Origin of the sequence: Streptomyces sp. NBC_01520 (assembly GCF_045040375.1) — a bacterium.
Taxonomy (GTDB): domain Bacteria; phylum Actinomycetota; class Actinomycetes; order Streptomycetales; family Streptomycetaceae; genus Streptomyces.
This window is the reverse complement of sequence record NZ_CP109405.1, coordinates 1-104,356: the sequence shown is the minus strand read 5'-3', so window position 1 is coordinate 104,356 and position 104,356 is coordinate 1. Positions and strand designations below refer to the sequence as shown.

Below are 104,356 nucleotides of genomic sequence, written 5' to 3'. Positions count from 1 at the left end.
TACCATATCGCTGCGCGATATGCAAGCGATCCGGCTCGCTGCGCTCCCCGGCCGCTCACGCTCCGCGTGAGCGGAGGTGGCTCGCTCCACTCGCCACCGGGCGGCATGCGCTTCGCGCCCACCGCCAACCGCAGGGCATTCGGCCCGCGTTGCGGGCCGGGCCGGCCTCCGGCCGCCCGTGGCCTCCGCTGCGCTCCAGCCACCCGGGGTGCGCCCCAACTCTCGTGCGGGTCAGGTGTGCCACAAGCGGCCACAAAGGGGAGGGCTGTGACGGGTGGTCGGGGCCGGTGCTCTTGAGGGGTGGCGGTCGGGGGGTTACTTCGGTGGATTCGGGGATCGGCCTACCATCGTGTCGATGCATCCTTGGTACCAGTCTTCTTGGGTATCAGGGGCTGTACCCGTACTGCCCGTCTGAGTGATGAGCTGGCACGCAAGGCGTGCAGCATTGTCAGTGCGGACGGTTAGGGGGTTCACCCTTCCGGAGTCGATTGCGCCGAGCGCTGCTCCTTCACCGCCGTGGTAGGCCACTGCATGCTTCGACGGGCTCTGCGGGTTCTTCCCGCTACCGCCACCAGGGACCCCCTCCTGAAACAGGCTCAGGAGGGGTATGCCAAGGGCTAGGAAGAAGGCTAGGAAGATGACGCCCTGACTGAAGGCGGGTAGAGAGCAGAACCATCTGTAGAGGCCCTGCCATAACGTGGTTCGTCCCATGACCGCCACCCTAGGGGTAGCTCGCCTTACCGGGAACCGAACAGATCTTTCGCATCCTACCAAAGGGGATCTGCTTCAAAAATAAGCATGAGATATACTCTGGAATTAGATCATCCCGCCAGCGTCGCTTCGAAAGTTGATCCGGAGCAATTGCAAAGCCTTGCAGGTGTTCTGGCAACGGGAGGGTAGACCGCTCGGCCGCATCAGCCCGATCGGATCCCATTCAGCTCTTCTACGTGCAGACTTCCCGTTTCGCTCCGCTCAAATCAGCGAGGCAGCGCCTAGGGAGAGAAGGACTAACATGTCAATCACGGAGCGCGCAGATCAGCGCGAGGCAACCCAGCGAGAAGCCGTTGACGCGGTCCTCCGCGCCCTCGAATTGCCTGCAAGATCACTTGTGCCGGAGCGGGGGCTTCGAACGCAGGTGATCATGGCGACCGGGTCCGGGAAGACCCGGGTGGCGGTCCGCAGCGCGGAGGAGCTCCACGCGGGCCGTGTGCTGGTGCTCGTGCCCTCGCTGGACCTGCTCGCCCAGACCGAGGCCGCGTGGAGTGAGGGGGGCCGTCGGGGCCCGATGATCGGGGTGTCCTCGCTGCGGGGTGAGGAGGTGTCCTTCCCCAACACCACGGACGTGGACGAGCTGGTGGAGTGGACGCGGAACCTGGGCAAGGTCACCGTGTACGCCACGTACGCCAGCCTCGGTCTGGGCACGCTGGAGCGGGCGCACGCCGGGGGCCTCGCGGCTTGGGACCTGATCGTCGTGGACGAAGCCCACCGCGTTTCGGGCCGGATCGGAAAGCCGTGGGCGGTCGTCCACGACAACCAGAAGATCCCGTCCCTGCGCCGTCTGTACATGACGGCCACGCCCCGGCTGTGGCAGCTCGGGGACGAGAACGAGGCCGGCGCACCGGGCGAGCTGGTCGCGAGCATGGAAGACGACCCCGAGAGCCCCTTCGGCAGCCGCTGCTTCACGCTGACGCTCTCGGAGGCCATCGACCGGGGAATCTGTGCCCCCTACCAGGTCGTATGCGTGGATGTCACCGACACCGCGCTCCAGGCCGCGCAGCTCCTGGGCGCCGAAGGCCGCTCGGCAGAGGTCCGTGGGGCCCGGCTCGCTGCGCTGCAGACCGCCCTGGTGAAGGCTTCGGCGGAGGAGAACTTCCGGCGCACGCTGGTCTTCCACCACATGGTGAAGGAGGCCGAAGCATTCGCGGCCGGCCTCCCGGACGTCACCGCGCAGCTGCATGCCAGCGACCCTGAGCTGTACCCGAAGACGATCTGGGCGGACTGGCTGTGCGGTGATCACAAGCCGCTCCACCGGCGCCGGCTGCTCAGGGAGTTCGCGGCCGGGATCGCCACGGACGGCACCGTGGTGGAGAAGTGCTTCCTGTGCTCGGTGAAGGTGTTGGGTGAGGGCGTCGACACCAAAAACTGTGACTCCGTGTACTGGGCGGACGTACGCGGCTCGATGCCAGACCTGGTCCAGGCCGTGGGCCGGGCGCTGCGGATGCAGCCGGGCGAGGGCAAGGTGGCTTCCCTCGTGGTGCCGGTCCTGCTCGGGCCCGGGGAGACTGCGGACAACATGCTCACGTCCAGGGCCTTCGGCGGGCTGGCCAAGCTCCTGGAGGCGCTGCGGGCGCACGACGCGCGGATCGTGGAGACCCTCGCGGAGCAGCAGGTGCCGAGCGTCTACAAGCCCGTAGCGCAGGACGAGAGCGGCAGGGGGAGCGGCGAGGGCTCCGGAGGCGTCAGCGCCCCCGCCAAGGCCCTGCTGAAGTTCTCCACGCCCCGCGACCCGGCCGCCCTCGCCGCGTTCATCAACCTGCGCGTCCTCAACCCCGAACACGAGCACTGGCGGCGCGGCGTAGAGGCCGCCGTCATCTACGCCCGCGAGCACGGTGACCTCCGCGTGCCGTTCACGTTCCGGGTACCCGCCGTCGACGACCAGGAGGCGGAAGCCACCGGGTGGCCGGCCTCGCTCGCCGGGTTCCCTCTCGGGCAGTGGACCGCCGACGCCCGCCGCTTCTACGCCCGCGGCGACATGGACGAGGACCGCGTCGCGCAGCTGGAGAAGCTCGGCATGATCTGGAGCCACTTCGACGTCGCGTGGGAGGAGGGCCTGTCCGCCGCGCGCGGATGGGCCGCCGAACACGGGCACCTCCTGGCCCCGCTGGACGCCACCTTCCAGGGCGCGAAGGTGGGCACCTTCCTGAAGAACGCGCGGGCCGCCGCCCGGAAGGCGCAGGAGAACGAGCAGCGGCGTGCCGAGGGGCTGCCGGTGGAGTCGTCGGCCGGGGCGCTGTCGGACGAGCGGCGTGAGCAGTTGGAGGAGATCGACGCGTCCTGGTGCCCGAGCTGGCCGGTGACGTGGCAGCGGGCCTTCCACCTGGTCCGGATGCACCTGGACGCGGGCGAGGCGCTGCCCACCGAGGTGGGCGACGTCGTGCGCCAGGGCGAGGATCTCGGGCGGTGGGTGCAGTCGGTGCGATACGGGTGGGACCAGCTCACCGGGGTGCAGCAGTGGATGTGCGAGCAGGTCCTGGGGATCGAGCCCGCGCCCGAGGACGAGAAGCCTCAGCGAACCCGTACGCAGGCCGACAAGTGGGCGATGCACTATGAGGCCGCCAAGCAGTTCTACGAGCGCGAGGGGCACCTCCAGGTCCCGAGGAAGCACGTCGAGCGGATCGTCGGCGGGGACCAGGAGGAGCGCGAGCACAAGCTGGGCGCCTGGATTAGCAACCAGCGCTCCCGGGCGGCGACCCTGACACCGGAACGGATGGAGCAGCTGTCCGCCATCGGCATACGGTGGTCGTGATGGTGGGCGTCGTCGTCACCGCGGTCTGCTCGATCAAGACCTGGACCAGTTAGCCCGCTGGTCAGGCTCTGGCGACCAGCGCGACTTGGGTGCGCCGATTCGCGCCGACTTCCCCCCACTCACCTCAACACGCTGTCAGGATGTTGTTCAGGGCCTAGGATGTGTGCCGATCCAGAGGAGCGTGATGGTCGGATCCGCAGGAGTACGTCGGGCCACTCGCTGGCAGGATTCGGTGCGGCTGCTGTTGCTGATCGACGCCGCCTCAAAGCCGGCGGCCGAAGGTGCGTCGGTGCCGCCGGCGACCGTCGGGGTGGTCCACACCCAGGTGCGACTGCAGAAGCTCGACTTCTGGGTCCGCAATCCGGACTACCTGGCCTACGAGCTGATGAACGAGTACGTGGCTACTCCGGACGTTCCTCGGCTGCTGGAGCTTGCCGCAGAGATTCTGGAGTCGGAGGAACCGGATTTGCGGCGCTTCCCGATGCTGCGTTACAAGTACGGCGCCTTCGAGGAGCTTGATGACGCTCTGGCGCCGCTGGTGGAACGGGGGCTGCTGCGCAAGACGCAAGTCCTCGGGCGTGAGCGCGTGGTGGAGCACATCTACTTCCTGCTGGAGCGGGGTCGGCAGGTGGCTCAGTCGATGGTCGCCGAGGCGCCCGCGCTGGCCTGGTACGTCGAGCGCACCCGCCTGGTCGTGGACCTGGTCGACGGTCTCGGCGGCACGCAGCTAAAGGACCGGCAGTACCTGCTGCGGGACTACGCCGACACCCCCTGGGGCCAGCATATCGGCCCCATCACCGAGCAGGCCCGCGAGCGGCTGCGCGAACTTCAAGCGGCACCAGGCCCGGGAGCCACGGGCGACACTGACCAGGAGGCTTCATGACCGCGCCGCCCGGCCCGGCCCGCTCCAACACGGCGGACCTGACCGTTGCCCCGAGCGCCGGCGACATCCTGAAGGAGGTCGCACAGAAGCTGGGGCTAACGCCGGTGCAGGTCGAGCGGACTCTGGCCGAGGCGAACATCACCCTGAAGAGTCCGACTGCCGCCGACCGGCGGCTGCGCATCATCCGGCTGCGCGCCAGCGGCACGAAGCACTCGGGCGACGACTTCACCGTGGAGCAGCCCTTCACTCCAGGGGTGTGGGCGATCGTCCACCCGGACAACAGCGCCGGGAAGACCAGCCTGCTGGAGTTCCTCGTCTTCCCGTTGCGCGGCGGGCCGCGCGATCTGCCGCCCGATGTCCGATCGTGGCTGCGGCATCTGAGCGTGGACATCGCTGTGGCTGGCCGGGCGATCCGCATTGTCTTGGACGTCGATGACCAGCCGCACCCGCAGTTGCGGGGCCGGATCCTCGCCGGGGAGTCCGTCGACCAGCTGCTTGCCGCGGACGACGAAGCGCTTCGTCTGCTGGCGACAGCGTCCGGCAACGAGGAGGTGAGCCGGTGTATCGGTGAGTTCTTCCTGGACGCGCTGCGTATGGAGCACACCAACCTGTGGCAGGTGACCGGCGGCGCCGACGGCGAGGGGGCCCCGCAGGTCCACGGGTGGGCGTCGTACTTCGGCGCCTGCTACCTCAATCCCGGTGGGGACGAGATCCTGCTCGGCGATGTCGCCGGTGGCCTGCCCGGACGGCTCATGGAGCTGTTCGTCGACATCCCATACAGCACGGCCCTCACCCAGCTGTCCGTCGCCGGGAAGCGGGAGAAGAAGACGATCACCCAGGGACAGCGCCGGGCGGAAGGGGACGCGGAAGCCCGCCGGACCGAGCGCGAGGCGTGGCAGACCGAACTCGCCGACGTGACTGGGCAGATCGAGGCGTGGCGCCGGGCGGCTGCCCAAGACATCTCCCCGCTCCTGCGGGCCACCGACCAGGCTGCGACGGAGCTGCGCGGCGTGCGGGCGCTGTTGGAGGAGGCCGAGCAGACGCTCACGGAGGTGTCCGCCGCCCGGATGCGCGCGGAGCAGGGGCTACTGGATGCCCGGGAGACGTGGCAGGCCCGGCGGGTCCTGGGACGGCTGGACCCGGTGTGCTGTCCGCGGTGTGAGGAGCCGCTGGGCAGTGGGCGGCGCAGCGAGGAACGTGAGCAGGCGAACTGTGCGGTGTGCACGCGGCCGCTGCCCGAGGTCGACCCGGAGACCGCCGAAGCGCTGCTGGCGGAGCTGGAGCAGACCCTGGAGCGATCCCAGGATGCCGAGAGGGAGGCAACCGACCGGCGGCTGAGGGCGGCGGAGGCGGTGCAGAGTGCTCTGGCCGACCATCGCGAGGCGGCGGCCGGCCTGGACCAGGGACTTGCCACCTCGCAGGCCCACGACCGGCTGCGTGACCTGGAGATCCGGGCGGCCGAGCTCCGCGGACGGCTCGAGGCGACCGGATCGACGTCTCCGGCTCCGCCGGTCCCTGTGTCCGCCCAAGTCCTGGCCGCCACCGAGGAAGCTGTCCGCGCGGCCGTCGACGCCGCGGCGAAGCAGCTGTTCCCGGCGATGAACGAAGCGATCGTCGAGCTCGCCACACGGTTCGGCGTCCAGAACCTCGACAGCGTCAAACTCGACCGCGCCGGCAAGGTCAATGCCGTCAAGGCCGGGGTGAAGACCACGTTCAAGAGGCTCAGCCGCGGCGACCGGCTCCGCATGCGGATCGCGACCGTCATCGCGCTTCTGCGTGTGAGTGCTGACCGTGGCGTGGCCACGCACCCCGGCCTTCTTCTGATCGACTCGGTAGCCGCCGAAGAGGTCACCGAGGTGCCAGCCCGCACCCTAATCGCCGAGCTGCAGGCTATCGCCGCAGAACTTCCCGAGCTGCAGGTCGTTCTCACCACGGCGCAGCCCGAGCTCGTCGACGCCCTGCCGAAGGACCACCTCATCACCAGCGACGGTGAACACCTGTTCTAAGCTGCTCGTTCGCGAACCGGCCGGCGACAAGGAGAGGACCGTGGCCTCAAGCGTGGACCAGACGCTCCAGGCCTGGGCCAGCAACGCGACCGACGACGAGCTGGACGCCGGGCCCTCGATCGCGGACCTCGGCGGTGCCGAGGCGGTGATCGCGGAGGCCGACCAGCTCGCTGCCGGTCCGCTCCTGCCCTATCTGCTCACGGCACTCGGCCGCGACCTCGACGCCGTGGACGGTGACCAGGCCCGGCGGTTGCTTGACGCCGCGGCCCAGGGGCTGCGGAACCCCCAGGCCGCCTGGGTCCTGGCCGACGCGATCGACGTGGTGTGCGCCCACCCGGCGCTCGCCACCCGCCTCGGCACCCGCACCGTCCGGGATCTTGCCGCACACGTGGAGGCCGCGCTCGCCGGCGACGCCGATGCCGCTCTCGCCCAGCCGGCCGTCGCCGGGCTGCTGCGCCTGGCCGTCGCTCAGACGGCCACCCCGCACCGCCTCATGGCGTTGCTCGCCGAGATCACCGGGGCCGAGCCGTCCGAGGCACTGGAGCGCCTGCCGATCCTGGTCGGCGTCGCCCACGACCACTTCGGCGACGACACCCTGCTCGATGTCCTGAGCGCACTGGAGAATCAGAACGATCTGCCAGCGGGCACCCGGGCCGACGCCACCTTCGAACTGGCCGTCGCGGACATGCGCAGCGCGCTGGAGGCATCCGACCGCTCGGCCGTCGAAGACCATCTGCACCGGGCCCTGATGCGGTTCAAGGACCTCGACCGCACCCACGAGGCCCGACTCGACGCCCGCGCCCACGCCGCCGCCGTCGATGCGGTCCTCGCCTTCGGTGAACTCGACCAGCAGCCCACGACAGCCGCACCCGCCGAGCAGCGCCTGGCCCAGGCCGCCGCCCAACTGGATGCCACGGCCACGCTGCTGACCGAGTGGACCCGCGGTATGCACCGGCTGGACTGGCTCAGCGCCCGCGGACTTGCGCAGAGCGCCTGGTCCCGGCTCGTCACCTCGCTCCAGACCGCCCGCACCCACCTGGACCAACCCAGCTGGTACGACCCGGCCGGCACCCTCGGCGATCTGCTGGACGTCTACGTCGCCAGCCGCAGCATCCACACCACCCGGGCCGATGGATCCGGCGGCCTGACGGCACTGGTGAGCCCACCGGTGGAGGCCGCGTTCGTACGCAGCGACGGCCTGCTGCACCACCTCGAACAGGCCCTCACTACCGACCCGCAGTTCACCGGCTCCCCCGACGCGCGGGCGCTGTACGAGGTCGTCCAAGCCCAGCGGCAGGCACCGTCGTCGACCGGGCAGGTGATGCCGGGAAAAGCCCTGGAGGGCCGCCCCACGCTCGCCGGGCTCTTCCAGGCTGACGCCCCGGGACTGCGTGACGACCTCGACCCACTGCTCCTGGATCGGATCGAGCAGCTCTTGCAGCAGCAGTCGAAGGGCTACACCCCCACCGGCAACGCCCGCTTCGACGCCCACCTGGAATCCCTGCTCGGGGAGCTGGCCACCAGCCCCGCCTGGACGCAGCGCGACAGCTCCTACTTCACCACCCTGCTGGAGCAGTTCCTGCGGTTCCTCTACGACCGCTTCGACGCCCAGGCCGACTACTACGGCGCCCGCACCGCCTACCTCGGCCCCTGCCCTGGCAAGAAGCCCGACGGCAGCCCCGACCACTGGGCCGAGAAGCACGTCCAGGACGACCTCCACCAGCACCTCGCCGGCACGCTCACCCCCGGCACCGTGCAGCGCGAACTCATCGACGTCGCCAGCGGACGCACCGATGTCACTTACACCCCCGAACCCGGCAGCCGCTTCGTCGCCGAGGTCAAACGCCGCGACACCAGATGGACCCGCGAACGCATCGAGAAGAGCTACCTCGCACAGGCCGCCAACTACACCGCGACCGGCCCTCCCTTTGGCGTGCTCTTGGTCGGGGATGACAGCGGCCACGCCAGCGGCTACCGGAGTATCGAGGACAGCGTCTGGATCATCCACCACGCGCGCAGTGCCACCGAGGTACCCCGGCTCATCGTTGTCGGCGTCCTGCCGATCGGTCGCCCAACCCCGTCCGCACTGCGTATGCCCCGCGCCACCACCTAGGTGTATTGATCACGAGCATTGTTGACACTGGGGTCTTGATGAAAGGCGAAGACCTTCGGTGTGGTGGAGCTGTCTAGGAACACACCACCCCGGAGGTCTTCGTATCCCACCGTAATGCCCGGCTGACGGTCTTCGGCTGACCGGCAGTGGGCCGAGCGCAGCACGTGCGCCCGGCCCACCCTCTCCGCCAGGCGGCGTGGAATTCGTGGGCGTGGCCGCCACGCCACTCCACCCACCGCGAGTCGTCCAGGACGGCCTTGGGTTCAACGACGCCAGCGCCCTCGAGGAACACGACCAGGTCGTGGTCGCTGTAGGCGGTGCCGAGGATCTCGTGCCGGCCGTAGCTGTGCACGGTGACTATCCGGTTACCCGAGTGGGAAGGTCGGTGCACGACGATCGGCGCGCTGGTCACACCATCCAGCGTGCCTCGGGCTGCTCGCTAAGCGAGTCGGCCTGAGACACCGGCGCCCGGGCGAACCCACCTCACGGCCAGCGAGTGGGTTCGCCCGGTCAGGAGCGGCGAGAGAACCAGCGGCCGGACCTCTGTTCGGGCACTGCGTGGTCCGGCACCTGGTGCTCCTCATCGGCCAGGGCCTGCGTCGCGGCAGCCTGGGTCCAGCGCTTGCAGTCGTCGCAGAGCGTCGGATGGGAGTCCTTGGGGGTACCCCAATCCGTCGCTTGCGCTGTCCTCCTCCCGTTCATCGGAGAACTTCGCCCCACAGCCGGCGCACACCGGACGACGCGCCTCACGCTCGGCTGCCTTCGCCGCGGCCTGCTCCTCGGCTGCCCGCCGCACCTTCGCCTGGTACGCCTCCTGGTGGGCTCTGGCCTCTTCCCGGGTACGGGCTTCGGGCCGCCTCGCGGCGGGGGTTGCCGATCGCCTCCCGCAGGGACTGCATGCGGTCGCGGCCGAAGCGGAAGAACACCGGCCCGTCCGGGCCGTGCTCGATCAGGTTCCCCAGCCCGGTCGCGATGATCGGGATCTTCCCGTCGTAGACGTGGTAGCCGTTGTGCCGCTGTCCCTGCCACAGTGGGAGGTGAGCTCGCTCAGCTTCGAGACGGTGATGTTGGGGTTGCGCTCACCGAGCTTGTTGAACACCAGCAGGACCGGTGGGTGCGCCGCATCGCCGGACCAGGTGACCGGAGCGTTCCAGCGGGTGCGCCACATCGGGCGCTCCTTGCCGTCGGTGTCCTTCACCTTCCGCCGGAAGAACCGGGCGTACTTCTCCAGCTTGGCGGCGAGCTCCTCCGCAGTCTCGTGGCAGTTGTCGACCTCGATGAACAGCAGCGGCACCCGGTCCTGCGGGGCTGTCAGGACAAGGTCGGCCTGGGCGCCGCCCTTGCCCGGCGTGTTCCACGTGCCGGTCGCGGGCAGCGGGACTTCGGTCCAGTACGAGGCGATGGTGCCGATGCCGTCCGGTGAGTCGACAGCGGCCTGGGCAGCAGCCTGGACGTGCGGCAGGTCGTCGGCGAGCCGGGCCAGGTTCGGCTTCGGGCGCAGCATCGCGATGACGGTTTCGTTGACGGACATCGGGTGGGAGGCCCCGCTGGAGCCCGCACCGCGCGCGGTGGAGCCCATCTCCGTCACCGGCCGGTTCAGCTCGTAGGAGGCGGCTTTCAGGCCCTTGGGGGTCAGGTTCCGTAGGGAGTCGCCGGTCCCGGTGGAGCCGCCGTTCTCGGACAGGCCGTGCTTGCGCATGTCGGAGAGCGCGCCGGTGTGCGAGGCGGTGCGGGCCTGCTTCTGCTTCGACGGCGGTTCCTTGTCGGCGTGCCGGAAGGCCAGGTGCGGTGCGCCGATCCGCTGGATCTGATCAGCCGTCGCCACCTTCAGCGCTCCGAGCACGCGCAGCACGTCGCCGCGGTAGCTGTTCGTCGACCCCGCCGGGTTGGTCTTCCGCTTCCCCGCCATCAGCTCTGCTCCCTCGTTGCTCGCGACCGGCAGCCGGCTCGCCGCCGACCGCGCCCGGCCCGGGAAGGCGTCCGGGCCCCCCGGAACCCGATGATCTCCTCCACTACAGACATATAGAGGAGAGAAGAGGGTTGTGACGGTTCGAAATTCGCGCCGACTCGCGGGCTGACCAGGAGTTTTACCACTCCCGTGGGTGCCGGGCACCAAAGGGGGTTCCCAAGGGCCCTCCGCAGGGGTGCCCTTGGGGCCCTGCCATGGCTTGCCCGCCACGGGCCGGCCTTCCGTCCCGATCGGCCCGCGGGCCGCCTGCGCCCGGTCCGTGAGTGGGTGGTCGTCATCGTCTCGTCTCCTTCGCTGCCCCGGCCGGGGCGGTCGAGGGAGCAGCGTGCAGGAGACCCCCTTGTCCGCGGTCTGACGGCGGCCGATGGCCGGGGTGGTCAAGGAGAAACGCGGCGGTGATCGGGGCGGTAGCAGAAGTGGACAAGGGGTGCTGCCGGGTGAGCTTGTGAGGCATTCGGCTCTCTAGCAGGTCTATGAGGGATGCAAGGCCCGGACCAGGTGGTCCGGGCCTTCGCCATGCCGCCGGGAAATTCCTTCCCGGCCGCTGCTGTCCAAGGGGTCCCCGACGGCTCCAGGGGGTGAAGAAGCCGCTCCCGAACCAGGCCGAGACGTAAGCACCCGCGACCTGTCACGGTCCCGCTTCCTCAAACGAATTCCCCTTGGAGGAGATTCCCATGACCACCCACCAGACACCTGGGGCAGTAGACGAGCCGACCGGGGCTACGCTGGAAACGCCACCCTGGGCCCGGGTCGAGACCCCACAGGGACGCGCTCACGCAGAGAGCCGCAGCAGGACCGCCGACCGCGCGGCGTACACCCCCGCGGACGACACCACGCAGGTGTCCGTTGTCCTCCCGCTTTCTGCCCGAAGGAGCAGCATCATGACCCGGGACAACGCTCCCGTCCCCACCCCGCCTTCCAGTTCGGCGCTCACCCAGCCGTCGTCCGACTCCGTGCCGGTCCAGCCGGCGGGCCCCGCCTACGTGCGGCAGGCGGCCGTCGGCGCCGATGTACCCGCCGCGATAGTCCGAGGTGCCGCCCAGGGCGCGGCCCAGGGCACTGCGCGGGAGTCTCTGGCCCGTCTGACGGAAGAGTTCCTGGCCGAACCGCCCGACTGGGTCAGAGCGCTGGGGAGCTTCGTCAGGGGGCTGTGGGAATAGCAGCCGGGGCCGGGCAGGTTCATCCTGCCCGGCCTCTCCGTCGGTCCAGATCCGGGTGTGCCCGGTGCGGCGCGTTTTCCCTTGACACGGGCCTGTACGGGCCAGTGTCAAGGGAAAACGCGGCAGGCTCGCGGGGGTGGATGTACGCCATCGTCACCGGCGATGCCGTACATCGCCACCACGATGTTTCGAGTGGACCGCGCCAGGGGCACTCACCGGCCGGCCTCTGGCCCGCGGTGTCGGTCCGGCTGCTCGGGGCGGTGCGCCCGCTGATCGTCCTCGCGCACCGGGGGCGGTGCGGGAGCGTCCTGTGGGTCGGGGTACTGCTTCGTCCTGGCGGCGGATTCGTCGCCGGCCTTCGTGAAGAACTCCGTCGCGCGGCGCAGCTGCTCGGCGGTGAAGTCCAGAGCCTCCACGTCCGTACGCGATGCCTTCAGGGCCCGCAACTCCGTGAAGTCGACCGCCTCCTGGACCCGGGCCTCCGGCTCCTGGTCGTCGCGCTCGGGGTCGGCGGCCGCGGGCCCGAGCAGCTGCTCGGGCATCGCCGTCTGCTGATGCGCGACGACGTCGTACCCCCGGCCCCGCACGACGGTGGTGCGCAGCTTCTCCCGCACCGCCGCGCCGGCGAGGACGGCCCGCTCGTACTGCGGGATGCGGGGGATCTCCCACTCCCCCGCGTCCTGGCCCGGGGGCCGGGGCGCGGCCGGCTCGCCGGGATCGGCCGGGGGTTGGCGGTCCGGGTCGGGCGCGGCGGGTGTGCGGCGTCGGGCGGTGAGGTCGGACAGGGCCCAGCGGGCGGTGTAGAGGCGGTAGCCGGCCTCCAGGCCGCGTACGGTCTTCGGCTCGCTGATCTCCAGGCAGTAGGTGGAGATGGCGGCGGCCACGACCTGGTCGTCCAGGCCCGGCTCGCGGCGGCGGCCGCGCAGGACGAGGGCGAGGTGGCGTCGGGCTTCGGCGAGCAGGTGCCGGCGGTGGAACCGGCCGCCGTCGTTCATCACGAACACGGTCGCGGCGACGTCGACGGCCGCCAGGGCGACGTCGACCACGGCGGCGACCCGGGCCCGGATCGCCGCCGCTGCGGCGCGGGCGTACTCGAGGAGGGAGGTGATGACGTCGGCGGCGACCCCGGAGGTGAGGATCGCGCTCGTCTTCCACCAGACGCGCAGCTTCGCGAGCGGCTGGGTCTTCTGCTTGGGCGGGCGGGTCATGCGGGCAGCCATGGCGTTCAGCTTGGCGCGGGCCCGCTCGGAGACCACGGGCAGGAACTTCAGGGTGCCGTCGTCTTTGACGGCGGTGACGTACTCGTGCTCCAGGTCCTCCATGCAGGTGGCGATCTGGTCGCTGCGCCGGGAGGTCCAGCGGATCAGCCCGTGCGGCACCCCGGCAATCTCCATCACCGGCCGGCGCCCCGGGGTGACGATGCGCGGCTCGGTCGCCAGCCCCAGCGCCTCGCAGACCTCCGCGGCCACGAGCTCGTTGTAGAGCGCGGAGGCGGCCACGGTGTTCTCGTGCAGGGCGGTGGTGTGGATCGACCCCCACTTCCCGTCCAGGCGCTGCCCCTTCACCGACAGCAGCAGATGGTCATGGAGCAGCGGCATACCGGAGCGCGCCTCGTAGTGACGGAAGCGCGCGGCGACCAGACCGCCGGACGGCCGCACCCGGTAGATGCCGTCCTTGCCGTACCGGATCACCGCGACCTCGTCCTCGATCCACTCCAGCACCCGTGCGATCGCCCGCTCGTGCGCGGCCTCGATCACCCGGCGGGTCTCCTCATCCCCGAGTGCCCACAGGAGGTAGATCGTCGGCTGCGGCCGGAACACGAAGTCGACACCGGTCACCGTCACCCGGCGTCCGAGGGCGCCGGCCTTGAACGCCTTCCTCGGGAAGTCGCCTGCGGCGAGCCGGTCGGCCTCGATGCGGTCCGCGTCCGGGTGTCGGCCCCGCTCGCCGAACAGGCTCCGCAGCTGCGCCTCGGTGACTTCCTCACCCGGCACGAGTCCGAGCGCGGCCAGGCCGCGGCCCATCCATCGCCCGGCCGGGACCCCGGCCTCCTCCTGAGCCTCGCGCAGCGGCGTGCGGGCCGGGCGGCGGCCATCGCCGACGACGACCTGACGCAGGTAGTAGCGGTACATCTGACCAGCTCGAATGATCGCGATATCCATCATGGAGACCACACCACACGGCTCTGACCTGCAAGAAAAGGCCGATCAGCGGTACGTCCCGCCAGGCAGGAGCAGCGGCCCAACTTTCTTCTCAGGTGCCCGTCAGGCGGGAAGCAGCACCGGGCCGGACGCGAATGTCATCGCTCTCCAGCAGCCCTCACGTCCTCCTCCGTATCGGCTGCTTCCACCCGGGCTACGTGCAGCCAGCAAGCTCCAGAGCCACTCCACAGAAACTGGAGTCCTCATCTCTCAGCGCGTCGACAGGTTCAGCGGGAGACTTATAGCTGAACTGCAGGGTGTGGCCTTGAGAGTGGAGCGGAATGTCTGAGCAGTCTCGGCTGTCGCGGCAGGAGATCGTCCGCCGTCGACAACGTGCTGGGTTCGTTGGGCGTCGGCGCGAGATGGCGCGGTTTATGGAGAGTTGTACACAAACACCGGAAAGTGACGCCTTTGAGTTTCTCTTCCATGTTCACGGCAACGCCGGGGTTGGCAAGTCAACGCTTGCACGGCAGTGGGAGACCATGGCCCGCGAACACGCTGCTGCTGTAACGACGTTCGTGGACGACGACATCCACGACGCAGTGGAGGCGATGGAGGCAATCAGTACTCAGTTGGCCCGACAGGGCTATGTATTGAAGAAGTTCGACAAGCTGCTGATGACATATCGGCAGCGGCGCCACCAAGCCGATGCCGCCTTAGATGCACTGGGGCCAGAGACAGAAGCTGACGTCGCTGGCACAGCCGGATCGCAGACGGCGTCCGTGTCCAGCCGAGTGGCAGCCCAGATCGGGTTAGCGGGTCTGGGGATGCTGCCCGCTGTGGGTGCGTTGACGGCAGTGATCGATCCGCAGCAGGTGGCTCAGGGCGCTGACCGCGTCAGAGCCCAGCTCAGCGCGCGGCTGGGTAGCCCCAGCGACGTGCGCCTGGTGATGAAGCCCGTGGAGGTGCTCACTCCCGTATTCCTCGAGGAACTCGGCGACATTGCGCAGCGTCGCCCGCGGTTGGTTCTGTTCTTCGACACCTACGAGCGGACCGGGGCGGTGCTGGATTCGTGGCTGCACGACATCATCTTCAGTGAGGACTTCGGCACTCTCCCAGTGAATGTCCAGATCGTGCTGTCTGGACAGGGGCGGCTGAATGCGGGGATCTGGGGCAACTGGCTGGGCCAGGTCTCGGAGGTTCTGCTGGAAGAGTTCACCGAGGAGGAGTCTCGGGCGCTTGTAGCGGCCAAGGGCATCACCGATAGCCAAGTTGTCGATGTGATGCTGCGTCTGTCGGGAGGTCTTCCGCTGCTGGTCGACATGCTCTCCTCTATCGGTCCGGCAGCCCAAAAGACCCTTGGTGACCCGTCCGATACGGCGGTAGAGAGATTCCTGAGATGGGAGTCGGACCCTCGGCGCCGCGAAGCTGCGTTGCGGTGCGCCTTCCCGTTGCAGCTGAACGAAGACATCTACCGTGCTGCTGTCCCCGAGGAATCCTCTGACGACTATCCGTGGCTGCGCGGCCTGGCGTTTCTTTCCAGCCATGCCGGCCGCTGTCACTACCACCGCACGGTCCGGTCCTCCATGCTCCGTTTGCAACGCGGTCTGTCCCCCATCGGCTGGATGGAGCAGCACACTCGGCTCGCCGACAGCTTCGGCCGATGGCGCAGCGCAGTCGAAGCCACTCTCGCGTGTGAGCCTGATCAGTACTGGCGCGATGCGGCCTGGCGGGGGCATCGACTCAATGAGTCCTACCACCGGCTGTGCGCTACGCCTCGGACCGCTGTGGCTGAAGTACTGGGGCAGATTGTTTACGCAGCTGACCACGGCATGGCCACGCTCCATCGGTGGGCTCAGATGTTGACGCAGGCCGGGCATGATTCGGAAGATGATGGGCTTCTCGTATGGGGCCGGCGTCTGGGAGCAGTCGGTGCGCAGCCCGATGGCGCTCTCGTCGCGCTGAGCATTCTCGTCTCTGCACCTGAACTCGGTGCTGCGAGCCGCGCTCTTGCCCATGCTGTACGTGGCCGCTACTACCGTGTCGCTGGACTGTACGAACGGGCCCTGGCCGAATACGAAACCGCGCAACTCCTGGCACCGAGCCTGGTTCAGGCTTTTCATGGCCGGGGCAGGACGTACCACCTGATGGGCCGCTACGACGAGGCACTCACAGACCTCAACCACGCTGCCGGGCTCAGTCCCGGGAAGAGCAGGGTCGTGGCAACCCGTGGTGAAACCTACCGACAAATGGGCAGGTTCGATGACGCTCTTGCAGATTTCACCAGAGCCATGGATGAGGACCCTCAAGCCTGGATCGTCGGATCCCGAGGCCTCACATACCGGCAGATGGGCAGATACCCCGAGGCGCTCGCCGACTTTACCCGGGCCGTCAACGCGGACCCTCACCACGGCCGGTTCATCGCCAGCCGTGGGCTCACCTACCTACTGATCGGCTATTGGAGCGAGGCTCTCGACGATCTCACCCGGGCCATCACCATCAATCCCGACAACTCATGGGCCATCAATTGCCGCGGCCTCGTTCACCAGCTGATGGACCGGCACGACGAGGCTCTCGCCGACCACACCCGCGCCATTGCCCTTCGCTCTGGCTACAGCACCGCCTTGGTTTGTCGGAGCAGCATGTACCAGTTGAGGGGCCGGTACGACGAGGCCCTCACCGACTTGAATCACGCCATCGCCACCGACCCTCAATACGAGAGCGCCTTCACCAAACGCGGCAAGCTCTACCAACTGATGGGAAGGCACGAAGAGGCACTCGCCGACTTCACCCAGGCCATCAGCATTGATCCCGGCGAGGCCGCGCCTCACTATCTCCGAAGCATCACCCTCAGGCAGCTGGGCGGTGAAGACGACGGCGCCCACTGGCCGCAGGTAATCCGTGCTCTCACCGAGGAAGCAGCACGAGAGAACCGGGATCTAGGCAAGGCACACTCAAAGCTCTTCCTCGCCTTCTGCGCGCAAGCGGATTGGGAGAACGCCACAGCGCAGCTGGACACCGCTCTGAACGACCCGTATCCGCTGCTCTTGGCGAAGCTCACGTTGGTTGAACTTGAACACCTTCAACACGTGCTGCCATCGGCCGCTGCCATGATCACCCCGTTCCAAGAGAAGTTGCGGCACGTACTGGCCCAGCCGCGCCCGCCCGCATCCAGGCCATCCGTATAGAAACAGGCGGCTTGTGCTCGCCACGACACTGGCTCAGGGCTTGCCGGCTCAGTCGACGCCATGGGTCCTCTACGCACTCACCGGCCTCGCTCTCGCCGCGGTGGGAGCGCTCATCGGCGTCGTGACGCTCTACCTCACCTGGCAGCACCCGACCCTCGCCACATCCATCGCAGCGGCCGGCGCCGTCATCGGTCTGTTCCTCACCATCGTCACCTTCTTCATCACGATCGCCCTGGCACGCCGGTAGCACCACGCACTACCGCCGACCAAAAAATGCCCCGCTCTCTTCGCGAAAGCGGGGCCCATACACACAGGACGCTTCCGTCGCCCGTACGGACGAAACCCGCCGCACCAGCGAAACCCTCCGGGCCAGCCGCTCGTCGCAACGGGCATGGAAGCAATCGACGCACAGCACATCAGCGAACCCGGCCTCGTCGTCCTCGACATCACCGCCGCCGACGAGGCAACCGCACGCGCCGTGATGGAAGACCTCCAGCAGTGGTGGGCCACCTCGGGCATCGCGCCCGTACGCAGTGAACCCGGGGTACCAGGGGTGAGGGCGCGTGTATATGCCGACGTCCGGCGCCCAGGCACCATGATGTGAACCGTACTGTTCAGCGGCCGAGGCGGCAGGAGCGCCAGCGTGATCCAGTGCGGCTGATGTACCCCAAGGTTTCCAGCCGTCCGAGCTGATACGCGACCGAGCTGCTGCTGGACAGGCCCACCCGGTGTCCTATCTGCCGGGTGGACGGGCCCTCGCCGCACTCGGCGATCCAGTCGCGGATCGCGCGCAGAATCGCCACCTGTCGGAAGGACTCCCGCGAACACGGCGGCCCCGCCAGCAGTTGGGGCCGCCGCCATTTCCAGTGAAAGCGCTGAAGTCAGGTAGTCAGCCAGCAGAGACAGCCTGACGTTCTCTGTGCTTGTTGAGCAGGTCCACCATCGAGTTGAACTCGTCGGCCGGCATCTTCAGAATCAGGTATCGCGCTGCGGCGGCACCGTCTTCGTACGGGAACAGCTTGGGCTGCTGGTCCTCTCCCCCAGCCGCCGCTTCCGCCGGGTTTGCCTGTCCGGGAACGGTTGGAGCGCTGTCCTCCGCTGCCTTGGCAGGCGGCGGGTGCTCCGTGGTGTCAGGTTCCTTCGGTGCTGGGTCGGCCGGATCCGTTTTACGGCCGTAAAACGGATCGGCCTCCTGCGGATCAGGCCCTGCAGGCTGCTCACCTGTTGGTGCCTTGGGAGCGGCGGGCGCCTTAGCGGCCTTCTTGGCGGCCGACCGTTCGGCAGATGCTGCTGCACGCAGCTTTTGCTCGTCGCGCCACCATGCCAGCTGCTGTGTGCCGTCCCATTCGTTGTCTCGGGCCAGCTTGCCCAGCGAGCGCGCGGCGTCGAGTGGCATGGCCTTCTTCTGCACCAGATCCTGAGCCTCGGCGGCCAAGTGGGTAAGCAGGACGCGCTGGGTCACCCATCCGTCAACCCGCTCGAAGTGCTGGGCTACGGCGCGGTTGGAGCCGAACTCGGCAACAAGGGACTGGACGGCGTATGCCTCTTCGATGGGGTTGAAGTTCTGCCGGTCGACGTTCTCGGAGACCACGGCCTCCATGAACGCCCTGCGGTCCTTGGCCAACCCGTCGTCAACGACGCAGTTCAGGGTGGGGCTGCTGACGGCTACGGAGCCCCGGTATCGACGCTCACCGGTGACGAGGACGTAGTCGACGTCGCCGATCTGCTGTGCGTGGTCGGGCCACAGCTTCAGGTAGGCGCCGCGGCTGACGGCGGGGCATGCCTGGATCTGGCGCCGCAGGAGGCTCTTTCCGAGGTCGATCAGCTCTGCTTCGGTGCCGAAGTCGGTACGCGGGTTGACCAGGTTGGGGGCAAGCCGACTGAGCGGGACACGGAGCAGGCGTCCGTCAGCCCGGGTGTCGACGACCGGGGTGTCATCTTCATCGCTGAAGAAGTCGTCGAACTCATCGTGCTTGGCCATCATCGGCCTCCTGCGTACTTCTGGCGGCGGAGCTGGTGCTCCAAGGCGAGGGACACGAAGTCCTGCTTGGCCTTGGTGGCGATGTGGTTGGACTCGTATTGGGTGCAGAGCCGCCCGTTGGTGATGCCGCGGGTGTGCGGCTTGTAGTGACGGACGGTCGCATTGTAGAGCTCCCAGCCCCTGCGTTGGACGAGGCTGATGGTGCGGTCGCGGTCTGCGGTGCCGTCGCGGGGGTCCCAGTTGTTGACGACGACCCCGTAGGGGATCTGTCGGGGAACGAGGACGCGCTCGACGGTGACCCTGGTCGGGGTGAACGCCGATCCCTCTGCTTCAAGGGGGACGATGACGTCGTCGGCGACATCGAGGACTGCCCGGAGCGCGTCTCCTGTGGTTCCGTCACCGAGAGGGTCGATGGACTCGTCTTCGTCGTCTTCTGCCTTCAGTGGCATGAAGCCTGGGGTGTCGACGATGACGATGTCGGCCTTGGCGCTGCGCAGACGACGCAGCTTGTCGAGGCTCTGGCTTGCATCGATCACACGGAAGGGAACGGTCCTGCCGGTCTTCCTGACCTTCTCGGCATGTTCGATGCTGGTGCCCTGAGGGTCTATTGAGACGACCGCTACGGACGGTCCGTCGCCTGCGGTCTCGCCGCTGCCAAGGATTTCTGCGTAGACCGCAGCGAGGTTGACCGACAAGAGCGACTTGCCGACTCCGCCCTTACGGTTCAAGAAAACGGTGATGTAGGGCATGTACTTCTCTCCGACTACTTCCCGGGATCCCGGTACTTCGGATGGACGGGAAGCATCCTCTCAGATGATCAGAAAGCGTCCAGCAGGGCGTGCGGAGCGCCGTGGTTTTACGGCCGTAAAACGGGTGAGTCAGGCGACGAGCCGACTGCCGCATCGAACAGGTTGGTTTTACGGCCGTAAAACCGACCAAGATCTGACCGCTCCAGAAACGCAAAAAGCGGCCCCTGTCACCCGGAGCAAGATCCGGGTGACAGGGGCCGCTTCGGAGTGCTGAGCGTCAGCCTCTGGTCATGGTGGTCACGCGCCCACCACCGCGAGGACGTCGGTCAGGAGCGCGGTCCCCGCGATGCAGCCACGTCCCAATCAGGTAGCGGGGCGAGGTGTTCTCCTCGCGCTCTCTGATGGCGTCGGCGAGCAGCTCCTCCAGCTCGGTCATCTGCTCTTCGGCGAACCACTGGGGCTGGTAGTCGTCGCCGTGGCAGACCGGGCACGGGTGGTCGTGGCCGGCGAACTCGAGCCACGGCGCGCAGCCGACCTCTCCGCACGTCGGCTGGGTGGGGTCCTCGCCGATGCCGGAGCAGTACGGGCAAGGCGTGTAGCGGTAGTCGACGGGGGCGCCGTGGTGGAGGTCGGAGTGGAGCTGGGCGAGGCCGCGGACTCCGAGCTCGCGCAGCAGTGCGTCGGCGGCGAGGGCCTGGCGGTCGATGCCGGTGTGGTGGTGGTCGGCGAGCATCTGCGCGGCGGTGCACCAGGCGAGGCTGGAGCGGTCGATCGGGATGGGGTAGCTGCTGGCCCATGGGTCGGTGGGCTCGGGGTCGGCGGGCGGCAGGGCTGGCGCGGTGAGCGGGATACCGAGGGTGGTGAGCTGGGTGGTGACGTCGGTGACGCGGCGGGTGAACTGGTCGAAGGCGGTGGTGGGCATCGGCCCTCACATTTCCGGTTCGGGGAAGGGCAGCTGGTGGAGCGCGGCCGCGCGGGCACGGCCTCGGGTGGGGCGCGGCGGGGTGGGCGGCTCGGTGCGGGTGAGCGTGGTCTCGGGGAGGAGTCCGAGCTGTCCGGCGGCGGCCGCGCGGGCGGCGAGGGTGAGGGAGCGGGTGACCCGGTGGTGTCCGTGGTCGACCCGCAGGTGGCAGAGCTGGCAGGCGGCGAGCAGGTTCGTCTTTCGCACGTCTTCGGGGGTGTGGTTGAGGTGGGCGGTGGTGAGGCCGACCATGGAGCCGGTGTCTGGGTGGATCTGCTCGTGGACGGCGGGGCAGCGGCCGCCGGGGTGCGTTAGGCCGCAGTGGCCCGTGCACTCGCAGCGGCCGCCTGCCCGCTCGAACCGGATCCGCGCGCTGATCTCGTTCCAGTCGCGTGGGTACCGGTGGAGGTTCTCGGGGCGGATGGGCACAGCTGGCTCACTCGCCGCCGGCGGCCTGGCGCTGCTCGAACGCCTCGAGCAGCTGGCCGATCCCGTTCGGCTCGGCTGCGGTGCCGACCGGTTTGCCGGTCTCGGTGAACACCTCCACCTCGGGGGTGTCGGCGTCGAAGTAGCAGACGTAGGGCCCGTACCGCTCGAGGACCGCCGTGGCGACGGCGGTCGGGTCGGACAACAGGGGCGCGGTCTCCAGTACGGCGAGGGTGGTGACGATCAGCCACATCGGCTCGTCCGGTGTGCGGGGCAGCCGGAGGTAGCCGGTGACGTGCAGCTGGTCGCCGGGGACGAGCTCGTGCAGCACCCTGTGCGCGAGCTCCGGGTCGGCGACGCTGCACGGCAGGATCATCTCGTCGGTGCGCTCGTCCGTCGGGGAGACGGTGAGACGGAACCGCGCCGTGCTGCCGTGCAGGTCGCCGGGCACGGTCTCTTCGTCCAGGAAACCATCCAGGGCTATCGCGTCGCCCATGGTCAACTGGCCTTGGCGACCGGCGCCTGGGTGGGCGGTGTCGAACGCGTCCAGGATCTCCTTGCGGACGATTCCGGCGTTGGCGACCGTGTGGCCGTTCTTCCGTGCCCAGGCCCGGATCTCGGCGAGCTCGTCCTTGCTGCGACCGCTGCCGAGCCCGGAGCGGATCGGGGTGGGCGCGGTGGCCGTTCCCGTGTTCGCGGTGCGGGCGCCGGCCTTCGCGGTGCGCAGCTGCTCCTGTGCCGCTTCGAGTTCGGCTTTGAGCTTGGCGACCTTCTGCTCGGCCTCGCGCTGCGTGGCCTCCGTCTCGCGGCGCTCGGACAGCTCGGTCAGGTCGGCGGTGATGCGGGCGGCGCGGCTGCGGATCCCGGCGAGGCTGTGCGATCCCGCCCAGTCGAGCAGCTCCTGGATCTCGGTGGAGACCGGGACGGCGAGAGTGGTGGGCAGTCCGAGGACCTGGTCGGCGATGAGGTCGTGGAGCTCGGTCTCACTCAGGCCGGTGGCCTCGCGGATGGTGTCCGCGCCGTCGCCGTTGTTGTGCATCGAGATCGCCATGGCGGCGTGCGCGGACAGGGGCGGGGCGGTGGTGGTCGTCATGGTGGATGCGTCTCCGGATTCCGTGAGGGGGAGCAGGGCGGTGAGGGTGGTGTCGTCGTGGGGGAGGCCCATGGCGTCCAGGAGTTCCGCGAGGTCGTCGCGGTCGTGGGAGTGGTGCGCGGTGACCCGGGCCGCGGCGGCGAGCTGCTGCTCGTGGTTCGGGTTGAGGGGCAGCGACTCGGCTTCGAGGGCTTCTTGCCAGTCGGTGAACACGGCTACGCCGCCTTGCCGCTGACGAACAGTTCCAGCACGTGCCGGTTGCTGGCCGCCTGCTCGGGGGTGATCGGCTGGCTCCAGCGGTTGTACGGCTCGGGCCGGGTCGGGATGAGCTCCATTTCGAGGCGGGACAGGGCGCGGGTGCGGACGGTCGGCGGGTTGAGCCGCGCGTCCTGCCGGCGCTGCGTACGGCGGCGGTCCTGTTCGGCGACCACCGCGACCCAGTCGCCACCGAGGCGTGCCGCGAGTTGCTTGCGCAGCTGTTTGCGGTCGCGGGCGGTGGTCGCCGCCCACACCCCGGTTTTGGTCAGGTCCTCGTTGGCGAGAGCCCATTTCAGGCAGCCCTGGACGATCGGGCAGCCAGAGCAGGCGTGCTTGGCCTGGGTCAGCGCCTTCTCGCGGGTGTGCGGGTCCTTGTCGGTGTTGTGGATGTCCTCGATGGCGAACAGCTCGGGGCTGGTGCGGCAGCGCAGGATTTGGTCGGTGTGGGGGAAGGGAATGCGGTCGTCGGCGGGGACGATGGCCGGCGGGTTGGGGACGCCCGTGCGGTTGCCGTTCATGGGGTTCCCTCCGGGGCGTGCAGGTCGGGGAGCTGGAGGCGGACCTGGTCCACGAGGTCCTCGCTGGGCTTCCACGGTCCGAGCGCGCCCGCCGGGATGGGGATCGGGAGGGGGAGCTCCTGGACGTCGGTGAAGACCAGGTGGAACGGGCTGCCGGGTTCGGCCCACGGGGTGCAGCGCCCGTCGCCGGGGTGGACGTCGGTGAGGCGGGCGACTCCGATGACCGCGCCCCGCTCCAGCTGGCGGCCGCGGATGGTGGTGGCGACCAGCGGCAGGCGCAGCGCGGCTCGTTCGACGGCGAGTCCGGCGTGCAGGAGGTAGAGACCCAGCGGCCAGCCCGGGGAGGGGCGGTTCTCGATCGTCTTGTCGCCGGTGATGAGGCAGGTCGCCCAGGGCTGGCGGACCGTGATGCCCCGGATCCAGTCGACGCGTGTCTGGCTCATGCGGCCCTCGCCGTCTCATGGGTGCCGGGGCGTCCGGCGCGGCGTCCGTTGATGCTGGCCACGTTCGCGTGCTCGGGGCCGGCCACCACCGGGGTGCCCGTGTGCTTGCCCGCGTACATCGCGGCGTCGGCGGCCCGCTGGAGCAGACCCAGGTCCGTCGTGCCGAGGACGTCGGGGGAGGCGGCGCCGATGGAGGCGGCGACGTCGACCAGGGCGCCGTCGTCGACCTGGACGGGCTGCGCGAGCAGCTGCGTGAGCTGGGCGAGACGGAGCTCGCGGCGGGCGGGCCCGATGCGGACCGCGGCCGCGAATTCGTCGCCCCCGAGCCTGCCGACCGCCCCGCGGCTGCCCGCCCACGCGGTGAGCCGGGTCGCGGTGGCGGCCAGGACGCGGTCGCCGGCGGCGTGCCCGCCAGGTCCGTCATTGATCTGCTTGAAGTGGTCCAGGTCCACGAGGACCACCAGCGAGCTGTCGCCGTACCGCCCGGTGATCTGCCGGGCCTTGGCGTTGTAGCCGTCGCGCCCGAGCAGCCCGGTGAGCGGGTCGCGTCGGGCGGCGGACAGCTTCCTGTGCAGGCTGACCGCGTGCACGGTCCAGCCGGTCAGTGGCACGGCGAGGCTGGTGATGAAGAGAGCGCGTTGCCCGATCGGGGTCTGTACGCGCACGGTGGAGGCCATACTGGTCTCTCCCTCTCGTCTAGTACGGGATGGGTGGCCCGGGGCAGGCGACGGTTTCGACGCCTAGTGCGCCTGCTCCCGGGGCGTAGCTACAGCTCGTAGGGCTTCTTGCGGGTCCAGCTGTTCGGGTTGGACCAGCGGCCGGCCTTCGCCGCCGCCCAGTCCAGCTCCCAGCCGTCGCGGACTCCGCGCGCTCCCCAGCCGCCGTCCTGCTGCCCGGGGACCTCGAGCCCGGCCTGCCGCGCGGCGAACGCCGCGTCGTAGACCTGGTGGGCGCGGTCCAGGGCCTCGGTGACCGAGGACGCCTTGCCGGTGAAGACGTGCACACCGTGCAGCGCCCGGCTGGTGTCGTGTATCGGGACGTCAACCTCGTAGAACTCCAAGTGCATGACGCCCACTCCTTCCTGTCGCTGGTCGTGGCGGAACACCGCGACCGCCCCGGCCGGTGAGGCCAGGGCGGCACGGAGGAGCGCCGCGCTCGCGCGGGAGGATCAGCGGCTGAGGGCGTCCGCGATGATCTCGGCGTGGTCGAACGCGAGGTCGGGGAGCGCGGCCAGGGGCCACCAGCGGGCGGCGGTGGCGTCGTCCCCGGCCGTCGGTTCGACCAGCGCGGGCAGGGTGGCCGTGTAGGCGACGGTGACGTACCGGCCGCGCGGGTCACGGTCGGGGGCGTCGTAAGCGCCCACCTGCCGGAGCTCGGTGGCCGGGACGAGGATCCCGCTTTCCTCCTCGAGTTCGCGGGACCCGGCGGGCCGACTGGCCTCTCCCCTGTTCACATGGCCCCCGGGCAAAGCCCACTGGTCCTTGAACGGGTCCCAGCCCCGCTTGATCAGCAGGACGTGGCCGGCGGCGAGCAGGACGACGTCGGCGGTGTAGCGGATCGTCTCGTCGGTGGTGTCGGTGATCACTTCAGATGTCTCCTGGTCTCGAAGAGGATGAAGAAGGCCGCCCCGGCCGGTGGCCGGGGCGGCATGGAGAACGACGGCGGGTGGTCAGGCCGGGACGGGGGCCGGGGTGTCGAGTCCGGCACCGATCAGCAAGCCGCGGATCGACTGCTCGTACTCGCCCGAGCGGATCCGGTCGAACATGAGCTGACCGGCGACCAGGCAGCGGGCCCGCAGCTGGATCAGGGCGACGGCGTGCGGGTCGGCGCCGGCGGCGGTCGCGGCCTGCGCGGCGGCGTCCCCGGCGAGCTGGTTGACCGCCTGGAGGGCGGCCTCGCGTCGGGAGTACTGCGCCCGGCAGAACGCCCAGCCGGTCAGCGCCCGGGTGTGGTCCACCCGCTTCTCCCACGCCGTGTACGTGCGGCGCGTGCCCTCGGGGTCGGCGGCCCACTCCGCGGCCCACTGCCGGGCGAGGTCGGGCAGCTGTGCGACGGCGGCCAGGGTCTGCTCGCCGCGGTGCCCGAACGCCCGCCATGCGTCGGTCTCCTCGAGGACGCGGATCTGGTGGGACATCAGCCAGTACGGGGAGTGGTGACCGCCCCAGTTGCCGGTCTCCCCGAGCGGCTCCACGATCCAGAGCCGGATCGGCCAGCCGTCCTCGATGCGCTCCAGGATCTCGCCGGGCCGGGTGTACATGTGGAAGTAGCCGAAGGGCCGGTCGGTGTACCACTTCTGGCCGGGGGTGGGGTGGTCGACGACCTGGCCGATGTGGGCGGCGAGGTTGACGGTCGGGATGGTCTCGCCCTGGGCGCGGTGGTAGCGGGCGAGGTAGTTGTCGGTGGGCGGGAGGGTGCCGTCGGGCCGGGTCGCCATGTAGTGGACGACGGGCCGGGCGCTGCTTGCCATGACTTCCTCCGTGTCGGTCAGAAGGTGTGGGCTGACGTGCCCCCGCACCGTCCCGGCCGGGGTGGCCGGGGCGGCACGGCGGCGCGTCAGGTCACAGGCGCCGGGCGAGCTCCGCGGTGACGCGTTCGGCTTCGGCTCCGTCAGCGAGGATCTGCGCCTGGAACTTGTTGGCCTGCCGCTTGCTGAGCGGGTTGACGTTCATCTCGTGGCGCACCCAGGCGACGCGGTTCTCGCGGGTGCCGGAGCGGATGAGCTGGTCGACCTCGACGAAGCCGCGCAGCAGGCTCAGCTTCAGCTGCTTGGGGTCGCGCATCTTCAGGGCGTTCAGCAGCATCCACAGCGCGCCCTTGGGGGCGATCACGGTCGCGACGCGGAAGTCCTTGGGCTTGCCGACAATGGCCTGCTGGACACCGGCGGACTTCCAGACGTTCTCCGGGATGCCCGCCGCTTCGCCCTGCGCCTCGTTGGCGAGCCCGAGCAGCAGGTGGGGCTTGGTCAGGATGATCGTGACCGCGCCCAGCGGGCGGCGTCCGAAGTGGTCGTGGACCAGGTTGCGGACGGTCGGCGCGTAGGAGGTGACGCGCTGTTCGGCGGTGCGGGATACGAACGCGCCGTAGCGCAGGACGCTGAGCTGGGAGGGCCTGTTCTTGGTCGCGGGCATGGTCGATGCGGTCCTCTCGGTGGGGGATCACGGGGTGGGCTGATTGGCCACCGCACCGCCCCGGCCGCGTGGGCCGGGGCGGAACGGGCAGTCCGTCAGACCGCGTGGATGGTGAGGTCGTCGTCCAGGACGTCGTCCTTGTCGACGTCGGCGGTCGCCGGGACGGCGGGAAGGCCGGCGGCGCGGGCGGCGAGCTGGTGGCGGATCTCGTCGATGCTGGTGATAGTCACCGGCCGGTCGCCGTCGGCGGTCAGCAGCGTGAAGTGGTTCTCACGGCTGTACTGGGTCTGCTCGATGCGGTGGTGGAGCCAGACGCCCGGGGCGAGGTAGTAGGACGCTTCGCCGTCCTCGTAGCCGCGCCACCGGTCTTCGTCCCGCAGGAAGTTCTGGCCCTGATCGATTCGGAACGCGGCTCCGGCAGCGCGGTGCGCGGCGTCGGCCTCGGTGGCCGTGGCGACCTGGATGAGGGCCTCGTTCAGGGTGTCCGCGGGGTCCGGGGCCGATGCATGGGTAGCCCTTAGCGGGCTGTGGGATCGCATCAGTCGGCGCATCGGGGCGAGGACGAGTTCGGCGAGCCCGTCGATGGCGACGGCACCGACGATGGCGACAGCTCCGGCGAACGCGATGCGGGCTCCGTCGGTCCAGGCGCTGGGGGTGAGCTCGTAGCCGAGGTAGGCACCGGTCGCTCCGCCGATCAGGGCGGTCGCCATGCTGGCGCCTTCGATCATCGAGTTGGCGACGGTGTTGGCCGTCTGGCGCAGGGTTGCGGTCATGATGATGGAGCTCCTTCTTCTTCTCGATGCGCTCTGGGAGGGGAGGGGTGCTGCTCCGGGGCGGCCGGGTTCAATGCCTGCGGCCGCCCCGGGCGCTCAGTGGCCGGCCGTGTGGGCGGCGGCGGTGGTGCGGACGGTGTCCGCGAGGAGCATGGTCATCTCGTGGCCGTGGTCGACGGCGTCCTCCAGGTGCTCGATGAGCTCCGGGGGCAGGCTGCGGTTGCGGGCGCCGGTCAGGACGCCCTCCAGGTAGAGGACGTCGGCGAGGATGCGGCCGCGGACGTCCAGGACGCCGGGCTGTACGGCGAGGACGTCGGTGTTCTTGGCGGTCGCCAGGGCGGCGTGGTTGGCGGCCCCGGTGTACGCGGTCTCGGTCTGCTCGGACAGCAGGCCGTCGATCTCGGTGGTGTCGCCGTAGGCGCGGCGCCATCCGAAGCGGGCGGCGGCGACTTCCATGAGGGAACGGCGGGCGAGGGACACTGTGACCTCCGGGGGAGGGCCGGTCGTCCGGTCTCGGCTGACCGGGTGGACACCGCGTCGTCCCCGGCCGCCGTCGTGCGGCGGACGGGGACGCACGGAGAGCGCCGGTCAGTTCTCCGGGAGGCGGCGTGCGTAGTAGGAGAGGTAGTCGCTGTACTGGCTGCGCTCGATGCGCAGGATCTCCGGCTCGTCAACGGCCAGCTGCTTGAGCACGCCCACGATCCAGTCGTTGGTGCGCTGGAGGGTGAGGCGGATCAGGTCCAGCTCCGACAGCCACAGCTGCATGTCCTCGTTCCGGCGGCGGGCGCCGCGCACCCAGGCGTGAAGCCGCTCGCGGACGGTGTCGTCGTCCGGGCGGGCGGGGATGTCGCGGGGCAGCGCCCGGCAGGCCGTGGCGTGCTCGTTGGCCACCGTTGCGGCGTCGGCGAGGCCGTAGCGCGTGTTGTAGGTGTGCTTCCCGTCCTTCGCGGTGGCGTAGTGGCAGCCGAGGCAGGCGACCGAGTAGTAGGTGCCGGACGGCCCGTCGTCGGTGGTGTAGACGAGGACGACCGCGTGCGCCTGGTTGTAGTACCGCTGGGCGATGGTGACGCCCTCGGGCTTCCAGGTCTCGCCGATCTCGGGCCACGGCTCGGGGGCCGGCGCTTCGACGGCCTCGGGGCGGCGAGCGAACAGGGTGAGGGCCATGGGTTACTGCTCCTTCTGGTCGGCCTGGGCGTGGATGCGCGCGGCGGTGCGGCGGGCGGCGGCGATCACGAACGGGATGGCGAGCGCGCCGGCGATGCTGGCGTAGCTGATGACGAAGCTGGCGGCGGTGCTCACACCAGCACTCCGATCGCGGCGACGGTCAGCAGGGCGAGCGCGGCGAGGATGACGTCGACCGCGAGGGCCAGGCGCTGGAACTTGCGGACCGCGAGGGTCGACAGGGCCTTGATGCGGGCGAGGCGGTGGTCCTGCTCCATCGCCACCTCGAGCTCGTTCTCCTCCAGGCGCGCCCACTGCGGGAAGGTGCCCGGCGCGGCAGAGCCCACGGCGAGGCAGGGCCGGACGACCAGGAGGAGTAAGACCGCCGCAGCCGCGAGGGCGAGGACGGCCAGGCCGCCGACGGCCTTCGTGAACACGGGCAGGTCCTTCTCGGCGAGGCTGGCCAGACCGGCGAGGACCGCGCCGTCGAAGGCGAGCAGCAGGCTGGCCTTGCTGTCGGTGCGGGCGATCTCACCGGTGACGGCGGCGCAGGCGGCGTCCCGGTTCCGGTCGCCGATGTTGGTGAGAGGGGCGGTGGTCATGTGCGACTCCCATCCGGGCCGGGCTGTCCGGCTCCCCGTCACCACCCGGCCCGCGGCGTGCGGGGCGGGTGGATCAGGCAGCCGTCAGATCAGCGAGCCGGGTGGTTGTGGTTGTGGTTGTGCAGGTGGATCAGCGGGCGGAGGGACAGGCCGCGCAGGGCGAAGAGGCTGCCGATCGTCCAGGCCAGGACCGTGAGGGCCGCGGCGACGGGGCGGCCGGCGGCGGGGGCGGCGTCCCACACCATGAGGACCGAGCAGACCCCGTGCGCCGTCCAGGTCAGCCGGGCGCCGACTGCGCCGGTGAACCAGGACAGGGCCAGGGAGGCGATGCCGACGCCCTGCCAGATGACGAACGCACTGGTGGCCGTGAGGGGCAGGCCGACCGTGTGCGCGCTCAGGTAGGCGTGGACGGGGTCGGCGACGGTGGCGGTCCACTGCGTGAACCACGCCCAGTCCTGGTGGTGGTACCAGTCGATCGCCTTGGGGATGCCCCACTTGAGGACGAGCAGCAGGGCGACCAGGCCGACGACGCCGAAGGCGGCGATGGCGCCGGGCGGGATGTCGTCGGCGGCCTTGATCGGGTGCGGCCGGGGCGGGGCCGGCCGCCGGGGCGGCGGGACGCGCTGGCTGTCGTCGATGGTGTCCAGCGGCGGAATGGCGGGGTCGGACTCATGCTTGTCGGGCTCGCTCACCGGGTTCTCCTTCACGGTGGTCGACGGCGTGGACGAGGTGGTGCATACGCGGGCGGGCCGGGCTCACCGACTCCCCTCACCACCCGCCGACGGGCGGGTGGGTCAGGCAACCGGCAGACGCGGGAGAGGGGTTCAGGCCGCGACGGCGAGGTGCTCGCCGGGCGGGCGCATGTAGCTGCCGGGGGCGGTCGGGGTGCCGTCGTAGCACTCAAGACAGGACCCGAGGGTGCGTAAAGGAAGGCAGTGGTAGTACCGGCGCGAGCACTTCGGGCAGGTCTGCCGGGCGGCCATCGCCTTGTCGAGCGCGAGCTCCTTGGCGAAGGTCATCGGCCGGATCGGCTTGGCCTTCTTGATCTCGTACAGCCACGCCATGCGCTTGCCGCCCCGGCACTCGATGACGGCGACCGGGTCCTGGCCGCCGGGCCGTAAGCACTTCTCCCTGAGTTGCCGCCTGGTCGCGAGCCCTTTCGGGGCCTGCCTCCAGCGGTGCACGGGGAGGGCGCCGGTGGGGTCGGCGTAGATGTCGACGTCCCGGACGGCCGGCGGGGACGCCGGTTCAGCGGCGGCCACGGCCTCGGTTGTGCCCGCGGCCGGTGTGGACCTGGACCTTGGCGCGGCCCCGGGCGTTGACGTTGACCGAGCCGCCCCGGCCGGGGCCGGTGACGAGCATCTTGAGGAGGACGAAGCCGCCCAGGCCGATGCCGGCCAGGATGGCGAGCGCCTTGGCGAGCTCGAGGATGGCGGCGGCCAGGAAGTAGACGCCGACACCGGCGATACCGACGATGACCGCGACCAGCGCGGCCTTCACCAGGAGCGGGGAGACGTAGGGCTGCGGGGCCGGAGCGGGCGGCGCCGTGTAGTAGGCGACCGGCTGGCCGTTCGGGCCGGGCATCATCACGACGCCGTCCAGGCCGGCGGTCGGCGGGTAGACGACCGCGTTCTGGGGGAGCGGGACGACGTGCTGGCCGTACTGCGGGGCGGGCGCCTGTCCGTACCGGGGCGGCAGCGGCTCGGGGTAGTAGGTGGGCTGGGGCTGCCCGTCGTAAGACGGCATGATGGGTCCTCTCCTCTGTTGGGGAGCTCGGGCAGGTGTCATTGGCGTGAGATCGCCCGGGGGAGGCTTCGGCCTCTTCACCGGCCTCCGGGGGTGCTTGATTCATCCCCGGAGGCCAGTGGAGCCGTCGAAGCGCGGTGGGTGCGCCTTCAGTCGGTGAGGTGGCGCCACCGCGTGGGCAGCAGCTCGTCCCGGCGCATCAGGATCATCGGCGGGTGGCCGGGGCCGGCCTTGGGGAGCAGGGCGACCGGCTCGGTGCCCAGGTGTGTGAAGTCGAACTCGAAGTCGGTGTCCACGGTGTCCTCTTCCTCTTCTTCGGGCCGGTGGGTCATGCCGCACCGACGCTGTCGTCCTCGAAGACGTCCAGGGCGTCGGCGATGACCGACTCCTCGAATCCGTCCTCTTCTGCGAGGCGGCGCCTGGCGGTGCGGACGCGGTCTCCGACCCACGTCTCGCCCTTGCCGTACTGGTTTCCGAGGCGCTCCAGGTCCGGCTCGATGCCGGACAGCGAGCACTTCGCGATGTACCGCTCGGCTTCGTCACGCTGCTTCTCGCGCACTTCGCGAGGGATCCGACCGCCGTTTTCCGAGGCGGTCAGGGCGGGCACCGCGCTGACCGCGACCCCACTTTCCGAGGCGCGGCCCGAGGAAATCGAGGCGCGGGCGACTGAACTTTCCGAGGTTCCGCGAGCCTTGGCGGCGGCCCGCTCAAGGGCGCGCTGCCGCTTGAGCTTCTCGGCTTCCTCCAGGGCGCGGGCCTCAGCCTCAGCCTTGATCCGCTCGGTATCCGCGGCGGCTTCGGCCTCCCGGCGCAGGGCTTCCGCCTGGGCTTCGGCTTCCTTGCGCAGCGCCTCTGCCTGCGCTTCTGCCTTGACGATCTCTGCCTGGCGGGTGGCCTCACGGTCCCGTTCGGCCTGGTCCCGCTCCCACTGCTCGCGGTGGCGGCGGTCTTCGATCTCGGCCTCGGTCTTGCGCCGCGTCGCCTCGATTTCTGCGGTGCGCTCGGTCAGTGCGAGCCGCTCGCGTTCTGCGTCGATTTCTGCGCGGCGGGTACGGTCTGCCGCCTCGATTTCTGCGGTGAGCCGCTCGTTTTCGAGCCTCGCGATTTCCTCGCGTTCGCGCCGGGCGGCCTCGCGTTCTGCCTCCTCGCGCTTCGTGGCTTCCTCGCGTTCTGCTGCCTCGCGCTTGTCGGCTGCCTCGCGTTCTTCCTTCTCGCGGGCTCGCTTTTGAGCGGTCTCGCGTTCGGCGGCCTTCGTCCCCTCGAACTGCGCGATGATCGCGGCGAGTTCGCCGCGGCGCCGGGTGGCGTACTTGCGGTAGCCGGTGGCGGCTTCCGCGAGCAGGATCAGCAGGGCCGGGGCGACGGAGTGGAGCAGGATTCCGCCGGCGTCGGGCTTCTGCGGGACGAAGTGGAAGTGGCCGTCGGGGTAGAGCGACGTCCAGCAGTTCATCACCCAGGTGGAGAGGCCGGCGGTCCAGCGCAGCAGGAACGGCCAGCCGCCGGGCTTGTAGTCGCCGCCGTGCTCTGCGAGGACACCGTCGACGTACAGGACGGTGATCAGGGCGAGGCTGGCCAGCGGGTCCAGCATCCAGGCGATGTACCAGGGGATCGAGTGGGAGATGCCGAACAGGGTCACATTCACACAAGTGAAGATCAAAGCGCCGCCACCGATGGTGAGCAGCGCCTTGGTGACCATGGCCAGGACTTCGTCCAGCTTGGCGATGGACTGCCGGGCCTTGGCGGCGTCGTCCGCGCTGACGGGCGGGGGCGGGAGGGGGGTCTTGGGCGGCCCGGCCTGCTTCGGCCGGGGCGCGGTCGGGGCGCTCATTCTGGCTACCTTCCGTAGTGTGCGGGGGGAGTGTGCGGCGCACACTGCACAGGGTTCAAACCGGGATCAATCACCTGTGTGCGGGCCTGCACACTGGAAAATCCCTAGGGGGAGGGAGGGGCCGCACAGTGCGGTGTGCGCTGTGCGGCCCTTCCCAGGGTTGGTCACTGTCAGTTGTCGTTTCCGAGCGGGGAGCGGATCAGGTCGTACGATCCGTAGCCCTCCTCGGACTCGTCCTTGGCGATGACGCCGTCGTCCAGGAGCTGCTTCTTGAGGCGGTTCCACCAGTCGCGGGCGCCCTTCTTGTTGACCCGCATCCACAGGTCGTTGAGCTCCTTGGGCTCGAAGTTGTCTTTGCCTTCGCGCACCCAGGAATCCAGGCGAGCAAAGATGGCGGCCTTGGTGTCGTCGGGGGAGAGCTTGTCCTCGTCGGCCACCGCGCCGGGCAGCTGGAAGACCGGGGCGGTGGCCGCCGGGGCCTCGATGTCGTTCTCGACGCTGAGGTGGTCGTACGCGCCGGGCTCGGGGTCGGCGGCCAGGATCTGCCGCAGTTCCTCGTCCAAGTCCTCGGTCTCCTTCGCGAGCAGTTCGGGGTCGACCTCGATGTCCACGTCCTCGTCCTCCTCGTACTCGTCGTCGGCGTCGTACTCGGAGGCCGTGTCCGCCGGGGTGGCGGGTGCGGCCGGCTGCTGGGGGAAGGCGCCGGTCCCGTCGGTGTCGCCCTCCAGGAGCGGGGTGGTGTACGTGGTGCGGTTGGTCCACAGCGCGCCGAACGCCTCAGCGGTCGTGGCGTCCATGGGGGTGCGCACGTTCATGCCCGCGGTGACGGCGGCCGCCAGGGTGGGGCGGTCGGCGTTGTAGGTGCGGGCGGTGACCGCCCAGCGGTCTTCGGCGATGCCCATCCCGGCCGCGTACAGGTAGCCCGGCTTCCTGTTCGCCCAGCCGGGGAAAGCGCCGGCGTCGATCGCCTCGGGCGGCAGGACGTACTGGGCTTCCGCTCCGTCGGACAGGCCGTAGGCCATACCGGCGGGATGGTTGGAGCGCGCCGTGGTGTCCATCTGGTCGTGCGTGGCGCGCTGGATGGAGGAGAGGAACCAGCCGCCGGTGGAACGCAGGGTGCGCAGCACCTTGCCGTACGCCTCGCCCTCGGCGAAGTCGGCGGCCTCCTCACCGATGATCACCAGGAAGTTCAGGCCGCAGCCCGGCTTCCACTTCGCCAGGCCCTTGGCGGCGAGGAACTCGCCGCGGGCCTTGATGACGGTGTGCATCTGCTTGAAGAACCGGCGGGCGTCCTTCTCGTTGGTGATCACCATGTCGGCGGCGTGCCGGACGTGCCCGTAATCCTGCATGAACTTCGAGCAGTTGATGACGATGACGGACACCTCGGTGCGGGTGGCGGCCTCGGTCACGATGATGCTGTTGCCGACCGTCTTGCCCGCGCCGTTGACGCCCTGGGCGACGCAGTGCTCGACGTTCTGCCCGCCCTCGACCTCCTGGAAGTCGTTGAGGATGCCGGGCAGGTTGAGCTTGAGCGTCTCGCCGTCCTCGTACCGTCCGAGGGCGATGGGCATGTCGCCGAACCCGGCGCCGAACGCGGAGGGGCCGGGCCAGGCGAACCCGTCCTTCAGCAGGTCGGCGACCTGGACCCGCATGGTGATCAGCGAGGCGTCGTCGTCGTCGACGGTGTGGGTGATGCGGCCCTGCCCGAGCTTGAGCGCGGAGGTCATGGCGGGGATACGGCGGGCGAACTCGTCCGCCGTAGCCCCGTCCTTCGCCTCGACCTTGGCGACGACCGTGCCCTTGCCGTTGGACTTGGCCTCCTTCAGCTCGTGCTTGGCCAGGCCGATCTCGGATTCGAGCTTGGCCCACTTGCCGTCGGCCTTCTCTCCCGCGCCCTTCTTGTGCAGCGCCGACCAGAGGTGGTTGGCGATGCACAGGCCGGACCCGGCGAGCGCCCAGGCGCCCATCGTGGCGCCGGACTCCAGGCCCACCACTGTGCCCAGGGTGATCCCGGCCGTGGTGGCGATGGAGTTGACCTGGTGGAGGTAGCGGACGTCCTTCTCGCGCTTGGCCTTGACGTCCATGTGGTTGATCAGCTTGGACAGGGCCGCGCCGGTGCCGGCCAGACCGAGCGCGGCGAGCGCCAGGGAGGCCGGGGTGGTGGCGAGCAGCACGTGGGCGGTTTCAGCGGCGATGCAGCCGCCGATGTTGATGCCCCACGGCCCGCCGTAGGTGACCCATGCCTTCTTCGAGGAGTCCTGCTCCTCTTCGGTACGGGTGTCGATCTTCTTCGCTCGTGCGGAGATTCGGCGAGCCATCACGCTGCCCTTCCGGTCTCGCCCGGACGCCCGGCGGCGCCCTTGGGCTTGTCACCGATGGAGAATCCGGGCTTCTTCGAGCCCTTGCCCTCGCGTGCCTTCCGCTCAGCCTCGATCTCGGGCTGGATGAAGTGCTTGACGAAGGAGGCGTACATCTTGATGCCGCTCAGTCCGAGGACCTTCGCGGCGGAAGCGCCGCCCTTGAGGTGGGCGGAGACGAGCTTCGCGCGGATCTTGGACTGGGCGCCGAAGGTCCACCACTTGCCCTTGTACTGGGCGAGGATGGCTCCGACCATGTCCGCGTCCATACCGATCCGCATGTGGAGCTCCATGCCGATCGCGCGCAGGATCCGGGCGTACTGGTAGAGGTCGCGGTCCGTCGTGAACTCGATCTTCTCCAGCTGCTGGATGAGCTGGGAGAGGTTCGAGCCGAGCTTCTCGCCGCTGTCGCTGTCGCTCATGTCGGGGTGGGTTCCTTCCAGGTCGGGGGTCGTGCGGACGGGTCGGGGGCTGTCACCTCCCCGCGGACCCGCACCTTTGCGGTGCGGAGCCACGGGCAAGCGGCAGAAGTCACTTGCTGGCGGCGGCGCTGTCGTTGGCGCTGGAGATCGCGGCACCGATGCCGGTGCCGATACCGTCGATCGCGGTCGACAGCGGCGACGTCGCCAGGGCGTAGCCGCAGACGAGCGCGGCGATCGTCACGCCTGCTCGCATGTCGGAGCGCCAGAACAGGTACGTGGCGCCCCCGGCGAGCAGGAACAGGGGAAGTGCAATCACGAGGTCCTCCAAGGACGGGGAGTCGGAGAAGTGCTCTCCAGCCGCGAGGGCCGAACAGAGCTGAGGAAGCGGTGCTCCTTCGCTCTCCACCGCCACCGGACCGCGCGGGGCGGGCCGGTGGCGACTGGGCAACGCAGGAAGCGGAGCGGGGTCAGCGGGCCGACGGCAGCCGGAACCGCCTGCTGGTCACCAGCCGTTCAGGACGGCCTCGAATGCCGGGTACGCGGACTGCTCGTAGTCGGCGGCGATGGCCTGCATCTCGCTGAGGCCGAGCACCGGCGGGACCGGAGGGGCGATGTCGCCGATCACCAGGTAGCTGTCGATGTCGGCGGCCGGCCAGGTGGCCGGGTCGCCGTGCTGGTCGCGGAAGGATTCAAGGCTGAGCATCGGGGCCTCCGATCAGATCAAGTGGGCCGTGAGCGGCCCAGGAAGGCGTCCTGCAGGCGCTCGAACCGCTCTGCGAGCGGGGCGCCGGCCGGACAGTGCGTGCTGGTTCGGCACGGCTGGCAGGATTCGCGGTGAGCGCGCCAGGTGTCGTGGGCCTGCATGTAGCGGGTGTGCAGGTCATCACCCATCGGCGGTAGTGCCTCTCGGTGGTACGGGATGGATTTCGGCGACTCGGTGCCCGCTGTCCCATGCCGTGGTGGCCGCTACGAGAGCGGCCGCCAGGAGCGCCCGGGTGCGAGGGTCACCAAGTCCGAAGCGGACAACTGCTCGGGCCGCACGCTGCTGCGCGACCCGAGCCCGGTGCGTCACTTCTTGCCGTAGTTCGATCCCCTTGACTGCTGGTTCTGCTGCGCGTTCTTCTGCGACAGCGCCTCACGCTCCGCGTCGGTCATCGCTGGCCCCCGCCCTGAGCGTTGCGGCGGTCGGCTTCCTGCGCCCTGCGCAGCGCCTCGTCGGCCTGGTTGCGTGTGATGATGTTCATCGGGCCTCCACATCAGGTCCTGACGGCCCCGGGGGTGCGATCCTCGGGGCTGTCCTTGTGGTGCGGGACGGGCTGTCCAGCTCCCCGTCACCGCCCGTTCCGGCCGGGCCGGTGCGGGCGGATCAGGCAGCCGTCAGACCTGCTCGAACTCGATCGTGCTCATCACGCCGGTGCCGTGCAGCGCGACGACGGTGAGGCGGTTGCCGTCCCGGGTGCGCAGCGGCTCGCCCTTCGCGGTGCGGTTGTGTACGACCGGCTCGAAGCCGGCCATCGTGTTCACGCCGATCAGGCGGTACGCCTCCTCCGAGCTCAGGCCAGCGACGTTGTAGCGGGTCTCCGGGGTCGCGCCGAAGAACTGGTGGTTGATCAGGGAATCCATGGGCTCTCCTGCCGGGGTGGGTGGTGGAGCGGGGCGGTCCTCCGCGCTCTCCACCGCTCACCGACCGCCGAAGCGGGCGGTGAGCGACTGGGCAGCGCGGGGCTGCTAACAGGGGGCGCGGCCTCTGCCGCCGCGCTGCTCGCCTTGCCGTGCTGGAGGGAGGCGAGGTGCCCTCGGTCCCGACGCGGCTCCTCGCCTCGGCTGGAACCAGGTGCCGAGGGTCTGGGAGTGTGTCGCGTCGTTCTTTTACGTCGTGAGGATGTAGGCCCTCCATGCTCGCCATCAGTAATGAGCGCCCGGTTGGTACTGCACCGGGCCGCCCCCAGGTGCTGGGCGCCTGACGGGTCATCGCACGTGCCGACTGCCACCACCAGGGGTAATGGCACCTCACGACGGGTTTCCACTCACCTCCGGCCAGTGTGCTCATGGTCGGTACTGCGGTGGTGGATCACGCTGTTGAGTTCTCAAGTAACGGCCGCTTCCTTCGAGTCGCCCTTTCAGGCGGTCTCCGGGCGGTACATCGGGGGACCGGGGTCCGGCTCCCTCATCCGGCGCCGCCCGCGGGGCGGTTCCGGGTGGGGGAGCCGGGTCCGTGAGGACCCGGCTGGAGCTATGCCGCGAGCGGCAGGGGGTCCGTGGCGGTGGCCAGCGGCGCAATGCGCAACTGCGCGGCGTAGGGGAGGAGAACGTCGACCAGGCGCTCGCGGACCTGCTGCGCGATGGTCGGGTCATCGGCGGCGATGTCGCGGGCAGCGAGCATGCGGTTCTCGCGGGCCTCGATCGCGGCGATGGCGGCGGTGATGTCCAGGCCGGCCAGGCGTTCGTGGGCAACGGGGCCGGCCTCGTACATCTCCAGCGGCGTACCGAAGGCGATGTCCATGTCGATGTCGCCGAAATCCGGCAGCTCCACGTCGATCGCGTCCAGCAGCTCCTGGGTCTCCGTGTCGAAGTACTCGGTGGCGAGGCTGGCGGCGGGGCGGCGGGTGACGTTCATGGGGTGGTGCTCCTCTCGGAAAGGCAGGGCGCGGGAGGCGTCCCAATGGCGGTCAGGCAGGGCTGAGCAGTCCCGAGACGAGGTCTCGTTCACCTCGTTAACGAGGTCGATGGACTCAGTGAAGCGGCGTTCGTTAGCGATGTCAAGCGGCTCGTTAACGAGGTACTCTCGAGTGGCTCTTACCTGGATCAAGCCGTCCCTACGGCGATCCCGATAGCTGGCCGCCATAGGATCGCTAGCGAGATAGGGAGACACATGGCAAAAGATGCGGGCAGCCAGTTGCCCAAGTACCGGCGGATTGCAGACGACCTGAAGGCAGCTATCGAGTCCGGGGAGTACGGTCCCGGCGATCGACTGCCAGGCGAAAACGCACTCGCTACGCAGTACGGTGTCGCGGCACTCACCGCACGCCAGGCTCTTCGCACCCTCAAGAACCAGGGGCTTGCTGAGTCCCGGAAGGGCGCGGGCGTCTTCGTTCAGTCGTTCCGCCCAATCCGGCGACATGGCATTCAGCGACTGGCACGTGACCAGTGGGGCGCAGGAAAGTCGATCTGGTCGGCCGACGAAGACCGGCCGCTTGATGTTGATCAAGTAACCGTCGACCAAGCAGTTCCGCCGCCGCACATCGCTCGTGTGCTTGAGCTGGGGGAAGGAGAAACTGCCTGCGTGCGCTCCCGCCGATACGTGCTGGACGGTCGCGCAGTGATGATCGCTATTTCCTACCTCCCCTACGAGTTGGTGGAAGGCTCGGCAATCACGCAGGCGGACACAGGACCGGGTGGCATCTACGCGCGGCTCGCAGACCTCGGTCACACGGTGGTGCGCTTCCGCGAGGAGATCCGAGGCCGGCTGCCAACAAGCTCCGAGGCTGTGGCGCTCGGCATGTCGGATGAGCGGTCCGTGATCAAGCTCTGCCGTACGGCCTTCGACAGCGAGGAGCGCGTCGTCGAGATCAACGAGATGACCCTCGACAGCGCCTCGTACGTTCTGGACTACGAATTCAATGCCTAACCGTTCGATGCCCTGCATCGCCGCCCCCTGACTGGTTGTCTTGTGGGGTCAATCACACCGGCGACGGCAGAGACGGAACATCACAGCGGCTTGTCGAAGCTCGTGCGCAGCGCTGTTCACGGGTTTTCAACATCCACGTACACATGGGATTTGGGGGCTGAGCCCTAGGCTCGCGCCCATGCATATGACGGAGGGGCAGAGGATGGCGAAGCAGCGAGCGGGATGGAGGCCCGACCGGCTACTCGAGCAGCGGGAGGCTCACGGGCTGACCCTGGAGAAGGCCGGCGAACGGCTCCGCGAGGTTGCCGAGCGGGCCAAGCTGAAGGGCATCCCTGCTGCGAATCCTCAGACGTTGTGGCAGCACGAGCAGGGCGAGGTCTACCCGGGTCCGCACTATCGGCGGGCGTACTGCCTCCTGTACCGCGCCACCGAGCCTGACCTTGGCTTCCGGACCGCTCTGCCGGGTGAGGAGACGTCTTTCAAGCTCACGCCGATGGACGATCGCCTCAACGGATCGCACGTCCTGGCCGTCGAACGTGCGATTCACCGCATCGCCCCGGGCTCGGGGGAAGCTGATCACTTCGATCTCCAACAGCGCATCATCGACGCATGGAAGCGGAGGCACACTGGCGGCGATCCGCACCGCCCTGTCCTCATCCTGGTCGGCGGTTTCGCGGGCAGCGGGAAGACTGAGCTGGCCCGGTTCTTCGTTCAGCTCACCGGCTGGCCGCTGCTCGACAAGGACCCCCTCACCCGTCCTCTCGTCGAACGGCTGTTGGTCGCACTGGGCGGCGACGCGAACGACAGGCACACCGATCTCTACCGCGAGCAGGTCCGCCCGGTGGAATACAGCTGCCTGATGCAGTCGGCCATGGCCAACATCAAGTGCGGGATCAGCACCGTGTTGACCGCGCCGTTCATCGGCGAGATGACGGATCCGGAATGGATGGAACGGCTGACGAACCGGTGCTCCGCGATGGGCGTCGACGTCTTCCCCGTGTGGGTTCGTTGCGATCAGGAGTCGATGCGGGAGTACATCACCTTCCGCTCCGCTGCCCGGGACGCGTGGAAGCTGGCCCGCTGGGAGGAGTACCTCGAAACGATCGACCTGGAGCTGCGGCCAGCCGTTCCGCACCTGGTCGTCGACAACCGGATGGGCACCGCCGTCTCGCTCGCTGACCAGGCCCGCCAGGCGATGGGGTCGATGTACGCATGAGCCAGAAGCAGGGCGTCATCTTGTACGGGCCGCCGGCTTCGGGGAAGGACACCGTCACCCAGGCCCTGGCCGAACTCGATCCGCGGTACGGCCAGTTCGCCCGCCTCAAGTTCGGCTCAGGAAAGAGCACCGGCTACCGCATGGGAACCGTGGAGCAGCTACGTCAGCTGGAGGCCGCTGACAGCGTCGTCTACACGAACAGCCGGTACGGCAACACGTACGTCATCGACGCTCCGGGCCTGGACGCCGCGTTCGCGGCGGGAGTGCCTGTGGTGCACCTCGGTCAGATCGACGGGATCCGCGCCGTGGTCGATGGATACCCGGCCGACTGGACGTTGGTAGTCCTGTGGTGCCCGAAGACGGTGACCGCGAAGCGGTCTGAAGGGCGGGGCGACACCGACACTGCGGCGCGCCTGGCGGCGTGGGAGGCCACGCGCGAGGACATGGACGCGCACCCTGACATGGCTTGGGAACTCGTGGTGGAGACCGTGACGACCACGCCGGTTCAGTCCGCCCGCCTAATTCACCAGCTGTTGGCTGAGCAGGCGGGAGCGGCGACGGCATGACGACGGGTTACGGCTGGGTAAGCCTCTGGAGGGCCTCGGTGAGCGTGAGCTCCCCGTCGTCCTTGGCGTTCTCCCAGCGTGCCAGCGTCGTAGCGGCCGCGCGCAACATCTCTGGTGGCAGGCCGGCGGCCGCGAGCATGTCGGCTGCTTCCTCCAGTTCCGGGCCCCACCGCCAGGCGCGCGCCGCTGTTTTCGCGATGTACTCGGGTTCGGCGAGGTACGAGTCGGTTCGCTGCGAGGCGATGTCGATGAGCTCCTGGTCGACGCCGTGCTCGCGGGCCATCCCGATCGAGAGCGCCACGAGGACGCGGGACGTCTTCTGGAAGCTCGCGTATGCGAGCTTCAGCGCGGACGCCTTGCCGATCTCTGTGCCCAGTGCCTTCGTGCGTACCGCGGTCCCGGCGAAGAGCGCTTCGACGCGCGCGGTCGCGTCGCTCCTGCCGGACAGGTACAGGGTGGGTGTCTTGCCGTTGACCGGTGGCGAGCCCACCACCCCGCCGTCGACAACGGCTTCGGCATGCCGGAAGAGCCCTGCGATCCTGACGGCACGTTCGGCGTTGATCGCGTTCGCATCGACGTATACCCCGGCAAAGCCGTGCGCGGCGACAGCACAGGCGAGGTCCTCGGCAGCCGCCGGCGGGCAGAGGCTGATCACCGTGCCGGACTGGTCCAGCAGATCCTGCAGTGTGGGGACCGGCTCCAGGCCGAACCGCTCTGCGCGCGTGGCACTCGCTGGGCTCCGTCCTTCCGCGCACCACAGGACCCGTGCCGCGTTGGTCGCGGCGCACGCGGCGACGGCCGCACCCATGCTTCCGGGATGGAGGATGCCGACGATCTGCTGGTCCACGGTGCTACTCCGAGGTCTCGTTGAGCAGGATGGTGATGGCGCCGATGACGTCGTCGACGACGTAGTTCGCGGCGCGAAGGCCGTCTGGCCATGGGCGGCCACGCAGCCAGATGGTGCGAAGGCCGGCCTGGTGGCCGCCGCCGATGTCCCCGGCCGGGTTGTCGCCGACCATCCAGCCGCCGTCCGCGAGGTTCACGCCACAGCGGGAAGCTGCGAGTTGGAAGAGACGCAGGTCCGGCTTGCGGATCTCCAGGTCTCCCGAGACCGCGATGCCGTCGGCAAGGTCAGCGAGACCGGTCGCGGCAAGTTTGGCGCGCTGGATGTCGCCAGCCCCGTTGGTGACGATGCCGATCGTCCATGCGGCTGCGCGCAGTCGGGCCAGGCCCTCGATGACTTCCGGCTGGCAGATGACGGCGGCCGCCATGAGGCCGCCGTACTCCTTCCACAACTGCGCCGCCGGAACCTCAAGGTCGAAGGCCGCCCGCAGCCGGGAGAAGTCGGCGGCATTCACACGGTCGGCCAGTTCGGTGCGCAGCTGCTGTTCGATAGCAGCGCCGAAGCCGTGTGTGCGGCACAGCGCGGTGATGGCTCCGCTGAGCGCGCTCTGCCGATTGACGAGGGTGTTGTCCAGGTCAAAGAGCACAAGCGGCATGAGCTGGACCCTACCGATGCGTCGCGCGCCGGTAGCCACGAGGTACTTCAGCGCGTCACATGGAGTAAGAACGGGAGGGGCTGGTAATGGCTGAGCGGTTCGTTCACTGCGCAGGAAAAACCGGACTCACCACGAAACAAGCCGAGCTCCTCCGACGCGGGGACCCGCGGTACGCCGACTCTGGGGTCGATGACTTCGCGCTGGTGCAGTGGTGCGAGTTGTCGAATGGTCATGACGGCGTCCTGCACCACAGTGAGGTGGTGTCCCTCTTCGAGGGCGACCACTGGTGGCTGCAATGGGATGAGGGCCAGCACGACTTGGTGACGCTGACCATGTGCCCGGTTGAGTCCGGTCCGCCCGAGGAGGTCAGCACCTATCCGTGCGGACTCTTCCATGGGCACCCCGGCCAGCACGGCTGGGAGGTGAAGGATCCGGCGCTGTGCGCGCACGCGGGGCTCGGTACGCCGGTCCTGATCTCCGAGGGCTTGTCCAAGTCAGCGCAGTCGATCCGGTGCGAGCGCGGCCGCCGGAGCATCTCGGTGCCCGGACCAGCCAATGGTCGTTGTACGGAGAGGAGGAGTGACCTTGTCGATGCGTATCTGCGAAGTTCCCGCGCCGCCGCTCCTATGGGCAGCGTTCCCGAGATCACTTGGTGTATCTTTTCAGGAACTGTTTCCTAGGATTGGGGTCGCGATGTCGGATCCACTGCGTCGAGTTGATGCACTGGTGGATGACGACACGCTTCCGGCACCCCGCATTCGGCAGCAACTGCGGGTCGCCGCTGGCCTCACCCAGGCGGAGGTCGCTGACGCTATCGGCGTCAAGCGAGTCGCCGTCGCTCGGTGGGAGGCGGGGCTCACCAAGCCTCACCGCGGCAATCGGTTGCAGTACGCGCACTTCCTTCGCCGACTGGCCGAGAAGTATCCGGCCGCCACCCAGGAGGCACCGGATGAAGACTGACCGCGAGTCTACTTTCGGGCATGACGACGCCAGCCTCCGGATTAGGGGGTTGGGATGACCTAGGTCATCGACCGCAGCTGGGTTCCGTGGTTTTGGCGACCACGTTCCGGCACTTGCGGCCCGTCTGCTCGGGCGGGGATTTGGCACCCGATCCGAGCGAAGTTCTGGAGCCCTTTGGCAAGGGCCCCTGTGACTCCTTGGCAGGAGTCACGTCCGCAGTACCCGGTCCTTTGGCAGGGACCAGTTCCGCAGTACCGGCCTATGGCAGGGCCGGGCAGTACCCCGTTCCTTCCGGAACGGGCTCCCCATCCATCCGCTAAGTAGGAACAGGAGGTCTTGTCATAGTGCACGACCCCCAGCTGCGTTGTCAGCTTCGCCATAGCGTGCGGCGGATCCCGCCGGGCGGAATGCCCTTGTGTGGCGGCGTCCCCCCTCGCGACACTGTGACGCACATCACACGCTCTCGGCATCAGCGGGCCGCCTTCCAGACGTCCCGTGCGTCCATGCTGCGCGACCCGTCACCCCACGTGCTCCACGTCGTGAGCAGTGCGTGCGACCACGCCGTCCCGCCCCACGGGACGGAATTCAAGGTTGTTGCCCGCCGTGCGGGAGCGCCGGGGGCAATCGGGGCCCACCGGCCTCTGTCCACAGGCCGCCCGGTGCAGGGTCGGCAGATGGTTCACGAAGTACGCGTTCTGTCTGCTGAGAGGGGTGTCCGCTTGGGCGTGTACACCGGCCCGATGCAGACGAAGACAGCAATCGCTCCTGCCAAGGCGGTGGGCCGATGAGCACCGTGGCGGCGTCGGCTGCGGCGACGATTCCCGCGCAGGCCTCTCCGGTGCCGGAGGTGCGGTTGGCCCGGGTGTTGGGGCGGGAGCAGGACGTTGTGTATACGCGGTCGCGGCGTGCTGAGCCGCGGGCGTGGCTGCGTGCGGTGGTGTGGCTGGTGGGTGCCGGTCTGCATCCGGGGGCGTGTGAGACCACGGTGCGGGTCGCAAAGGATTTGGCGGGCCGGATGGATTACCGGCGGGGGATCGTGGTCTACGACTTGCAGGGCACGGCGCGGCGGACCGGTACGTCGGTGGCGACGGTGAAGCGGCACGTGGCGGTGTTGCGGGAGCTGGGTGCGCTGGTGTGGCTGGTGCACGGGTCGAGGCGGAATCTGTCGCTGGCCGCTGGGGAGTACACGGCGACGGCGACGATCTACGCGGCGGTGATCCCGCTGGTGTTCGACGAGGCGATGGGGCACCGGCTGGCCGGGTCCGGGTACGAGGGCCGGGTGTGTGGGGTGACCGAGGCCGGCCGGGAGCGTGCGGTCACGGAGTCGGTGGTGCGGAGCGAGGCCCGGCAGGAGAGCCTTCGCCGTACAGAGCGGTGCCGGTCGGCCGGTCGGCCCGGTGCCGGTGCCCGTAAGGCCCGTCCTGTGGATAACTCGGTTGTGGATAAGTCCTGCTCGCAGGGCCGTGAGCCCCATTCTCCTGGTCGTTACCACCGATCACCTGAAGCTGAGGTTGAGAGTGGTTGTAAAGACACCTCGCGCCAGCGCACGAGCCGCACAACCACATCTCCCGCCTCCGACAAGAGCAGCAGCAACGGCCTGGAGGGCCGTCGGACGGCTCGTCAGGTGCAGCGCGGCATCTGGATCACCCGGCAGGTGCGGGCCCGGGTCTGGTGGACCCAGGGCGTGCGGCTGCGGCGCCTGGAGTTCGTACTGCGGCCGTGGATCGACGCGGGCCTGGACGCCGACACCATCGCAGCGGAGCTCCACTCCTGGATGCTGACCTGGCGCCCGGCCCGCCCGGCGGAGTACATCCGCGTCCAACTGGCCAAACAGGCCACCGCTGAGCACGTGGCTACCGAGCTCGCGATGGAGGACTGGAACGAGCAGGAGGCGTCCGGGGCCCTGACCGCATCAAGGCCCGACCTGGTGCGCAGCGTGCTGGACGGCCTGACCGAAGGCCTCGCCGCCTACTCCGCCGTCCAGGCTGAGCGCGGCCTGGACGACCTCACCGACCACGACGCGGCCACCGACATCGCGGCCTTCCTCGGGACCACTACCGCGACGGGAGTTTTGGCATGAGTGACACCTCGTTGAGCGGCGTCGACCTGGCTCGCGTCGCCCTGCAGACAGCCCGCGCCGCCGCGAAGAGCGCACCGCGGACCCAGCGCACCAAGACCACCACGACTGCGAGGCCCCGCAAGGGTGGCCGTGACCCGCTGCCCTTCGGTGAGGCCGTGGCGCAGATGGTCGCGGCACGCGGCTGGGACACGACGACGGCCTCCGCCGCCAGGAGCAACGGTGTCCTCGAGCAGTGGCCGGCCATCGCGCCCGAGCTCGTCGGGAAGGTTGATGCCGTCCGGTTCGACGACGCGACCCGCACCCTGCACTTGTTGCCCGCCACGTCCGCCTACCGCACCCAGCTGACCTTGCACCAGAAGGAGATCGTCGCCAAGGTCAACGCGGCTGTCGGCCAGGACACGGTGCGGCACTTGGAGATCCTGCGCCCCGCCAGCCTCACCGCCGTCCGCTCTGCCCACGGACTGGCCTCCACGGAACGCACTCAGGCGATCCCCGTGTCTTCCCCTTCCACACCTGCGTCCGGTTCCAAAGCCCCGAAGCCGAAGACGTGCGAGACGGCATCCCAGGGCTACCGACGTGCCCTCGAGGCGCACCAGGCCAGCCGGAAGAGGACGGTGGTCGACCCTGCGATCCAGAGCGCGATCGAGCGGCAGATCCGGGAGCAGGCCCGCGAGCCGGAAGCGTTGTTCGACGGTCGCCAGGCGTTGGCCGAGCTGCAGGCCAGGACGACCGGCCAGCAGCAGGTGCGCGCCAGCGATGCCGCCCGGGCCAGGGCCCTGCAGAAGCTGGCAGCCGAGCGGGCCGGGCTGCCTACGATCACACCGGCGGCCACGCCCCGCGTTCAGCATGTCGTCCAGGTCATAACCGATGCGGAGGCATCCTGATGAGCGACAACGAGATCCCGGAACCGAAGCTGACACGGCCCCAGTGGTTCGGCGACAGGGCGGCCTGGCGGAGTCCAGCGCTTCGGTCGAAGGACTTCGCAGCACGCGTGGAGCCGCTCGGCATCGACGGGCAGCGGCGGCTGCACGTGCTCTGCGAAAGCCCTGCGTACCGCACGGTGTCCACAACTAGGACCACGACGGGCGTACGGAGGCGAGCAGGCCGGTCAGCCGTGCCTTCGGCACGATCTCGTTGATCCGCGTGATCCGACGGTTCGCGGTGTGGGGATCACTACCCGGCCGCGGGCGAGTCCTTCGCCGCGGCGGACTGTGCGCGGGCAGGGAAACCGGTCTGCGCGGTCCGACTGCCCGGGTTCTTCGCGCCGGCGGACTGCACCCGCGAGGCCGCCTGCGGCGTCATGGACGTCCGCCGACCACCGGTGCCTTTGCCACTGTTCCTTCCCATGCCGATCGCCTCTTCTTCCAGGATGCGCAGGGCCTGCCCCGGCCGCCACCGGGTCTTCCCGGGGACTTGCTCGTTGACCAGCACGGACGGCGCTGTGAACAGGGCGCTGATGAGAGCAGGGAGTGGGAGATGACGGTAGCGGTCGCCCCGGAGGTCCGGGCCGCGCAGCGGCGGATCGTCGGCACGATCAACGCGTCCGGGAGGCTGAACGCCGACGGGCTGGCGATGTGGCGGGAGATCAACTGCGGCGAGTGGAAGGCCACCGCCGCCGAGCTCAGCGGGGACCTGGACCTGCTCCAGGTCCCGCACGCCGTCGTGACCGCCTTCCGCTTCCCGCTCGCCACTTCCTACAGCAAGGCCATGCGCGAGGGTGAGGAGGTCCGCATCCTGCGCGAGAACCTGGGCCACCTGGTGCCGTGGATGCCGTCGCTGGAGCAGGTGATCGCCGACATCCCCGAGGACGCCCCGCACTGGGACTTCACGGTGTTCCAGCCCCGGGCCGACGGCATGGTCATCGCCATCCTGCGGCTGTCGGCAGAGTGGCCCGCCTGGTCGAAGAAGCAGGCCCGCGCCGCCCGGCTGGTCTGCGCGGAGTGCGACTACGATCTGCGCGACAAGGCCGAGGACCGGGCGCCGTTCGATGTCCGGCTGCCCGAGCAGCCCAAGCGCCGGCGGCTGGTGTGCGGGAAGTGCTGCAACAACGGCATCGACGAGATGGAGCGCCTGGCCGCGCTCGCCGGAAAGCCGTCGTGACGACCATCGAGCCAGGCACGGACCGGCTGCTGGTCGCGGACCTGGTGGGGCTGCTGGGCGACGCCGAGCACTACAACTCCCGCCGCTCCACGTCCGACAGCCGGCTGGACTACCTGGATCGACGAGCCGCGCTGCTGCACCGGCTCGTCGACGCCGTCGGTGACGAGTCCTCCCGCTACCTCGCCCAGGACGCCGAGGACCGCGCCGAGGACCTACGCGCCAGAGCCGAGGCCATAGCCCGGGAGTGCGGCGACCCGCCGCCCGCAGGTCGACGGCTCCCGGCTCCCGAGCCCGTTCACCCCGACGGGCGAGCACCCCGACTGGGCGACGAAGACCCTGGAATCGTCCCTGGTAGCCCTCTAACGAGGGCAGGCCATACCCCCAGGGTTCAGACTTTGAGGGCCCCCACCAGCTGGTGGGGGCCCTCAGTTTTTGTCGCTGTGCCTCTCGGGCGTCAACCCGGCGATGGGGCGCCGCCCGTTTCGGTGATCTCTAGCCCGATCACAACCGCGGCGGCCAAGGCCGTCACCAGACTCGACATCGTGCCTGACCCGAACCCTCCCGATCTCGCCTCCGAGGACTCCCGTGCCGGGGCGGGCCGGACGACAGCCGGCACCGACCGTGTCCACTTCCCGCTCGTACGGTGGATGCTCGCCCCGCGCACGACGTGGCAGGCACGACGCCTGGCCGCCGACTTCGGAGAAGGGATCGACGCGAGGACCGCGTGGGCGATGGCCCGCCTCGCCCGCCACCCGGACGAGCGCGGTTACGCCATGGCCCACCTGGACGACGAACGGCGCGCTGCTGGCTGAGGGGCATCTAGGCGTTCGCCCCTGGGCGGGTGATCGCCCAGGCGCAGCTACTCAGGAGGGCGAGGTGCCGTCGTGGGGCCTCTGCTGATCGTTGCCCCCGTCGCCGTCAGCTGCCGGAGGGTCAGCAACCTGCTCCTCGGTGCTGCCGGGCACGCCGTCGGCGGAAGCGTCGTCGCTGGTGGGGGAGGAGCGGTCGTCCAGGGTGATGGTGACCGGCTGGCCGTGCGCGGCTAAGCCGGCCAGGCGGGCCTGGATCCTCTTGTACAGGGTGGCGGCCAGCTCCTGGTCGCCGTCGCCGTCCCGGGCGGTGTGCCTGACGGCGTGCAGGCTGATCAACAGGGCGATCAGGGAGCGCCCGGACACGGCGGCCCGGATCCGCTCGTCACCTTCGGCGGTGACCTGCGGCGGCACCCGGAAGTGCTGGTGGCGTCCGGCCTGGGCGGTGATGAACTCCCAGACGTCGCGGTGGCACAGCAGATCGACGGAGGAGACCCTGGCGGCCTGCTGGAGCAGTTCACTGTGCTCCTTGCTCACCTCGCCGGCTGCGGGCTCCTGGTCGTCCGACTGGGAGCGCAGCTGCTCCAGCCCGGCGCGCAGACCGATGGCCTCTTCCCGGAGGGCGGCGAGCTCGAGGCGAGCCTCACGCCGGGCCTCCTGCAGCTGCTCGCGCACTTCCTGGACCGCTTCGCGCAGCTGGTCCCGTACCGCAGAGGCATCCTCGGTTCCGCGGTCCTTGCTCTCTGCCAGGAGGGCGCCGATCGGGGCGAGTTCCGCGGCGAGGGCGTCGCGGACGGCCTGCTGGATGAGGTCGAAGGGCAGTACAGCGTCGCCCGGCTGTTCGCTGTCGGTACCGTTGCGCTGCGCCGGGATCGCGGGCTGGTCGGATTCCGGCGGGAGCTCACCGTGCTGCGTGGTGGTGGCCACCGGGGCCGCTCCCAGTGCTGTGCCGTAGAACGTGGAGGGCCCGGGGGCCGGTACGTCGCCGACGGCGGGCTCGTAGGAGGGCGCGTGTGCTTCCGAGGTGACCGGCGCCGGAGCGGGCGGGGTCATATTGTCGACCGCCGCCCGCACATCGCGCATCTCGGCCCGCAGCTCGGTGACGGCTCGGCTGACCTCCGAGTTCAGCATGTCCCCGCCGGCGGTCAGCCGGTCCCTCGCCTCGCGAAGGTTGGTGCGCATCCGGCCGAGTTCATCGACTACGGACTGGGCCGTCTCCCGCTGCGCTGCCTGCCCACTCGCCTGAAGCTTCTCCACGCCCTTGTCGAGCGCGTCCCGCAGCTCGTTGCCCGTGTTCGTGACAGCGGTGTGCAGCATCACCAGCGTTGTGGCGAAGTCCGGGTTGTTGTCCCGAGCCATCGGCCCCCCTCTGAATTGCAGTATGTAATCACATGTGTTCGCTGCGTATGCTGCCCGAGTGGCTCTTGCTCTGCGAGGGAATCGCATCAACTCGGTCCAGAACGACGCCTTCTGGCCAACGCAAAGATCCGTTCCGGCCGTGATGCCGCGGTCTCTGGGTAGCGTCCGGTGCGTGTGCGCACACCGAGCTTCCCCCGATGAGCCGGTGCCCGGCTGGACGACCAGCAGGGCGGCCCAGGCCCGGCTGGAGCAGGCTGGAGCAGACCCGAGTCATCGTGGCCCGCCAACAAAGCTGCGGCCGTACCGTTGCGCGTTCCCTTCGGATCCTGCTGCCCGGCGCCGTGCCCGGTCCGGCTGACGCTGCCGGCAGGCCCGTTCACCCGGCCGCGCCCACCGGCCCGGCGAAGACCAGGGAGACGGCGTGCGAGGGCTACCGGCGTGCCCTCGAGGCGCATCAAGCCAGCCGGAAGGCGACGGTGGTCGACCCTGCGATCCAGGGTGCGCTCGAGCGCCAGATCCGGGAGCTGGCTCGCGAGCCGGAGGATTGTTCGACGGCTGTCAGGCGGTGGCCGAACTCCAGGCCAAGACCACTGGACAGTAGCCGCCGCACTCCACGATGCCGCCCGTGCCCAGGCCCTGCAGAAGCTGGCAGCCAAGCGAGCGGGAGTAAGCACCATAAGACAGCGCGCGGTGGAGCCGAAGCCCCTGCCTCGGCCGCGTAAATCCACGCGCGGGCTGAGGCAGGGATGCTGGGACAGAGACGGTCCCAGCAGGTGGTTCGGCTCTAGCGAGACCAGGTGCTGAACACCTGCTGGACGTCAGCGTCGATTACGCCGCGGAGCTCATCCTGGTTCTCCGGCGCTTCCAGATTCTGAGCTGCTGCGATCTCCCGGTAGTACTCCCTGATCTGGGGATCGGTCGCGACGACTAGCGAGGCCAGCAGCGCGTGGTCGGGCGGAGTCGCCTCGTCCACGAGGATCAGGACGTGTATGCGGTCGGCGATGCTCATGTGGGGAAGGCCAAGCTGCTGCTCCGTCTGCTTCCACGTCGTCGTCCTCTGCTCCCGTGCAGCCTTCTTCAATGCACCACAATCAGCTTGAGCAGCCGAAGCCAGAGCCTTGCTCGGAGGCTTGCGGGCCTCGTGCAGCTCAGGAACGGGTGCCTGCTTCTCGGCTTGCTTCAGGTGTAGGTGCGGGTGGCCGACAGCGGAGTGCGCGTCGTTCAGCAGGCCGCCGAAGCGCCAACGGTGACGGCGCTGCACGTCTCCGCGCCGTCACCATGCCGTGCACGACGTCCCCGGGTCCGAGCGTGCAACACGCGGTGCAACAGGAGCCTGCAACGCCCTCGCGTCTCAGCCCTGACCTGCATGAACAGTGATCTGTCGCAGCGATGGTTGCGCCCTGCGGGAACGGCCGTCAGTCGGCGACAGCGAGTGCAGGGCTCCGAGCTGCCGACTCATCAGTTGGGGTCGTCGTCGCCGAGGTCACGGAGCTTCTCACGGCACTTGTCGGCCCAGGTGGTGTTGCCGATCAGACGATAAAGCTCCAAGGCCTCCTGAAAACAGCGGCGGGCCTCCGAACATTCACCTCTGGCGAGCTGGAGGTGGGCTACGCCCCACAGGGCGTTGGCCTGGCCGCGGCGGTTGCCGATGGCGCGGTAGAGATCGAGGGCCTGCCGGTAGGCCTCCAACGCCGGAGCGCGCTCCTCCTGCATCTGGTGGGTGTCGGCGATGCCGACCAGGGCGTTGGCTTGGCCGCGGCGGTTGCCGATGGCGCGGTAGAGATCGAGGGCCTGCCGGTAGGCCTCCAACGCCGGAGCGCGCTCCTCCTGCATCTGGTGGGTGTCGGCGATGCCGACCAGGGCGTTGGCTTGGCCGAGTCGGTTGCCGATGGCGCGGTAGAGATCGAGGGCCTGCCGGTAGGCCTCCAACGCCGGAGCGCGCTCCTCCTGCATCTGGTGGGTGTCGGCGATGCCGACCAGGGCGTTGGCCTGGCCGAGGCGGTCGCCGATGGCGCGGTAGAGATCGAGGGCCTGCCGGTAGGCCTCCAACGCCGGAGCGCGCTCCTCCTGCATCTGGTGGGTGTCGGCGATGCCGACCAGGGCGTTGGCCTGGCCGAGGCGGTCGCCGATGGCGCGGTAGAGATCGAGGGCCTGCCGGTAGGCCTCCAACGCCGGAGCGCGCTCCTCCTGCATCTGGTGGGTGTCGGCGGTGCCGGCCAGGGCGTTGGCCTGGCCGAGGCGGTCGCCGATGGCGCGGTAGAGATCGAGGGCCTGCCGGTAGGCCTCCAACGCCGGAGCGCGCTCCTCCTGCATCTGGTGGGTGTGGGCGATGCCGGCCAGGGCGTTGGCCTGGCCGAGGCGGTCGCCGATGGCGCGGTAGAGATCGAGGGCCTGCCGGTAGGCCTCCAACGCCGGAGCGCGCTCTTCCTGCATCCGGTGGGTGTCGGCGGTGCCGGCCAGGGCGTTGGCCTGGCCGCGGCGGTCGCCGATGGCGCGGTAGAGATCGAGGGCCTGCCGGTAGGCCTCCAACGCCGGACCGTTCTCGCTCTGCACGAGGTGGATGTGGGCGGTGCCGACCAGGGCGTCGGCCTGGCCGCGACGCTCGCCGGCAGCCGTGGCGAACGAGAGCATGAAGTCTAGGAGTTCTCGGGCTTGCCCGTGCTGGTCGTTGAAGCGCAGCCACCGGGCCACTCTCTTACCCAGGGCGAGGGCCCCGGGCCACTGGTCCTGGTAGGCCGCGAGGGTCGCCGCCTCGAGCTCTGCGGACCGGAGGTCAAGCCAGGACCGGGCGGCCCCGGGATCCGGGAAGACCGTTACTTCCGGATGCTCGGCCCCGTCGTAGTCGATGCCGTACACGGCGATCTGAGCTGCGGTCAGCCGGTTGGAGAGATGATCGTAGAGGCGGGATCGGGAGTCTGGCCGCAAGGTGGCTGCTTCTGCTGCGGCCACGTCCTGTGCGTGTTCCCGGAAGAGGTCGTGAAACGAGAAGCGGCTGCCGTCGGACAGCAGGAGGTTGCGCTGCAGCAGCAGAGCGAGCCCGGTCGCAGCCCCTGGGCGGTCCGTCATAGCGGTGATGGAGTCCTCGCCGAAATCCGGCCCCGGGTGCCAGGAGCAGTGCCGGAGCAGCCGTTGCAGGTCTTTCGAAAGGACCTTGTAGGAGGTTGCGAAGGCCATCTGTACGGCCTTGTAGCCGTCGGGGATGTACTGCAGGGGATGCCCCTGGCGCATGTCCTTCAGCAGGCTGGCCGCGGGCATGTCCTGCAGCAGCGTGCCGACGGAGCGCAGCGCGACGGGGGTGTCGCGGCAGAGCATGGCGATCTCTGCCAACTCTTCGGGAGTGCCTTCAGCTGCCGTGCCTGTGCCGACTTCGCGGAGTAGCTCGACCGACTCGGTACGGTCGAGCCCGGCAGTGGGGAAGTACCGGTGGGCGTTGATGCCGTTGAGCCGGTCGCGGCTGGTGATCAGGACCAGCGAGGGGGAGGTCGGGCCGGGGAGCAGCGGAATGATCTGCTCGGCCTCGCGGGCGTTGTCGAGCAGTAGCAGTGCCCGTTTTCCCGACAGCCAGGTCTTCCATTCCGTTTCGCGGGCGTTGGGGCTTTTGGGTATTTCTTGTGGCTGGTAGCCGATGCGCTGAAGATGCTCGGTGATGATCAGGTCGGGGTCTTGGGGGTCTCGGTCCTTGGTGTAGCCGTCCAGGGCGATCTCGACGTGCGCGGCGTCGAAGTGATCCGTCAGCCGATCCGCCGCCTGGCGGATGATTTCGGTCTTTCCGGCGCCGCCCATGCCGTGGACGATGACCACGGCGGGCCCGCCACCTGCTTGCGCGGTTTCCTTGCCGAGCGAGACGATCTCGTCGAGCCATGCCTGACGGCCCACGAAGTCGGTGCGCGGGCTCTTGAGGGTGATCAGCCGGGGCGGGGTCTGGCTGGGGGAGCCCGGATCGAGGGACGGCGCCGTGCCGGTGTAGGCCATGTTGCGGGCCAGGATGATGCCCCACCCGCTGTTGCGGCTGCCCAGCTGGGGCTCGGCAAGCGGGCGACCGTCGTCCGTGCGTTTGCCGCGCAGTTGTGCCTGCAGATACACGTGGGCCGTACCGAGATCGATCCATTCCCGGTGCTCGCCGCGCGGCGTCCCGTTCGCCTGGCCGGGGAACGGGCCGGTGATGCCGTGGTGGAGCAGCTGCAGCAGCGAACCGGTGAAGGCGCTGTACTCGCCGCGGGGCGGGCACCAGGCCGCCTCCTCCTCCGAGGCGGCCGTCAGCACCGCGACCCCCTCGCGCTCCGTCATACCCGCCTCTGCCACCGTGTCCAGCGGCGCGGCCGGGGCCTGTCGTTTGCCAGAGGTCCCCGACATCCCGCCGGCAATGGCCCGGCCCCCGTAACAACAGTCCAGGACGACCAGTTTGCGCACGGCGCGAGACTGGAACACGGCCTGGCGGATGTCGTCGTACGAGATCCAGGTGAAGGGCCGGTCCGGGTGCGAGGCGGGCATCGCCAAGTGGAGCTTCTCAGCGCTGGCGGGGGCATTCAGGCCGTGGCCCGCGTAATAGATCAGGAGTGTGTCCTCCGCCTCTTCGGCGGCCCGGTACAGCTCCTCCAGGAGCTCGTCTCGACCGGCCGGTTGCAGCCGGTCCAGGCAGTGCTGCTCGGGCAGGCGCCATCCGCCGGGACTGGTGAGGAAGCGCTTGAGGTCGCGTACGTTGCCCTCGACGCCCCGCAGGTCGCCCAGGTGGCTGTAGCTGTGGGCGCCGATCAGTACGGCGCGGGAGGCGTCGTGGTCGGGAAGCATCAGCGGGCGTCTCCGGAGCCGGAGTCACTGTCCTGTCCGGAGTCGGACAGGGGGATGCCAGCCTCTCGTCCGGGCGCAAGGGTTCCCTGCTCGGCCAGTGTCCGGATGGCGTGCTCCAGGTCTTCGGGGGTGCCCGCGCTCACCGACACCGTCGCGCCGTTGACCGACAGCGTGACGCTGGTCGGTACGGGCGCGCCGCTGCCGCCCGCGTTCCGCCTCGCATTCCGCCGGCTGTCCAGCCAGGCCGCGAGGGCGACGGCGAGGCTGCCGTACGCCGCGCCGTGTTCCAGCACGACGTTGAGCACGGCGAGGGCGTCCATGCCACCGCCCGTCTGCCGTGCCTGCCCGTCCAGCGCGAGGCGCCGGGTGGCAGGGTGCCGTCGCAGCGAGTCCCGCAGATACGGGAGCGCGGCCGGGTCGTCCGGGATGGAAATCCGAACTGCGACGGGTGCTAATGCCATGTTTTCCCCCAGAGCCGGGCCTGCGCGAATGCCAAGCTGATCGTTCCGTGTACGGGCAATCATCCTGCCAGCAGGGGGCGTTGGCACACCATACTCAGAGCAGTCCCGGGCCTTGACCCCTGTGGCCCGCGTCGCGCTGCGGGCCGCGATGGAGACGGCCCGAGAACGGCAACGGCCAGAAGGCAAAGAAGGTGCGGGCCGCGGTCATCCTGATGCTGGGCACGCAGACCGCCGTGGCCGCCGGCGTGCTGACCGTGCTGGCAGGGAACGCATGGGCTGTCGCAGTACTGGCTGCCGGGGGCGCATTCGCCGGCACGGTTGCCTTCGCACGGTCCGTGATCGGCTGAACCGGCGCTGGGCGAACAGGACGCCCCGGATCAGCGTCGTGGGCACGGCGAAATACGCAGGGCGTCGCGGCGGGCGGTGACCAGGCCTCGCCATCGCCGCCGCGTGTGCTGTGCTCCGTCGATCCAGCGGGTCGGTGAGACTTCCTCGAGGGGCAGACCGGCCATGAAGGCGGTGATGTCGCTGTAGTAGGCAAAGTCGCCGCCGCGGGTGTTCTCGCGCAGCCGGGCGATCGTCGCGGCCACCTGGTCATGGTCGTCGCGGACAGCGTGGTGGAAGGCGAGAGCGAGGTCCAGGGCGAGTTCGGTGTACGTCACGCCCGCTGTACGGATGTCGGCGCGCAGCACCTGCGCGCGGTCCTCGACGTCGGCGTCAGTGCGGCCGGCGCCGATGACGACTACGGGATGGTCCTGACCGGGCACACCGGCCGCCCATTCCGGCAGGATCGCCCCGGTCAGCACCTCGTGGCTTTCCTCGCGAGACAGCGCCACCGAAGCGTTCGCCTGCTCCCTCACTATTTCCCCCGGGTATCTACGGCCCTTCCCTGCAGCCCAGCAGGGCGACTGCGATCTTCAGCCGACCCTACCAGCAATGAGCGATCCGTGAGCGATCCATGAGCGATTCACGCCGCCGCGGGAGGGGCTAATGCGGGTTGCCCCACCTTTGCAGCGGTCCCGCGATCGCGGCCCCGAGGGTGGGCGACGATCCGGGCTATCGGCCAGTCGCGTGAAGGGTCACCTTGAGCCTGACCAAGGTCGGCGTGTGCCTCGCATGAGTAATTCGAACAGACGTACCATTCAAGTGTGCCGACGACCGACTTCCCCCAAGATCTGCGCGACGCCCAGCTCGCCCTCCACCAGACTCGTGCCGCCTACGAGCGATACGCCGCTGACCTGCCGTGGTCAGCCGAGCCGATGCCGGGCTGGGAAGGAGACAAGCAGCTCCACAGCGGCTACCGGTCCTCCAAACCAGACAGTCCCGGGTACACCGATGAACAGAGGGAACAGGTGGCCGAATACAGGGGACGTCTCCTGGAGCTCAGCATCACGGTGACAACTCACCCGTACTGGCAAACGCTCGGCGAAGGCCAGGTCGTGGCAGCCCGCATGGCCCTGAAGCACGTCCACGAGAATGCCGACAACGAGGCGGCCTGAACGTGTCCGGCGGCGCGCGGACCGACCATGGCCCCCACCGGCCGTCGTACGGTCCAAGTACCGAGGGGGCCGACATCACCCGCAAGGCAGGAAACCTCGTCAGGCTGATGACGGCTGACCCGTGGGCGCGGCCTGGTCGGCTGGTTGGTCCAGTTGCTGCTGGCGGCGCCGCTGCTCATTGCGGCGGTCTTCGACCCGCTGGGTGAACAGCTTCAGCGCCTGCTGCTCCTGGTCGGCATCGAAGTCGCCGTAGGGGCCGACGCCAAGGGTGAAGGGCCTTGACCCCGGATTTTGAACACGTCTATGCGGCTTGGGCCAGGGTAGTTGCTGCTGGTTGGAGGGCGTTCTCGTAGGCGATCGGAGATCGCTGACCGAGGCGGGAGTGCCGGCGTCGGGTGTTGTATCGGGTCAGCCAGCGGAAGGCGTCGAGCCTGGCCTCGCGCTCGCTCGACCAGCCCTTGCGGCCCTTGAGCGTTTCCCTTTTGAAGGCGGCGTTGAAGGACTCGGCTGCGGCGTTGTCCGCGCTGGACCCGACCGCGCCCATGCTCTGCCGGACCCCTGCTGAACTGCAGATTTCAGCGAAGGCCCTACTCGTATGTTGGGTGGATTCAATCGGTGGTCGCAACACCTTCGTGAGCTGGGGGTTTGTGATGGGTGTGGGGAATCGGCAGCGGGCGGTGCGGGAGTATCGCGGGCAGATGCCCTCGCCAGGGCGGCCGAGCGTTGCCTGGCGTGAGGACCGGGTCAGGTTCTGGAAGGCGATCGCGCGGGGGCTGAGTTCGGTGGACGCCGCAGCCGTCATCGAGGTCTCGCCTGCGGTGGGGTCGCGGTGGTTTCGTCATGCTGGCGGGGTGAATCCGTGCCTCGCCCCGACTGTCTCCGGCCGTTACCTCTCGTTCGCTGAGCGGGAGGAGATCGCTCTGCTGCGTGCGCGGGACTTCGGGGTCCGTGCGATCGCGCGGTGTCTGGGGTGGCTTCGTTCACTTCTAGGGGCAGCGTTTGTCCGCCAGTTTGGGCAGCGGTTGCGGATCTTGAGGCCCGTCAATGTTCACGAGAAATGGTTCTGGCTCACTTTCCGTGGAGCATGCGCTCCGAGTGACGATCGTCGGGCGAGCGGGTCCGCGGGAAGATGCCCGGAATTGATCCGTACAGGGTGCGGTGTGGCTGACAGTTCGGCCCGTGGAAGAAGTGGTGCTCCGGCTGGAGGAGTTGCTGTTCCCGTCGATAGCCGACGTGGTGGTGCTGTCCGTGGCCGTGAACGACGAGGCGGTTCACATCGAGGCCCGAAGCACGGTGGCTGGGGCCATCTGTCCCGGATGCGGGGTCTGGTCACGGCGCATTCACGGCTCTTACCTGCGGTTTCCCGCTGATGTGCCCAGCGGAGGCAGACGGGTCGCTCTCTGTTTACGCGTCCGCAGGTTCCTCTGCCCGGTCATCTCGTGCAAGCGGCGGACTTTCGCCGAACAGCTGCCGGGCTTGACTCGTCGGTACGGCCGACGGACCGAGCGCCTGCGGTCGACGCTGGCCGCGGTCGGCCTCGCGCTCGCCGGCCGGGCCGGTGCCCGCCTGGCGCGCGTCTTCGGCGTGTCCGTGAGCCGCAGCACGGTGCTCAGGCTGGTCGAAGCGTTGCCTGACCCCGAAGTTCCAGCCCCGCGGGTGGTCGGCGTCGATGAGTACGCGACCCGCAAGGGGCGCCACTACGGGACCGTCCTGGTCGACGTTGAAAGCCGGCGACCAGTGGACCTGCTGCCCGACCGGGAGGCTTCCAGCCTGGCCGCTTGGCTCGCGAAACGGCCCGGGGTGGAGGTGGTCTGCCGCGATCGGGCACCGTTCTTCGCCGAAGGTGCCACGGCCGGGGCACCGCAGGCGGTGCAGGTCGCGGACAGGTGGCATCTTTGGCACAACCTGAGCGAGGCTGCAGAGCGGTGCGTCGCAGACCACCGCGGATGCCTGCAGGTCCTGGCGCCAGATCCAGCCCAGCCTGCCCCCGGTCCGGAGAAGTTCGAAGACCCCTCCGGCTCGCCCTGGCCGAGGGGACACCGCTTCGCCGACCGCACCCGTGTGAACCACGCGACCGTCCACGAACTGCTGGCCGCTGGGCTCAGCCGGAGGGCGATCGGCCGCCAACTCCGAATGACCTCCCGCACCGTCAAACTCCTCGCCGACGCAGCCACCCCGGAAGACCTATTCCGCGGGCAGTGGCAGGGCCGACCATCCAAACTCGACGCCTACAAGCCCTACCTGGATGACCGCTGGAACCAGGGCTGCACGAATGCCTGGAGGGTGTGGGAGGAGATCGTGCCGCTCGGCTATCAGGGCAGCTACCAGCGAGTTCGCGCCTATTTCCGGGAGAAGCGGCTCTCGCCAGGCCCCGTCACGGCTCGGCCACCGTCACCCCGGGTCGTCGCCGGATGGATCCTTCGCCGGCCGGAGACTCTCAACGAGACGGAGCACCTTCGACTCAAGGCCGTTCTGGTCCACTGCCCTGAACTGGACGCCCTCACCGGCCACGTCCGCTCCTTCGGCCAGATGCTCACCGAGCGCCAGGGCGAACGGCTGCCGCAGTGGCTCGATGCCGTCCGGCAAGATGACCTCCCCGGCCTCCATACCCTCGCCGCAGGCATCGACCGCGACCGCGATGCAGTCATCGCTGGCCTCACTCTGCCCTGGAGCTCAGGCGTGGTCGAAGGCCACGTCAACCGGATCAAGATGCTCAAACGCCAGATGTTCGGCCGGGCCGGTTTCCATCTTCTCCGCAAGCGCGTCCTGCTCTACTCGTGATGCACAGGTCAGACCGCATCATCAAGGAGCCCGAAGCCTTCCGGAAACCCTTCCAGGAACTCCCGGCGCGCGGGGTCGGACTCGGCTTCGGCCATCGTCCCGAGCAGACCGATCAGTTCGCTCCGTTGCTCGCTCGACAGCTTGCTGACCAGATGGGCGACACCCTCCAGCACCTTGACGGCCTCGTCTGGATCCATCTGCTCGTCTTCACTGCCCTCGATGAACCACAGGGCATCGACCAAGGCCGCGGCCAGGGCGTGAGTCAGAGACGAGTACACGGGCATGAAGGCGGTCTCCCAGCAGGTCACGGCAGCAGAGTCCGGCCATCCCACCACACAACACTGACATCACACTCAGTCAGCCCTCCACGGAATGTGAGCCAGAACCCGAGAAATAGCAGCGTGAGCGACGCGCGGTGCGTCACTGCCTGGCGGGTGCTCGGGTGAGTCCGATTCCGACCTTCGTCAGCATCTGGCCGAGGAGGTGGAGGGCTCGTGGCCGGGCTGGCACTTCGCGCGCTGTTCCCGTCCAGTAGGCGTCAGTGAGCTTCTCCGTCGCCGTGAGGATCTGGTCGTCGTTCTGGGTGGCCAGGACGAGGACGAAGCGCACGTAGTCGCCGATGTCGGTGCCCTGGGGGTGCTGATGCGTGAAGGTCCGCAGGCGCGGTGTCAGGGCGGGCAGGGTGCGGTCCGTCGGAATGACCACGGCGAGTCCGGCGAGAGCTAGGCGAACCGCTGGGCATTCGGCCGACCAGCGGGCCAGCAGAGTTGGAACGTGAGCCTGGACCGCGCTGCGGGCCCGGGCCTCACTGTCGGGATCGGCATGCTGTGGGATGGCCGGCCAGGTCTCGGCGAGATGGCGCTCAGCGACAGTGGCAGCCCTGAACAGCAGGTCGACGGCTTGGAACCGGTGTCGGGCGGGAACGCGGTCGTCGACTGCGAGGGCCGTGACCAGGGCGAGGCCGTCAGCGGTGGCCGGCTGGCAGGTGTCTTGGTGAAGGATCTCGCCATAGAAGTCGCCGAGGAAACTCCGGTCGTCCCAGCAAGGGTCGACCTCGCCGTCGAACAGCATCGCGGCCTGGGGCGGCCGGGGGCCCTGCATGCGGTCGGCGATGACGTCCTGGAACAGCCGCCGGATCGGCGGACCAGCAGCGTTCGTGGTGTGCCGGGTCTGCTCGGGTTCGGCGTTCGTATCCATGGCCAGCGCAGCCTACTGGAGCATGTCGGGCCGACGGCCCGTCGCCTGGAGGGGGGCGGGTAGTCGGCGCTGAGTCTGTTGCGGTCAGCCGGCCTCGGCCGATTCCTCCGCTCGGGCTCGGGTGGAGGCGAGGCGGTAGGAGTCGGTGCCAGTCTCGATGATGGTGCCGTTGAAGGTCAGGCGGTCGACGATGGCCGCGCAGAGGCGGGGGTCGGTGAAGGTCTTGGTCCAGCCGCCGAAGGACTCGTTGGAGGCGATGGCGACGCTGTTCTTCTCCTCGCGTTCGGTCAGGACCTGGAAGAGGAGTTCAGCGCCGCGGCGGTCGAGTTCCATGTAGCCGAGCTCGTCGATGCAGAGCAGGTCGACGCGGCCGTAGCGGGCGATGGTCTTGTTCAACTGCTTCTCGTCGGCCGCTTCGACCAGCTCGTTCACCAGCTTCGTGGCGAGCGTGTAGCGGACGCGGTAGCCCTGCATGGCAGCCTCGGTGCCCAGGGCGATGAGCATGTGGGACTTGCCCGTGCCAGAGTCGCCGATCAGGCAGAGCGGCTGGCTCTTCTTGATCCATTCACAGCTGGCCAGCGTGTGGATGGTAGCCGCGTCGATGTTCGGGTTCGCGTCGAAGTCGAAGGCCCGCAGCGACTTCTCCCGCGGAAATCCGGCCGCCTTGATCCGCCGCTCCGAACGGCGACGGGACCGATCGTCGCACTCGGTCATCAGCAGCTCAGCGAGGAAGCCCCGGTAGGTCATCTGGTCCTTCATCGCCCGGTCAGCGATCTCGGAGAACTCGTTGCGAATCGACGGCAGCCGCAGAAGCCGACAAGCACTGTCGATCGCGGCGTCGGCGGCCTGCTCGGTCAAGCCTCGCTGGCGGGGCAGGGTCACTGGGCTTCTCCCTCACGTTGATCGCCGCCGCTGGTGCGACGGCGTCGGAGCAATTGGTCATAGGGGGCCACCGAAGGCAGCGGCCTGGTGTCCGCAGGAAGATGCGCGAGCCGCCACTCGTGCAGCGACGTCACCGTCGCCGACGGCTCGCCAGGAGCCCGCCGGTCCGCTGCGGGGGCGGGTTCGGTCTCCGCCTGGGCAGCCTTGCGGGCTTCCAGAGCGACCGCGTCCGCGGTCATCGCCCCGGCCCGCAGGGCCGCAGCCAGGCCCGCGACGACATGCTCGTGAGGCAGATGACGCCCCAGCAGGAGTACCTCGATCAGTGCCCGGGTGCCGTCCCGCTCACCATGCATCTTGCGGGCCTGATCCCACCAGGCGTCGTGGACCGGGGTGAACCTCCCTGCCGAGCGGGCCTGTTCGAGGGCCGTGGAGCCGGGGAAGGCACCGGGCTTGCGGACCAGGACTTCTAGGTAGTGGTCCAGGTCCAGGCGGACGGCGCCCTTCGCGATCAGTCGTTCGTGCCGGGCCACTTCCACATTCTGGTCGTAAACCACCAGGTGAGAGGCGTGTAGCACGACACGCACGCGTTTACCGATAAGCCGGATCGGGACCGAGTAGCGATTGGTGCGGACCGGGATCTGGCCGTAGCGGTCGACCCGCGGGGTGAACAGCCGGCCCGTCTCGAACGGTTCCTCGGGCAACGGCATCAGCAGTGGTTGTTCGAGTGCGAAGTACTCAGCGACCGTCTTGGGCCTGGAGCCGATGCGGCGGGCGTCGTCCTGCCGGTCCCACTGCTCGACCATCTCGTTCAGCTCGGCGAGCGAGGAGACCTCGGGGACGGGAACGAAGTGGTTGCGGCGGAAGTAACCGATCATCCCTTCAACTCCGCCCTTCTCGTGGGCGCCTTCGATGCCGGGCCGGCAGTAGAAGCTTTCGATGCCGAAGTGCGAGCGGAAGGCGATCCACCGGTCGGCCTCGACTCTTCCCCGGCTCTGCCCCAGCACCCTGGCGACGGCGGCCTTCAGGTTGTCGTAGCGGACCTTGGTGCGCGGGACCCCGCCCAGCGTCCGTAGCGCGTGGACGTGGCCTTCGAAGAAGGCTTCCTGGCCGCAGGAGGCGAACACGCGGTGGACGGCCTTGCCCGAGTACGACAGCCGGAAGGAGAACAGGTAGCAGGTCACCAGCTCGCCGGCCAGGCGCACGGTCACGTCACCGAAGTCGACCTCCGCCTCGTGACCGGGCAGGTGAGTCTGCGGGACGAACGCCTCCAGCGGCGCCTTGCCGGACTCGACCAGGATCTCCGGCTTCCGGCTGGCGACGTAGTAGCGCACCACACCGTAGGAGACGTCCGCCCCGTGCTCCTCGATCAGCCGGTGGAAGATCCGGGTGACTGTGTGCCGCTGCTTGCGCGGCGCGTCCAGATCCGCCCGCAGGATCTCGTCGATCACCGGCTTGTACGGATCCAGAGTGGTGGCTCGTGGAGGCAGCTTCTTGCGGGGCTCCGGCCAGGACGAGTCCAACGCCTTCCGGACCGTCCGCCAAGTCACGCCGTGCTTGCGCTCAAGCTCCCGCATCGACATGCCGCCGCGATGGTCACGCCGGATCGCCGCGTACAGCTCGACCTTCGACATCCGCGGCATGACCAGGACCTTTCACCAGGAGCACCTCGATGCTGCCCTGGCAAGAACCCTGGTGCCTCCCGAACTCGTCGACATCACCCATCCGTGGAAATGGGCACCTCCCAAACTCATCGACAAGCGACGTCACTACTGCTCGATAAAGCCACTGGGGCGTTCGCCGTCCACGATCTCGCGGGAGCTGCGGCGCAACGCCTCCACGCGGAGTTACCACCTGGAGTACCGGGCCTCGCTGGCGCAATGGCATGCCGAGCGGCGGGCTCAGCGGCCGAAGCCGGCGAAGCTGGTGGCCGATGAGCGACTGCACGAGTACGTGCAGGACCGGCTGGCCGGGAACGTCGTCCACGCCCTGGACGGCCGGGTCGTCGAGGGTCCCCAGGTGCCGCCCTGGCAGGGAAGGAACAAGCCCCGCCGTCAGGACCGCCGCTGGGCGACCTCCTGGAGCCCGGAACAGATATCACAGCGGCTCACGGTGGACTTCCCCGAAGATGAGTCCATGCGCATCTCCCCGGAAGCGATCTACCAGGCCCTTTACGTCCAGGGACGCGGAGCCCTCAAGCGTGAGCTCGTCGCCTGCCTGCGCACCGGACGGTCACTGCGTGTCCCGCGGGAGCGCACCAGGCAGAGCGTCCGCGGCCACGTGACCGCTGACGTGCTGATCAGCGAGCGGCCGGCCGAGGCCGAGGACCGTGCCGTTCCAGGCCACTGGGAAGGTGACCGTGCGACACGAAGTTGCACGAATTTGAGTGGACTGACCGATTGGAGAGGCGGTTGATGAAGCCGTAGGTGCAGTCACGGGTCCGTGTCCGTATGACCCGTCCCCGCCCTTGACGTGCGATGCCGGTAACGGCGTGGTGCGAAGCTCAGGGGAAAGCCCAAGGACTTCCGTTCCATCCGGGAGTTACCGGCAAGGGGAAGACCGGACGGGTGAAGTATATGAACTCCCGATGATGCCTCGTGATCCCAAGCCCCGCCGATGGAATGCGTGAGTGGGGTGCATGGCTAGCCGTTGAGAAGCGGCAGGCGCTGGCCGGTAGAGGTCACTCCGGCCAGGTGGACACCGCCGCCTCGGGGTAAAGGGAGCACCCACACCGGTCGTATCTCATTCGTGTGGAACGTGGAAACCCCGTTGGGGTCCGGGCCTCTTTGGCTCGGTCAGCTGACCGTAAGGAACGCTCAACTCCCCAGCGGGAACAGGACGGCCCAAGAAGCCGACGCCGGAAACCGAAAGGAAACGGGAAAGCGGTGCAGCATGACCGGCCTCTCCACCAGTCGCCCCGCATAACCGTCCGGATACGGGTGTGTTGCCCGACCCGAAAGGGTGCTGACGTGGGCCGGGTGAGCCTGTGCAGAATCACTGGATAAGGACGACGGAACCGAGGGGCAAGTTGGACACCATGCAGATAGCGGATGGATCGGCTCCGGCCCTTCCGGCAGCTTCTGTGTCGGTGAACGGACCCGAGGGCGAAGACTTGGACTGGGCGTCGATTGACTGGCGGCGGGTCGAGGAAGACGTACGGCGTCTGCGGCAGAGGATCTTCACGGCATCGCAGGCAGGGGATCTGAAGAAGGTCCGCAATTTGCAGAAGCTGATGCTCCGGTCCCGCTCGAACACGATCCTGAGTGTGCGACGGGTCACGGAGGTCAATGCTGGACGCGCGACGGCGGGAGTCGATGGAAAGGTCGTGTTGATGCCCCAGTCAAAGGCCGCATTGGCCCACTGGGTTCAGCACCGTGCCCGTCCGTGGATTCCCAAGCCCGTCAAGCGGGTGTTTATCCCCAAACCGGGGACCATGAAGAAGCGCGGACTCGGGATTCCCGTGATTGTTGACCGGTGCCTGCAAGCTGTGGCATTGGGAGCATTGGAGCCCGAGTGGGAAGCGCGGTTCGAGCCGAAGTCGTACGGCTTTCGGCCCGGCCGCGGCTGTCACGACGCGATCGGGGCCATCTACTCCACGCTCAACGGGAAGAACCCGCAGCGTGCGTGGGTACTCGACGCGGACCTGACGGCGGCGTTCGACCGTATCGACCACGCCCGACTCATGGCCGTACTCGGCACCTTCCCCGCCCGGGGACTGGTCCGGCAGTGGCTGAAGGCCGGGGTCGTGGATCGCGGTCGGTTCGCCCCGACCGAGGAGGGAACTCCGCAGGGTGGGGTGATCAGCCCGTTGCTCTTCAACGTGGCCCTGCACGGAATGGAGGAAGCCGCAGGGGTCCGCTATTACAACACCGGCAGGGATGCCGGGAGTGCGCAAAGCGGCAGCCCCGTGCTGGTGCGGTACGCAGATGATTTTGTCGCGATGTGCAGCAGCCGTGAACAGGCCGAACAGGTCAAAGAGCGGCTCGCTGCCTGGCTGACGCCCAGGGGACTCGCCTTCCACGAGGACAAGACACGAATCGTCCACGCGGAGAGCGGATTCGACTTCCTGGGGTTCAACGTCCGCCGCTATCACGGCAAACTGCTGATCAAACCGAGCACAGCAGCTCAGCGACGGATCCGGGAACGGCTCAGCACCGAAATGTTGGCCCTGCGTGGGGCCAACGCCGGTGCGGTACTCAAGAAGATCAACCCGATCGTGCGGGGTTGGTCGGCCTACTACCGGACGGTGGTGTCCAGCGAGATCTTCACGGCGCTGGACAATCACATGTGGAAGCTCGCTTACAAGTGGGCCAAACACAGCCACCCGAACAAGCCGAAGCACTGGGTATCCGACAAGTACTTCGGCCGGTTCAACAAGGTCAGGAAGGACCGGTGGGTTTTCGGTGACCGTGACAGCGGCGCCTACCTGCTCAAGTTCTCCTGGACGAAGATAGTCCGGCACCAGTTGGTGAAGGGGAGGGCGTCCCCGGACGACCCCGCCCTGGAGTCATATTGGGCTCAACGGCGCCGCAAAGGAACTCCTCTGCCGGTCGACGCTATGACCGTGCGCCTTCTACAGGCGCAACGCGGCCGTTGCTCGATCTGTGGAGGACTCCTGCTGCACGCCGACCACCCGCCGCAAAGCCCACAGGAATGGGAAGCGTGGCGGGTCGTCATCCGGAAGGCGATCTTCAAGCAATACATCGCGTTCCCGGACGAGAGTACGCCGGACGGTCAACGACTCCGTCTCCTCCACACCCATTGTCAGCGGCGGAATGGAGCCGCCGCGATGACGAGTCCAGCACTTTTGCCTGCCGGCGAGCCTCTGGGGCTTGCTTGAGCCGTGTGCGGTGAAAGCTGCTTGCACGGTTCTGAGGGGGCGGGGACGCAGCAATGCGTCCCCGCTACCCGACGTGCGACACGAAGTTGCACGAATTTGAGTGGACTGACCGATTGGAGAGGCGGTTGATGAAGCCGTAGGTGCAGTCACGGGTCCGTGTCCGTATGACCCGTCCCCGCCCTTGACGTGCGATGCCGGTAACGGCGTGGTGCGAAGCTCAGGGGAAAGCCCAAGGACTTCCGTTCCATCCGGGAGTTACCGGCAAGGGGAAGACCGGACGGGTGAAGTATATGAACTCCCGATGATGCCTCGTGATCCCAAGCCCCGCCGATGGAATGCGTGAGTGGGGTGCATGGCTAGCCGTTGAGAAGCGGCAGGCGCTGGCCGGTAGAGGTCACTCCGGCCAGGTGGACACCGCCGCCTCGGGGTAAAGGGAGCACCCACACCGGTCGTATCTCATTCGTGTGGAACGTGGAAACCCCGTTGGGGTCCGGGCCTCTTTGGCTCGGTCAGCTGACCGTAAGGAACGCTCAACTCCCCAGCGGGAACAGGACGGCCCAAGAAGCCGACGCCGGAAACCGAAAGGAAACGGGAAAGCGGTGCAGCATGACCGGCCTCTCCACCAGTCGCCCCGCATAACCGTCCGGATACGGGTGTGTTGCCCGACCCGAAAGGGTGCTGACGTGGGCCGGGTGAGCCTGTGCAGAATCACTGGATAAGGACGACGGAACCGAGGGGCAAGTTGGACACCATGCAGATAGCGGATGGATCGGCTCCGGCCCTTCCGGCAGCTTCTGTGTCGGTGAACGGACCCGAGGGCGAAGACTTGGACTGGGCGTCGATTGACTGGCGGCGGGTCGAGGAAGACGTACGGCGTCTGCGGCAGAGGATCTTCACGGCATCGCAGGCAGGGGATCTGAAGAAGGTCCGCAATTTGCAGAAGCTGATGCTCCGGTCCCGCTCGAACACGATCCTGAGTGTGCGACGGGTCACGGAGGTCAATGCTGGACGCGCGACGGCGGGAGTCGATGGAAAGGTCGTGTTGATGCCCCAGTCAAAGGCCGCATTGGCCCACTGGGTTCAGCACCGTGCCCGTCCGTGGATTCCCAAGCCCGTCAAGCGGGTGTTTATCCCCAAACCGGGGACCATGAAGAAGCGCGGACTCGGGATTCCCGTGATTGTTGACCGGTGCCTGCAAGCTGTGGCATTGGGAGCATTGGAGCCCGAGTGGGAAGCGCGGTTCGAGCCGAAGTCGTACGGCTTTCGGCCCGGCCGCGGCTGTCACGACGCGATCGGGGCCATCTACTCCACGCTCAACGGGAAGAACCCGCAGCGTGCGTGGGTACTCGACGCGGACCTGACGGCGGCGTTCGACCGTATCGACCACGCCCGACTCATGGCCGTACTCGGCACCTTCCCCGCCCGGGGACTGGTCCGGCAGTGGCTGAAGGCCGGGGTCGTGGATCGCGGTCGGTTCGCCCCGACCGAGGAGGGAACTCCGCAGGGTGGGGTGATCAGCCCGTTGCTCTTCAACGTGGCCCTGCACGGAATGGAGGAAGCCGCAGGGGTCCGCTATTACAACACCGGCAGGGATGCCGGGAGTGCGCAAAGCGGCAGCCCCGTGCTGGTGCGGTACGCAGATGATTTTGTCGCGATGTGCAGCAGCCGTGAACAGGCCGAACAGGTCAAAGAGCGGCTCGCTGCCTGGCTGACGCCCAGGGGACTCGCCTTCCACGAGGACAAGACACGAATCGTCCACGCGGAGAGCGGATTCGACTTCCTGGGGTTCAACGTCCGCCGCTATCACGGCAAACTGCTGATCAAACCGAGCACAGCAGCTCAGCGACGGATCCGGGAACGGCTCAGCACCGAAATGTTGGCCCTGCGTGGGGCCAACGCCGGTGCGGTACTCAAGAAGATCAACCCGATCGTGCGGGGTTGGTCGGCCTACTACCGGACGGTGGTGTCCAGCGAGATCTTCACGGCGCTGGACAATCACATGTGGAAGCTCGCTTACAAGTGGGCCAAACACAGCCACCCGAACAAGCCGAAGCACTGGGTATCCGACAAGTACTTCGGCCGGTTCAACAAGGTCAGGAAGGACCGGTGGGTTTTCGGTGACCGTGACAGCGGCGCCTACCTGCTCAAGTTCTCCTGGACGAAGATAGTCCGGCACCAGTTGGTGAAGGGGAGGGCGTCCCCGGACGACCCCGCCCTGGAGTCATATTGGGCTCAACGGCGCCGCAAAGGAACTCCTCTGCCGGTCGACGCTATGACCGTGCGCCTTCTACAGGCGCAACGCGGCCGTTGCTCGATCTGTGGAGGACTCCTGCTGCACGCCGACCACCCGCCGCAAAGCCCACAGGAATGGGAAGCGTGGCGGGTCGTCATCCGGAAGGCGATCTTCAAGCAATACATCGCGTTCCCGGACGAGAGTACGCCGGACGGTCAACGACTCCGTCTCCTCCACACCCATTGTCAGCGGCGGAATGGAGCCGCCGCGATGACGAGTCCAGCACTTTTGCCTGCCGGCGAGCCTCTGGGGCTTGCTTGAGCCGTGTGCGGTGAAAGCTGCTTGCACGGTTCTGAGGGGGCGGGGACGCAGCAATGCGTCCCCGCTACCCGACTCATCATCGGCACCGGCCGGTCCGCGATCGGCACGCTGGTCGAGCGCAGTACGCGGTTCACCATGCTGTTGCACCTGCCCCGGATGGAAGGCTTCGGCACCGAACCACGCACCAAGAACGGGCCCGCGCTGGCCGGCCGCGGCGCCGAGGCCGTGAAAGACGCGATCACCGCCACCATTACGACCTTGCCCGAGCAACTGCGCAGGTCTCTGACGTGGGACCGGGGCACGGAACTGGCCCAGCACGCCCAGCTCCGCGTCGATGCCGGACTCCAGGTCTACTTCGCCGACCCCCACAGTCCCTGGCAGCGCGGCACCAACGAGAACACGAACGGTCTGCTGCGGCAGTACTTTCCGAAGGGCACGGACCTGTCGCGCTGGGGCATCGACGAGCTCCAGGCCGTCGCCTTCACCCTCAACAACCGCCCCCGCAAGACCCTCGCCTGGAAGACCCCCGCCGAAGCCCTCAACGAGCACCTACTATCCCTCCAGGAAGCTGGTGTTGCGACGACCGGTTGAGTCCAAGTTGCGAGCCGTGATCGGTGTGCATCACCGCTCCGGCCAGGCTCCCGCGGGTCCGCTGGGCTGCCGCCAGGGCGTCGATGACGAGCTCGGTTCGCATGTGGTCGGCGATCGCCCACCCGGCCAGACGACGTGAGGCGAGGTCGATGACGGTCGCGAGGTAGAGCGGCTTCGCGCCGCTGACCGGCATGTATGTGATGTCGCCGACGTACTTCGTGTTCACCGCAGCCGCGGTGAAATCACGACCGATCAGATCCGGCGCTTTCGGCGCGGCCTGGTCCGCGACGGTGGTCCGGTGACGGCGGCGCAAACGGACACCCTCGACTCCGATGGCCCGCATGATCCTTGCGACCCGTTTGTGGTTGATGCGTTCGCCCTCGTCACGGAGTTCGGCGGTGATCCTGGGGGCTCCGTAGGTGCCGTCGGAGTCCTGATGGACCTTGCGTATCCGGGCCGCGAGCCCGGTCTCGGCGACCTGCCGGGCCACCCGTGCTGCCGCGGTGCGGCGCCAGTAGTAGAAGCTCGAGCGGGAGAGGCCGAGGATGTCGCAGAGCCGCTTCACGCCGAAACGGCGCTGGTGGTCATCAACGAACTGGCAGCGGTTCACCAGCGCGTCTCCGTCGCGAAATATCGGGCCGCCTTACGGAGAATGTCGCGTTCTTCCTCCAGCTCGCGAATCCTCTTCCGTGCCGCGACCAGCTCCGCCGCCTGAACGTCGTCACCGCCGGCCCGGACAGCTGCCGGCGGTGCGGAGTGGGCACCGGGGCGCCGCCCATCCGCAGCCCGGATCCAGTTCCGCAGCGTCTCGGTGTTCACCCCGAGATCACCGGCCACCGACTTGACCGTCGCTCCCGGCCTCGACCGGTACAACGCGACCGCGTCCGCCTTGAACTCGGCGGGATAGTGCTTCATCCCCACGGGGACTCCGTTCTCCTGGACCATCAAGATCCAAGTCTCTCCGGTGTCCAAAACCCGGGGTCAAGGCCCGAAGGCGTTGGCCTCCTCCTCGATGGCGTCGGCGGTCTGGAGCAGGAAGTAGCTGCGCTCGCGGTACTTGTAGTAGCCGGTGAAGGCGGCGGCCAGCGTGACGCTGAAGCCGATGGCGACGATCGTGATGTTCTGCCAGGTGAACTGATTGCGGGTGTCCAGAGCGGCGACGGTGGTCGTGGATGCCGCCCCGATCATGATGAGGTTCTGCAGCACGTTGTGGATGAGCCGGTACCTACGGCTGTCCGTCCGGTGCTGCTCGATCACCCCGGCCACGTCCTCGCGGTAGAGGCTGCGCCGCTCCTTCAGCGTCGGGTGGATGAGCGCGCTGAGAAACCGCAGGGCCTCACGGTTCGTCGCGAGCATGTCCTCCAACTTGGCCAGGCTCGGCCGGCCACGGGGTGGCGCGGCGACCCAGGCGACCGCACCCGAGACCAGCGCCAGCGCCGCGCAGGTGATGTCCACCCGAAGGAACCGGGACGGTGAGCCCCAGGCCAGTACGGTCCATAACAGGCCCGTCAGGACCGCACCCCCGGCCACGGTCAGGGCCACGCCCACCGTGCGGACCCTTCTCCTTCGCCGCACCAGGTCCCGCTCCGTCTGCCTCACCTTGCGCCTCAGCTCGCGCAGCGAGGAGTGTTCGTCGGCTTCGACCTGCCGTTGTTCGGCACTCAGCTGGTCATCGGCGTCGCTGATCCGGCGGGGCGCATCGTCGTCAAGGCTGCGGGCCACGGCTTCACTCCTCTCGTCTGCGCAGACTCAGCGGGCGAACGCTTCGGTCAGGCTGATGCGGTAGCCGTCCTCTTCCATCAGCACGACGGTGACGCCGAACGGGTCGGGGTGGTCCAGCTCGATCGGGGTGAAGGAGAAGTTCACCGCGGCCTGGATCGGCGGCACCAGCTCGCCGCCGGGCTGCGGCGCGGGTGCCGGCCTCCAGTCGGGGGCGACCGACGCCCAGCCCTCAGGACTGCGGGACAGGAGCTGCTCGGCGTAGGGGAACTGGTGCAGCACATGCCCGTCACGGGTGGCCAGCACCGTGTTCAGGCACGGCGCCAAGCCGACGATGGGGAGCTCGCAGGCGGTGGCGACGTCGTGCATCTCCCACGCGAGGACAACCTCGTCCGCGCCGGCCGCCGCGGCGGTGTTCGCGAGTTCTGCGATCCCGGCGACCGCGTCTTGGCCGACGTGGAGCGGTCGGACCCAGATCATCCCGACCAGCTCGCCGCGCACCAGCGGCATCATGAGCGGCCGGGGCACCATGCCCTCGCCCAGCGAGGCGCTGTACGTCTCCTTCGCGACGCTGACCAGACTGTTCCACATCCGTGCTTCCACGGGAGCCCCCTCCGTCTGCCGTAACCGATCAACGCCGACCCTGCCACGCAGGGTGATGTCGTGTCAGCGGGATGATCGGCCAGCTGTAGGGGGACCGACAGCAGAAGCCGGGCGGCTCAGACCGCGTACGGCAAGCACCTGGTTCGCATGGGCCAGCTCATCCCGGCCGTGCTGTACACACACGTCATGGACTGCCCAGGGCCTCGCGGCCGCGCTCGTCCCGGCGGCAGGCCAGCAACGGACCAGGTTCGCGCTGAGGTCCGCCCTACTTGAAGACCCCGAGTACCACCGCGAGCACAGCGCTGATCACCATCAACGCCATCGCGAACGCCTTGCCCGACGTGGAAACAGACTCCGGTACCGGGCTCCCGCCCCAGCGGGCGATAGCGAACGCTACCCCTGCCACAAAGAACGAGAAGACCACCGCCAGGCCGATCCCCATCAGCACCATCAGGGTGTGGGTGACGTTCAAGACTCCCCTCCAAAATTCACTTCGTGTAGCGGTACGCCGTCGCACCGCACTGAAATGACGATCCACCCCCCACCTGCGCGGATGAACCGGTTGGATGTTGTTCGCGGGACAACGTGGGGTTGTTTGGCCAACAACCCGATTAGGAGGGGGACGACGTGGGAGCAGCAAGGCGGCCCGGGCGGCCGTGGGCGGAGGCTCGCGGGGCGTCCGAGGAGATCAACGAGGTCGTTCACATCCTTCGCGGCTGGCTTGATGCGTCCAATGTGTCGGTGGCAACGCTGCACCGCCTTCTGACACCGGAGCACTTCGACGGAGCTCCACGATCCGTCCCTCCGGTCTGGCGGTTACGCGAGCAGCTCAACGGCGTGGGTCTGACGTGGGAACTCGCTGAGGCCGTCGCAGACATCTGCTTTCCGGCCGAGACGGTGCAGGAGGCAGCTCACCGGCTCGATCAGGTTCGGCGGTTGTGGGACGCAGCGAACACCTCACCCACCGCGGCTCATGTCGATCCGACGTACAACCTCGTCGAGGCGCAGAATCACACGATTCGCGCATTGGAGGAGCTCAACCGTGTGCGGCAGGCGTACGAGGTCAGTGAGCAGGCCCGGCTGCAGGCCTTGCAAGTGGCCACAGTCCTCTTCGCGCTGCTCGGCCAGACGCAGGCTCAGGTAGCCCAGCTCACACGGCAGCTCGATGCTCTCCGCGCCGCCGACAGCCCTCGTCCCGTCGAAGAGGTACGGACCGAGGGCCGCCTCGATCGCGCCCAGAAACAGACCGAGGACCTTCGCCTCCAACTGGCACGAGCTGAGGAAGAACGCGACAGAGCACAGCAAGTCGCGGATCTCGCTGCCCGTCAGATCAGCCAGCTCGAGAAGGAGCTCCGCGACCTCAGGCCCGGTGCGGAGCACGGTGTTCCGGCTCAGAGCGGGGCGGAGGTCGCACTCCCTGGGCCAGCCGGAACTGCTGCGGATGATGATGCTCTTGACCAAGTTGACGCGGCCCTCCAGAAGGCCCGCGACGTTCTCGACCGAGAACACGAGGCGGTTCAAGAAGCTGCCGAGGACGTCGGGTGGCGGGATGCCGGCCAACAGAGCCAGGCGCCTCCAGAAGCCGCCGAGGACGAGGAGTGGTGGCTGGTCGAAGACGCGGAAAAGCAAGGGGGAGTCGTCCCGGGCCAGGTCGTAAGGGACGTACCAACGGTACGAAACGACGAGGAGACGTTGTTCGGGACAACCTCTGATAACCCTCCCACCAGCGCAAATACCCCTGGCTCCGGTACAGAACTTGCGGTCCGGAGGGAGGGTGACCGCGTCCGGTTCATTGGGGCCGCGACGCGTCGGATCTCGCGCGGGATGGACCTCGACGAGATCGTGCTCGGGCTGTGCCGCGCGAGCGTACCGACGTTCTGCGACACCATCCTGGTCTACCTCCGTGACCCGCTCCCGGTGGGCGACGAGCGGCCGACCGCGCCGTTCGTACTGCGCCTGCGCCGCACCGATCAGCTGCGGTTGAATGACATGGAGGGCGAGGAACTGCCGCTCGCCCCCGACTTGAATCCGACCCCTGCGGCCGAACTCTGCGAGGTGCGTTCCGGCGGGGCCCTCGCCGATGTGATGCGCCATGTCCGGCCGGTCTTTGGCGAGGCCACCGGAAGCCCCGCTGCAATGCGGGAGCTATGCGGCCCCGAGCATGGCGTGCCAGGATCGCGCCGAACGATCCTGGCCCCACTGCGGGGACGGCGCCGCGTCATCGGCGTTGCTGTCTTCCTACGCACCCATGAACGGCCGGCCTTCGATCCGCACGACCTGCTCGTCTCAGCTCAACTCGCCACTCATACAGCGCTCAGCATCGACAAAGCCGTCCTGTACGGCCGGGAGGCTTACCTCGCCGGTGAGCTGCAGCGCGCGATGTTGCCAGATTCGCTGCCTCAACCCCTCGGTGCCAAGATCGCCTTCCGCTATCTCCCGGCCGCCGAAACGGCACGGGTCGGCGGCGACTGGTACGACGTGGTCCCACTACCTGGCAGCCAGGTGGCGCTGGTGGTTGGCGATGTGATGGGCCATTCCATGACCTCCGCCGCGATCATGGGCCAACTGGGGACCATGGTGCATACCCTGTCCGGGCTGAACCTGACGCCGGACGAGGTTCTCAGGCGGCTCGACATTCAGGCACAGCGCCTGGGTCCCGACCGGATGGCGACCTGCATGTACGCGGTGTACGACCCGGTCGCCCATCGGATCAAGATCGCCAACGCGGGCCACCCACCTCCGATCCTGCTGCACCTCGGCGGTCGGGCAGAGGTTCTTCGGGTCCCGTCAGGAGCGCCGATCGGTATCGGCGGGGTCGACTTCAGCACCGTCGAGTTTGACGCGCCTCCCGGAGCCACGCTGATTCTCTACACAGACGGTCTGGTCGAGTCCCGCATGCGGGACGTGTGGACCGGGATAGAGCACCTGCGGCAGCGCATAGCCGACGTCAGCCTTCTGAGCGGACCCGACCACTCGCCGCCCCTGGAAGCACTCTGCGACGACGTCCTCGACATGCTCGGCCTGGGCGACCGGGACGACGACATCGCGTTGCTCGCGGCCCGTTTCGACGGGATCGAACCGTAAAACGTGGCGTATTGGTTCCTGGAACCGGAGGACGCAGCACCCGGGCGGGCCCGGCGGCGGGTGCTGGCCTGCTGGGACCTGGGGGAGCTCTCGGGCGCCGTCGAGCGAGCTCGTGACGAACGCTCGCTGCCTTAACCCTGCGGTGTACGCCCCCTTCACCACGTTCTATGGGCTGGTGGTGCTGCTCGACTTCAAGGAGGTCGACACCACAGCGAAGCTCGACGCAAGGACCTGTTGGCGCTCCTTGAAAATGGCTCTGGCCGGAGTTTCGTGAAGGGCCAGGTCGTCGGAGTGGAGGTGGCTGGGATTCAGCGGCACCCTTCGTAGGTCGCTACCCAGCAGCCACAACCATGCCGGCCGTGACCTGAGGACGGTTGGGGAGCAGCGACGCGAGGTTGTCCCTTACGAAGTCCGCCGCCCGCTCGATCGACTCTTCGGCCCCGGACTGGTCTTCAAAGACGCTGGTAGAGACCATCACTCCGTCCCCGGCGTCCACCCAGTAGTAGGCCACGAATCCGGGGACTCGGCGGAGGAGAGGCACGAATCCCTCATCCACTCGGCGTCCCGCCTCAGCAGAGTCAGTCACTCCTTCGTAACGCCGAATTACTGCGTACACAGCTGATCTCCTCACAGATCCCAAGTTCACCTTGCGCGAAGCGACCTACCCCCACCGAGCATCTTTCGCTCGGGGGACTCCCGGAAGCGACCCGTATAGGCGCACCGGTGATCCAAACCGGGGATCTGCTGTGGCCGAGGCTGAGCGAACCGGGACATCACGGAAGTCCGGTCAGAGCCTTGAAAATCGCCACCCTCTGCTCAGGGGTTGCCCAGACCTGCTCACCTTCGCTCCCCATCCATCGGCCCCCAAGCGGCTTCTGTCAGATGCATGGTGCAAGGTGTGCACGGTTGCCATGATCTATGAACATGAACAGACGCAAGCTGACCGGGTGGTTGTTGGCGTTCGTGTGCGCGGCAACGGTGGGGACAGTGGCGGCGTGGGGTTTACCGGGGCTTAAGCAGGGTGATGTCGACCCGCTCGGCGCGGCGATCGCCTTGATGGGGCTTGCGCTGGCGGTCTGGTCGGGGTGGATGTCTTGGCAGGGACTGCGCCACCAGGAGAGCGACGCGGTTGCAATGGCCGGACGGCTGGCGCAGGCGGTACTGCGAGCGGAGACCGAGGCGAGGACGCAGCTACTCGGCGGGGACGGCACGACGATCGATGTGCGATTCGGCTTCCGACCAGCTACGGCCCGCAACGCCGCCGGTGCCGCCGTGGAGGGGCGATTGAGCGAGGTGGTGAACTACTACCAACGGCTACGACCAGGGCGTCTGGTGATCACCGGGGAACCAGGGGCAGGCAAGACTGTGCTCGCCCTCGAACTCCTCCTTGCTCTGTTGGAGGAGCGCAGGCCCGAAGACCCGGTACCGGTACGGCTGCCTCTGGCTTCCTGGCTCCCCCTGACTGCCTCTCACCGCGGCACCGTGCCAAGCACGGGTGCCAGCCATACTCCGGGCGATGCTGTGAAGGTGGTACAGGCGTGGGTGTGCCAGCATCTGGTGGACACCTACCGAGGGATCTCCCCTGCTGCCGCAGCGGCGCTGATGGACGCAGGACTCATCCTTCCGGTGTTCGACGGGCTGGACGAGATGGACGCCGGAGACACGCCGGGGTACGGCTCCCGAGCCCGGCAGGCGTTGGACGTACTCAACGCCTTCCAACGTGGCCGGGCGAAGGCGTGCCTGGTGCTGACCTGCCGCAGCGGGCAGTACCAGGCGCTGGAGGCATTGGAGGTTTGGGCTCAGGACGCCGCGCGAGTGGAGATCGGCCGGATCAGTCCCGCCCAGGCCCGCCTGTACATCCAGCAACGGGTGGGAAGCTCAGCGCGATGGCAGGGAGTGCTGGACACACTTGATCGGCCCTCGCCCTCGCCGCTGGCACGGGCTTTGTCCACCCCCTGGCGGCTGACCGTGGCCGTGACCGTCCACGAACAGCGTGATCTCGACGGCGCTTATCTGCGCTCGCCCCGGGATCTGATCTGTCCCGAACTGGGCAGCGACCGGGCGGTCCGCGACCACCTTCTCAAGCTGTTCCTCCAGGACGCCACCGCCCGGTACCGCGCCCCGCAGAGCGACACCTACACCCCCGACCAAGTCAGGGCTTGGCTGGGTGTGTTGGCCGCCTACCTCAACACCAACGCCGCCACCGGGCGCACCATGGCTGGCAAGGCCCTGTCGGGCACCGATCTGACCCTGCACGAACTGTGGCCCGTGGCCGGCAGCCACCGTCCTCGCATTGCCCACCTTGCTCTCCTCACCGGAGTGTTCCTGGGAGGCGCGGCCCTGGGCATCTGGGGATTCGGCATCGAGTTGTCCGGCGGGGCAGTCCTCACCATGGCCGTGGCCCTCTCGGCTCTCGGGCTCACGTATGTTTTTGCGTGGCCGGAGCCTTCGCGGCTCGACCTGAGACGGCTGCGTACCCCCCAGGGCCGACGAACTGCAGCATTCTGGCTCGCGAACACATTCATGGCCAGTGTCGGTTTACCGCCCCTGGGCGGGTGCGCGGACGAGGGCACCCTCAGCGTCGTCGATCCCCGCGTACTTGTTCGTATCAGCCTCACGAGCGGACTCGTGGTCGGGCTCGGTTCCGGGCTCATGTTCGTACTCGCGACGACCGGTCTCGCGGCCGGGAACGCCCCGACGACGGTCAGGATCATAGTTGGGATCATGCTGGCGACCGCGGCGGGGAGTGCGGGGAGTGCCGGGATGCGCTACCTCGCCCTGCTGCTGTGCACCCGCCGCGGTGCCCGGGCTTTGCCCTGGCGCCTCGGCCGGTTTCTGCAGTGGGCTACCAATGCCGGCCTTCTTCGGAAGGCCGGCATCGCCTACCAGTTCCGCCACCGCGAACTCCAGGATTGGCTCGCCGCCCCCGCCAACCGTCCCTGATGGCCGCTGCTCTCCAGCTTGGTCCAGCCTCTGGATCCCTGGCTCAGGTCAGGGAGGAAGCCGGAGGCCCGGGCCCATCCAGCCGCTGCCTGGAGTGGAGCGCCGTTCGCTCGTCCGCAGGTGGGTGATGCCGTGCTCGATCCTAAAGTCACGGGCGACGTCGGCGCAGTAGGGCAGCGGCGAGGGCCGGGAGGGCCCGTACAACAGCGACCACATCGGACCGGTGGGCTCGGAGGATCGCGACAACGCTGACAACCGTGGCGCAAAGCAGGGCGACGACGAGACCGAGCGGTACGGCGGTGGCGAGCAAGGCGAGTGGATGCATGTGTGTCTCCCGGTTGAGGGCGTGCGGCGGTAGGGCAAAGGAGGCGTGGCGAGGGCAAGCACGCCCATCCCGGACGACTCGACAGGCCCGGAAGTCGTTGCGGTTGACTCAGTAGACATCACACAGGGTGAGTAGAGAACACCTTTCAGTGCCTAGTGGCCAGGTGCGCGCTGCCCGCGTCTCGCCGCGAGGAGGGATGTTCGCTTCCCAATCCCCACCGCGCGTCGCCATGCCGCGCGACGTTCCAGGTCGGCCTGTGTGCAAACGGCGGTGCAACAGGGATTTGCAACGCCCCAGCGCTTGGGGTTCTGACCTGCGCAAAGAGTCGTTGCGCGGCTTATCCGTGGTGTGCTTCACTCCACCCTAAAGTGCGATTCATGAGCGATTGAATGAGTGAATCAAGGCGCGATCGGCTATGCTGTCTACTGGAGGTGACCTCTGTGTCCACTGAGAACGAGTTGTTCAGCGCCGTCGATGCGCTGCTGGAGCAAGTCGCGCAGGACGAGCTGCCGACCCCTGCGGAGCGTAAGCGTCTGCGTGAGGCGGCTGGTCTGAGTCAGGCGCAGATCGCCACGGCGCTGGACGCCCGCCGGGAAGCAGTCGGGAACTGGGAGGCCGGTCGGACCGAGCCGCGGCCGCCGAAGCGGGCCGCGTACGCCCGGCTGCTGGAGGGCCTCGCCGCCCGCTATCCCACCCAGGCCGTCGGCGCGCCCGCCGCCCCGGCTCCGGTGGTCCCTGAGTCGTTCACCGGTCCGGCCCCGGAGCCGGTCTCGGCACCCGCCGTGCCGCCGTCCCAGCCGAAGACCGAGACGAGCAGTACCACCAGGCCGTCGGCCTCGTCGCGGCGCCCGGGTGCGAAGAAGGCGGTGGCGAAGAAGACCACGGCGGCCGCCGGCGCCGTCGACCCGCGTTTCGAGAACGGGCCGCTCGCTGTCATCGACTGCGAGGACGGGCAGGTGTCGGCGTACTGCGTCGGCGGCCTGGTCCTGGACGTGCCCGCCAAGTCCATCCCGGCGCTAGTCGACTGGACGCTGACCGAGGCCCACCTCGGTCAGGCCCGCCTGCACCGCAACGGCCGCGACGCCGACCCGATCCTCATCCTCACCGAGACCGCGCTGACCCGCTTCGGCCTGCCCGCCGCCCTGTCGGAGGAGGAGCGGAACGCGAGCCGACTGCCGGAAGGCCACAAGGTGGTCAAGCAGATCGGCAAGGCCGACCTCCAGCTCACCCAGCGCGGGTTCGGCCCGTGGGCCCGCGTCTTCCGCGACCCCGAGGGCTCCCGGCGGCGCTGTGTCCAGCTGTGCATCCTGCCGTGGAACGCCCTGGACACCCGGGAGTGGGGCAGGAAGGACGACCCGCACCTGCTGCTGACGATGCACCCGGCCGACCTCGCCCAGTACCTCGGGCTGTACGCGGCGAGGGTGATGACACCGCGCGGCACCACCGCGACGACCGGCCTCGATCTGATGGTCGCGCTACGCCCGCCGACCCGCGCGCAGAAGGACGAGGCCACCGGCGCGTTCAAGCCCGCGTTCAACGACGACGCGCTCACCGCCGTGTACGACGTGGTGGAGTGCGAGGTCCCCGACGAACACCCGGTCCTCAAGGACAAGTTCGCCCGGCACCACATGCGCACCCCGGCAGAGATGCTGATGGAGGAGCCCTACGACTGGTGCCGGCCACTGACCGATGACGAATGCGTGAACCAGTTCCTGGTCGCGGTCGACCTCAACATGTCGTTCGCCGCGGCCGCGAACAGCCTCACCGTCGGGCTGAACGGGCCGACCCACCTGACCGGCAACCCGCGATTCGACGCCTCACTGCCCGGCTCGTGGCTGGTCGACCTGAGCCACGTCGACCTGTCCCGCGTGCGGATCAACGGCCGCAGCGTCGACGGCGACCGGCTCCCGAGCCCGTTCACACCGAAGGGCGACCGGCCCGAGGGCCCGGCCTGGTACGCCACACCCACCGTCGCCTACGCGGTGGAGCTCGGCTTCGACGTCGCGCCGATCGAGGCGCACGTCCGCACCCAGTCGGGCCGCTACCTGGACGCCTGGTACAAGCGGCTGCGCGACGCGTACGTGGAGACGATGGCCGACATGGGCGTCACCACTGACCTCGGCGGCCAAGACTTCCTCGACGCTATGGCGCAGCGCAAGCAGGCCGACCCGACGATGGCGCTGCTAGAGACCGCGATCAAGGCGACGGCGAAGGGCGGCATTGGCAAGCTGCGCCAGCGCAGCCGGGGCCAGGTGCCGTACTACGAGGAGTACCCGGCGCTGAAGCGGGAGACCTGGCGCCCCGACATCCGGGCCGCCGTGCTCGCGAATCAGCGGGTCGGCCTGCACCGCAAGCTGATGAAGACGGCGGCCGCCGCCGACCTGTACCCGGTCGCCATCGGCACCGATGCGATCGTCTACCCCTCGTCTGGGCCGTCGCCGCTGGACGTCCTGCCGCACACGCCCGAGGGCAAGCCGGCGCCAGGTACGTTCCGGCTCGGGGTCTCGCCCGGCATGGTGAAGCACCAGGGCACCGAGACCGTTCTGTGGGCAGAGCAGCAGTTCGAGGAGCGCGGCGGCGTGTTCAACATCGCCAACCTCATCAAGATGTAGGTACTCAGAATCTGCGTCATGTTCTCGCGAGCACTGACCTCTGAATAGCACTTGTGACGCGATGCTGAGATGCCCAGCTCGGAAGGATCACCCTTTCGAGTGATCGAAAGTGGGTGTGATCGCTCGTACTCCAGTGCCCGTGTAACTGTCCTGCGATCAAGGTCAGTTACACGGGCACTGGGGGCGGATCGTGGATGTAGAGGTGTGTGTTCGGCTTGCTGAGGACGAGGTGTGCGAGCGCCTCGCCTGGGAGTCGATGCCGTTGGAGATGCTGTACGCGGCTGAGCCGTGGCGAACGTTCCGCTGGTACATGGGGCAGAAGCACTACTCGGGTACGTACTGGTCGAGTACGCAGTCGGACCACGTGATCTACGAGTCCCGGCTGGAGCTTGCGCGGCTGTGGTACGCCGACTTCGAGCCGGATGTGACCGCGATCGTGGCCCAGCCCTTCTTGCTGAGGGCCGATGTGGGCGGCGTGCTGCGCCGACACATCCCGGATTACCTGCTGGCCACCACGGCGGGCCCGCTGGTGGTGGACGTCAAACCGCGGCACCGGGCGGCCAGGCCGGAGCACATGTTCACCTTCGCCTGGACCCGCGAGGCGGTGGAGTCGAAGGGCTGGCGCTATGAGGTGTGGAGCGAACCACCGGACATCGAGCTGGCCAACGTCCGGTTCCTCGCGGGCTACCGCCGCGACTGGCTGTTCGAGCCGGACCTGGCCGAGGAGATACATGACGAGGTGGCGGACGAAGAGCCACCACCAGCTCGACTGTTCGACCCCGCCATCCTCGACGAGGTGCGCGACCGGGTCGTGGAGGGGGAGACGCTGGGGGAGGCGTTCGGCTGCCTGCCCGGACGTCCGGCTCCGCTGGTGCGGGCCGCGGTCCTGCATCTGCTCTGGAAGCAGCAGTGGTTGACCGACCTCAGCATCCGGCTCAGCGACCGCAGCGTGCTCAGGAGGGCGTCGTGAGCCGGGCCGCGGTGCGCGTGGGAGTGGGGACCCGCTTCTCCTACGACGGCGAGATCGTCGAGGTGGTGGAGCTCGCCAGCACGCAGGCTGGCGGTGAAGTGGTCCTCAAGGACGGCCGCGGGCGGCTGCTGCGGCTGGCCGTCAAGGAACTGCTGCTGTCCGACCGCGCCCGCATCATCCCGGACGGGCCCGGGCCGGCCTCCGACGATCCGCAGGATGTGGCTGCGGTGGTGCTGGGCCAGCTGGACGACAGCGAGCGGGAGCAGGTGCTGGAGCGGGCCGCGCATGTCAGGGAGGTGCTCACCGGGTTCCGCAGCGGCAGCGAGGAACTGGCGGCCGTCGGGGAGCCCCGCGCCGCCTACATGGCGGGCGAGCCGCTGGAGAGCCGGTACGCGGCGAAGGCAGCCGAGCTCAAGGTGGCCGGTCGCACGGTCAAGCGGTGGGTGGCGGCCTTCCGCCGGGACGGTGAGGCGGGATTGGTGCCAGCCCGCAGCGGGCCGCGTTCCGGGCACCGGAACGCTGAGCCGTGGTCGGAGGCGGCGCTGGAGGTGATGGTCGAGCACACGGGCCAGTCCAAGCCATCGCGCAAGATGGTCATCGAGCGGACCCGGGCCCGGCTGCTGGCCAGGGGCTTCGAGGAGGAGGACCTGCCCAGCCGGGCGACGACCTACCGCCTCCTGGAAGATCTGGAGCGGCGTCATCCGACGTTCCGGCTGAGCACGAAGCGGAACCGGGACATCGCCGCCCGGCCCGGCGGGGTCTACGGGAAGCTGCGGCCGACCCGGCCGGGTGAATACCTGCTGATGGACACCAACCGGCTGGACGTGTTCGCCCTGGACCCGGTCACGCTGCAGTGGCTGCAGGCGGAGTTGACCGTTGCGATGGACTGGTACACCCGCTGCATCTGCGGGATCAGGATCACGCCGGTGTCGACGAAGGCCGTCGACGCCAGCGTTGCCCTCTTCCAAGCGTTTCGTCCCCAGCCCGCGGGGGAGGACTGGCCGGCGCACGCGGTCTGGCCCGAGCACGGCATCCCGCGGTCGGTGCTGATCGACCGGACCGCGCTGGAGGGGCCGATGCGCGGGGCCGCGTCGCCCGCGCTGGTGCCGGAGACGGTGCTGGTCGATCACGGCAAGGTGTTCGTCTCGGAGCATCTGACCAGCGTCTGCCGCCGGCTGGGGATCTCGGTGCAGCTGGCTCGGCTGCGGACGGGCCGGGACAAGGGCCCGCTAGAGAGGTTCTTCCTGACTCTGCGCGAGGACCTGCTGCAGGCCCTGCCCGGATACAAGGGGCCCGATCTGCACTCGCGCGGCGAGCGCCCCGAGGGGGAGGCGTTCTTCTTCCTCCACGAGCTTGAGGCGATCATCCGCGAGTGGGTGGCCTGCGTGTATCACCACCGGCCGCACACCAGTCTGGTCGATCCCGGGGTGTCGGGGTTGCGGATGTCGCCGGCGGCGATGTTCGAGCACGGGCTGAACAGGGCCGGCTACATCGAGGTCCCGCGCGATCCGGACCTGGCGTTTGAGTTTTTGCGGGTGGAACGGCGGAAGATCCAGCACTACGGCATCGACCTCGATGCACGCCGCTACAACGGCGCCGCCCTGGACCCCTACCGCGGTCTGCTCAGCGGCGACCGGGACGGCAAGTGGCCGATCGCCGTGAATCCGGACGACATCAACGCGGTCTACTTCCGTGATCCCGCCGACCGTCGGTGGCATGCGCTGGGTTGGGAGCACGCGCCGGGGCGGGAGATGCCGGTGAGCGAGGAGGCGTTGCAGTTCGCTCGCCGCCTGGCCGCGGCTCGTGACCGGTTCCCGGACGATAAGGCCGCGGTCCGGGACCTGTTCGAGCGGTGGAATCTGGGCCTGGGCACCTCGCTGGTCGAGCGCCGGATGGCGCTGCGGCTCGCCCGGGAACAGGCGGTCCTGGACCTGCCTGAGCCCGAGGAGGGCGTCGCCACGCTGCCGAGCGTCAGACGCCTCATGGACCTGGCGGACGCGGCACAACCGCAGCCCGGCTTGCAGGCCGCGCAGGAGACGGGCGACGACGACGCGGCTGACGAGGCCGGGCTCGTGGAGCTGGAGGACGACAGCGACTTCTACGTTGATGCTCTGGAGGACGCGTGAACAGCGAGGGCACCTGGACGCCCGGAGATTCCCACCGGCTGGACGCGCTGACGCTGTCACGCAAGGAGGGCTGGGCGGCGTTCGCGGAAGCCGCATCGCGCATCCAGCCGGAACTCCTGCCGCGCAGCGAGCACGTGGCACTGGGCGAGCGCGCGAAAGCGGAGTACGACCAGGCCCGGCGGCTCTGGCACGCGAACCTCGGTCCGTTGCGCACGCCGCAACTGGCCGAGCTGCACGAGGACTTGTGGGACATCCTCGACAGCAACCAGCAGGACGGCGACCAGGCCAAGGGCGCCGTCGCGGTGGACGCCTTCCCCGGGCTGGGCAAGACGACCGCGGTGCTGGCCTTCGCCCGGGATTTCCACCGCCGGGAGATCGCTGAGGGCGGCGCGTTCACCGCCGGCGGGCACGAGCGGCTCCCCGTCTGCCGGGTGGGCCTGACCGGGAACACCGGGATGAAGGACTTCAACCGGGCGATGCTGGAGTTCTTCGGCCACCCCGGCCGCACCACCGGCACCACAGCGCAGTTCGCCCAGCGCGCACTGGACTGCGTGCTCTCGTGTGATGTCAAGCTGCTGATCGTCGACGACCTGCACTTCCTGCGCTGGAGGGCGACCGGCGGCGTCGAGGTGAGCAATCACTTCAAGTACGTCGCGAACGAGTTCCCGGTCACGTTGCTGTTCGTCGGGGTCGGCCTGGCTAAGCGCGGCCTGTTCTCCGAGGGCGAGTCCTACGACAATGCGGTCCTGGCCCAGACGGGCCGGCGCACGACCCGCCTGGACATGCGGTCCTTCGAGCTCACCACCGACCAGGGCCGCAGCCAGTGGCGCCAGCTGCTGCTGGCCCTGGAGAAGCGCCTGGTCCTGCACGGCACATACCGGGGAATGCTCGCCGACGACCTGTTCGACTACCTGTTCATCCGCTCCAGCGGCCACATCGGTTCGCTGATGACCCTCATCAACCGCGGCTGCCAGCGAGCCGTCCGCACCGGCGCCGAGCGTCTCGACGAGGATCTCCTGAGCCGCGTCAAGATCGACCAGGCGGCCCACCTGGCCCAGGACGACGTACGCAATCTCCTGAAGGGACAGCGGTCACGACGGACCCGTCAGACGGCGGTTCGCCGGTGACGCACGCGCGGACCCTGCCGATCCGCCTCGCCCCTCAGCCGGGCGAGGCACTCGACTCCTGGTGGGAGGCGATCGCCCACCGGTTGGGAACCACCACCGGCGACGTCCTGGCCTCGATGGGCCTGCTGCCTCGCGGCTCCTCCCGGCCGGTGGACTCGGGCATCCTGGGCCGCCTGGTCACCCTCCTCGATGAGGACCAGGCGGCAGCCATCGCCTGGTCGGCTGGCCCCACCCAAGCGCAGGCGCACGCAATGACCTTGGCCCGCTACGACGGGAAAATCCACGTGGTCGACGCACGGCGGCACCGGGTCGAGGCGAGGCATGTCTGGGGTCGGGCCCGCGGTTCCCGCTACTGCCCGGCCTGCTTGGCTGAGAGTGGCGGCAGGTGGCGGCTGAGCTGGAGGCTCGGCTGGTCTTTCGCCTGCCTCGATCACCACCTGCTGCTGGTCGACGCCTGCCCGCGCTGCAGTCGTACGCCGCGGCACTTCCCGGCGACCACCCGGCACCCGCTCGCTCCGGGACGCTGCCACAGCCCTTCGGAGAACGACTCACCACCAGCGCGCTGCGGCCAGCCGTTCGAGGAGGTCCCCACGCTCACGCTCACCGCGCAGGGATCCACGATCGCGGCCCAGAAGCTCATCGAGAAGACGATCTCTTCCGGACAGGCTGACTTCGGCGTCTACCAGGACAATCCCCAAGCCAGTCTTGCGCTGTTCGGAGACATTCGGGCACTGGCCTGCATCCTCCTTCGCCGCGTCCCCGAACGGCTGACGGGCTTCGCCCCACCGGAGATCCTGGCGTTGCACCAGCAGCCCCTGCCCGAGAAGCGGCGGTCCTTCGACCCCGTCGAGGAGACCCGCCCGGGACGGCTTGCCCCGCAACGGGCCGCGACCACCGCCCTCGCCGTCAGCGCGGCTCTGCACATCCTCGAGCAAGGCGATGCTCACGAGGCCGGAGCCGCTCTTCGCCACCTGATCAGTGACGCCGACGGCGGCATTCCGCTCAGGGTCGGACACCGGTGGGCCCACACCAGCCCGGTCTTCGACGCGGTCCACCTCGCGACCCTGGCACCCCGCTTCAAGCACACCGACCAGCTGCGTTACCGCACCGCGGACCGGATGCCACGCAGGCCCGGACCCTCGGCGGCAACGCGGGTCGCCGAGCGGGCCCGCAAGACCCCGACTCAGCTCTGGCCTGCCTGGTCCGCCCGGCTGAGTCCCCAGAACGGGGCCCTCTCGCGCACGATCCGCCCGGCCCTGTCGTGCTACCTCCTGATGATCGGAGGCACGGGAGACTTCACCGCGGCGGCCCGCCTTCTTCAAGCACCGGTAGAAGACAGGCTGGGCTCTCACATGACGTTCCGGCTCACGAAGCGGGGCCATTTCAGGGGCATCAGCCTTGGCCTGTCCGTGCTGGCGGACTACCTTGACCAGGAAGGATCGCCGATCGACTACGATCGCCGCCGCGCGGTCGACTACCGAGGACTGCTGCCGCTGGACACCTGGACGCGGCTCTGCCGGGACATCGGATTCGAGGCCGGCGGAGTACGGCGCCACCAGTTCGCCCGAGCGCTGTTGTTCGAACGGCTCAGCGGGCTCTCCGCAACCCTCGCCCCGGCGGCATACGCACCCAGCACCCAGGAACTGCGGACCATGCTGCGGACCTTCGAAACGGATCTCACCCCGGCACTGATGAGCCGACTCGAAGGACACGCAGCGGAGTTCCTCACCCGACAGGGAGTCCGCGGGGAACCTCTCTCCTGGCAGCCCCCGGCGAACATCATCCGCGATCTTGAGCTGCCGGGGTGCGACCTGCGGGACATCGACCTCGGCATGCTGCACCGGCTCATCAGGGACGAATGCCTGACGACAGCACAGGCCGCCCGCCGCCTGGGCGTCAGCCATGACGCTGTCCGGTTCGTCTTGCAGGAGCAGCCGGCCCCTCCCGGGGAGGCGAAGAGCGCGAAGTGGGAGAGAGGAGCGACTGTTCGCCGGGCTCGCGCGACTCTCCCCAGGGAGAAGCTCGCACGCTTCTACCTCGACGAATACCGCTCGCTCAAGTGGATCGCGGAGCACGTCGACGTGAACGTCGAGGCGATCAAGGTCCTGGTCCGCGAATACGGCATGAAGCGCGACGGCAAAGCGACCCGCTGGCGCCAGATCGATCTCGACTGGCTCCGCGACCAACGCGCCGCTGGACGCACCTGCCGCGAACTCGCAGAGGAGACCGGCTTCTCGCTCGGAATGATCAGCTACCTGGGTCGGCGGCACGACCTTCCCGGTCGCCGGTCAACGGCCGATCGGGCAGCCAGGCGAATGCGGTGAAGGCGCCGGGCGCGATGACGACGCTTTGCAGCTTCCGTCTGGTCACGGCGGCGGGAGAGACGTCCAGGGGTCCCCCGATCCCTCACACTTGCGGATGTTCTTCACGGTAGCGGACACCCTTGCGTGACTGTTGCCGTGGACGGCGCGGACTTCGGCCAGGAGAAGGGTCAGGACGGCCGCTGCACTGGCTGTGTCTCCCTCCTGAACCAGTGAGAAGCCATGATTGTGCCGGACAATCAAGGACAGGTCGGCACCGCGGCCGAGCGCTGTCTCAACCCGGGATACGAGACGCTCGAACTCGGCTGCGGCCCTGCGAACAGCCCGGGGAGCACCGGACTTGGCCAGCCTCAGCAGCACCATGTTCCGGATGGCCAGCGTCTCCATGTCGTCCGACCCGTGGCGCTGCTCGTATGTGTCAGCCAATGCCAGTGCTTCTACGTCGTCGCCGGTCGCCGCCACCCACTGGGCATGGAGGTGCAGTGCGCGGGCGGTGACCGGATCATCCTCGCCCAGGGATTCGGCCGCTGATTGGTGCAGCGCGCCGAGTCTCGCTGCGGCGTCCACAGGGTCCCCGAGCAAGCCGGTCACTTCGGCGAGGCGGATGCGGATGTTCAGTGTCAGCGGGTGTTGCTCACCGAGACCGGCGGACGCCGTCTCTGCGAGCTCGGTCAGTTTGTCGACGTCGGTCTGTTCGGTGGTAGTTACGGTGCGCCACCAAAGCGTCCGTGTCCATGCGGCGAGCGTCCATGCGTGGTCGCGGCTGAGAGCGATGCTCAGGCGGTCGGTGAACCCACGGTAGAGCTGGGCTCCTCGGGCTGGGCCAAGGTCGGCGGCGGCAGCGTCCAGGTCGTGGATGGTCCAGTTGAATGCCGTTTCCGATTGCGGGTGGTCGGTCCCGAGGAGCCGGATCACATCCCCGAGCACATCCTGGGACAAGCGTGCGGCGTCCCCCGGTCGGCCGCGGGTTTTGAGCGTGTCCGAGCAACGGCGTGCTCCGGCGAGCGTTGCGGCGACCTCCGCGTGCATGGGTCCCGCGCGGCGGACAACGGCGTCGAGGAGGTCGCGAAGTTCTACGCAAGCGCTCTCGGGGTCGGCTCCGGGGTGCGCCGAGTCAGCCAGCCACCGGGCGGCGGAGCGCCGCGCCCGCAGCGTATCGATGTGATCCGTACCCAAGACGTGGGCGCGTTCGCGTGCCAGCGACCGCTGTTCGCGCTCGGCGCGCGCCGGATCGCCGGAGCCTCCGCGCGCGTTGGCAAGGATGAATCGCGCGAAGAGGGCCTCGGGTGAGTCAGAGCCCCGGGCTTCCGTGAGCCGCTCGGCCAACGCCGCGACCTCGGTTACCGTCGGGCGGAAGTCGCGGGTGGCGCACCCGCGCCAGTCGGCCAAGCGCACCCGCGTGCTGAGCTCGGCGACGCCGCCTTCGTGGCCCTGCCTCACGATTTCGTCTCGGAGCGTGGTGAGCGCGTTCACAGCGCCTAGCGGGTCACCGGCGCTCCCGGCCTCCCAGGTCCACTCATGGGCGAACCCTGCGAGGCGCTGGGTTCGGGGAGCGTTGGGGCCCCACACCTGCGCCGGCCACGCCCACGCCGCAGCGGCAAGAGCGGCGGCCGGAAGGGGACCCTCGTCGGTGTATGCCTGGTGTGCGCACGCGGCGATCCAGTCGTCTAAGGCGCCGAGAGACTCGTGCTCGACTCCGAGAACGGTCGCGGTGTCCACGAGGAGCGCGCCGAATGCCGCGGCGGCTGCGCTGTGGCGGCTCGCGAGGTGCAGAGCGTGGGCATGGGCGTGCCGAGCGGTGCGGGTCTTCTCGTCGAGTGGGCCCAGGGCGCGGGTGAAGGCTGCAACGACATCGTCGAGCTCCTGCGCCGCTTCCGCAGGTACACCGACCTGGCTGCGGAGGGAAGCGAGAATGGTCCTAGCATTCAGGGTGTCCGGTTCGTCCGACCCCAATGCCTCCGCCATTTCCTGCACGAGGAGGGCGAAGTGCGGGATGGCGTCCGTGGGGGTGTCCTGCGGGGCGCCCCAGAGATAGAGATCGCCGCGCATGTTCAACACGTGCCGGTGCAGCGCCCCCAACACCTCGGTAGCGCAGGTCACCAGCACGTCGATCGCGGCGGCCGCACCGGTTCGGTCGGCGGCTGCGGTCTTCTGGAGAAAGTCGTGGCAGTCGTCGACCAGCCGCGCCGCGGCGTCAGTGCCACCAGCGGCCGCCGAGGCCAGGGATCGTCGCAGCACGTCAGCCGCCGCATCCGGCCTGGACACCTTGAGGCACGACGACACAAGCATCATGGTGATCATGGCACCCGGGACGCTGCCGAAGCCGACGTCCGGACCTCCGGGCGGTGCAGTGTCTGCTCCGGGCGGTCGTTCGATACCGAGCTTGCCGAGGTCCTGAAGGACCTGCAGCGCCTGGGAGGCATCTGCCTTCTGCGTGCCTCCGAACAACGAGATGATGTGGTGCATGGCTTCAGCGATCGAGTCTTCACCGCGCAGCATCCGCCCCAACGCCCGCATGAAGTCAACGTCGCGAGGGGAGTTGTCGGAGAAATCGGCGGAAACTCGCGCGGCCACCGCGTCCATGGTGGTTCCCAGCGCGGCGAGTTCCGGATCGGCGACGTGTTCGGAAGGCACGAAGCCGGGGGCCTGCGTAACCTCCCGCACGTGATTCATCACGCTTCCGAGCACCGCGTAGAAATCTGTGGTCACGGCGACCGACGCAGCCGAGCCCAGTATCCGTTCCGCGTCTGCCCGCACAGTGGCGAGCTCGTCCACGGCTTCCGGGACGCCGTTCCACACCCGAAGCATGGCCAGATCGGCCCGCGTGCGGAGCACATCCGGAAGGCTGGAGCCATCGAGCGCGGCCACGGGCTCAAGCATGCGCAACGCAGGCAATGCCGCAGCGTAGTTCCCTCGCTCCATGTGCAAGGCGAAAAGGGCACGCGCGCACGCGATGGTTTGTGGGTGGTCGCTGCCGAGGGCGTCCGCCATGGCACGCATCACCTGGTCATACAGGTGTGCCGCCTGGTCGGGATCACCGGAGCGGAAGTACCAGTAGGCGATCGATCGCTGGGTCACCAAGGCGCCGACGTCCCGGCGTCCGTACAACCAGGCCTGATCGGCAGCGGTTCCTTCCAGCAGCGCGATAGCGCGCTCGTGTGCGCCGGATTCGCCGTACCAGCGGGCGGTTCGCATGTGCACGTTGATGGTCCGCCAGTCCGAGGCTCCGAGTGCGGCCTCGTGACGTCGGCTCAGCTCCTCAAACTCGGCCACCGCGCCGACGGCGTCGCCGTCCGCACCGGTCAGGTGCGCCAGCAGGACACACGCTTGCAGGGTGGCAGGCCCGTCCTCGCTGAAGACCTGCGTCAACCTGGGCAGCAGCGCGGTCAGCTTTGCACGGGCCTCGATGCGGTCGTCGGCGTCGATGAGGAACTGCGCCTCGGTCAGGCATACATCCAGGGTCCGCGGGTCGTCGTGGCCAAAGCGAAGCTCGCATTCCGCCCGGTGCTGCCCGAAGAATTCGGCTGCGGCCTTCTGGTACCCGGCCTCCGCAAGCCCGAACCCGATGGCTAGCGGCAAGGAACTGGGCTGCGGATGCCACAGGGCGTCACCCGCGACGGTCAACAGGTGCTTGGCGTTGGCCCGCATCCGTGCACCCTCCGGGAGGTGCTGCGGGAACATGCCCCATACGCCGTCAACTGCGTTCAGACATACAGCGAACCGCGCATCGGCCTGCTCAGCCGTGAATTGCTCGCAAACGACACGCTGGACCAGGGAGTGTACGCGCACCTGCTGGTGCGGTCCGCCCGTGGCTTCGTCTGCGAAGTCCAAGAGGTTGAGGCGACGAAGTACCTGCAGGGCGTCGGCAACCTCGTCTCGGGTGACGATGCGGGCGGCGTCGGCCCCGATGCAGTCCAGCCCGGCGGCCCGCGCTCGCTCCTGGGACAGATGGTCGCAAACTGCTGGGGCGGTCAGTACCGCCAGGGGGATCCCGCCGGGATCGAGGCAGGCGGCAAGGTCCAGCAGCGGACCGGCCATGCCCACCGGCTCCGAACGGTTCGCGAGCTCCACCGACATCGACCATGTCGCGGTGATGACGTGATGCCCGTCGCGCAATTCGTCCGGGCCGGGCATGGATGCGGATAAGAGCCGTTCGCGGAGTCGCCGCCGATACTCATTGCAGGACAACTGGTTGTCGACGATGTATGCGGCCGCTTGCGCCAACGCCACAGGGAGTCGATCCAGATCGGCGGCCAGACCGGCGAAATCGGACATGGTCCCTGACCCGCGGGGACTCAGCACTGCCGACAGATATGCCACCGCCTCGGCACGCGTGTACAAGTCGACCGGCCAGAGCTCCCGCCCTTGCTCACCGAGGACCGCGCTGCGGTGCCGCGTCGTCGTCACAGTCACACAGCCCGGACGCGTCGGCGGCCACAGCTCGCGCAAGTCGGCAGGGTCGGCCAGGTTGTCCAGGACAACCAGCCAGGGCCGGTCGGTTGTGTGGAGCCAGCTCAGGAACCGCCGCGCAGCGGCCTCGGGCTCGGGTTCGGCGAGCCCGGTGATCGCGAAGGCCGCGTTCGCGTACCTCGTGACCACGTCGAGCCGCGAACCCGCGTCACACCACACCACCAGATCGGCCTGCCGCCCGTCCCAGACTCGGTGGGCGAAGTCGGTGGCCAACTGGGTCTTTCCGACCCCGGCGGCTCCGCTGAGGACGACACAGCCGCCCCCTTCGGCGCCCGCCAGCTCGGTGAGTTCACCCGACTGTCGCCGCTCCTGGAACGCATGTGCCCGCGCCGGCAACGGGCCGAGCATCATCGGCCACTCCGGCACGTGGGACGGCAGTACTACTTGCTCGATGTGCTGCGCGGCCACACCCGTGCCCGCGGCATAAATGTTCAAGGGCCCGTGGCCGTACCCCGAGAGGCCACCGGTGCGGTGGCTTGCTACGAGTCCGCTGGCCTCCCAGCCGCTCCCGGAGGGTTTGTCGGGTTCACCGCCCCATTGATCACCCCGGCCGCCACTCCGCTTTGGGTCGCGGTAATCTTCACGTCTCCGGCCGCCGCGAACCCGCGGTCGCCGGCGACGGCGCCCGATCCGCCGTCGGTCATCAACCCCGCCCCTTGCTGCGCTACCCGCGCGGCCTCAGACAGTACCTCTGCGATGCGCCGCTGCTCGTCCTCGTCTGCGGACTCCAGCAGCCCGACGAGCCGACGGGTCCATGCCTCGCTGACGCTCTGCGTCAACTCGGTGCCACTGCCCGCTTGCTCGGCCTCCGCCAGCGCTGCCCCGTCGCGCTCGAGCAATTCGACGGTCATGTCCACCACAGGGTCGGGATCAGTTCCCCCGCGCCCGAACAGCCGGGCGATCCGGTCCCTGACCACCGTCCACACATCTGTCCCGGCCGCCTGCACCACGGCCATCCCACCCGCGCCGGCCGCTGCCGATAGCGCCTCCACCAACACAGAACCCTCCCGTGAAGCCGTAGATCCGCCTTGCTGGTCCGGGCCGATGCCCGTGCAACGACAACATACGGGGCCGACGGCCCGGTTCCCGCGTGACGTCAGCGTAACGGCGGACCAAGTGCTTGATACCCGCTTCCGCGATGCTGACGGCCCACATACGGTGCCCGCTGCGAAGGATCCACACGGTCGTGGCAGTCCTCTCCGGTGCCGGCTGCAGCATGTCCGCAACGATGACGATCGTGGGTGACGTCGTCTACCTGGTCGACGTGATCACCGGTTCCGCCGCCACCCTCACCTCGCCCGACGGTGTCTAGGACGTGCGCGAGTGCGGCCTGGTGGTGCCGCCGTGATGTTGTCCAGGGAGAGGTCGATCTCCTTCCAAGGTGTGATCCCTCCATACCCCGTTATAGCGGGGGTGCAGGGTCTATCCTGAACAGGTCGCCTCACCTCTCCAACCACCCATGAGGCGGCCTGGCAGGGAGGTGCGATGATTCAGATCACTCTCGGCAAGAACAAGGACGTCGACCCGAACAGTGATCCTCTCCAGCGTTCACAGATCGGCTGGAGCGACGGACTGTCCGACCGGCAGCTCCATGAGATCGCCCGCGGAGTCTGGGTGATGCCCGGATCGCGCGTCCAACGAGAGCGGTTCGCGGTCGTCAACGGCGGCGGGATCATTCGCCAGGCCATGGAGATCGACCGGGTTGTCGACGTCCCCGGAGGGCGACGGGCCTTCGAAGGCCGCATCCTCGGCCCCGGGCATCCGGTCCACGACCATTACGTTGGCAAGCCCGCCCCGAACGGCGCCCAGCAGAACCCCATCACCTACTTCGACTCCCCCCTGGGCAACCGCGAGTGCAACTGCGGATGCGGCAAGCCCATTAGCCGGGGCGACTTCCTTCCCGGCCACGACCAGCGAGCCATCCACGAGAGGATCGCCCGCGTCGGAACCGTGATGGACTTCATCACCTGGTTCGACCAGACCTGGAAGCCGGAACAGGACCAGCGAGACGACGCCGCGTGAGGAAATGCCACCGAAGCGAGACGGAAACTGCGGGACATTCGATGAGACAGCAGCACAAGCAGCAGGTCACCGCAGTCACGAATGACAACGGCGGCCGGAACCTACACAAGACCGACCAGAGCGCAGGAGAAGGGGAGTAGGTCATGACCGACTCGCTCGGGGACAGCCTGGACCGCGCGCTGGAGGGGGCGTTCACCCGCCGCATCCCGCAGTCAGCCCAGGCGCAGATGAAGTACCTCGTCAAGCAGCTCAAGGGCACCAAGGCCGCCGCCCAGGCCCTCGGGATCTCCCAGCGCACCGTGGAGCGGTACGTGACGGGCAAGCTCAAGCGCCCCCGCCAGGACCTCCGCGGCCGCCTGGAGCGCGAGGTCAAGAAGCGGTGGCAACCGCAGATCCGCGCGAAGGCGAGGAAGAAGGCGGCATCCACGGGCGGGCTGGTCGTCTCCACCCGCGCCCGGTTCGGATTCGAATCCGCCGGCGACACGACCGACGACGCCCGGATCCGGGACATCACCCAGGCCCTGCCGCCCGACTACGCCGACAAGCTGTTCAGCGCACACGAACAGGGCCAGAGCGAGGACCAGCTCCGGCAGATCGCCGCCGACGGCCTCGCCCAGATGTACTTCCGCGCCAGCAACACCCGCGCCCACGGCCTGGGCGTGGAGTTCACCGACGTGGAACGGCTCCAGATCGAGCTGTGATCACCCGCTCATGAGAAAGGGGGCCCCGAGCCGCGCCATGGTTCGGGGCCCTCGCCACCGGCTGACCCGTCAACCGGCTTCGGCATGCCGGTCGGCGGAGCTGCTCGGGCTGCTGAGCGACGCTGAGCACTGCAACTCCCGCCGCTCCACGACCGACAGCCGCCTGGGCTACCTGGAGCGCCGGGCCGGGCTGCTGACCCAGAGTCCGGGTGGGGCGCCGCAGTTACCGGATACTCGGTACGGCCGATGCCGAGTCAACTATTCTTCATGGTCAGCGGGAAACAGGGGGAAGAACATGATGCCTTTGACCGAGCACCGGCGGTTGCATCTGATATTTGAGGGTTGGTGCGCCGCCCGTGAATCCTCAAAGACGAAGGCGGCCCCCGCAGATACGCCAGTTACCCCTGGTAGGGGTGTCCGCTATACCCATGTCTACACCGGCAACATGGAGATCGCTGCCCCAGAGGTTCTGGCGGTTGTCGCCGTCGCACCATTCGTTACTGCGGTTGCGACGTCGTTGGGCACCGCTATGGGCGAGCGGATTGACCGGGCCCTTCACCTCCTCCTGCAAAAGGTGCCGAGGATGGCCATCCTGGTGAGCCGGGGAACGGGTGTTCAGCCTCCCTCAGGGCTACCAACCGATCCCAGCCCCGCGACACTCTCCTTGATTGAGGGCCCGAAGATACACATCGGTTCGGGGACACCAACCGGCGCGCTGAGTCTTCTCCCCACAATGGACTTTTCCGATTTGGCGAATATGGGCGACTACCCGCAGATCGTGCGTTGGATGGATGGCAGGTGGCACGCCTTGGCGATCAAGGACGAGCAGGTCGTTGACCTTGTCTGGGACGATGAAGCGCGACAATGGGTGCCCTTCTGAACCTTTGAGCTTGACTCCGTCGGGAACGGCACCGCGCTGTGGTCAGTGCGGAAAGCCTCTTCCCGACGGGTCCAGGAAGAGCCGTCGGTACTGCTCCGCGACGCACCATCGCCTGGATCTGCTTCTCCTGCTCGGGCGTCCAGCCCGGCTCCTGCGTACCGGGAAGCGCCTGCAGAACCTCCTGAACAGCCTGCTGCACCGCCTCGGCCTCGTCGTCTGTCCCGTCGTCCGGCAGCAGCTCAGCTGCCTTTCTGAGTGCTTCAGCAGGGGCCTCTTCGTCGTACTCGGACACGCTCTTCCCCCTCGCTGTCGGACGCGCAGCATCTCCCGCCGGCATCGGCCCGGGCAATCAGGTGTCGTCTGGCCCGGCCGGGCCAGAACCGGCACGCTGCCCGGCTGCGTGCCGGCGGATGATGTCCGGCAGCTGGCGGGAGGCGGCGGCCGGGATGAAGAACAGCCCGATCATGCCAAGTCCGGTCACGGCAGCGCTCAGCAGGCCCACCGACACCGACGGGTCGTCGACCGAGGCCACCCCGCAGAACACCGAGAAGGCGGCGACGAACACCAGCGACGCGAGGATCCAACGTTCCCGCAGCGGGGAACGGGTGCCGGCCAGCACGCTCAACCACCACGTCCAGCCCGCCATCACGCAGAACAGCACGGCCACCGGCGGCAGCAACACGGGCGGTGCCCACCGTGCGACGTCACCACGGGGCAGCTCCTGCCCGGTCAGATAGCCGACCTGGACCAGCCACACCAGGTAGACCGGCACCCCGAGGGCGATTCCCACCCACATCCATACCCGCAGCTCTCGTAACGCGCCGCGCTCGCTCATCCTCTGGTCCTCGTCCTCGATAACAGGTCCTGGGGAACGTAGCGGCCGAGCGCCGACACCCATCAGGGCGCGTCACCCGCAGGGGTGAAGTCCTGCCGCGGAGCGCCCCTTCGCGGAGGTCTCTGTCCACAGGTCGGCGGCGGTGAGCTACTCCCATGACTGAGGAAGAGAAGGCACAGCAGGCGGCCCGGACGCGCTCCAAGCTCAAGGAGGGCCTCGCCCGCGCGGAGCGCGCCCTGTTCACCCGGCCCGCACCGAAATCCGCGCGAGCCCAGATGAAATTCCTGCGCACGCGGGAGAAGGGGTCCACCAAGTCCCTGGCGGCCCGTTTGGGCGTCTCCCGCAAGACGGTGCAGCGCTATCTCTCGGGTGCCTCCACCAAGCCGAACAAGCGCCTGAAGGAGGCGCTGGTGCAGGAGACCGAGTCGGAGTGGCAACCGCAGGTCAAAGCGCGTGCGAGGCAGCGTGCGGCGTCCTCGGGCGGGATGGTCATCTCCTGCCGGGCGTACTTCGGGTTCGGTCCGAAGGGCACCTCGGACGCGGGCCGGGTCCGGGACATCAGCGTGGCCGTCAGCGCCTCCCACGCGGCCGCCATCCTGGCCGCACAGGAGGATGGTGCGACGCAGAGCGATCTGCACGACGCCGTCGCGGAGGCCATCGCGGACACCTATTTCCGTCAAGCCGGTGGTGGCCGCGCGGGCCTGAAGGTGAAATTCGCGGACGTGGAGCGGCTGGATATCGCGTTTTGACAGCGCGCAATTCGGGCGTGCGGTAGACCTGTGACCGGCCCGCTGAAGCGCATTCTCCGGCGGGCCTTCAATTCCGTTTCCGAGCCGAAAGCGAGTCCTGATGAACACGTACGACGGGTGGCGGCCACGCAGTGCCCCCGAGGCCCGCGGCCGCGCCGGCGCCCCGCGCACGCCGATCGACTACGCGAAGGTCGGCCGGTCCTCGGTACGCCGCCGCGCGCGAGGCATGACGCACGGCGAGGCGGCGGCCACGCTCGAAGCGGCGGAACAGCAGGCGCACCTGGACCGCCGCTACGAAGCCGCGGCCGACGACGGCGGCCGCCGTGCCGCGGAGCTCGCGGAGCTCGCGGAGTGGCAGCGCGTCGTGCAGCTGCTCGCCGCCACCGGCAGCCCGTACAACCCGGACGCCGACGCCGTCGTCCAGGAGGAACTCACCGAAGACCGCCGCCTCAAGGAAGCCGAGCAGCAGCGCCGCCAGGAGCAGCAGCAGCTCGCCGACCGGGCCGAAGAACTCGCCCGGCTGGGCGGGGCCGGCCGACTCGATCGCAGCGTGCCGAGCCAGGCCGGGGACGAAGCCGCCCGCGACCTCTTGGAGGAGAACCGCGACTACCGCGCCTCGAAGGTCGACGCCTGGCTCGCCCTTGCCCTCGCCGACCAGTCCGGCCACTACGCCGACCCGGCCGCCCGCGCCGCCGCCGTCGGCTCCCTGCCCGTGCCGGTGCGCGCCCGCGCCGCGCTGCTCGCCGCCCTCGCACGCACCGGCGCCCCGGTCGACGGCGACCTCGAGTTCGTCGGCCGTCTCGCCCAGGCCGACCCGGCCGCCACGAGCGCGCTCGCCGCGTGGCTGGAGAACGCGGCCGCGGTGAAGGGCGGCACGTCGTGAGCGCGGCGGACGAGGTCGTAGTGGCCACCTGGAGCGAGCACAGCGAGATCGGCCACCACTACGAGGACCTGCTCGCCGACGGCTCGGTCATCGCCTGGACCGAGCCGCCCTTCGGCGAGACGCTCCACCCCGGTGACGACGACCCCGACTACAACCCGATCTGCTCGTGCCCGCGCATCCCGCGCCAGTTCTGCCTGGAGTGCGTCGGCTGCGCTGCCTGCGGGCAGTGCACCGGCCCGCACGTCTGGCTCCCGCTCCAGACCTGATCGCCCCTGTCACTGTCCCGTCTCACTGAACTTTGACCGGGCTCGAGTTGAGCAAGAGGGTCCGGGTTCCGAGCTGTGGCTGGCCACTCACCCGGAGCACGGTGGCGGAGGCTCGTCGGAGAAGGGGGCGACCGGGCCCGGCCAGTTGAAGGCGAAACGGTGGGAGGGCCGGTCGTACACCACTGTGGCACCGCAAGGGGCGAGCCCGAAGCGGCGGTGGATCCAGCCGTCGAGGGCGAGGGCAGCAACCTCCGAACGGTAGTCGGCGTGGGGGTACGTGAACGCTTCGACGTCGAGGATCAGGGCCCGGCCATCGGTTAACTGCTCAGCGTGAAGGGAAGCACCGAAAGCAAGCCAAGCCGCGTCCAACCAGTACGGGGTCCGCTCCGCAGGGAGCCGCAGGGACAGGGAGCGGGTGATGAGGAGGCTGGTCGGGGGCGGGGCGTCGTCCGTCTCGAACGCGTCGACGCGCAGATCTGCGGCCAGGCCCATGCCAGCGTGGAGGTAGCGGTATCGGAAGGTGTCGTACATGGCGCACATCCTTCGCGACGGACCGCTTGCGAGCCCAGGGTCCTGCTCAACTGCGGACCCGGTCAAAGTTCAGTGAGACCGGTCAAGGTTCAGTGAGACGGGACAGTCACGCTCACCGAGCGTCACCCTCAGGTGTCACGCACCCCTGTCACGCTGCCTGTCACGTCGACGGAAAGCCGCGTGACAGTGCCCACCCGAAAGCCGGTCAATTCGGACATTCAGGCGCGGTATCGGCCCGCAACCCCCTCTCTGGGCCGTTTCCGCGTGACAGCCGCGACAGCGTGACACCCCACCGGGCGGTGATCACACCCCGTGTCGGGCGGCATCGAGTCGGACGCGTCGGCCCCGCGCCCCGCAGAGCCCGCCGGGCCCGTTCGTCCGTACCGGGGTCCGGCGCCCCGGCCCGGCGATACCGTGGTGGCACACGCCAGAGAGAAGCCCAGGAGCCCCGGATGAGCCAGCAGCCGGCCCCCGCGCCCGCCCGCCAGCCCCTCGATGAGCACGCCGCCGAATCGGTCCGCGCGTACGCGGCCGCGGAGCGGGCCAAGACGGACGTCCTCGCCTCGGTGCTGGAGGACATCGCCGCCAACGGCTACCCCTCCCCGGAGTCCGGCGTCCCGTGGGAGACCGCCCGCGACGCCCACCTCGCCCGCCTCGTGGACGAGCAGCCCCGTGTCGCCTGAGCACGGTGCGCGCCGCTCCCAGGTCGTCATGGTGGAGCCCGCGCTCACCCAGCTCGCTAAGCTCACCGCGTCCGAGACGCACCGCCTGGACCGCGCGATCGTCGCCATCAGCGTCAACCCCGACTTCGGCACCGCGCTGCCCGGCACCCTGCTGCGCGACTACGCGGACGAGGTCGACGGCGTCCGGGTGATCTACTACGTCACCGCCCTGCGGACCATCACGATCGTGGCGTACGTCGAAGCCTGAGCAGCACGTGCAGCAGCGCCCCGGACCACGACGGTCCGGGGCGCTGCTGTGTCCGCTGCACGGCGGGCGGCGGATGCTGCACGGCAAGGCCGGCGGCTGGGCGGCACACAGGTGCTGCTCGTGCAGCAGGCCCGCAGCGGCGTCGTGCAGCGACCTGCCGTCGGTCTGCTGCATGGCGCCGCTGCACGGGATCAGATGTTGCTGTCCGCGGCCCGGCGAGGTTGTCGGCGTGCAGCCGCTCGTTGAAGTCGTTACGGGTCGGCGACGACATCCATGACGCGCTCGGAAGCGGCGTCGAAGACGCCGGCCGAACGCCTCGTGGCCTTCGGCGGCCCTAAGGGCCTGGCCGATGTCGTCGTGGTCGGCGCCGCCGCGCTGGACGGCGTCTGCGAGCAGGCTTGCCGCGGCGGCCGCAGCTCGCCGCGGCGAGCACGGCCAGGTCCTTGCCACTGGTGGTGCCACCAATCCGTTCTGGCGACGTTTCGACCCTGCTGATCCGGGCGAGGGCCTCCAACTGCTACTCCATGGAACTCTGATCTGATGCGCGGGTTCGAGGGTGCCGGGAGGTGGTGGCCGGGTGCCGGAGAGTGATGACATTCGTCTTCGGCTCTCCGGCGGCAGTCAGGCGGTCCGGGCGAGGTAGCCGACGGCGGCGTCGACGAATTGGTCGTGAGCGACCTTCGCGGCCTGGCGGGCAGCGGTGGTCGCCGGCCGTGCCGGCGAGGGGGGTGATGGCCTCCAGGCGGTCGCGGCGGATCGTCTCGCCGTGGCTGACACGGACGGGCCGTTCGGCGGCGGGCTCCTGCAACCGGCCGCTGACCACCGAGCCGAGCATGGTGCCTTCGATGGCGAGGGCGGTGGTGACGAGTGTGCCTAACACGGTGGGACGCGGTGCGCGGTGCCGCCTCCAGTGCCGGAGGACGGGGGCCGCGCCGGAGGGCGGTCAAGGGATCCGCGCGTCGCGTTGTGCGCACTCCGTCGGCCAATTTGGCATGCACATGTAACGGATAGGTCACGGCGAGAGCGCTTCGGGCTGCTCTGTGGAGACGCTCGCAGGTGTCGGCAGGACCCTCGCCCTGTCGACGCCCCGGCAGATTCCGGTGGTGTTCGCCGGGCACCTCGCGGCGCGCTACGCCGGACCACACATCACGGAGGTCCTACGTTGCAGACCAGCAGGCGCCGCGGCACCGTCCGCGCGCTCCTCACGGGGGCCCTGGCCCTCGGCCTTGTGTCCGTAACCACCGCCACGGCTCGGGCGGCCGAACCCGCCACGAACGGAGCTGCGTACGCCACCGCCCGGGCCGCCGCGGACGCGGACGCGGACTGCTCCGGATCGGTGTCGATCTACGGAGCGCTGGCCGACGGCCGTCTGACCTACTCCCAGATCGATCCCTCGAGCGGTGACCGCCTCAAGACACTGGTGGGACCCGACCTCGGCTTCGTCCCGAAGGCGATGGCGACACTGAACTTCAACACGGTGTTGGCCACCGACAGTGCGGGCACCCTGTACCGGATCGACGTGAAGACCAACAACCTCTCGCTCGCCCTGATGAGCTCGCCGGTGCAGATCGGCACCGGCTGGACGCACGACAAGCTCGTGTACGACGGACACGGCCACCTCTACGGGACCGCCGGCGGCACGCTGATCCAGTACCTGGTCTCCCAGCCCAAGCCGACCGGATCCGCACACATCGGCCAGCGCCGCGAGATCGGCACCGGCTTCGTCCTGAAAACCCTCACCTCCACGGGTGACGACCGGCTCCTCGCGAATACCGTGGACGGGCGGCTCGTCGAGTACCGGATCGACAGCGCGGGCGCCTGGTCGAGCAACCTGCTGGCGTCAGCCAACTGGTCGGGCTTCGAGAATCTGGTCTCCCCCGGCGGCGGCCTCTACTACGGCGTGACATCGGCCGGCGGCATGTACTGGTACCAGGACGTGAATCCCACCGACGGCTCCGGAAGCGACATCCTCTACCACAACGACGACCCGGTCGACACGTCCGGCTGGACCCAGATCCTGCTGTCCGCCGAGCCGGAGACCGCCACCTGCGTGGGCAACGACTACGCCTACGTGCTGCCCCAGGCCGCGGTTCCCCGAGGCGAATTGGACGACCCCCACCACGACTACGCGGCAATCGACATCCCGGTCCCGATCGGCACACCGGTGTACGCGGTCACGCGCGGCACGGTCGGCTACATCGACGGCGGCTTCGGCAACGGCATCACCTTGACGAGCGCCGACGGCACGACGTACATCTACGGCCACCTCGACTCGCGGGGGGTTGCCGCGGGGGCCACAGTGTCACCCGGCCAGTACCTCGGGGAATCCGGGAACACGGGACAGTCCACCGGCCCGCACCTCCACTTCGAGATCCGGATCGGCGGCGTGAAGCACTGCCCGCAGCCGCTGCTTCTCGCTCTGTACGACGGCGTGACACCTCCGGCGCCGATCAGCCTCCCCACCAGCGGCTGTTCCTATTGACCGGCTGACGGGCCGAGCACGGTGCTGGCTCGACTGACCACTGGGCGGCGGGCCGAGAACCCGCCGCGCACGGCTCTCCGGCTCCTGACCTGGACGCATGGTTCCCGCTCGCGGGAACCATGCGTCCGGATCTGACACTCACAACCCACGCACGAAAGCGGCGCCACGCCCCTGCCGAGAGGACGTAGCGCCGAACGAGGAGGGCGACAGGCTGTTTGGCCCCGCACCGGTGGATCTTTGTCCACCGAGACAGGGACCTTCGGTGTCAGCCTCGACACCAGGAGCACGAACGGCGCTGCACCATGGGTGCAGCGCCGTCGGGTTGAGGGGTGGGTCAGGACACGGCCTTGAGGTTCTGGCGGCGCTTGGCGTCCTCGCGCTGCCGGCGCTTCTCGGCGAGCTGGTCCTGGTAGGCCGTGACGGCCTGGCGGTACTGCTCCACGAAGCCGGACGAGTTCAGGCGCTGGCCCTTCGGCATCGACTTGACCGCCGCGACGGCATCCTCGGGGGAGACGTAGGCGGCCAGCATCGGGTTGAGCTGGTAGACGCCGGCCCGCTGCTTCTTCACCAGCTGAGCGAGGTCCAGGTCGCGCAGAGCCGCGTTCACCGCGGCCCGGCTCAGCCCGAGCATCTGGGCGAGGGTGACCTGGTCGACCTCGATCCGGCCGCCCGGCTCGCTGTGGGCACGCATCTTCAACAGCACGCGGTACGCCGCGGGCAGTAGATCAAGATCGGCAACGATCCCTTCCGCGTTCACCGCGGCGAAATGCAGACCACTCACTGTCCGGTCCCCTTCTCCTTCAGCTGCGCCCGCTCCTGGCGGCGCTCAGCACGCATCTTCGCCCGTTCCTCGCGCATGTGCTCAATCTCCTGGCGCATCAGTTCCAGCGAGGGGAAGCGCACCAGGTCGGGCAGCGCTTCGTCCGACCGGATCTTCGCGATCGTCTCGTGCTGGTCGACCCGGACGTACCGCGCCTTCATGGTCTCCGTGCCCGGGATGAACTCGGCAACCCGGTAGGAGTACGGCGGGTTGAACTGGTAGACACCGCGCTTCACCCGGAACACGATCCCGTGGGACATGACCTCCTGCAGCGCCTCGTTCACCTTGGTACGCCCGACGTCCAGGACGATCGCCATCTCGTCCTGAGTCAGAGGGATGCGCCCGCCGGCCTTCTGGCACGCGATCAGCAGCAGGATCAGCCGCAGCGGCAGCGCCTCGCGGAAGAACTGCGCGATCACGAGGAAGAACTCCAGGCTGTCCATGGAGAAGGCGTTCGGCTCGTCCGGCGGCCCGTAGAACTCCAGCGGCTTCCGCTCGCTGTCCAGCGTGAGCTTGCGGCCGGGGTAGGCGCGGGCGACGTCGTCCAGGTCCTTGACGGGCCGCAGCGGCTGGTTCCAGGCGTCGGACGGATCCCCGAGCGGCAGCTTCGGCTGCGGCGCCCCGCGGGGGCTCGTACGGCGGCGCTGCGGCTCTGTCGACACGAGGCTGCTCTCCAAGCTGTTGATCTCTGCGACGCGAAGCAGTATGTCACCTGTGCTTGACATGGATGTCGCTTCGACACGACATGCCGCACGAGTTGTGTCCCCTCAGGGGGGACAGATCTCCCCCCTGCCCTCGGGCGGTCCCCACCTGGGACACATACGCTGCTCGGTGTCGCCTCCAGTTGACATGCGACACCGGTTCGTGTCGCGTGTAGTTGACATCGGGCAGTCGATGTGCCCCCTCAGTCGAGACACATCGACGTCGATACGTCCCCTCAGCCGGTACGTATCTCGCGGTCTCCGAAGCTGTGACCTGCGGCTTCTTGGTCTCGCCATATATCAGTGGCTGAGGTCCCCGGACAGCGACCTGCGCCGACGCGCCTGCCTTCTGGCGTTCACGGTCATCAGCGCGGTCACCACCAGCGGCAGCATCCCCAGCTACGCAGAGCTGGACAGCAGCAGCGAATTCACGTTCCCCGAAACCTTCCGATCTATTGTTCACAATCACTCACCAACCCGCCTGACCGCATTTAGCAGTGTTTTATCGCACCGGAATTCTGGAGCTGCCATTCGTCAGGCGCACGCCATTTCTACATTCACCCAACGTTGTACATTCGAAGCACCCATGAACCTGTTTTGCATGGTCGATGGTGGTGCAGCATCATTCCAGTCTTAAGCTAGCTCCTATCTTTGAAGCACGCGCCCGGTTCCCAGGCTTCTTCCTCTCCGATCTCTGGTCGTGCGATCACTCGCCCGACCACCCGCTACCTCCCCCCTTCTTACTGCTGCTCGGGCCGTAGGCCCGTGGGTGGGCCGCGCGGAGCGTGGCGCACCCCGTGGTACGGCGGGTGACGTGGGGTCAGGCGGTGGGGTAACGGGTGGCTGGAGCGCAGCGGAGGCCACCGGTCGGCCGGAGGCCGGCCCCGGCCCGCAACGCGGGCCGGATGCCCTCCGGTTGAGTGGCGGGCGCGGAGCGCATGCCACCCGCGGTGAGCGGAGCGAGCCGCCTCCGCTCACGCGGAGCGGGAGCGGCCGGGGAGCGCAGCGACCCGGCCC

At 68.7% G+C, this 104,356-nt stretch carries 97 protein-coding genes and 5 pseudogenes; 43 read left to right on the top strand and 59 right to left on the bottom strand.

The window, feature by feature from the left end; translation table 11 throughout:
* Positions 1–1,012 precede the first annotated feature (1,012 nt).
* From OG524_RS36755 to OG524_RS36740, 4 genes are all read left to right on the top strand, one after another.
* Positions 1,013–3,526, top strand: a complete 2,514-nt coding sequence (locus OG524_RS36755) for a Helicase associated domain protein (protein ID WP_331762337.1) — start codon at positions 1,013–1,015, stop codon at positions 3,524–3,526.
* 232 nt (positions 3,527–3,758) lie between these two features.
* On the top strand, positions 3,759–4,409 hold the full coding sequence (locus OG524_RS36750; protein ID WP_331762335.1) for a hypothetical protein: 651 nt from the start codon (positions 3,759–3,761) through the stop codon (positions 4,407–4,409).
* Positions 4,406–6,415, top strand: a complete 2,010-nt coding sequence (locus OG524_RS36745; RefSeq protein WP_331762333.1) for a hypothetical protein — start codon at positions 4,406–4,408, stop codon at positions 6,413–6,415. The genes OG524_RS36750 and OG524_RS36745 overlap by 4 nt, the downstream gene beginning before the upstream one ends.
* Before the next feature lie 40 nt (positions 6,416–6,455).
* Entirely contained in the window at positions 6,456–8,528 is a 2,073-nt protein-coding gene (locus tag OG524_RS36740; protein WP_405812574.1) for a hypothetical protein, read from the top strand.
* Between the two features lie 73 nt (positions 8,529–8,601).
* Here the strand turns inward: OG524_RS36740 and OG524_RS36735 are convergent, their stop codons facing one another.
* Together OG524_RS36735 and OG524_RS36730 are read right to left on the bottom strand one after the other, a co-directional pair.
* Positions 8,602–8,940: a hypothetical protein gene (locus OG524_RS36735; RefSeq protein WP_405812573.1), complete on the bottom strand. Its 339-nt coding sequence runs from the start codon at positions 8,938–8,940 to the stop codon at positions 8,602–8,604.
* Between the two features lie 537 nt (positions 8,941–9,477).
* On the bottom strand, positions 9,478–10,437 hold the full coding sequence (locus OG524_RS36730; RefSeq protein WP_331762329.1) for a replication-relaxation family protein: 960 nt from the start codon (positions 10,435–10,437) through the stop codon (positions 9,478–9,480).
* Positions 10,438–11,378: 941 nt separating this feature from the next.
* On the opposite strand from OG524_RS36730, the gene OG524_RS36725 reads away from it, so the two are divergent.
* Complete coding sequence (locus OG524_RS36725; RefSeq protein ID WP_405812572.1) at positions 11,379–11,657, top strand: hypothetical protein; 279 nt, start codon at positions 11,379–11,381, stop codon at positions 11,655–11,657.
* 212 nt (positions 11,658–11,869) lie between these two features.
* Here OG524_RS36725 and mobF read toward each other — a convergent pair whose 3' ends face one another.
* The gene (gene mobF, locus OG524_RS36720) at positions 11,870–13,822 is read right to left on the bottom strand and encodes a MobF family relaxase (RefSeq protein ID WP_331762327.1); all 1,953 of its coding nucleotides are present in this window, start codon (positions 13,820–13,822) and stop codon (positions 11,870–11,872) included.
* A 317-nt stretch (positions 13,823–14,139) separates the two neighbouring features.
* Between mobF and OG524_RS36715 the strand changes: the two genes are divergently transcribed.
* The 3 genes from OG524_RS36715 (at position 14,140) to OG524_RS36705 (ending at position 17,590) form a co-directional block, all read left to right on the top strand.
* Entirely contained in the window at positions 14,140–16,986 is a 2,847-nt protein-coding gene (locus OG524_RS36715; protein WP_405812571.1) for a tetratricopeptide repeat protein, read from the top strand.
* Between the two features lie 40 nt (positions 16,987–17,026).
* Positions 17,027–17,233 (top strand): hypothetical protein, encoded by a 207-nt coding sequence (locus OG524_RS36710; RefSeq protein WP_405812570.1) that lies wholly within the window; start codon positions 17,027–17,029, stop codon positions 17,231–17,233.
* Positions 17,234–17,377: 144 nt separating this feature from the next.
* Positions 17,378–17,590, top strand: a complete 213-nt coding sequence (locus OG524_RS36705) for a DUF6207 family protein (protein ID WP_331762321.1) — start codon at positions 17,378–17,380, stop codon at positions 17,588–17,590.
* Between the two features lie 10 nt (positions 17,591–17,600).
* Here OG524_RS36705 and OG524_RS36700 read toward each other — a convergent pair whose 3' ends face one another.
* The 29 genes from OG524_RS36700 to OG524_RS36560 form a co-directional block, all read right to left on the bottom strand.
* Positions 17,601–17,789 (bottom strand): hypothetical protein, encoded by a 189-nt coding sequence (locus tag OG524_RS36700; protein ID WP_331762319.1) that lies wholly within the window; start codon positions 17,787–17,789, stop codon positions 17,601–17,603.
* Between the two features lie 86 nt (positions 17,790–17,875).
* Positions 17,876–18,970, bottom strand: coding sequence for a hypothetical protein (locus tag OG524_RS36695; RefSeq protein ID WP_331762317.1), 1,095 nt, complete (start codon positions 18,968–18,970; stop codon positions 17,876–17,878).
* Positions 18,967–19,716, bottom strand: a complete 750-nt coding sequence (locus OG524_RS36690) for a ParA family protein (protein ID WP_331762315.1) — start codon at positions 19,714–19,716, stop codon at positions 18,967–18,969. Before OG524_RS36690 ends, OG524_RS36695 begins: the two co-directional genes overlap by 4 nt.
* A 277-nt stretch (positions 19,717–19,993) precedes the next feature.
* Positions 19,994–20,638, bottom strand: coding sequence for a hypothetical protein (locus OG524_RS36685; RefSeq protein ID WP_331762313.1), 645 nt, complete (start codon positions 20,636–20,638; stop codon positions 19,994–19,996).
* Between the two features lie 6 nt (positions 20,639–20,644).
* Entirely contained in the window at positions 20,645–21,106 is a 462-nt protein-coding gene (locus OG524_RS36680) for a hypothetical protein (protein ID WP_405812569.1), read from the bottom strand.
* Positions 21,107–21,113: 7 nt separating this feature from the next.
* Positions 21,114–22,409, bottom strand: a complete 1,296-nt coding sequence (locus OG524_RS36675; RefSeq protein WP_331762309.1) for a hypothetical protein — start codon at positions 22,407–22,409, stop codon at positions 21,114–21,116.
* Positions 22,410–22,411: 2 nt separating this feature from the next.
* Positions 22,412–22,972 (bottom strand): WhiB family transcriptional regulator, encoded by a 561-nt coding sequence (locus OG524_RS36670; RefSeq protein ID WP_331762307.1) that lies wholly within the window; start codon positions 22,970–22,972, stop codon positions 22,412–22,414.
* Positions 22,969–23,415, bottom strand: coding sequence for a hypothetical protein (locus tag OG524_RS36665; RefSeq protein WP_311314928.1), 447 nt, complete (start codon positions 23,413–23,415; stop codon positions 22,969–22,971). Before OG524_RS36665 ends, OG524_RS36670 begins: the two co-directional genes overlap by 4 nt.
* Positions 23,412–24,092 (bottom strand): GGDEF domain-containing protein, encoded by a 681-nt coding sequence (locus OG524_RS36660; protein WP_331762304.1) that lies wholly within the window; start codon positions 24,090–24,092, stop codon positions 23,412–23,414. Before OG524_RS36660 ends, OG524_RS36665 begins: the two co-directional genes overlap by 4 nt.
* An 89-nt stretch (positions 24,093–24,181) precedes the next feature.
* Positions 24,182–24,481, bottom strand: coding sequence for a hypothetical protein (locus OG524_RS36655; protein ID WP_331762302.1), 300 nt, complete (start codon positions 24,479–24,481; stop codon positions 24,182–24,184).
* Positions 24,482–24,583: 102 nt separating this feature from the next.
* Positions 24,584–25,000, bottom strand: coding sequence for an NUDIX hydrolase (locus OG524_RS36650; RefSeq protein ID WP_331762300.1), 417 nt, complete (start codon positions 24,998–25,000; stop codon positions 24,584–24,586).
* 84 nt (positions 25,001–25,084) lie between these two features.
* Complete coding sequence (locus tag OG524_RS36645; RefSeq protein WP_331762298.1) at positions 25,085–25,882, bottom strand: hypothetical protein; 798 nt, start codon at positions 25,880–25,882, stop codon at positions 25,085–25,087.
* Positions 25,883–25,973: 91 nt separating this feature from the next.
* Positions 25,974–26,543, bottom strand: a complete 570-nt coding sequence (locus OG524_RS36640) for a hypothetical protein (protein ID WP_331762296.1) — start codon at positions 26,541–26,543, stop codon at positions 25,974–25,976.
* 95 nt (positions 26,544–26,638) lie between these two features.
* Positions 26,639–27,316 carry a hypothetical protein gene (locus OG524_RS36635; protein WP_331762294.1) on the bottom strand — a complete coding sequence of 226 codons (678 nt, stop codon included), beginning with the start codon at positions 27,314–27,316 and terminating at the stop codon, positions 26,639–26,641.
* A 96-nt stretch (positions 27,317–27,412) separates the two neighbouring features.
* A complete protein-coding gene (locus OG524_RS36630; RefSeq protein WP_331762292.1) occupies positions 27,413–27,772 on the bottom strand; it encodes a hypothetical protein in 360 nt (119 codons plus the stop codon).
* 132 nt (positions 27,773–27,904) lie between these two features.
* On the bottom strand, positions 27,905–28,480 hold the full coding sequence (locus OG524_RS36625) for a hypothetical protein (protein ID WP_331762290.1): 576 nt from the start codon (positions 28,478–28,480) through the stop codon (positions 27,905–27,907).
* Positions 28,481–28,483: 3 nt separating this feature from the next.
* Positions 28,484–28,615: a hypothetical protein gene (locus tag OG524_RS36620; RefSeq protein WP_272924171.1), complete on the bottom strand. Its 132-nt coding sequence runs from the start codon at positions 28,613–28,615 to the stop codon at positions 28,484–28,486.
* Positions 28,612–29,079, bottom strand: a complete 468-nt coding sequence (locus tag OG524_RS36615; RefSeq protein ID WP_331762288.1) for a Pycsar system effector family protein — start codon at positions 29,077–29,079, stop codon at positions 28,612–28,614. The genes OG524_RS36620 and OG524_RS36615 overlap by 4 nt, the downstream gene beginning before the upstream one ends.
* An 89-nt stretch (positions 29,080–29,168) precedes the next feature.
* Positions 29,169–29,771, bottom strand: a complete 603-nt coding sequence (locus OG524_RS36610) for a hypothetical protein (protein ID WP_405812568.1) — start codon at positions 29,769–29,771, stop codon at positions 29,169–29,171.
* Between the two features lie 132 nt (positions 29,772–29,903).
* A complete protein-coding gene (locus OG524_RS36605) occupies positions 29,904–30,341 on the bottom strand; it encodes an RRQRL motif-containing zinc-binding protein (protein WP_331762284.1) in 438 nt (145 codons plus the stop codon).
* Positions 30,328–30,825, bottom strand: a complete 498-nt coding sequence (locus OG524_RS36600) for a hypothetical protein (RefSeq protein ID WP_331762282.1) — start codon at positions 30,823–30,825, stop codon at positions 30,328–30,330. Before OG524_RS36600 ends, OG524_RS36605 begins: the two co-directional genes overlap by 14 nt.
* 149 nt (positions 30,826–30,974) lie before the next feature.
* Positions 30,975–31,157: a hypothetical protein gene (locus OG524_RS36595; RefSeq protein WP_331762280.1), complete on the bottom strand. Its 183-nt coding sequence runs from the start codon at positions 31,155–31,157 to the stop codon at positions 30,975–30,977.
* Positions 31,154–32,653, bottom strand: coding sequence for a hypothetical protein (locus OG524_RS36590; RefSeq protein WP_331762278.1), 1,500 nt, complete (start codon positions 32,651–32,653; stop codon positions 31,154–31,156). The genes OG524_RS36595 and OG524_RS36590 overlap by 4 nt, the downstream gene beginning before the upstream one ends.
* Positions 32,654–32,823: 170 nt before the next feature.
* A complete protein-coding gene (locus tag OG524_RS36585; RefSeq protein ID WP_331762276.1) occupies positions 32,824–34,971 on the bottom strand; it encodes a hypothetical protein in 2,148 nt (715 codons plus the stop codon).
* Positions 34,971–35,432 (bottom strand): hypothetical protein, encoded by a 462-nt coding sequence (locus OG524_RS36580; RefSeq protein WP_331762274.1) that lies wholly within the window; start codon positions 35,430–35,432, stop codon positions 34,971–34,973. The genes OG524_RS36585 and OG524_RS36580 overlap by 1 nt, the downstream gene beginning before the upstream one ends.
* Before the next feature lie 109 nt (positions 35,433–35,541).
* Positions 35,542–35,748, bottom strand: a complete 207-nt coding sequence (locus OG524_RS36575; protein WP_405812567.1) for a hypothetical protein — start codon at positions 35,746–35,748, stop codon at positions 35,542–35,544.
* Positions 35,749–35,934: 186 nt separating this feature from the next.
* Complete coding sequence (locus tag OG524_RS36570) at positions 35,935–36,135, bottom strand: hypothetical protein (RefSeq protein WP_331762270.1); 201 nt, start codon at positions 36,133–36,135, stop codon at positions 35,935–35,937.
* A 674-nt stretch (positions 36,136–36,809) separates the two neighbouring features.
* Complete coding sequence (locus tag OG524_RS36565; protein ID WP_331762268.1) at positions 36,810–37,055, bottom strand: hypothetical protein; 246 nt, start codon at positions 37,053–37,055, stop codon at positions 36,810–36,812.
* A gap of 610 nt (positions 37,056–37,665) precedes the next feature.
* Entirely contained in the window at positions 37,666–38,049 is a 384-nt protein-coding gene (locus OG524_RS36560) for a hypothetical protein (RefSeq protein WP_331762266.1), read from the bottom strand.
* Between the two features lie 255 nt (positions 38,050–38,304).
* Between OG524_RS36560 and OG524_RS36555 the strand changes: the two genes are divergently transcribed.
* The 3 genes from OG524_RS36555 to OG524_RS36545 all read left to right on the top strand — a co-directional run bounded on the left by OG524_RS36555 (position 38,305) and on the right by OG524_RS36545 (position 40,842).
* Entirely contained in the window at positions 38,305–39,060 is a 756-nt protein-coding gene (locus tag OG524_RS36555; protein WP_331762264.1) for a GntR family transcriptional regulator, read from the top strand.
* A gap of 202 nt (positions 39,061–39,262) precedes the next feature.
* Positions 39,263–40,276 carry an AAA family ATPase gene (locus OG524_RS36550; RefSeq protein ID WP_311314905.1) on the top strand — a complete coding sequence of 338 codons (1,014 nt, stop codon included), beginning with the start codon at positions 39,263–39,265 and terminating at the stop codon, positions 40,274–40,276.
* Positions 40,273–40,842, top strand: a complete 570-nt coding sequence (locus OG524_RS36545) for a phosphotransferase-like protein (RefSeq protein ID WP_331762260.1) — start codon at positions 40,273–40,275, stop codon at positions 40,840–40,842. Before OG524_RS36550 ends, OG524_RS36545 begins: the two co-directional genes overlap by 4 nt.
* Positions 40,843–40,849: 7 nt before the next feature.
* Here the strand turns inward: OG524_RS36545 and OG524_RS36540 are convergent, their stop codons facing one another.
* Positions 40,850–41,689: a DUF1932 domain-containing protein gene (locus OG524_RS36540; RefSeq protein ID WP_331762258.1), complete on the bottom strand. Its 840-nt coding sequence runs from the start codon at positions 41,687–41,689 to the stop codon at positions 40,850–40,852.
* Positions 41,690–41,693: 4 nt separating this feature from the next.
* The gene (locus OG524_RS36535) at positions 41,694–42,341 is read right to left on the bottom strand and encodes an HAD family hydrolase (RefSeq protein ID WP_331762256.1); all 648 of its coding nucleotides are present in this window, start codon (positions 42,339–42,341) and stop codon (positions 41,694–41,696) included.
* A gap of 86 nt (positions 42,342–42,427) precedes the next feature.
* Here OG524_RS36535 and OG524_RS36530 point away from each other — a divergent pair, with 86 nt between their 5' ends.
* The 4 genes from OG524_RS36530 to OG524_RS36515 all read left to right on the top strand — a co-directional run bounded on the left by OG524_RS36530 (position 42,428) and on the right by OG524_RS36515 (position 46,265).
* Positions 42,428–43,021, top strand: a complete 594-nt coding sequence (locus tag OG524_RS36530) for a hypothetical protein (RefSeq protein WP_331762255.1) — start codon at positions 42,428–42,430, stop codon at positions 43,019–43,021.
* 13 nt (positions 43,022–43,034) lie between these two features.
* A complete protein-coding gene (locus OG524_RS36525) occupies positions 43,035–43,301 on the top strand; it encodes a helix-turn-helix transcriptional regulator (protein WP_331762253.1) in 267 nt (88 codons plus the stop codon).
* 1,015 nt (positions 43,302–44,316) lie between these two features.
* Entirely contained in the window at positions 44,317–45,381 is a 1,065-nt protein-coding gene (locus OG524_RS36520) for a hypothetical protein (RefSeq protein WP_405812566.1), read from the top strand.
* Positions 45,378–46,265, top strand: coding sequence for a DciA family protein (locus OG524_RS36515; RefSeq protein WP_331762249.1), 888 nt, complete (start codon positions 45,378–45,380; stop codon positions 46,263–46,265). Before OG524_RS36520 ends, OG524_RS36515 begins: the two co-directional genes overlap by 4 nt.
* 289 nt (positions 46,266–46,554) lie before the next feature.
* On the opposite strand, the gene OG524_RS36510 is transcribed toward OG524_RS36515, so the two are convergent.
* A complete protein-coding gene (locus OG524_RS36510) occupies positions 46,555–46,812 on the bottom strand; it encodes a hypothetical protein (RefSeq protein ID WP_331762247.1) in 258 nt (85 codons plus the stop codon).
* Between the two features lie 45 nt (positions 46,813–46,857).
* Between OG524_RS36510 and OG524_RS36505 the strand changes: the two genes are divergently transcribed.
* On the top strand, positions 46,858–47,481 hold the full coding sequence (locus OG524_RS36505; protein WP_331762245.1) for a hypothetical protein: 624 nt from the start codon (positions 46,858–46,860) through the stop codon (positions 47,479–47,481).
* The gene (locus tag OG524_RS36500; protein ID WP_331762243.1) at positions 47,478–48,293 is read left to right on the top strand and encodes a hypothetical protein; all 816 of its coding nucleotides are present in this window, start codon (positions 47,478–47,480) and stop codon (positions 48,291–48,293) included. Before OG524_RS36505 ends, OG524_RS36500 begins: the two co-directional genes overlap by 4 nt.
* Before the next feature lie 51 nt (positions 48,294–48,344).
* On the opposite strand, the gene OG524_RS36495 is transcribed toward OG524_RS36500, so the two are convergent.
* The 4 genes from OG524_RS36495 to OG524_RS36480 all read right to left on the bottom strand — a co-directional run bounded on the left by OG524_RS36495 (position 48,345) and on the right by OG524_RS36480 (position 54,898).
* Complete coding sequence (locus tag OG524_RS36495; RefSeq protein WP_331762241.1) at positions 48,345–49,649, bottom strand: hypothetical protein; 1,305 nt, start codon at positions 49,647–49,649, stop codon at positions 48,345–48,347.
* Positions 49,650–50,433: 784 nt separating this feature from the next.
* Complete coding sequence (locus OG524_RS36490; protein ID WP_405812565.1) at positions 50,434–50,910, bottom strand: hypothetical protein; 477 nt, start codon at positions 50,908–50,910, stop codon at positions 50,434–50,436.
* A gap of 197 nt (positions 50,911–51,107) precedes the next feature.
* On the bottom strand, positions 51,108–54,437 hold the full coding sequence (locus tag OG524_RS36485; RefSeq protein ID WP_331762237.1) for a caspase, EACC1-associated type: 3,330 nt from the start codon (positions 54,435–54,437) through the stop codon (positions 51,108–51,110).
* Positions 54,437–54,898 carry a hypothetical protein gene (locus OG524_RS36480; protein WP_405812564.1) on the bottom strand — a complete coding sequence of 154 codons (462 nt, stop codon included), beginning with the start codon at positions 54,896–54,898 and terminating at the stop codon, positions 54,437–54,439. Before OG524_RS36480 ends, OG524_RS36485 begins: the two co-directional genes overlap by 1 nt.
* Before the next feature lie 191 nt (positions 54,899–55,089).
* Here OG524_RS36480 and OG524_RS36475 point away from each other — a divergent pair, with 191 nt between their 5' ends.
* Positions 55,090–55,245, top strand: a complete 156-nt coding sequence (locus OG524_RS36475; protein ID WP_331762233.1) for a hypothetical protein — start codon at positions 55,090–55,092, stop codon at positions 55,243–55,245.
* Between the two features lie 30 nt (positions 55,246–55,275).
* Here the strand turns inward: OG524_RS36475 and OG524_RS36470 are convergent, their stop codons facing one another.
* Positions 55,276–55,734 carry a hypothetical protein gene (locus OG524_RS36470; protein WP_405812563.1) on the bottom strand — a complete coding sequence of 153 codons (459 nt, stop codon included), beginning with the start codon at positions 55,732–55,734 and terminating at the stop codon, positions 55,276–55,278.
* Between the two features lie 312 nt (positions 55,735–56,046).
* On the opposite strand from OG524_RS36470, the gene OG524_RS36465 reads away from it, so the two are divergent.
* Together OG524_RS36465 and OG524_RS36460 are read left to right on the top strand one after the other, a co-directional pair.
* Positions 56,047–56,397 carry a hypothetical protein gene (locus tag OG524_RS36465; protein WP_331762229.1) on the top strand — a complete coding sequence of 117 codons (351 nt, stop codon included), beginning with the start codon at positions 56,047–56,049 and terminating at the stop codon, positions 56,395–56,397.
* A 144-nt stretch (positions 56,398–56,541) separates the two neighbouring features.
* Positions 56,542–56,679: a hypothetical protein gene (locus OG524_RS36460; RefSeq protein ID WP_331762228.1), complete on the top strand. Its 138-nt coding sequence runs from the start codon at positions 56,542–56,544 to the stop codon at positions 56,677–56,679.
* A 19-nt stretch (positions 56,680–56,698) separates the two neighbouring features.
* Here the strand turns inward: OG524_RS36460 and OG524_RS36455 are convergent.
* Positions 56,699–56,998: pseudogene (locus tag OG524_RS36455) on the bottom strand (integrase core domain-containing protein); the annotation flags it as partial.
* A 49-nt stretch (positions 56,999–57,047) separates the two neighbouring features.
* On the opposite strand from OG524_RS36455, the pseudogene OG524_RS36450 reads away from it, so the two are divergent.
* Both OG524_RS36450 and OG524_RS36445 read left to right on the top strand, forming a co-directional pair.
* Positions 57,048–57,368: pseudogene (locus tag OG524_RS36450) on the top strand (helix-turn-helix domain-containing protein); the annotation flags it as partial.
* A 208-nt stretch (positions 57,369–57,576) separates the two neighbouring features.
* Positions 57,577–59,178 carry an ISL3 family transposase gene (locus OG524_RS36445; protein ID WP_331725488.1) on the top strand — a complete coding sequence of 534 codons (1,602 nt, stop codon included), beginning with the start codon at positions 57,577–57,579 and terminating at the stop codon, positions 59,176–59,178.
* 8 nt (positions 59,179–59,186) lie between these two features.
* Here OG524_RS36445 and OG524_RS36440 read toward each other — a convergent pair whose 3' ends face one another.
* The 4 genes from OG524_RS36440 to istA form a co-directional block, all read right to left on the bottom strand.
* Positions 59,187–59,486 carry a hypothetical protein gene (locus OG524_RS36440; protein WP_285573996.1) on the bottom strand — a complete coding sequence of 100 codons (300 nt, stop codon included), beginning with the start codon at positions 59,484–59,486 and terminating at the stop codon, positions 59,187–59,189.
* A 112-nt stretch (positions 59,487–59,598) separates the two neighbouring features.
* Positions 59,599–60,375: a hypothetical protein gene (locus OG524_RS36435; RefSeq protein ID WP_331762225.1), complete on the bottom strand. Its 777-nt coding sequence runs from the start codon at positions 60,373–60,375 to the stop codon at positions 59,599–59,601.
* Positions 60,376–60,459: 84 nt separating this feature from the next.
* Positions 60,460–61,257 carry an IS21-like element helper ATPase IstB gene (istB, locus tag OG524_RS36430; RefSeq protein ID WP_331762223.1) on the bottom strand — a complete coding sequence of 266 codons (798 nt, stop codon included), beginning with the start codon at positions 61,255–61,257 and terminating at the stop codon, positions 60,460–60,462.
* Complete coding sequence (gene istA / locus OG524_RS36425; RefSeq protein WP_331762221.1) at positions 61,254–62,888, bottom strand: IS21 family transposase; 1,635 nt, start codon at positions 62,886–62,888, stop codon at positions 61,254–61,256. The genes istB and istA overlap by 4 nt, the downstream gene beginning before the upstream one ends.
* Positions 62,889–63,042: 154 nt before the next feature.
* Here istA and OG524_RS36420 point away from each other — a divergent pair.
* From OG524_RS36420 to OG524_RS36405, 4 genes and pseudogenes are all read left to right on the top strand, one after another.
* Positions 63,043–63,612 (top strand): annotated as a pseudogene (locus tag OG524_RS36420) (transposase); the annotation flags it as partial.
* Positions 63,613–64,291: 679 nt separating this feature from the next.
* Entirely contained in the window at positions 64,292–66,094 is a 1,803-nt protein-coding gene (gene ltrA, locus OG524_RS36415) for a group II intron reverse transcriptase/maturase (protein ID WP_331762220.1), read from the top strand.
* A gap of 751 nt (positions 66,095–66,845) precedes the next feature.
* On the top strand, positions 66,846–68,648 hold the full coding sequence (gene ltrA, locus OG524_RS36410; protein WP_331762220.1) for a group II intron reverse transcriptase/maturase: 1,803 nt from the start codon (positions 66,846–66,848) through the stop codon (positions 68,646–68,648).
* 72 nt (positions 68,649–68,720) lie between these two features.
* A pseudogene (locus OG524_RS36405) lies at positions 68,721–69,239 on the top strand (IS30 family transposase); the annotation flags it as partial.
* On the opposite strand, the gene OG524_RS36400 reads toward OG524_RS36405, so the two are convergent.
* From OG524_RS36400 to OG524_RS36375, 6 genes are all read right to left on the bottom strand, one after another.
* Positions 69,187–69,849 carry an IS3 family transposase gene (locus OG524_RS36400; RefSeq protein WP_331762219.1) on the bottom strand — a complete coding sequence of 221 codons (663 nt, stop codon included), beginning with the start codon at positions 69,847–69,849 and terminating at the stop codon, positions 69,187–69,189. The pseudogene OG524_RS36405 and the gene OG524_RS36400 overlap by 53 nt on opposite strands.
* Positions 69,846–70,154, bottom strand: a complete 309-nt coding sequence (locus OG524_RS36395; RefSeq protein ID WP_405812562.1) for a transposase — start codon at positions 70,152–70,154, stop codon at positions 69,846–69,848. Before OG524_RS36395 ends, OG524_RS36400 begins: the two co-directional genes overlap by 4 nt.
* A gap of 66 nt (positions 70,155–70,220) precedes the next feature.
* Positions 70,221–70,961, bottom strand: a complete 741-nt coding sequence (locus OG524_RS36390) for an SLATT domain-containing protein (protein WP_331762216.1) — start codon at positions 70,959–70,961, stop codon at positions 70,221–70,223.
* Positions 70,962–70,988: 27 nt separating this feature from the next.
* Complete coding sequence (locus OG524_RS36385) at positions 70,989–71,549, bottom strand: hypothetical protein (RefSeq protein WP_331762215.1); 561 nt, start codon at positions 71,547–71,549, stop codon at positions 70,989–70,991.
* Between the two features lie 277 nt (positions 71,550–71,826).
* The gene (locus OG524_RS36380; RefSeq protein ID WP_331762214.1) at positions 71,827–72,033 is read right to left on the bottom strand and encodes a hypothetical protein; all 207 of its coding nucleotides are present in this window, start codon (positions 72,031–72,033) and stop codon (positions 71,827–71,829) included.
* Positions 72,034–72,518: 485 nt separating this feature from the next.
* The gene (locus OG524_RS36375) at positions 72,519–73,190 is read right to left on the bottom strand and encodes a hypothetical protein (protein ID WP_331762213.1); all 672 of its coding nucleotides are present in this window, start codon (positions 73,188–73,190) and stop codon (positions 72,519–72,521) included.
* Between OG524_RS36375 and OG524_RS36370 the strand changes: the two are divergent.
* Positions 73,167–74,750: pseudogene (locus tag OG524_RS36370) on the top strand (PP2C family protein-serine/threonine phosphatase); the annotation flags it as partial. The gene OG524_RS36375 and the pseudogene OG524_RS36370 sit on opposite strands and share 24 nt — an antisense overlap.
* A gap of 226 nt (positions 74,751–74,976) precedes the next feature.
* On the opposite strand, the gene OG524_RS36365 reads toward OG524_RS36370, so the two are convergent.
* Entirely contained in the window at positions 74,977–75,201 is a 225-nt protein-coding gene (locus OG524_RS36365; protein ID WP_267047436.1) for a hypothetical protein, read from the bottom strand.
* Positions 75,202–75,569: 368 nt separating this feature from the next.
* Between OG524_RS36365 and OG524_RS36360 the strand changes: the two genes are divergently transcribed.
* The 6 genes from OG524_RS36360 to OG524_RS36335 all read left to right on the top strand — a co-directional run bounded on the left by OG524_RS36360 (position 75,570) and on the right by OG524_RS36335 (position 87,072).
* On the top strand, positions 75,570–77,588 hold the full coding sequence (locus tag OG524_RS36360) for an NACHT domain-containing protein (RefSeq protein WP_405812561.1): 2,019 nt from the start codon (positions 75,570–75,572) through the stop codon (positions 77,586–77,588).
* 765 nt (positions 77,589–78,353) lie between these two features.
* Complete coding sequence (gene tap / locus OG524_RS36355; RefSeq protein WP_331762210.1) at positions 78,354–80,525, top strand: telomere-associated protein Tap; 2,172 nt, start codon at positions 78,354–78,356, stop codon at positions 80,523–80,525.
* Positions 80,526–80,754: 229 nt separating this feature from the next.
* Complete coding sequence (locus OG524_RS36350) at positions 80,755–81,495, top strand: TnsA-like heteromeric transposase endonuclease subunit (RefSeq protein WP_405812560.1); 741 nt, start codon at positions 80,755–80,757, stop codon at positions 81,493–81,495.
* Positions 81,492–83,621 (top strand): Mu transposase C-terminal domain-containing protein, encoded by a 2,130-nt coding sequence (locus OG524_RS36345; RefSeq protein WP_331762208.1) that lies wholly within the window; start codon positions 81,492–81,494, stop codon positions 83,619–83,621. The genes OG524_RS36350 and OG524_RS36345 overlap by 4 nt, the downstream gene beginning before the upstream one ends.
* Entirely contained in the window at positions 83,618–84,748 is a 1,131-nt protein-coding gene (locus tag OG524_RS36340) for an AAA family ATPase (RefSeq protein WP_331762207.1), read from the top strand. The genes OG524_RS36345 and OG524_RS36340 overlap by 4 nt, the downstream gene beginning before the upstream one ends.
* Positions 84,745–87,072 carry a TniQ family protein gene (locus OG524_RS36335; RefSeq protein WP_331762206.1) on the top strand — a complete coding sequence of 776 codons (2,328 nt, stop codon included), beginning with the start codon at positions 84,745–84,747 and terminating at the stop codon, positions 87,070–87,072. The genes OG524_RS36340 and OG524_RS36335 overlap by 4 nt, the downstream gene beginning before the upstream one ends.
* Before the next feature lie 42 nt (positions 87,073–87,114).
* Here the strand turns inward: OG524_RS36335 and OG524_RS36330 are convergent, their stop codons facing one another.
* Positions 87,115–91,974: a tetratricopeptide repeat protein gene (locus OG524_RS36330; protein WP_331762205.1), complete on the bottom strand. Its 4,860-nt coding sequence runs from the start codon at positions 91,972–91,974 to the stop codon at positions 87,115–87,117.
* Between the two features lie 44 nt (positions 91,975–92,018).
* Positions 92,019–92,537, bottom strand: coding sequence for a hypothetical protein (locus OG524_RS36325; RefSeq protein WP_405812559.1), 519 nt, complete (start codon positions 92,535–92,537; stop codon positions 92,019–92,021).
* Positions 92,538–92,725: 188 nt separating this feature from the next.
* Between OG524_RS36325 and OG524_RS36320 the strand changes: the two genes are divergently transcribed.
* From OG524_RS36320 to OG524_RS36305, 4 genes are all read left to right on the top strand, one after another.
* On the top strand, positions 92,726–92,851 hold the full coding sequence (locus OG524_RS36320; protein ID WP_362699287.1) for a hypothetical protein: 126 nt from the start codon (positions 92,726–92,728) through the stop codon (positions 92,849–92,851).
* A 173-nt stretch (positions 92,852–93,024) separates the two neighbouring features.
* Positions 93,025–93,561, top strand: coding sequence for a hypothetical protein (locus OG524_RS36315; RefSeq protein WP_331762202.1), 537 nt, complete (start codon positions 93,025–93,027; stop codon positions 93,559–93,561).
* A gap of 143 nt (positions 93,562–93,704) precedes the next feature.
* Positions 93,705–94,262, top strand: a complete 558-nt coding sequence (gene tpg / locus OG524_RS36310; protein ID WP_331762201.1) for a telomere-protecting terminal protein Tpg — start codon at positions 93,705–93,707, stop codon at positions 94,260–94,262.
* A 445-nt stretch (positions 94,263–94,707) separates the two neighbouring features.
* Positions 94,708–95,142 carry a hypothetical protein gene (locus tag OG524_RS36305; protein ID WP_405812558.1) on the top strand — a complete coding sequence of 145 codons (435 nt, stop codon included), beginning with the start codon at positions 94,708–94,710 and terminating at the stop codon, positions 95,140–95,142.
* A gap of 349 nt (positions 95,143–95,491) precedes the next feature.
* On the opposite strand, the gene OG524_RS36300 is transcribed toward OG524_RS36305, so the two are convergent.
* A complete protein-coding gene (locus OG524_RS36300; RefSeq protein ID WP_331762199.1) occupies positions 95,492–95,977 on the bottom strand; it encodes a hypothetical protein in 486 nt (161 codons plus the stop codon).
* Positions 95,978–96,132: 155 nt separating this feature from the next.
* Here OG524_RS36300 and tpg (OG524_RS36295) point away from each other — a divergent pair, with 155 nt between their 5' ends.
* The 3 genes from tpg (OG524_RS36295) to OG524_RS36285 all read left to right on the top strand — a co-directional run bounded on the left by tpg (OG524_RS36295) (position 96,133) and on the right by OG524_RS36285 (position 97,875).
* On the top strand, positions 96,133–96,726 hold the full coding sequence (tpg, locus tag OG524_RS36295) for a telomere-protecting terminal protein Tpg (protein ID WP_331762197.1): 594 nt from the start codon (positions 96,133–96,135) through the stop codon (positions 96,724–96,726).
* 100 nt (positions 96,727–96,826) lie between these two features.
* On the top strand, positions 96,827–97,609 hold the full coding sequence (locus OG524_RS36290) for a hypothetical protein (protein WP_331762195.1): 783 nt from the start codon (positions 96,827–96,829) through the stop codon (positions 97,607–97,609).
* Positions 97,606–97,875 (top strand): hypothetical protein, encoded by a 270-nt coding sequence (locus OG524_RS36285; RefSeq protein WP_331762194.1) that lies wholly within the window; start codon positions 97,606–97,608, stop codon positions 97,873–97,875. The genes OG524_RS36290 and OG524_RS36285 overlap by 4 nt, the downstream gene beginning before the upstream one ends.
* An 87-nt stretch (positions 97,876–97,962) precedes the next feature.
* On the opposite strand, the gene OG524_RS36280 is transcribed toward OG524_RS36285, so the two are convergent.
* Positions 97,963–98,406 (bottom strand): hypothetical protein, encoded by a 444-nt coding sequence (locus OG524_RS36280; protein ID WP_405812557.1) that lies wholly within the window; start codon positions 98,404–98,406, stop codon positions 97,963–97,965.
* Between the two features lie 452 nt (positions 98,407–98,858).
* On the opposite strand from OG524_RS36280, the gene OG524_RS36275 reads away from it, so the two are divergent.
* The 3 genes from OG524_RS36275 (at position 98,859) to OG524_RS36265 (ending at position 101,818) form a co-directional block, all read left to right on the top strand.
* Positions 98,859–99,089: a hypothetical protein gene (locus OG524_RS36275; RefSeq protein WP_331762190.1), complete on the top strand. Its 231-nt coding sequence runs from the start codon at positions 98,859–98,861 to the stop codon at positions 99,087–99,089.
* Positions 99,079–99,336 (top strand): hypothetical protein, encoded by a 258-nt coding sequence (locus OG524_RS36270; protein ID WP_405812556.1) that lies wholly within the window; start codon positions 99,079–99,081, stop codon positions 99,334–99,336. Before OG524_RS36275 ends, OG524_RS36270 begins: the two co-directional genes overlap by 11 nt.
* A gap of 1,162 nt (positions 99,337–100,498) precedes the next feature.
* Positions 100,499–101,818 carry a peptidoglycan DD-metalloendopeptidase family protein gene (locus OG524_RS36265; RefSeq protein WP_331762188.1) on the top strand — a complete coding sequence of 440 codons (1,320 nt, stop codon included), beginning with the start codon at positions 100,499–100,501 and terminating at the stop codon, positions 101,816–101,818.
* A 334-nt stretch (positions 101,819–102,152) separates the two neighbouring features.
* Here OG524_RS36265 and OG524_RS36260 read toward each other — a convergent pair whose 3' ends face one another.
* The 3 genes from OG524_RS36260 to OG524_RS36250 all read right to left on the bottom strand — a co-directional run.
* Positions 102,153–102,599, bottom strand: a complete 447-nt coding sequence (locus tag OG524_RS36260; protein WP_331762186.1) for a helix-turn-helix domain-containing protein — start codon at positions 102,597–102,599, stop codon at positions 102,153–102,155.
* Positions 102,596–103,363 carry a hypothetical protein gene (locus OG524_RS36255; RefSeq protein WP_331762185.1) on the bottom strand — a complete coding sequence of 256 codons (768 nt, stop codon included), beginning with the start codon at positions 103,361–103,363 and terminating at the stop codon, positions 102,596–102,598. Before OG524_RS36255 ends, OG524_RS36260 begins: the two co-directional genes overlap by 4 nt.
* A gap of 796 nt (positions 103,364–104,159) precedes the next feature.
* Positions 104,160–104,356 (bottom strand): hypothetical protein (locus OG524_RS36250; RefSeq protein WP_405812555.1); only part of this gene is annotated, 197 nt, incomplete at its 5' end.

Bases quoted from the DNA above. Each gene is read 5' to 3' on its own strand.
- OG524_RS36525 (WP_331762253.1), top strand. From the start codon at position 43,035: ATGTCGGATCCACTGCGTCGAGTTGATGCACTGGTGGATGACGACACG.
- OG524_RS36635 (WP_331762294.1), bottom strand. From the start codon at position 27,316: ATGACCGCAACCCTGCGCCAGACGGCCAACACCGTCGCCAACTCGATG.
- OG524_RS36435 (WP_331762225.1), bottom strand. From the start codon at position 60,375: ATGGATACGAACGCCGAACCCGAGCAGACCCGGCACACCACGAACGCT.
- ltrA (WP_331762220.1), top strand. From the start codon at position 64,292: ATGCAGATAGCGGATGGATCGGCTCCGGCCCTTCCGGCAGCTTCTGTG.
- OG524_RS36360 (WP_405812561.1), top strand. From the start codon at position 75,570: ATGAACAGACGCAAGCTGACCGGGTGGTTGTTGGCGTTCGTGTGCGCG.
- OG524_RS36755 (WP_331762337.1), top strand. From the start codon at position 1,013: ATGTCAATCACGGAGCGCGCAGATCAGCGCGAGGCAACCCAGCGAGAA.
- OG524_RS36300 (WP_331762199.1), bottom strand. From the start codon at position 95,977: ATGAGCGAGCGCGGCGCGTTACGAGAGCTGCGGGTATGGATGTGGGTG.
- OG524_RS36585 (WP_331762276.1), bottom strand. From the start codon at position 34,971: ATGGCTCGCCGAATCTCCGCACGAGCGAAGAAGATCGACACCCGTACC.
- OG524_RS36695 (WP_331762317.1), bottom strand. From the start codon at position 18,970: ATGATGGCCAAGCACGATGAGTTCGACGACTTCTTCAGCGATGAAGAT.
- OG524_RS36545 (WP_331762260.1), top strand. From the start codon at position 40,273: ATGAGCCAGAAGCAGGGCGTCATCTTGTACGGGCCGCCGGCTTCGGGG.
- OG524_RS36600 (WP_331762282.1), bottom strand. From the start codon at position 30,825: ATGCCGTCTTACGACGGGCAGCCCCAGCCCACCTACTACCCCGAGCCG.
- OG524_RS36520 (WP_405812566.1), top strand. From the start codon at position 44,317: ATGGATTACCGGCGGGGGATCGTGGTCTACGACTTGCAGGGCACGGCG.
- OG524_RS36315 (WP_331762202.1), top strand. From the start codon at position 93,025: ATGATTCAGATCACTCTCGGCAAGAACAAGGACGTCGACCCGAACAGT.
- OG524_RS36655 (WP_331762302.1), bottom strand. From the start codon at position 24,481: ATGCACTTGGAGTTCTACGAGGTTGACGTCCCGATACACGACACCAGC.
- OG524_RS36565 (WP_331762268.1), bottom strand. From the start codon at position 37,055: ATGGATTCCCTGATCAACCACCAGTTCTTCGGCGCGACCCCGGAGACC.
- OG524_RS36670 (WP_331762307.1), bottom strand. From the start codon at position 22,972: ATGAACGGCAACCGCACGGGCGTCCCCAACCCGCCGGCCATCGTCCCC.
- OG524_RS36625 (WP_331762290.1), bottom strand. From the start codon at position 28,480: ATGGCCCTCACCCTGTTCGCTCGCCGCCCCGAGGCCGTCGAAGCGCCG.
- OG524_RS36280 (WP_405812557.1), bottom strand. From the start codon at position 98,406: ATGTACGACACCTTCCGATACCGCTACCTCCACGCTGGCATGGGCCTG.
- OG524_RS36495 (WP_331762241.1), bottom strand. From the start codon at position 49,649: ATGGCTCGGGACAACAACCCGGACTTCGCCACAACGCTGGTGATGCTG.
- OG524_RS36745 (WP_331762333.1), top strand. From the start codon at position 4,406: ATGACCGCGCCGCCCGGCCCGGCCCGCTCCAACACGGCGGACCTGACC.
- OG524_RS36730 (WP_331762329.1), bottom strand. From the start codon at position 10,437: ATGGCGGGGAAGCGGAAGACCAACCCGGCGGGGTCGACGAACAGCTAC.
- OG524_RS36385 (WP_331762215.1), bottom strand. From the start codon at position 71,549: ATGTGGAACAGTCTGGTCAGCGTCGCGAAGGAGACGTACAGCGCCTCG.
- OG524_RS36705 (WP_331762321.1), top strand. From the start codon at position 17,378: ATGGAAGCAATCGACGCACAGCACATCAGCGAACCCGGCCTCGTCGTC.
- OG524_RS36555 (WP_331762264.1), top strand. From the start codon at position 38,305: ATGGCAAAAGATGCGGGCAGCCAGTTGCCCAAGTACCGGCGGATTGCA.
- OG524_RS36275 (WP_331762190.1), top strand. From the start codon at position 98,859: ATGAGCCAGCAGCCGGCCCCCGCGCCCGCCCGCCAGCCCCTCGATGAG.
- tpg (WP_331762201.1), top strand. From the start codon at position 93,705: ATGACCGACTCGCTCGGGGACAGCCTGGACCGCGCGCTGGAGGGGGCG.
- OG524_RS36480 (WP_405812564.1), bottom strand. From the start codon at position 54,898: ATGGCATTAGCACCCGTCGCAGTTCGGATTTCCATCCCGGACGACCCG.
- mobF (WP_331762327.1), bottom strand. From the start codon at position 13,822: ATGATGGATATCGCGATCATTCGAGCTGGTCAGATGTACCGCTACTAC.
- OG524_RS36305 (WP_405812558.1), top strand. From the start codon at position 94,708: ATGGAGATCGCTGCCCCAGAGGTTCTGGCGGTTGTCGCCGTCGCACCA.
- OG524_RS36640 (WP_331762296.1), bottom strand. From the start codon at position 26,543: ATGCCCGCGACCAAGAACAGGCCCTCCCAGCTCAGCGTCCTGCGCTAC.
- OG524_RS36505 (WP_331762245.1), top strand. From the start codon at position 46,858: ATGACGGTAGCGGTCGCCCCGGAGGTCCGGGCCGCGCAGCGGCGGATC.
- OG524_RS36515 (WP_331762249.1), top strand. From the start codon at position 45,378: ATGAGTGACACCTCGTTGAGCGGCGTCGACCTGGCTCGCGTCGCCCTG.
- OG524_RS36590 (WP_331762278.1), bottom strand. From the start codon at position 32,653: ATGAGCGCCCCGACCGCGCCCCGGCCGAAGCAGGCCGGGCCGCCCAAG.
- OG524_RS36630 (WP_331762292.1), bottom strand. From the start codon at position 27,772: ATGGAAGTCGCCGCCGCCCGCTTCGGATGGCGCCGCGCCTACGGCGAC.
- OG524_RS36570 (WP_331762270.1), bottom strand. From the start codon at position 36,135: ATGCTCAGCCTTGAATCCTTCCGCGACCAGCACGGCGACCCGGCCACC.
- OG524_RS36255 (WP_331762185.1), bottom strand. From the start codon at position 103,363: ATGTCAAGCACAGGTGACATACTGCTTCGCGTCGCAGAGATCAACAGC.
- OG524_RS36595 (WP_331762280.1), bottom strand. From the start codon at position 31,157: ATGACCCACCGGCCCGAAGAAGAGGAAGAGGACACCGTGGACACCGAC.
- OG524_RS36645 (WP_331762298.1), bottom strand. From the start codon at position 25,882: ATGGCAAGCAGCGCCCGGCCCGTCGTCCACTACATGGCGACCCGGCCC.
- OG524_RS36550 (WP_311314905.1), top strand. From the start codon at position 39,263: ATGGCGAAGCAGCGAGCGGGATGGAGGCCCGACCGGCTACTCGAGCAG.
- OG524_RS36685 (WP_331762313.1), bottom strand. From the start codon at position 20,638: ATGCCCACCACCGCCTTCGACCAGTTCACCCGCCGCGTCACCGACGTC.
- OG524_RS36395 (WP_405812562.1), bottom strand. From the start codon at position 70,154: ATGAAGCACTATCCCGCCGAGTTCAAGGCGGACGCGGTCGCGTTGTAC.
- OG524_RS36715 (WP_405812571.1), top strand. From the start codon at position 14,140: ATGTCTGAGCAGTCTCGGCTGTCGCGGCAGGAGATCGTCCGCCGTCGA.
- OG524_RS36560 (WP_331762266.1), bottom strand. From the start codon at position 38,049: ATGAACGTCACCCGCCGCCCCGCCGCCAGCCTCGCCACCGAGTACTTC.
- OG524_RS36485 (WP_331762237.1), bottom strand. From the start codon at position 54,437: ATGCTTCCCGACCACGACGCCTCCCGCGCCGTACTGATCGGCGCCCAC.
- OG524_RS36725 (WP_405812572.1), top strand. From the start codon at position 11,379: ATGACCCGGGACAACGCTCCCGTCCCCACCCCGCCTTCCAGTTCGGCG.
- OG524_RS36615 (WP_331762288.1), bottom strand. From the start codon at position 29,079: ATGACCACCGCCCCTCTCACCAACATCGGCGACCGGAACCGGGACGCC.
- OG524_RS36690 (WP_331762315.1), bottom strand. From the start codon at position 19,716: ATGCCCTACATCACCGTTTTCTTGAACCGTAAGGGCGGAGTCGGCAAG.
- tpg (WP_331762197.1), top strand. From the start codon at position 96,133: ATGACTGAGGAAGAGAAGGCACAGCAGGCGGCCCGGACGCGCTCCAAG.
- OG524_RS36665 (WP_311314928.1), bottom strand. From the start codon at position 23,415: ATGAGCCAGACACGCGTCGACTGGATCCGGGGCATCACGGTCCGCCAG.
- OG524_RS36530 (WP_331762255.1), top strand. From the start codon at position 42,428: ATGGCTGAGCGGTTCGTTCACTGCGCAGGAAAAACCGGACTCACCACG.
- ltrA (WP_331762220.1), top strand. From the start codon at position 66,846: ATGCAGATAGCGGATGGATCGGCTCCGGCCCTTCCGGCAGCTTCTGTG.
- OG524_RS36660 (WP_331762304.1), bottom strand. From the start codon at position 24,092: ATGGCCTCCACCGTGCGCGTACAGACCCCGATCGGGCAACGCGCTCTC.
- OG524_RS36290 (WP_331762195.1), top strand. From the start codon at position 96,827: ATGAACACGTACGACGGGTGGCGGCCACGCAGTGCCCCCGAGGCCCGC.
- OG524_RS36580 (WP_331762274.1), bottom strand. From the start codon at position 35,432: ATGAGCGACAGCGACAGCGGCGAGAAGCTCGGCTCGAACCTCTCCCAG.
- istA (WP_331762221.1), bottom strand. From the start codon at position 62,888: ATGTCGAAGGTCGAGCTGTACGCGGCGATCCGGCGTGACCATCGCGGC.
- OG524_RS36535 (WP_331762256.1), bottom strand. From the start codon at position 42,341: ATGCCGCTTGTGCTCTTTGACCTGGACAACACCCTCGTCAATCGGCAG.